This window comes from Oceanimonas doudoroffii (genome assembly GCF_002242685.1).
Classification (GTDB): Bacteria; Pseudomonadota; Gammaproteobacteria; order Enterobacterales; family Aeromonadaceae; genus Oceanimonas; species Oceanimonas doudoroffii.
The window spans coordinates 1-113152 of record NZ_NBIM01000002.1; the positions used below are offsets into that span (position 1 = coordinate 1).

Annotated in this window: 104 protein-coding genes and 6 tRNA genes (1 of these 110 cut by a window edge); 64 read left to right on the forward strand and 46 right to left on the reverse strand. The window is 61.8% G+C overall.

Annotation, left to right across the window (positions count from 1 at the left end; translation table 11 throughout):
* The 3 genes from B6S08_RS09645 to B6S08_RS09655 form a co-directional block, all read left to right on the forward strand.
* Window positions 1-1526, forward strand: a 1526-nt coding sequence (locus B6S08_RS09645; protein ID WP_211284216.1) for a VCBS domain-containing protein, incomplete at its 5' end; no start/stop codon positions are given.
* A 9-nt stretch (window positions 1527-1535) separates the two neighbouring features.
* Window positions 1536-2885: an efflux RND transporter periplasmic adaptor subunit gene (locus B6S08_RS09650; protein WP_094200607.1), complete on the forward strand. Its 1350-nt coding sequence runs from the start codon at window positions 1536-1538 to the stop codon at window positions 2883-2885.
* 4 nt (window positions 2886-2889) lie between these two features.
* Window positions 2890-5004, forward strand: a complete 2115-nt coding sequence (locus B6S08_RS09655) for an efflux RND transporter periplasmic adaptor subunit (RefSeq protein ID WP_094200608.1) — start codon at window positions 2890-2892, stop codon at window positions 5002-5004.
* Between the two features lie 95 nt (window positions 5005-5099).
* On the opposite strand, the gene lnt is transcribed toward B6S08_RS09655, so the two are convergent.
* The 5 genes from lnt to miaB all read right to left on the reverse strand — a co-directional run bounded on the left by lnt (window position 5100) and on the right by miaB (window position 10552).
* Window positions 5100-6617 (reverse strand): apolipoprotein N-acyltransferase, encoded by a 1518-nt coding sequence (gene lnt / locus B6S08_RS09660; protein WP_094200609.1) that lies wholly within the window; start codon window positions 6615-6617, stop codon window positions 5100-5102.
* Window positions 6618-7499, reverse strand: coding sequence for a CNNM family magnesium/cobalt transport protein CorC (corC, locus tag B6S08_RS09665; RefSeq protein ID WP_094200610.1), 882 nt, complete (start codon window positions 7497-7499; stop codon window positions 6618-6620).
* A gap of 3 nt (window positions 7500-7502) precedes the next feature.
* Window positions 7503-7970 carry an rRNA maturation RNase YbeY gene (gene ybeY, locus B6S08_RS09670; protein ID WP_094200611.1) on the reverse strand — a complete coding sequence of 156 codons (468 nt, stop codon included), beginning with the start codon at window positions 7968-7970 and terminating at the stop codon, window positions 7503-7505.
* Entirely contained in the window at window positions 7967-9034 is a 1068-nt protein-coding gene (locus tag B6S08_RS09675; RefSeq protein ID WP_094200612.1) for a PhoH family protein, read from the reverse strand. Before B6S08_RS09675 ends, ybeY begins: the two co-directional genes overlap by 4 nt.
* A gap of 87 nt (window positions 9035-9121) precedes the next feature.
* On the reverse strand, window positions 9122-10552 hold the full coding sequence (gene miaB, locus B6S08_RS09680; protein ID WP_094200613.1) for a tRNA (N6-isopentenyl adenosine(37)-C2)-methylthiotransferase MiaB: 1431 nt from the start codon (window positions 10550-10552) through the stop codon (window positions 9122-9124).
* Window positions 10553-10725: 173 nt separating this feature from the next.
* Between miaB and B6S08_RS09685 the strand changes: the two genes are divergently transcribed.
* Window positions 10726-11895, forward strand: coding sequence for an FAD-dependent monooxygenase (locus tag B6S08_RS09685; RefSeq protein WP_094200614.1), 1170 nt, complete (start codon window positions 10726-10728; stop codon window positions 11893-11895).
* A gap of 402 nt (window positions 11896-12297) precedes the next feature.
* Here B6S08_RS09685 and B6S08_RS09690 read toward each other — a convergent pair.
* The 8 genes from B6S08_RS09690 to pth form a co-directional block, all read right to left on the reverse strand.
* Window positions 12298-12372: transfer RNA gene (locus tag B6S08_RS09690), tRNA-Gln, on the reverse strand.
* 11 nt (window positions 12373-12383) lie between these two features.
* Window positions 12384-12468, reverse strand: a tRNA-Leu gene (locus B6S08_RS09695).
* 7 nt (window positions 12469-12475) lie between these two features.
* Window positions 12476-12552 (reverse strand) — tRNA-Met (locus tag B6S08_RS09700).
* Between the two features lie 135 nt (window positions 12553-12687).
* Window positions 12688-12762: transfer RNA gene (locus B6S08_RS09705), tRNA-Gln, on the reverse strand.
* A 50-nt stretch (window positions 12763-12812) separates the two neighbouring features.
* Window positions 12813-12887 (reverse strand) — tRNA-Gln (locus B6S08_RS09710).
* A 4-nt stretch (window positions 12888-12891) separates the two neighbouring features.
* Window positions 12892-12968, reverse strand: a tRNA-Met gene (locus tag B6S08_RS09715).
* A 221-nt stretch (window positions 12969-13189) separates the two neighbouring features.
* A complete protein-coding gene (gene ychF / locus B6S08_RS09720; RefSeq protein ID WP_094200615.1) occupies window positions 13190-14281 on the reverse strand; it encodes a redox-regulated ATPase YchF in 1092 nt (363 codons plus the stop codon).
* Window positions 14282-14296: 15 nt separating this feature from the next.
* Window positions 14297-14893 carry an aminoacyl-tRNA hydrolase gene (gene pth, locus B6S08_RS09725; RefSeq protein WP_094200616.1) on the reverse strand — a complete coding sequence of 199 codons (597 nt, stop codon included), beginning with the start codon at window positions 14891-14893 and terminating at the stop codon, window positions 14297-14299.
* 216 nt (window positions 14894-15109) lie between these two features.
* Between pth and B6S08_RS09730 the strand changes: the two genes are divergently transcribed.
* On the forward strand, window positions 15110-15838 hold the full coding sequence (locus B6S08_RS09730; RefSeq protein ID WP_094200829.1) for a sulfite exporter TauE/SafE family protein: 729 nt from the start codon (window positions 15110-15112) through the stop codon (window positions 15836-15838).
* Window positions 15839-15984: 146 nt separating this feature from the next.
* Here B6S08_RS09730 and B6S08_RS09735 read toward each other — a convergent pair whose 3' ends face one another.
* The 3 genes from B6S08_RS09735 to lolB form a co-directional block, all read right to left on the reverse strand.
* Window positions 15985-16932: a ribose-phosphate pyrophosphokinase gene (locus tag B6S08_RS09735; RefSeq protein ID WP_094200617.1), complete on the reverse strand. Its 948-nt coding sequence runs from the start codon at window positions 16930-16932 to the stop codon at window positions 15985-15987.
* A 282-nt stretch (window positions 16933-17214) separates the two neighbouring features.
* Window positions 17215-18042: a 4-(cytidine 5'-diphospho)-2-C-methyl-D-erythritol kinase gene (ispE, locus tag B6S08_RS09740; protein WP_094200830.1), complete on the reverse strand. Its 828-nt coding sequence runs from the start codon at window positions 18040-18042 to the stop codon at window positions 17215-17217.
* 2 nt (window positions 18043-18044) lie between these two features.
* On the reverse strand, window positions 18045-18623 hold the full coding sequence (gene lolB, locus B6S08_RS09745; protein ID WP_169716393.1) for a lipoprotein insertase outer membrane protein LolB: 579 nt from the start codon (window positions 18621-18623) through the stop codon (window positions 18045-18047).
* Window positions 18624-18749: 126 nt separating this feature from the next.
* Between lolB and hemA the strand changes: the two genes are divergently transcribed.
* The 6 genes from hemA to B6S08_RS09775 all read left to right on the forward strand — a co-directional run bounded on the left by hemA (window position 18750) and on the right by B6S08_RS09775 (window position 24231).
* Window positions 18750-20009 (forward strand): glutamyl-tRNA reductase, encoded by a 1260-nt coding sequence (gene hemA / locus B6S08_RS09750; RefSeq protein ID WP_094200619.1) that lies wholly within the window; start codon window positions 18750-18752, stop codon window positions 20007-20009.
* Window positions 20010-20033: 24 nt separating this feature from the next.
* Complete coding sequence (gene prfA, locus B6S08_RS09755; RefSeq protein ID WP_094200620.1) at window positions 20034-21119, forward strand: peptide chain release factor 1; 1086 nt, start codon at window positions 20034-20036, stop codon at window positions 21117-21119.
* Entirely contained in the window at window positions 21119-21961 is an 843-nt protein-coding gene (gene prmC, locus B6S08_RS09760) for a peptide chain release factor N(5)-glutamine methyltransferase (RefSeq protein ID WP_094200621.1), read from the forward strand. The genes prfA and prmC overlap by 1 nt, the downstream gene beginning before the upstream one ends.
* Window positions 21954-22760 carry a SirB1 family protein gene (locus B6S08_RS09765; protein WP_094200622.1) on the forward strand — a complete coding sequence of 269 codons (807 nt, stop codon included), beginning with the start codon at window positions 21954-21956 and terminating at the stop codon, window positions 22758-22760. The genes prmC and B6S08_RS09765 overlap by 8 nt, the downstream gene beginning before the upstream one ends.
* 9 nt (window positions 22761-22769) lie before the next feature.
* Window positions 22770-23615, forward strand: coding sequence for a 3-deoxy-8-phosphooctulonate synthase (kdsA, locus tag B6S08_RS09770; RefSeq protein WP_094200623.1), 846 nt, complete (start codon window positions 22770-22772; stop codon window positions 23613-23615).
* Between the two features lie 151 nt (window positions 23616-23766).
* Entirely contained in the window at window positions 23767-24231 is a 465-nt protein-coding gene (locus B6S08_RS09775) for an Lrp/AsnC family transcriptional regulator (RefSeq protein ID WP_094200624.1), read from the forward strand.
* Between the two features lie 58 nt (window positions 24232-24289).
* Here B6S08_RS09775 and mmuM read toward each other — a convergent pair whose 3' ends face one another.
* From mmuM to B6S08_RS09805, 6 genes are all read right to left on the reverse strand, one after another.
* Window positions 24290-25240: a homocysteine S-methyltransferase gene (gene mmuM, locus B6S08_RS09780; protein WP_094200625.1), complete on the reverse strand. Its 951-nt coding sequence runs from the start codon at window positions 25238-25240 to the stop codon at window positions 24290-24292.
* Between the two features lie 45 nt (window positions 25241-25285).
* Window positions 25286-26035 carry an amino acid ABC transporter ATP-binding protein gene (locus tag B6S08_RS09785; RefSeq protein WP_094200626.1) on the reverse strand — a complete coding sequence of 250 codons (750 nt, stop codon included), beginning with the start codon at window positions 26033-26035 and terminating at the stop codon, window positions 25286-25288.
* Window positions 26036-26043: 8 nt separating this feature from the next.
* Window positions 26044-26994 carry an amino acid ABC transporter permease gene (locus tag B6S08_RS09790; protein WP_094200627.1) on the reverse strand — a complete coding sequence of 317 codons (951 nt, stop codon included), beginning with the start codon at window positions 26992-26994 and terminating at the stop codon, window positions 26044-26046.
* Between the two features lie 54 nt (window positions 26995-27048).
* On the reverse strand, window positions 27049-27843 hold the full coding sequence (locus tag B6S08_RS09795) for a transporter substrate-binding domain-containing protein (RefSeq protein ID WP_094200628.1): 795 nt from the start codon (window positions 27841-27843) through the stop codon (window positions 27049-27051).
* A 203-nt stretch (window positions 27844-28046) separates the two neighbouring features.
* The gene (locus B6S08_RS09800) at window positions 28047-28850 is read right to left on the reverse strand and encodes a slipin family protein (protein WP_094200629.1); all 804 of its coding nucleotides are present in this window, start codon (window positions 28848-28850) and stop codon (window positions 28047-28049) included.
* Entirely contained in the window at window positions 28847-30202 is a 1356-nt protein-coding gene (locus B6S08_RS09805; protein WP_094200630.1) for an NfeD family protein, read from the reverse strand. Before B6S08_RS09805 ends, B6S08_RS09800 begins: the two co-directional genes overlap by 4 nt.
* Window positions 30203-30333: 131 nt before the next feature.
* Between B6S08_RS09805 and B6S08_RS09810 the strand changes: the two genes are divergently transcribed.
* The gene (locus B6S08_RS09810; RefSeq protein WP_094200831.1) at window positions 30334-30768 is read left to right on the forward strand and encodes a GNAT family N-acetyltransferase; all 435 of its coding nucleotides are present in this window, start codon (window positions 30334-30336) and stop codon (window positions 30766-30768) included.
* A 119-nt stretch (window positions 30769-30887) separates the two neighbouring features.
* Here B6S08_RS09810 and B6S08_RS09815 read toward each other — a convergent pair whose 3' ends face one another.
* Both B6S08_RS09815 and B6S08_RS09820 read right to left on the reverse strand, forming a co-directional pair.
* The gene (locus B6S08_RS09815; protein ID WP_094200631.1) at window positions 30888-32312 is read right to left on the reverse strand and encodes a VWA domain-containing protein; all 1425 of its coding nucleotides are present in this window, start codon (window positions 32310-32312) and stop codon (window positions 30888-30890) included.
* A gap of 1 nt (window position 32313) precedes the next feature.
* Complete coding sequence (locus B6S08_RS09820) at window positions 32314-33768, reverse strand: AAA family ATPase (RefSeq protein ID WP_094200632.1); 1455 nt, start codon at window positions 33766-33768, stop codon at window positions 32314-32316.
* Window positions 33769-33950: 182 nt separating this feature from the next.
* Between B6S08_RS09820 and lpcA the strand changes: the two genes are divergently transcribed.
* Window positions 33951-34532 (forward strand): D-sedoheptulose 7-phosphate isomerase, encoded by a 582-nt coding sequence (gene lpcA / locus B6S08_RS09825; RefSeq protein ID WP_094200633.1) that lies wholly within the window; start codon window positions 33951-33953, stop codon window positions 34530-34532.
* Between the two features lie 5 nt (window positions 34533-34537).
* Window positions 34538-35320 (forward strand): class II glutamine amidotransferase, encoded by a 783-nt coding sequence (locus tag B6S08_RS09830; protein WP_094200634.1) that lies wholly within the window; start codon window positions 34538-34540, stop codon window positions 35318-35320.
* Between the two features lie 76 nt (window positions 35321-35396).
* On the opposite strand, the gene purN is transcribed toward B6S08_RS09830, so the two are convergent.
* Together purN and purM are read right to left on the reverse strand one after the other, a co-directional pair.
* Window positions 35397-36035 carry a phosphoribosylglycinamide formyltransferase gene (gene purN / locus B6S08_RS09835; protein ID WP_094200635.1) on the reverse strand — a complete coding sequence of 213 codons (639 nt, stop codon included), beginning with the start codon at window positions 36033-36035 and terminating at the stop codon, window positions 35397-35399.
* Window positions 36032-37069, reverse strand: coding sequence for a phosphoribosylformylglycinamidine cyclo-ligase (gene purM, locus B6S08_RS09840; RefSeq protein ID WP_094200636.1), 1038 nt, complete (start codon window positions 37067-37069; stop codon window positions 36032-36034). The genes purN and purM overlap by 4 nt, the downstream gene beginning before the upstream one ends.
* A 274-nt stretch (window positions 37070-37343) precedes the next feature.
* Between purM and upp the strand changes: the two genes are divergently transcribed.
* The 4 genes from upp (at window position 37344) to hda (ending at window position 41041) form a co-directional block, all read left to right on the forward strand.
* Window positions 37344-37970, forward strand: coding sequence for a uracil phosphoribosyltransferase (gene upp / locus B6S08_RS09845; protein WP_094200637.1), 627 nt, complete (start codon window positions 37344-37346; stop codon window positions 37968-37970).
* A 55-nt stretch (window positions 37971-38025) separates the two neighbouring features.
* Window positions 38026-39294 (forward strand): uracil-xanthine permease family protein, encoded by a 1269-nt coding sequence (locus tag B6S08_RS09850; protein ID WP_094200638.1) that lies wholly within the window; start codon window positions 38026-38028, stop codon window positions 39292-39294.
* 62 nt (window positions 39295-39356) lie between these two features.
* Window positions 39357-40325, forward strand: coding sequence for a DUF2066 domain-containing protein (locus B6S08_RS09855; RefSeq protein WP_094200639.1), 969 nt, complete (start codon window positions 39357-39359; stop codon window positions 40323-40325).
* Window positions 40322-41041 (forward strand): DnaA inactivator Hda, encoded by a 720-nt coding sequence (gene hda / locus B6S08_RS09860; protein WP_094200640.1) that lies wholly within the window; start codon window positions 40322-40324, stop codon window positions 41039-41041. The genes B6S08_RS09855 and hda overlap by 4 nt, the downstream gene beginning before the upstream one ends.
* Before the next feature lie 234 nt (window positions 41042-41275).
* Here hda and B6S08_RS09865 read toward each other — a convergent pair whose 3' ends face one another.
* Both B6S08_RS09865 and arsC read right to left on the reverse strand, forming a co-directional pair.
* Window positions 41276-41653 (reverse strand): DUF2069 domain-containing protein, encoded by a 378-nt coding sequence (locus B6S08_RS09865; RefSeq protein ID WP_094200641.1) that lies wholly within the window; start codon window positions 41651-41653, stop codon window positions 41276-41278.
* Window positions 41653-42000 (reverse strand): arsenate reductase (glutaredoxin), encoded by a 348-nt coding sequence (gene arsC / locus B6S08_RS09870; RefSeq protein ID WP_094200642.1) that lies wholly within the window; start codon window positions 41998-42000, stop codon window positions 41653-41655. Before arsC ends, B6S08_RS09865 begins: the two co-directional genes overlap by 1 nt.
* A 50-nt stretch (window positions 42001-42050) precedes the next feature.
* Here arsC and B6S08_RS09875 point away from each other — a divergent pair, with 50 nt between their 5' ends.
* Complete coding sequence (locus tag B6S08_RS09875; RefSeq protein ID WP_094200643.1) at window positions 42051-42506, forward strand: TlpA family protein disulfide reductase; 456 nt, start codon at window positions 42051-42053, stop codon at window positions 42504-42506.
* Window positions 42507-42660: 154 nt separating this feature from the next.
* Here the strand turns inward: B6S08_RS09875 and bepA are convergent, their stop codons facing one another.
* Window positions 42661-44103: a beta-barrel assembly-enhancing protease gene (gene bepA / locus B6S08_RS09880; RefSeq protein WP_425435357.1), complete on the reverse strand. Its 1443-nt coding sequence runs from the start codon at window positions 44101-44103 to the stop codon at window positions 42661-42663.
* Window positions 44104-44220: 117 nt separating this feature from the next.
* Between bepA and B6S08_RS09885 the strand changes: the two genes are divergently transcribed.
* From B6S08_RS09885 to B6S08_RS09895, 3 genes are read left to right on the forward strand one after another with little or no spacing between them, the layout of a single operon-like run.
* Complete coding sequence (locus tag B6S08_RS09885; protein ID WP_094200644.1) at window positions 44221-44442, forward strand: sulfurtransferase TusA family protein; 222 nt, start codon at window positions 44221-44223, stop codon at window positions 44440-44442.
* 11 nt (window positions 44443-44453) lie between these two features.
* Complete coding sequence (locus B6S08_RS09890) at window positions 44454-45524, forward strand: AI-2E family transporter (protein WP_094200645.1); 1071 nt, start codon at window positions 44454-44456, stop codon at window positions 45522-45524.
* A gap of 32 nt (window positions 45525-45556) precedes the next feature.
* On the forward strand, window positions 45557-46894 hold the full coding sequence (locus B6S08_RS09895; protein ID WP_094200646.1) for a sodium-dependent transporter: 1338 nt from the start codon (window positions 45557-45559) through the stop codon (window positions 46892-46894).
* Between the two features lie 70 nt (window positions 46895-46964).
* Here B6S08_RS09895 and B6S08_RS09900 read toward each other — a convergent pair whose 3' ends face one another.
* Window positions 46965-47801 (reverse strand): tetratricopeptide repeat protein, encoded by an 837-nt coding sequence (locus B6S08_RS09900; protein ID WP_094200647.1) that lies wholly within the window; start codon window positions 47799-47801, stop codon window positions 46965-46967.
* A gap of 12 nt (window positions 47802-47813) precedes the next feature.
* Window positions 47814-48413, reverse strand: a complete 600-nt coding sequence (locus B6S08_RS09905; protein ID WP_245849848.1) for a 4'-phosphopantetheinyl transferase family protein — start codon at window positions 48411-48413, stop codon at window positions 47814-47816.
* Here B6S08_RS09905 and B6S08_RS18415 point away from each other — a divergent pair.
* Window positions 48412-48669 carry a hypothetical protein gene (locus tag B6S08_RS18415; RefSeq protein WP_169716391.1) on the forward strand — a complete coding sequence of 86 codons (258 nt, stop codon included), beginning with the start codon at window positions 48412-48414 and terminating at the stop codon, window positions 48667-48669. The two genes, B6S08_RS09905 and B6S08_RS18415, sit on opposite strands and share 2 nt — an antisense overlap.
* Before the next feature lie 16 nt (window positions 48670-48685).
* Complete coding sequence (locus B6S08_RS09910; RefSeq protein ID WP_094200649.1) at window positions 48686-49129, forward strand: NlpC/P60 family protein; 444 nt, start codon at window positions 48686-48688, stop codon at window positions 49127-49129.
* A 104-nt stretch (window positions 49130-49233) separates the two neighbouring features.
* On the opposite strand, the gene B6S08_RS09915 is transcribed toward B6S08_RS09910, so the two are convergent.
* Both B6S08_RS09915 and B6S08_RS09920 read right to left on the reverse strand, forming a co-directional pair.
* Complete coding sequence (locus B6S08_RS09915; protein ID WP_094200650.1) at window positions 49234-51087, reverse strand: DUF3413 domain-containing protein; 1854 nt, start codon at window positions 51085-51087, stop codon at window positions 49234-49236.
* A 32-nt stretch (window positions 51088-51119) separates the two neighbouring features.
* A complete protein-coding gene (locus tag B6S08_RS09920) occupies window positions 51120-51347 on the reverse strand; it encodes a YejL family protein (RefSeq protein ID WP_094200651.1) in 228 nt (75 codons plus the stop codon).
* Window positions 51348-51424: 77 nt separating this feature from the next.
* Between B6S08_RS09920 and yejK the strand changes: the two genes are divergently transcribed.
* Window positions 51425-52420, forward strand: coding sequence for a nucleoid-associated protein YejK (gene yejK / locus B6S08_RS09925; RefSeq protein WP_094200652.1), 996 nt, complete (start codon window positions 51425-51427; stop codon window positions 52418-52420).
* A 65-nt stretch (window positions 52421-52485) separates the two neighbouring features.
* On the opposite strand, the gene ahpF is transcribed toward yejK, so the two are convergent.
* Both ahpF and ahpC read right to left on the reverse strand, forming a co-directional pair.
* Window positions 52486-54027, reverse strand: coding sequence for an alkyl hydroperoxide reductase subunit F (ahpF, locus tag B6S08_RS09930; protein ID WP_094200653.1), 1542 nt, complete (start codon window positions 54025-54027; stop codon window positions 52486-52488).
* Between the two features lie 86 nt (window positions 54028-54113).
* On the reverse strand, window positions 54114-54680 hold the full coding sequence (gene ahpC, locus B6S08_RS09935; protein ID WP_094200654.1) for an alkyl hydroperoxide reductase subunit C: 567 nt from the start codon (window positions 54678-54680) through the stop codon (window positions 54114-54116).
* Between the two features lie 846 nt (window positions 54681-55526).
* Here ahpC and B6S08_RS09940 point away from each other — a divergent pair.
* The 6 genes from B6S08_RS09940 (at window position 55527) to B6S08_RS09965 (ending at window position 64897) form a co-directional block, all read left to right on the forward strand.
* Window positions 55527-57125, forward strand: a complete 1599-nt coding sequence (locus B6S08_RS09940; RefSeq protein WP_094200655.1) for an isocitrate lyase — start codon at window positions 55527-55529, stop codon at window positions 57123-57125.
* Window positions 57126-57393: 268 nt separating this feature from the next.
* Window positions 57394-59532: a methyl-accepting chemotaxis protein gene (locus tag B6S08_RS09945; protein ID WP_169716394.1), complete on the forward strand. Its 2139-nt coding sequence runs from the start codon at window positions 57394-57396 to the stop codon at window positions 59530-59532.
* Window positions 59533-59640: 108 nt separating this feature from the next.
* On the forward strand, window positions 59641-60804 hold the full coding sequence (locus B6S08_RS09950) for a thiamine pyrophosphate-dependent dehydrogenase E1 component subunit alpha (protein ID WP_094200657.1): 1164 nt from the start codon (window positions 59641-59643) through the stop codon (window positions 60802-60804).
* Entirely contained in the window at window positions 60801-61778 is a 978-nt protein-coding gene (locus tag B6S08_RS09955; protein ID WP_094200658.1) for an alpha-ketoacid dehydrogenase subunit beta, read from the forward strand. The genes B6S08_RS09950 and B6S08_RS09955 overlap by 4 nt, the downstream gene beginning before the upstream one ends.
* A gap of 8 nt (window positions 61779-61786) precedes the next feature.
* Window positions 61787-63037, forward strand: coding sequence for a 2-oxo acid dehydrogenase subunit E2 (locus B6S08_RS09960; RefSeq protein ID WP_094200659.1), 1251 nt, complete (start codon window positions 61787-61789; stop codon window positions 63035-63037).
* An 18-nt stretch (window positions 63038-63055) separates the two neighbouring features.
* Window positions 63056-64897, forward strand: a complete 1842-nt coding sequence (locus tag B6S08_RS09965) for a protein kinase domain-containing protein (RefSeq protein ID WP_094200660.1) — start codon at window positions 63056-63058, stop codon at window positions 64895-64897.
* Here B6S08_RS09965 and B6S08_RS09970 read toward each other — a convergent pair.
* Together B6S08_RS09970 and B6S08_RS09975 are read right to left on the reverse strand one after the other, a co-directional pair.
* Window positions 64843-65430, reverse strand: a complete 588-nt coding sequence (locus B6S08_RS09970; RefSeq protein ID WP_094200661.1) for an acyl carrier protein phosphodiesterase — start codon at window positions 65428-65430, stop codon at window positions 64843-64845. The genes B6S08_RS09965 and B6S08_RS09970 overlap by 55 nt on opposite strands.
* Complete coding sequence (locus B6S08_RS09975; RefSeq protein ID WP_094200662.1) at window positions 65431-65943, reverse strand: CBS domain-containing protein; 513 nt, start codon at window positions 65941-65943, stop codon at window positions 65431-65433.
* A gap of 183 nt (window positions 65944-66126) precedes the next feature.
* On the opposite strand from B6S08_RS09975, the gene queA reads away from it, so the two are divergent.
* From queA to B6S08_RS10110, 27 genes are all read left to right on the forward strand, one after another.
* The gene (queA, locus tag B6S08_RS09980) at window positions 66127-67173 is read left to right on the forward strand and encodes a tRNA preQ1(34) S-adenosylmethionine ribosyltransferase-isomerase QueA (protein WP_094200663.1); all 1047 of its coding nucleotides are present in this window, start codon (window positions 66127-66129) and stop codon (window positions 67171-67173) included.
* Between the two features lie 138 nt (window positions 67174-67311).
* On the forward strand, window positions 67312-68454 hold the full coding sequence (gene tgt / locus B6S08_RS09985) for a tRNA guanosine(34) transglycosylase Tgt (protein ID WP_094200664.1): 1143 nt from the start codon (window positions 67312-67314) through the stop codon (window positions 68452-68454).
* Between the two features lie 32 nt (window positions 68455-68486).
* A complete protein-coding gene (yajC, locus tag B6S08_RS09990; protein ID WP_094200665.1) occupies window positions 68487-68816 on the forward strand; it encodes a preprotein translocase subunit YajC in 330 nt (109 codons plus the stop codon).
* Window positions 68817-68840: 24 nt separating this feature from the next.
* Window positions 68841-70694 carry a protein translocase subunit SecD gene (secD, locus tag B6S08_RS09995; RefSeq protein WP_094200666.1) on the forward strand — a complete coding sequence of 618 codons (1854 nt, stop codon included), beginning with the start codon at window positions 68841-68843 and terminating at the stop codon, window positions 70692-70694.
* Window positions 70695-70706: 12 nt separating this feature from the next.
* Entirely contained in the window at window positions 70707-71651 is a 945-nt protein-coding gene (gene secF / locus B6S08_RS10000; protein WP_094200667.1) for a protein translocase subunit SecF, read from the forward strand.
* A gap of 268 nt (window positions 71652-71919) precedes the next feature.
* Window positions 71920-72795 carry a lipoprotein NlpI gene (gene nlpI, locus B6S08_RS10005; protein ID WP_281254932.1) on the forward strand — a complete coding sequence of 292 codons (876 nt, stop codon included), beginning with the start codon at window positions 71920-71922 and terminating at the stop codon, window positions 72793-72795.
* Window positions 72796-72877: 82 nt separating this feature from the next.
* Window positions 72878-73600, forward strand: coding sequence for a tRNA (cytosine(32)/uridine(32)-2'-O)-methyltransferase TrmJ (trmJ, locus tag B6S08_RS10010; RefSeq protein WP_094200669.1), 723 nt, complete (start codon window positions 72878-72880; stop codon window positions 73598-73600).
* A gap of 84 nt (window positions 73601-73684) precedes the next feature.
* Window positions 73685-74182: a Fe-S cluster assembly transcriptional regulator IscR gene (gene iscR, locus B6S08_RS10015; protein ID WP_094200670.1), complete on the forward strand. Its 498-nt coding sequence runs from the start codon at window positions 73685-73687 to the stop codon at window positions 74180-74182.
* A gap of 50 nt (window positions 74183-74232) precedes the next feature.
* Window positions 74233-75447: an IscS subfamily cysteine desulfurase gene (locus B6S08_RS10020; protein ID WP_094200671.1), complete on the forward strand. Its 1215-nt coding sequence runs from the start codon at window positions 74233-74235 to the stop codon at window positions 75445-75447.
* Between the two features lie 30 nt (window positions 75448-75477).
* On the forward strand, window positions 75478-75864 hold the full coding sequence (gene iscU / locus B6S08_RS10025; protein ID WP_094200672.1) for a Fe-S cluster assembly scaffold IscU: 387 nt from the start codon (window positions 75478-75480) through the stop codon (window positions 75862-75864).
* A 12-nt stretch (window positions 75865-75876) separates the two neighbouring features.
* The gene (iscA, locus tag B6S08_RS10030) at window positions 75877-76200 is read left to right on the forward strand and encodes an iron-sulfur cluster assembly protein IscA (RefSeq protein WP_094200673.1); all 324 of its coding nucleotides are present in this window, start codon (window positions 75877-75879) and stop codon (window positions 76198-76200) included.
* A 10-nt stretch (window positions 76201-76210) separates the two neighbouring features.
* The gene (gene hscB / locus B6S08_RS10035; protein ID WP_094200674.1) at window positions 76211-76729 is read left to right on the forward strand and encodes a co-chaperone HscB; all 519 of its coding nucleotides are present in this window, start codon (window positions 76211-76213) and stop codon (window positions 76727-76729) included.
* Window positions 76730-76734: 5 nt separating this feature from the next.
* On the forward strand, window positions 76735-78579 hold the full coding sequence (hscA, locus tag B6S08_RS10040) for a Fe-S protein assembly chaperone HscA (protein WP_094200675.1): 1845 nt from the start codon (window positions 76735-76737) through the stop codon (window positions 78577-78579).
* 2 nt (window positions 78580-78581) lie between these two features.
* On the forward strand, window positions 78582-78920 hold the full coding sequence (fdx, locus tag B6S08_RS10045; protein WP_094200676.1) for an ISC system 2Fe-2S type ferredoxin: 339 nt from the start codon (window positions 78582-78584) through the stop codon (window positions 78918-78920).
* Window positions 78921-78952: 32 nt separating this feature from the next.
* On the forward strand, window positions 78953-79153 hold the full coding sequence (gene iscX, locus B6S08_RS10050; RefSeq protein WP_094200677.1) for a Fe-S cluster assembly protein IscX: 201 nt from the start codon (window positions 78953-78955) through the stop codon (window positions 79151-79153).
* A gap of 135 nt (window positions 79154-79288) precedes the next feature.
* The gene (gene pepB, locus B6S08_RS10055; RefSeq protein ID WP_094200678.1) at window positions 79289-80584 is read left to right on the forward strand and encodes an aminopeptidase PepB; all 1296 of its coding nucleotides are present in this window, start codon (window positions 79289-79291) and stop codon (window positions 80582-80584) included.
* 109 nt (window positions 80585-80693) lie between these two features.
* Window positions 80694-81125 carry a nucleoside-diphosphate kinase gene (gene ndk, locus B6S08_RS10060; protein ID WP_094200679.1) on the forward strand — a complete coding sequence of 144 codons (432 nt, stop codon included), beginning with the start codon at window positions 80694-80696 and terminating at the stop codon, window positions 81123-81125.
* A 177-nt stretch (window positions 81126-81302) separates the two neighbouring features.
* Entirely contained in the window at window positions 81303-82820 is a 1518-nt protein-coding gene (locus B6S08_RS10065; RefSeq protein WP_094200680.1) for a nucleobase:cation symporter-2 family protein, read from the forward strand.
* Between the two features lie 152 nt (window positions 82821-82972).
* The gene (gene rlmN, locus B6S08_RS10070; RefSeq protein ID WP_094200681.1) at window positions 82973-84091 is read left to right on the forward strand and encodes a dual-specificity RNA methyltransferase RlmN; all 1119 of its coding nucleotides are present in this window, start codon (window positions 82973-82975) and stop codon (window positions 84089-84091) included.
* Window positions 84092-84118: 27 nt separating this feature from the next.
* Window positions 84119-84895, forward strand: coding sequence for a type IV pilus biogenesis/stability protein PilW (gene pilW / locus B6S08_RS10075; RefSeq protein WP_206063691.1), 777 nt, complete (start codon window positions 84119-84121; stop codon window positions 84893-84895).
* The gene (locus B6S08_RS10080; protein ID WP_094200683.1) at window positions 84885-85835 is read left to right on the forward strand and encodes a RodZ domain-containing protein; all 951 of its coding nucleotides are present in this window, start codon (window positions 84885-84887) and stop codon (window positions 85833-85835) included. The genes pilW and B6S08_RS10080 overlap by 11 nt, the downstream gene beginning before the upstream one ends.
* A gap of 21 nt (window positions 85836-85856) precedes the next feature.
* A complete protein-coding gene (gene ispG / locus B6S08_RS10085) occupies window positions 85857-86975 on the forward strand; it encodes a flavodoxin-dependent (E)-4-hydroxy-3-methylbut-2-enyl-diphosphate synthase (RefSeq protein WP_094200684.1) in 1119 nt (372 codons plus the stop codon).
* A 42-nt stretch (window positions 86976-87017) separates the two neighbouring features.
* Window positions 87018-88295, forward strand: a complete 1278-nt coding sequence (hisS, locus tag B6S08_RS10090; protein ID WP_094200685.1) for a histidine--tRNA ligase — start codon at window positions 87018-87020, stop codon at window positions 88293-88295.
* Window position 88296: 1 nt separating this feature from the next.
* Window positions 88297-88938, forward strand: coding sequence for a YfgM family protein (locus tag B6S08_RS10095; RefSeq protein WP_094200686.1), 642 nt, complete (start codon window positions 88297-88299; stop codon window positions 88936-88938).
* A gap of 2 nt (window positions 88939-88940) precedes the next feature.
* On the forward strand, window positions 88941-90113 hold the full coding sequence (gene bamB / locus B6S08_RS10100) for an outer membrane protein assembly factor BamB (protein WP_094200687.1): 1173 nt from the start codon (window positions 88941-88943) through the stop codon (window positions 90111-90113).
* Between the two features lie 75 nt (window positions 90114-90188).
* On the forward strand, window positions 90189-91682 hold the full coding sequence (gene der / locus B6S08_RS10105) for a ribosome biogenesis GTPase Der (protein ID WP_094200688.1): 1494 nt from the start codon (window positions 90189-90191) through the stop codon (window positions 91680-91682).
* A 125-nt stretch (window positions 91683-91807) separates the two neighbouring features.
* Complete coding sequence (locus B6S08_RS10110; RefSeq protein WP_094200689.1) at window positions 91808-92248, forward strand: universal stress protein; 441 nt, start codon at window positions 91808-91810, stop codon at window positions 92246-92248.
* 29 nt (window positions 92249-92277) lie between these two features.
* On the opposite strand, the gene B6S08_RS18420 is transcribed toward B6S08_RS10110, so the two are convergent.
* Both B6S08_RS18420 and mltF read right to left on the reverse strand, forming a co-directional pair.
* The gene (locus B6S08_RS18420) at window positions 92278-92418 is read right to left on the reverse strand and encodes a hypothetical protein (RefSeq protein WP_165662137.1); all 141 of its coding nucleotides are present in this window, start codon (window positions 92416-92418) and stop codon (window positions 92278-92280) included.
* Between the two features lie 87 nt (window positions 92419-92505).
* Window positions 92506-93918 carry a membrane-bound lytic murein transglycosylase MltF gene (gene mltF, locus B6S08_RS10115; protein WP_245849849.1) on the reverse strand — a complete coding sequence of 471 codons (1413 nt, stop codon included), beginning with the start codon at window positions 93916-93918 and terminating at the stop codon, window positions 92506-92508.
* A gap of 192 nt (window positions 93919-94110) precedes the next feature.
* On the opposite strand from mltF, the gene purL reads away from it, so the two are divergent.
* Both purL and B6S08_RS10125 read left to right on the forward strand, forming a co-directional pair.
* Window positions 94111-97998, forward strand: a complete 3888-nt coding sequence (purL, locus tag B6S08_RS10120) for a phosphoribosylformylglycinamidine synthase (RefSeq protein ID WP_094200691.1) — start codon at window positions 94111-94113, stop codon at window positions 97996-97998.
* 160 nt (window positions 97999-98158) lie between these two features.
* The gene (locus B6S08_RS10125) at window positions 98159-99931 is read left to right on the forward strand and encodes a putative bifunctional diguanylate cyclase/phosphodiesterase (protein ID WP_094200692.1); all 1773 of its coding nucleotides are present in this window, start codon (window positions 98159-98161) and stop codon (window positions 99929-99931) included.
* Here the strand turns inward: B6S08_RS10125 and B6S08_RS10130 are convergent.
* Complete coding sequence (locus tag B6S08_RS10130) at window positions 99885-100439, reverse strand: YceB family lipoprotein (RefSeq protein ID WP_094200693.1); 555 nt, start codon at window positions 100437-100439, stop codon at window positions 99885-99887. The genes B6S08_RS10125 and B6S08_RS10130 overlap by 47 nt on opposite strands.
* Window positions 100440-100511: 72 nt before the next feature.
* On the opposite strand from B6S08_RS10130, the gene cls reads away from it, so the two are divergent.
* The gene (gene cls, locus B6S08_RS10135; protein WP_094200694.1) at window positions 100512-101969 is read left to right on the forward strand and encodes a cardiolipin synthase; all 1458 of its coding nucleotides are present in this window, start codon (window positions 100512-100514) and stop codon (window positions 101967-101969) included.
* Window positions 101970-102046: 77 nt separating this feature from the next.
* Here the strand turns inward: cls and B6S08_RS10140 are convergent, their stop codons facing one another.
* From B6S08_RS10140 to radD, 4 genes are all read right to left on the reverse strand, one after another.
* Window positions 102047-103261 carry a pyridoxal phosphate-dependent aminotransferase gene (locus tag B6S08_RS10140; protein ID WP_094200695.1) on the reverse strand — a complete coding sequence of 405 codons (1215 nt, stop codon included), beginning with the start codon at window positions 103259-103261 and terminating at the stop codon, window positions 102047-102049.
* A gap of 241 nt (window positions 103262-103502) precedes the next feature.
* Window positions 103503-103766 (reverse strand): GrxA family glutaredoxin, encoded by a 264-nt coding sequence (locus B6S08_RS10145; RefSeq protein ID WP_094200696.1) that lies wholly within the window; start codon window positions 103764-103766, stop codon window positions 103503-103505.
* A gap of 65 nt (window positions 103767-103831) precedes the next feature.
* The gene (gene dacB / locus B6S08_RS10150) at window positions 103832-105283 is read right to left on the reverse strand and encodes a D-alanyl-D-alanine carboxypeptidase/D-alanyl-D-alanine endopeptidase (RefSeq protein WP_094200697.1); all 1452 of its coding nucleotides are present in this window, start codon (window positions 105281-105283) and stop codon (window positions 103832-103834) included.
* Window positions 105284-105290: 7 nt separating this feature from the next.
* The gene (gene radD, locus B6S08_RS10155) at window positions 105291-107033 is read right to left on the reverse strand and encodes a DNA repair helicase RadD (protein WP_094200698.1); all 1743 of its coding nucleotides are present in this window, start codon (window positions 107031-107033) and stop codon (window positions 105291-105293) included.
* A gap of 350 nt (window positions 107034-107383) precedes the next feature.
* On the opposite strand from radD, the gene fabV reads away from it, so the two are divergent.
* Both fabV and B6S08_RS10165 read left to right on the forward strand, forming a co-directional pair.
* Window positions 107384-108583: an enoyl-ACP reductase FabV gene (gene fabV, locus B6S08_RS10160; protein ID WP_094200699.1), complete on the forward strand. Its 1200-nt coding sequence runs from the start codon at window positions 107384-107386 to the stop codon at window positions 108581-108583.
* 154 nt (window positions 108584-108737) lie between these two features.
* Window positions 108738-109211 (forward strand): anti-virulence regulator CigR family protein, encoded by a 474-nt coding sequence (locus B6S08_RS10165; RefSeq protein ID WP_094200700.1) that lies wholly within the window; start codon window positions 108738-108740, stop codon window positions 109209-109211.
* Here the strand turns inward: B6S08_RS10165 and B6S08_RS10170 are convergent.
* Together B6S08_RS10170 and B6S08_RS10175 are read right to left on the reverse strand one after the other, a co-directional pair.
* Window positions 109204-110178 (reverse strand): sensor domain-containing diguanylate cyclase, encoded by a 975-nt coding sequence (locus tag B6S08_RS10170; protein ID WP_094200701.1) that lies wholly within the window; start codon window positions 110176-110178, stop codon window positions 109204-109206. The two genes, B6S08_RS10165 and B6S08_RS10170, sit on opposite strands and share 8 nt — an antisense overlap.
* Window positions 110179-110182: 4 nt before the next feature.
* Complete coding sequence (locus B6S08_RS10175; RefSeq protein ID WP_094200702.1) at window positions 110183-111187, reverse strand: response regulator; 1005 nt, start codon at window positions 111185-111187, stop codon at window positions 110183-110185.
* Window positions 111188-111468: 281 nt separating this feature from the next.
* Between B6S08_RS10175 and B6S08_RS10180 the strand changes: the two genes are divergently transcribed.
* Window positions 111469-113152: the 5' portion of a SulP family inorganic anion transporter gene (locus B6S08_RS10180; protein ID WP_094200703.1), read on the forward strand. The gene runs 44 nt beyond the window's last position; the window shows 1684 of its 1728 coding nt (coding positions 1-1684); the start codon lies at window positions 111469-111471; its stop codon lies off the right edge, out of view.

Genomic DNA, 113152 nt, shown 5'->3' on the forward strand with positions numbered 1-113152 from the left:
GCGATGCGCCCGACACCAGCAACCGGGTGGTGACCCTGACCAGCCTGCAGGACAGCGGCGGCGTCGCCAACGGCGGTGACGATACCGCCAGCCTGGCGGTGGCCTCAACCGTGACCGTGGTCGGCGTTAATGATGCGCCGGTAGCCGTGGACGACAACGCTTCTGCCATCGAAGCGGGCGGCACCGCCAACGGCACCACGGGCAGCGGCGCCAGCGGCAATGTGTTGAGCAACGACAGCGATGTGGATGAGGGTGACAGCAAGACCGTCACCGCCATTCGCACCGGCGCCGAGGGTGGCTCCGGCACCAGCGGCACCGTGGGGTCTGTGCTGGCGGGCCAGTACGGCAGCCTGACGCTGAATGCCGACGGCACCTACAGCTATGTGGTGGACGAAAGTAACGCCGATGTGCAGGCCCTGCGCCAGAGCGGCCAGACCCTGAGCGAGAGCTTCACCTATACCGTCACCGACAGCGCGGGCCTGACCGACAGCGCAACCCTGACCATCACCATCGACGGCCGCAACGACGCCCCGGTGGCGGTGGCCACTCCAGGCAACGAACGATCCAACTTCGGGGTTGATTACCGTTTTGACGTGGGCCGGCTGTTCACCGATGCGGATGGTGCCGCCTACGGGGAAGAACTGACCATAGTGGTCGAGGGGCTGCCCCAGGGCCTGCGTTATGACGCCGTACAGGGGCTGATCGTTGGCCGGGCGAGCGAGCCCGGCAGGTTCACCATCCAGTTGACGGCGACGGACAAGGCCGGACTCAGCGTGTCGCGCAATTATCAGCTGGAGATACTGGCGCCGCCCGAGGCGAACAATCTGGTCGCGTCCACCGGCCAGATGCCACTGCCGCCTTTCCGGATGGATGGCAATCGCATGGAAACGTCCACCACGCCGTTGCCCTCCGGGCTGGTGGAGCGGGATGGAGAACGCGATGCCACCGGTTTTGTGGCACCTCAGAAAGCGGTGGATACAGTGTTGTTGTCCCGTCCGGGGGCCTTGGTGGTGAAAAGCGCCGTTGCGGGGGGCGCCGCCATCATTCGGGCCGAGGTCGCGGTCAATGTCGGTGCCAACGGTGAGGTGGTGTTCAGCGAGGTGCAACAGCAGGCGTTCGATGCCGTGGCCATGAGCGTCGTCGACATCCGGCTGGACGATGGCCTGTTCACCCTCATCATTGCCGATGGCCAGTCGGTAGCGGGCCAGCGTTATGCGGGCATGCAGCCGAACGGCGAGGCGTTGCCCTCCTGGATTACGGTGGATCCCCTTAGTGGCGAGATCAGGATCCGACCCGAAGGGTGGACCGGGGTACTGAACATTCGTATTCAGACCCAGGGCGAGAACGGCGAACTGCGGATCCTGGATCTGCAGCTGGATGTGCAGACCCTGCTGCGTCAGCAGGGCGCTGATCTGAGCGCCAGCGCTGCCCTTGACGGCGGTTTCGTGCCCTTGTCCGAGCAGTTGGCCGCCGAGCTGGAGGCGACCGAAGGTTATGGTCAGCGCTTGCTGACCATGCTGGTGTAGGTGTAAGCAGTGGAATTGAATCAACAACTTGCAGCCCTGTTGGGGCTGGAGTCGGCGTTGCGCCAGGCGGGCAGCCTGGCGCAACTGGGATACACCATCGTCAACCAGAGCCACGGCTGCGTACCCTATTCCCAAGGGGTATTGCTGCTGGGTGAGCAGGGGCGCCACCTCAGGGTGACGGCGGTCTCGGATATACCGGTCGTCGACGCCACCTCGCCCTTTATCGCCTGGACCGAACGCCTGGCGCGCCATCTGGCGCAATCGGCATCGTTCGACCAGTTGCAGCAGTGGGAGCCGGCGCAGCTTCCCGAGGCGTTGGCCCGGGAATGGCGGGAAATGGCACCCGAGCGGCTGCTTTGGGTGCCGTTACGGCTGGCCGCCGATGACGGACGTCAGCTCGGTGTCCTGTTGTTGTTCCGTCCCACCGCCTGGGATGAGCGGGAGCGGGGCGTGCTGACGCACCTGGCCGGCACCATGGCTCATGCCCTGTTTGCGCTCCAGCGCCGGTTGCCGTTTCAGTGGCTGGTCCAGCGTTTGCGACGGCGCCGGGTGATGCTGGGTGTTGTGCTGGGGTTGCTGCTGATCATGGCGGTGCCGGTGCGGCTCAGCGCGCTGACGCCGATCCGGGTGATCGCCCGGGATCCCCAGGTGATCAGCGCCCCGCTCAACGGCGCCGTCACCCGGCTCGAGGTCATGCCCAACCAGAGCGTGCAGAGCGGCGATCCGCTGGTGCAGTTTGAAGACACGGAACTGGCCAGTGCATTCGAGGTCGCCCAGCGGGCCTTGCTGGTGGCCGAGGCCGAGCTGAAAACCACCCAGCAAAGCGGCTTTATGGATCCGCGGAAAAAAGCGCAGCTGGCCGAGTTGGCGTCCCGGGTTCGGCTGCGCCAGGCGGAACGGGATCATGCTCGTTCCCGCCTGGAAAAGGCCAGGTTGACCGCGCCCGGACCCGGCGTGGTGGTGCTGGGGGATCCCGATGGATGGAAGGGACGCCCGGTCAACATCGGGGAAAGGATCATGCTGCTGGCCGATCCCGCCGCCGTCGAGGTCGAGGCGATGCTGACGGTAAAAGACGCCATTGCCCTGCGCCAGGGGGCCGAGGTAAGGGTGTTCTTCGACAGCGATCCCCTCTCGGCGAGAGCGGCCCGCCTGCATCATGCCGGCTATGAGCCCCAGCGCACCCCTGAGGGCACCCTGGCCTACCGGCTGGTGGCCCGGCTGGACGAGAGTGCCTCGCCGGCGGCACCGCCCCGTATCGGTACCCGTGGCACTGCCAAGGTGTATGGCGAGAGGGTGAGCCTGTTCTTCTACCTGTTCCGCCGCCCCATCACCAGCGCCCGCCAGTGGCTGGGATGGTGATGCCATGAGCACCGCCAGGGTTCTGCCGCCGCTACGCCAGGATCTTCGCCTCCTGCCCGGGGCGGCGGATGAAAACGGCGCCCCCCGTTGGTTGCTGTTCGACACGGCGCGCAACAAGTATTTCGCCCTCTCGGCCGGGGGGATTGACCTCGTTCGTCACTGGCAGGGGGGCGCCACCCTGGACGATTTTCTGCAAACGCTGCGGGCCAGAGGCAAGGAGTACGGCGCCGAGGAGTTGGCGGCCTTTGTTGATTTTGTGGTGTCCAATCACCTGTGCGAGGCCCGCTCGGCAGAGGCCTCGGCGCGCATTGGCGAGCGGTATCAGGCGACGGTGCTGGGGCTCTGGCGCTGGCTGCTGCATCACTACCTGTTTGTGCGCATTCCCCTCTGCCGCCCGGATCCCTGGCTGGCCCGCTGGACCCCCCGCCTGAGCTGGCTGTTCACCCCGGCGATGCATTATGGCGTCTTGGTCTCGGGCCTGCTCGGCCTGGTGCTGGTCATGCGGCAATGGGATCACTTTCTGGCCACCTTTCTGCATTTTTTTACCGTAGAGGGACTGCTGCTGTACGGCCTGACCCTGGTGTTGGTGAAAAGCGTGCATGAGCTGGGGCATGCTCTGGTCGCCCGGCGGCTGGGGTGCCGGGTCGCCTCCATGGGCGTGGCCTTTCTGGTGTTGTTTCCGGTGCTTTACACCGACACCACGGATGCCTGGCGGCTGCGTTCCCGCTCGGCCCGCCTGCGCATCGTCACGGCGGGGGTGCGGGCCGAGCTCTATCTGGCGCTGTTGGCAACCCTGTTGTGGAATCTGCTGCCCGAGGGCCCACTGCGCAGCGCCGCCTTTTTCGTGGCCACCACCAGCTGGATCACCTCGTTGTTGGTCAACATCAGCCCCTTTCTGCGGTTTGACGGTTACTACGCCTTTTCCGACTGGCTGGGTATCGAAAACCTGCAGACTCGGGCCTTTGCCTTTGGGCGATGGCGATTGCGCCAGCTGCTGTTGGGGCTGAACGCGCCCTTGCCGGAGCCCCAGCCCCGGGCCCGCATTCGCCTGCTGGTGGGCTATGCCTGGGCAACCTGGGTGTATCGCTTCTTTCTGTTTATGGGGATCGCCCTGCTGGTGTATCACCTGTTTTTCAAGGTGCTGGGCATCGCCCTGTTTCTGGTGGAGGTGATGTGGTTTATCGCCTTGCCGATAGGGAAGGAGATGGGAATGTGGTGGAAACAACGGCGTGAATGCGCCATCAACCGTGGCCGGCTGCTGGGTTGGGGGCTGGCGGCGGGCCTGTTGCTGGCGGGCCTGCTGCCGCTGCCGGTGAGCGTGCCGGTCCCGGCCCTGCTCAAGGCCGGGGCGGAGCAAACACTGTTTGTCTCCGAGCCGGCACAGGTCATCGAAGTCGGGGTCGAGCCGGGCCAACGGGTGGTGGCGGGACAGGTGCTGCTGCGGCTTGGATCCGAGCAACTCGACTTTGAACTGGGTCAGGTGGAGGAGGAGATAGGATTCACTCGCCAGCGGTTGGAACGCAGCGCCAGCTCGGCTCAGGAAAAGGCCGGCCTGGCCATTACCGAGCAGCAGTATCGGCGTTTGTTGGAGCGTCGTTCGGGTTTGCTGGCTCGGCGCCAGCGGCTGGAATTGCGCGCTCCCTTTGACGGACGCGTGGCCCATGTAGAACAGCTGCACGCCGGTGTCTGGGTCGGGGCCGAGATGCCGCTGCTGTCCCTGGTGGTGCCAGGGAAACTGCAGTTGGAAGGGTATCTGGGCGAGCAGTACCTCGAGCTGGTGAAATCCGGCGACAGGGGCGTTTTTGTCGCCGACAGGCCCGGGGAGCCTCCGCTGGAGGTCGAGATACAAGATGTGGATATCGGCGCCGTATTTTCCCTGCCCTATGGGGAGCTCAGCTCCGAGTTCGGCGGCGACATCGCCGTGCGGCCGGTGGAGCAGGACAAACTGGTGCCGGAAGAAGGCCATTACCGGGTCAGCATAATGCCGCTGGAGACCACAGGCGCGGATCTCGATGCCCGGCTGCCCGGTGTGGTGCGCGTCGAGGGCGACTCCCGCAGCTGGTTGTGGCACCAGTGGCGCAGGATGATGGCGGTGTTGATCCGCGAAAGCGGTTTCTAAATAAAAAAACGGACCTCAAGGCCCGTTTTTTATCGGTGCGGCCAGGAAAGGAAAGCGTGTCAGTCAGCCTGGCTTACCGGGCCTGCCGACAGCCGCTATTTAAACAACCGCCGCTCAGCCATCATCAAGCGGCCGGCCGGCTGGCGGCAGCGGCTTGCAATCAGCAGGCTCAGCCCCAGCACCGCCAGTAGCGGCAAATTGCCAAAGCGGGCATAGGGGGTGAGCCCGGTCATGCCGGTGACTTCGGCGGTGAGCACGCCCTGTTCAAATTGGGGCAGGCTGGCACTCATGCGGCCCTTTTCGTCGGTCACCAGGGTCACCCCGTTGTTGGTGGCACGGATCATGGGGCGGCCCAGCTCCAGGGCCCGCATGCGGGCGATTTGCTGGTGTTGCCAGGGGCCGATGGAGCGGCCAAACCAGGTATCGTTCGAAACCGTCAGCAGAAAGTCGGTAGTCGGTTTCATGTTGGCGCGCACCAGCCCGGGAAAGGCCACCTCGTAGCAGATGGCCACGCTCAGATCTCGCCCGGCGGCATGAATGTCCGCCTGGCCAGACTCACCTCGGGAAAAGGATGACATCGGCAGGTTGAAGAAGGGCGCCAGGGGCCGCAACAAATCACCCAGGGGCACAAACTCGCCGATGGGCACCAGCTGTTGCTTGTAATAGCGGTTGCCCTGGCCCGGCTGATAACGGCCGTTGCCCAGGCCCAGCACGGCGTTATACACCTCGCCTGCGGCGGGGCGGGACACCAGGCCGGTGATGAGTGACTGATTGCGTTCAGCCATCAGCTTGTCGACCTGCTCCAGCCAGGGGGCCAGCTGCTGCTCCGAGGCCGGCAGTGCCGATTCGGGCCAGATTACCAGATCGGCATGAAGCGCCGGGCGGGTCAGATCCAGGTAGCGCTTGAGGCTGTGCTCCAGCTGGCCCGGAATCCATTTCAGGGACTGTTCGATATTGCCCTGCACCAGGGCCACCCGCAAGGTCTGGGTGGGGGACACCCATTGCAGTTGCTGACTGGCCACGCCCAGGCCCCAGAGCACTACGGCAAAGGCGGCGGCACGCCAGCGCAGTCCGTTACCCAGCCGCCACAGGGCTGCGGCGCTGAACAGCAGCAGCCAGCTGATGCCCTGTACACCGAGTATGGGCGCCAGTCCGGCCAGCGGGCCATCCAGCTGAGAGTAGCCGAACCACAGCCAGGGAAAGCCGGTCAGCATCCAGCCGCGCAGCCAGTCGGCGCCGATCAGCAGCACCGGCAGCACCCACAGCAGCCGCGCTCGGGGGGAAGCCACAAAACGATGGGCCAGCCACAGGGCGAGGGAGGTATAGAGGCTGAGGTAGGCGGCGAGCAGGGCCACCAGCACAAAGGCCACCGGCAGCGGCAGGCCGCCGAAGATGGTCATGCTGTTATGAATCCACCACAGGCCGGGCAGGTAAAGGCCCAGGCTCCAGGCAAAGCCACGGGCGGCGGCGGGGCCGGGGGCACAGTGATGGGTGACGGCGAACAGGCCGGCCAGCGACACCAGCGCCAGGGGCCAGAAATCAAAGGGGCTGAAGGCCAGAACGCCAAGGGCCCCGCACAGCAGGGCCCCGAACAATGGCAGCAATTTACGCACTTATACCGGCTCCGACGAGGAGGTTTCCTGATTGTCCGGTATCTTAACCTGTAATTGCAGCAGCCGTCGACGGTCGGCGTGGGCTACCTTAAACACAAAGCCGCCCAGCTCCACCTGTTCACCCTTGCCGGGCAGGTGACCAAAGGCGTGCATCACCATGCCGCCCACGGTGTCGGCCTCTTCGTCGCTGAACTCGGTGTTAAAGAATTCGTTGAAGTCCTCGATGTCGGTGAGCGCGGCCACCGAATATACCCGCTTGCTGATCTGACGGATTTCGGCGCTTTCCTCGGCGTCGTACTCGTCCTCGATATCACCCACGATGAGTTCGAGAATATCCTCGATGGTGACCAAGCCCGACACGCCGCCGAACTCGTCCACGACGATGGCCATGTGGTAGCGCTCTTCGCGAAACTCCTTGAGCAACTTGTCGAGGCGCTTGCTCTCGGGCACCACTACCGCCGGGCGCAGTATCTTCTCGATGGAGAAGTCTTCTTCGGTGAGACCAAAGCCGTAGGGCAGCAGATCCTTGGCCAGCAGAATGCCCTCGATATGATCCTTGTCTTCGTTGACCACCGGAAAGCGGGAGTGGGTCGACTCGATGATCATGGGCAGAAAGCTGGAGACCGGTTGGGATTTTTCCACCGTGACCATCTGCGAGCGGGGGATCATGATGTCGCGCACGCGCAGTTCGCTTACTTCCAGCACGCCTTCAATCATGTCCTTGGTGTCCTGGTCGATCAGGTCGCGCTCTCCCGCGTCCATGATCACTTCTACCAGCTCTTCCCGATTCTTCGGTTCGCCCTGAAACATCTGACCGAGTCGTTCAAGCCAGTTTTTCTTTGCGGACGAACCGTTTTCTGAGTGTGAATTGTCGTCGTTCACTGATTAACCTTCGTCGTCGTCTTGATAGGGGTTGTCCATGCCCAGGCCGGCCAGAATAGCAATTTCCCTGGCTTCCATCACTTCGGCTTCATCATCCTTAATATGGTCAAAACCGAGCAAATGCAAGCAGCCGTGTACCACCATGTGGGCCCAGTGGGCCTGCAGCGGTTTGTTTTGCTCGGCCGCTTCCCGCTCCACCACCTGGCGGCAGATCACCAGATCGCCCAGCAGCGGCAGCTCCACACCGGGGGGGGCTTCAAAGGGAAACGACAGCACATTGGTGGGTTTGTCCTTGCCGCGATAGTCCCGGTTGAGCGCCTGGCTCTCGGCTTCGTCCACCAAACGCACCGTCACTTCGGCCTCATCCCGCTCGCCGTCAAGGGCGGCGGCAAGCCAGGTTTCCAGCTGCTGCTCGGTGGGCAGGCCGGGGGCCTCATCGCAGGCGATTTGCACATCCAGCCACAGGGTCATGCGTCGGACTCCTCATTGGGTGCAGAGCTCTGCCGCTTCTGTTCCTTCTGTTCCTTCTGTTGCTTCTGGGCCTCGTCAAAGGCTTCATAGGCGCGCACGATGCGGGCCACCACCGGGTGGCGCACCACGTCTTCGGCACGAAAGAAGTTGAACGACAGCCCTTCCACGCCGCCCAGCACCTCAATGGCGTGACGCAGGCCGGAGCGGGCATTGCGGGGCAGGTCGATCTGGGTAATGTCGCCGGTGATCACCGCCTTGGAGTTAAAGCCGATACGGGTGAGGAACATCTTCATCTGCTCCACCGTGGTGTTCTGGCTTTCATCCAGGATCACAAAGGCGTCGTTCAGGGTGCGGCCGCGCATGTAGGCGAGGGGCGCCACTTCGATGACGTTGCGTTCGATGAGCTTTTCCACCCGCTCAAAGCCCAGCATTTCAAACAGGGCGTCGTACAGGGGGCGCAGGTAGGGATCCACCTTCTGGCTCAGATCCCCGGGCAGAAAGCCAAGCTTCTCGCCCGCTTCCACCGCCGGCCGGGTCAGCAGAATGCGACGAATTTCCTGGCGCTCCAGAGCGTCCACCGCCGCAGCCACCGCCAGATAGGTTTTGCCGGTGCCCGCCGGGCCAATGCCAAAGGTGATGTCGTGGCTGAGAATGTGGGCGACGTAATGGGCCTGATTGGGGCTGCGCGGCTTGATCAGTCCCCGCTTGGTCTTGATGACCACTTCCTTGCCGTAGCGATAGCCGGTGTCGGCTTCTTCCTCGTCCTGCTCCAGTACTCGACTTTCCTTGATGGCCAGATGCACCTGCTCGGGAGTGATATCGGGCACGGCCTGGCCCTTGACCGACTGGGTGTCCACATAGAGGCGGGTAAGAATGTCGTTGACCACGCGGGCCAGGCGCTCGGGGCCGACAATCTGAAAGTGCTCGTTCTGATGGTTGATCTCCACCCCCAGACGGCGCTCCAGTTGCTTGATATTGTCGTCGAAGGGGCCGCACAGGCTGGCCACGCGCTGGCCGTCGGCGGGTTGTAGTTCCAGTTCCAGATGAGTGACGTTGGCTGTCAAGGTAACTCCTGAATATCGGGGATGAGGGAGCCGGGAGCGGGGAGCAGGACATCCAGTCCCCATTCCCCAATCCCGAGTCCCCGTATTTTAGGGGGTAAAAGTGGCCACGCCGCTGTCGTCGGGCACGCCGTCGGGGCGGCGGGCCAGAATGCTTTGGGGCGACACCTGGGTGCGCAGATCCATTTCATCCTCGCCGCGCAGGAATTTGCCGCGCAGGCTGTGGGGCATGACCTCGGTGATCTCCACGTCGGCAAAGCCGCCAATCAGATGATGAGGACCCTCAAAGTTCACCACCCGGTTGTTCTCGGTGCGGCCGCGCAGCTCCATGGGATTCAGCTTGGAAGGACCTTCCACCAGTATACGCTGGGTGGAGCCGAGCATCTGCCGGCTGATCAACTGGGCCTGATTGTTGATGGTGTTCTGCAGCCGGTACAGGCGCTCCTTCTTTTCTTCCATCGAAATGTCGTCGGGCAGATCGGCGGCCGGGGTGCCCGGACGGGGGCTGTAAATAAAGCTGAAGCTCATGTCAAAGCCCACGTCTTCGATGAGTTTCATGGTCTTTTCAAAGTCATCGGCCTCTTCACCGGGAAAGCCCACGATAAAGTCGGAGCTGATGGTGATATCGGGGCGGGCAGCGCGCAGCCGGCGAATCTTGGACTTGTATTCAATGGCGGTGTGCGGGCGCTTCATCAGGGTCAGAATGCGATCCGAACCGCTCTGTACCGGCAGGTGCAGGAAGCTCACTACCTCGGGGGTATCCTTGTACACCTCGATAATGTCGTCGGTGAACTCGATGGGGTGGCTGGTGGTGTAGCGAATGCGGTCGATACCGTCGATGGCGGCCACCAGGCGCAACAGCTCGGCAAAGCTGCAGATGTCGCCGTCATGGGTCTCGCCCCGGTAGGCGTTAACGTTCTGACCCAGCAGGTTGACTTCGCGCACGCCCTGCTCGGCAAGCTGGGCGATTTCATAGAGTACGTCGTCCAGCGGGCGGCTGACTTCCTCGCCGCGGGTGTAGGGCACCACGCAGAAGGAGCAATATTTGGAGCAGCCCTCCATGATGGACACAAAGGCGGTGGCGCCTTCGGCCCTGGGCTCGGGCAGGTTGTCAAACTTCTCGATTTCCGGAAATTCCACGTCCACCTGGGCGCCACGGCCCTCCAGCACGGATTTGATCATGGTCGGCAGCCGGTGCAGGGTCTGCGGACCGAAGACGATATCGACAAAGGGCGCACGGGCGCGAATGGCGTCCCCTTCCTGTGACGCCACACAGCCACCCACGCCGATCACCAGCTTGGGATTGGCTTCCTTGAGCGGACGCCAGCGCCCGAGCTGATGAAAGACCTTCTCCTGGGCCTTCTCGCGAATGGAGCAGGTGTTGAGCAGCAGCACATCGGCCTGCTCTGCTTCTTCGGTGAGCTGGTAGCCGTGGCTGGCATCCAGCAGATCGGCCATCTTGGATGAATCGTATTCGTTCATCTGACAGCCCCAGGTCTTGATATGAAGTTTTTTGCTCATGGCGCTCTTGAGTTACTGCAAAGGGTCGTGCGTTTTGGACCGGGTATTCTACTCTTTTCTCCGCGGAGTGACCAGATAATATCCAGCCACAGGGGGGTGTCGAGTGAGTAAATTGGCCCCGGCGAAACTGCGGGAATTGGGGTAGAATGGCCGAAAAATCCGGAGGTTGGGCAATGCAGAAGTGCGATATTGTCATTATTGGCGGTGGCATGGTAGGTGCCCTGGCGGCGGCGCTGCTGGCGCCTGCCGGGCTGGCCGTGCGTGTGCTGGAAAGCCGCCAGCCGCAAGCATTTTCCCCTGAGCAGCCCCATGATCTGCGCATTTCCTCGGTGAGCGCCGCCTCAGTGCGGCTGCTGCAGCAGGCCGGTGCCTGGGACGCGATTACCAATATGCGCGCCTGGCCCTATCAGCGGCTGGAAGCCAGCGAGTGGCAGGGTTTTGCCACCCGCTTCAGTGCCGCCGAGCTCGACTGCGAATATCTGGGCTATATGCTGGAAAACCGCGTCATTCAGCTGGGCCTGTGGCAGGCGCTGGCCCAGTGGCACAATGTGAGCATTGATTGCCCGAGTGAGCTGGACGGCCTGGCGCAAAACGAGCAGGGTGCCCTGCTCACCCTTAAGGACGGGAGCGAGCTGCAGGCACGGCTGGTGCTGGCCTGTGACGGTGCCGAGTCACGAGTACGGCAACTGGCCGGCATTGGCGTCACCGCCTGGGATTACGACCAGCAGTGCATGCTGATCAGCGTGGCAGGGGAGCGTCTGGAGCAGGACATCACCTGGCAGCAGTTCTGCGCCACCGGCCCGCGGGCCCTGCTGCCCCTTGGGCATGGCAAGGGGTCGCTGGTGTGGTACGACGGCAAGGCTCGTATCGAGCAGCTGGCGGCCCTCGGCAATGACGCCCTGGCGGCCGAGGTGGCCACGCATTTTCCGCCGCGACTGGGAGCGGTGACCGTTCTAGGCAAGGGCCACTTTTCTTTGCGCCGGCGCCATGCCAATCAGTACGTCAAGGGCAGCGTGGTGCTGCTCGGCGATGCCGCCCACACCATCAATCCGCTGGCGGGGCAGGGAGTGAACCTCGGCTTCAAGGATGTGGCGGTGCTGAGTGAGTTGGTGCATGAGGCGGTGGAGCGGGGCGAGGATATCGCCGACACCGCCCTGCTGAAGCGTTTTGAACGGCGCCGCCGGCCCGACAACCTGTTGATGCAGGGCGCCATGGATGTGTTCTATCAGGCTTTCAGTAACGAGCTGCCGCCTCTCAAGCTGTTGCGTAACCTGGGCCTCAAGGCCGCCGAGCACAGCGGGCCGCTGAAAAAGCGGGTCATGAAGTACGCCATGGGGTTGTAAAAGCGAGTTTGAAGCCGGAAGCTGAAAGAAGAGTAGGTTGGAATGAGCTCCGCGAATTCCAACATGGTCACGGCCTGCTCGATTGTTGGGATTCGCTGCGCTCATCGCCAACTTACCGCACTGTGACGTCAGGGACTTGGGATTGATAGGGACTGGTACGCTTCCCTAATCCCAGAAAGCAAAAAACCAGCCTGTAGGCTGGTTTTTTGTAGATGGCTGTGAGTACCAGGATTCGAACCTGGGCACTGATGCCGAGATCAAAAAGCCGGCACTGAGGCCGAGATCAAAAAGCCGGCACTGAGGCCGGCTTTTCAATAGATGGCTGTGAGTACCAGGATTCGAACCTGGGCGCTGATGCCGAGATCAAAAAAACCGGCACTTAGGCCGGCTTCTTGAGCAATATGGCTGGGGTACCAGGATTCGAACCTGGGAATGGCGAGATCAAAACCCGCTGCCTTACCGCTTGGCGATACCCCAATTGTCTTGAATGGTGCGGGAGGCGAGACTTGAACTCGCACACCTTGCGGCGCCAGAACCTAAATCTGGTGCGTCTACCAATTTCGCCACTCCCGCTAAAGAGTGGTGGCTATGGCGGGATTCGAACCTGCGACCCCATCATTATGAGTGATGTGCTCTAACCAACTGAGCTACATAGCCACATAAAGCATTGAGTCGCCTCAATGTTCTGACACGTAGCGTTACGTATCAATATAAAATGCCTGAAGTTGCAGTTTGTACCTGGGCATGAACGCCGGGATAAAAACCTTCATTGCCTTCAGCATTTCATGAAAATGGCTGGGGTACCAGGATTCGAACCTGGGAATGGCGAGATCAAAACCCGCTGCCTTACCGCTTGGCGATACCCCAATAGCAAATGGATGATAACAAATTTTTCGATATCAGCCACTTTTGAAAAATGGCTGGGGTACCAGGATTCGAACCTGGGAATGGCGAGATCAAAACCCGCTGCCTTACCGCTTGGCGATACCCCAGCAATGGTGGCTATGGCGGGATTCGAACCTGCGACCCCATCATTATGAGTGATGTGCTCTAACCAACTGAGCTACATAGCCACTGCTTGTTGATGACCTTACGTCACCGAACGGGGCGCATTATGCGTATCCCGACCGACAGCGTCAACCGTTTTTCCGTAAAAAATTGGCCCGCCACCGTCGTTTGGACACAAAATCGTCATGGTGGTGAAGGGGTGGTCAGTGGGGCTGTTTTTTATGCGAAAAGTCGAAAATAAAAAGGCCGGGCGCATGCCCGGCCTTTCAGAGACTGACGGTTAATGTCAGACGTTGAACAGGAAGTTCATCACATCGCCGTCTTTTACGATGTAGTCCTTGCCCTCGGAGCGCATCTTGCCCGCTTCCTTGGCGCCCTGCTCACCCTGGTAGGTGATGTAGTCGTCATAACCGATGGTCTGGGCGCGAATAAAGCCCTTCTCGAAGTCGGTATGAATCTTGCCTGCGGCCTGAGGCGCGGTGGCGCCCACGGGAATGGTCCAGGCACGCACTTCCTTCACCCCGGCGGTGAAGTAGGTCTGCAGGTTGAGCAGCTCATAGCCGGCACGGATCACCCGGTTCAGGCCTGGCTCTTCCAAGCCCATGTCGGCCATGAACTCGGCCGCTTCTTCCGCATCCAGCTCGGCAATTTCCGACTCCATGGCGGCACACACCGGCACGACTATGGCGTTTTCGGCGGCGGCAATGGCTTCCACCTGGGCCAGGTAGGGGTTGTCCTCAAAGCCGTCTTCATTGACGTTGGCAATGTACATGGTCGGCTTGATGGTGAGGAAGTTCAGGTAATCGATGGCCGCCTTTTCTTCCTTGGTCAGTTCCACGCTGCGCAGTACTTTGGCTTCTTCCAGCACCGGCAGCAGCTTTTCCAGCACGGTGATCTCGAACTTGGCATCCTTGTCGCCGCCCTTGGCCTTTTTGGCGTTGCGCTGAATGGCGCGCTCGCAGGTGTCCAGGTCCGCCAGCGCCAACTCGGTGTTGATCACCTCGATATCATCCTTGGGCGACACCTGACCGGCCACGTGGACGATGTTGTCGTTTTCAAAGCAGCGCACCACATGGCCGATGGCATCGGTTTCGCGAATGTTGGCCAGAAACTTGTTGCCCAGGCCTTCCCCCTTGGAGGCGCCCGCCACCAGGCCGGCGATGTCCACGAACTCCATGGTGGTGGGCAGCACTCGCTGGGGATTGACGATGGCGGCCAGGGCATCGAGGCGCTTGTCCGGCACCGGCACCACGCCGGTGTTCGGCTCTATGGTGCAAAAGGGGAAGTTGGCGGCTTCGATGCCGGCCTTGGTCAGTGCGTTGAACAGGGTGGATTTGCCCACGTTGGGCAGACCCACAATACCGCATTTAAAACCCATGATGGTGTCCTGAAATTACTTGGTGGAATCGGCGTTGAAGGCATGCAGGCGGTTCATTGCCTTGGCCATGCCATCCTTGAATAAAATATCGGTGGCGCGGCTGGCTTCGTCCACGGTGGCGTCGAGCAATTCCTGCTCTGCGGCCGGTGCCTTGGTCAGCACAAAGCCGGCCACCCGGGACTTGTCGCCCGGGTGGCCAATGCCCAGCCGCAGCCGGTAGAAGTCCTTGTTATTGCCCAGGCTGCTGATAATGTCACGCAGACCATTGTGGCCGCCATGGCCGCCGCCCTGCTTGAAGCGGGCGGTGCCCGGGGGCAGATCCAGCTCGTCGTGGGCGACCAGAATGCCCTCGGGCGGAATCTGGTAAAAGTTGGCCAGGGCCGCCACCGCCTTGCCCGAGCGGTTCATAAAGGTGGCGGGCACCAGCAGGCGCACGTCGCGGCCGGCAATGCGCACGCGACCGGTCCAGCCAAAGAACTTGCCTTCTTCCTTGAGCTGGGCACCGTGCAGGCGGGCCAGTTCGGCCACATACCAAGCACCGGCATTGTGCCGGGTTTGGGCGTATTCCGGGCCGGGGTTGGCCAGCCCGACAATAAGTTCGATAGGTTGCATAGCATAATCGGCCGTTAAAATGACGCCATATTCTAATGAAGCGCGGCGATAATGGCCACCTCAAGGGCAGGATTTGCCATGGGGCGGCGTTGAGGACGCGTTTGATTTATTGTTTACAATTTATGCTATGATTGTGCATTCAAAGGCGGGCGATCCGCTTTAGTCTTGTTTTTGTTCTTCTATTTTTCCCGCACGGGATATTTCACGGACACCATCATGTTTGAACTTCTGGGTTGGTCCCTGCTGGCCGGCGTGGTCAATGCGCTTGCCGGTGGCGGCCTGTTTTTTACCCTGCCGGCTTTGCTGGGCGCGGGCATTCCCAGCACCGCCGCCGTGGCCACCGCCAGCGTGGCGTCCTGGCCCGGTTATGTCAGTGCCTTTTGGGGGATGCGTCGCCGTCTGCGGGGCGGCCCGCTGCTGGCGTTGACCATCATTGGCCTGGGAGGCGGTGGTCTGGGCGCCTATGCCCTGACCCGGTTTCATGCCGACCATTTCAATTATCTGGTGCCCTGGCTGCTGCTGGGTGTGAGCCTGCTCTATGGCCGCCAGCTGCTCAGCAGTCAGGGCTTTGAAGGCCCGCTTGCCATGAAACCGAAGGCCTGGCCGGTGCTGCTGGGGGGCAGTGTCTACGGTGGCTTTTTTGGTGGCGGCCTTGGGGTATTGCTGATGGCGCTGATGGGCCAGCTGCGCATGGGCACCAGCCTGCAGCAACATGCCATCAAGCTGTATCTGTCGATGCTGGCCAGCGGCGCCACCATCCTGGTCTATTCCCTGTCGGGGCTGGTGTACTGGCATCAAGCCCTGCTGCTGGCGGTGGGTTACCTGCTCGGCGGCAAGCTGGGCGCCCGGGTGCTGGAATGGATCAGGCCAAAACTGCTGGCCTGGGGCATTGTCGCCTTTGGCGTGGGCCTGAGCGGGTATTATTTTGTGCGCTTCTACGGATAAAAACGGTGAGGGGTGAGGAGACAGGAGTGAGGTGATTTTACTCCTCACCCCTCACGTCTTACCCCTCACGTTCCTCCGGACACAAAAAAGCCCGCGAATCTCGCGGGCTTTTTGCTTCAGGCTATCAGCTTAAAGCTTGCCAGTGCTTATTGCTCAAACATGGCGGAGATGGACTCTTCGTTGCTGATGCGACGAATGGCCTCGGCCAGCATGGGCGACAGGGTCAGCTGCTTGACCTTGCTGATGGCCTTGATTTCATCGCTCAGGGGCACGGAGTCGGTGATGATGACTTCATCGATCACGGAATCCTTGATGTTCTGGGCGGCATTGCCGGAGAACACGGCGTGGGTGGCGTAGGCAAACACCCGCTTGGCGCCGCGCTCTTTCAGGGCTTCGGCGGCCTTGCACAGGGTGCCGCCGGTGTCGATCATGTCGTCCACGATCACGCAGTCACGGCCTTCCACGTCACCGATAAGGTGCATGACCTGGGACACATTGGCGCGAGGACGGCGTTTGTCGATAATGGCGATGTCGGTTTCGTCCAGCAGCTTGGCCACGGCACGGGCGCGCACCACGCCGCCGATATCGGGAGACACCACCACGGCGTCCTGCAGGCCCTTGGCCTTCATGTCTTCCAGCAGTACCGGGGTACCGAATACATTGTCTACCGGCACGTCAAAGAAGCCCTGAATCTGCTCGGCGTGCAGGTCCACGGTCAGCACCCTGTCCACACCCACGCTGGACAGGAAGTCGGCCACCACCTTGGCGGTGATCGGTACCCGGGCGGAGCGCACACGGCGATCCTGGCGAGCATAACCGAAGTAGGGAATGACGGCGGTAATGCGGCCGGCGGAGGCACGACGCAGGGCGTCAACCATGACGATCAGCTCCATCAGGTTGTCATTGGTCGGCGCACAGGTGGACTGGATGATGAAGACATCGCCGCCGCGTACATTTTCGTTGATTTGCACGCTGATCTCGCCGTCGCTGAAACGGCCGACATCGGCAGCGCTCAGTTTGATGAAAAGACGATCGGCGATACGTTGGGCGAGTTCCGGCGTTGCATTACCAGCAAACAGCTTCATGTCGGGCACGGTTTAAAACCTCGGGGTTGCTTCGTGGGTGGCGAGACTGGACGGGGCCGTGAACCCGTGTTACGAAAAACAATTTCGCTATCCAGCCCGTTTTCGGAATTATTCTGGTTCGGAACGCCAGTCAGGGGGTTGAGAGAGAGCACTCAACGGTGAGTCGGCCTGCGCCGTGTCTTCCTGCCGGCGACCGCCGGCAGCGAATTGACCCTTGGGATAAGGGAGAAAGCGAGCCCACCCCGCCTTCATGCCATCGCTGCCTGGTCTGTCTTGTTTAATAACGGGGGCTTACAAGGCGTCGAGCGCCGTGTGCAGCGGCGAGATATTACGGCCTTTGACAACAAAGCCACTGGCGCCATCCGGTGCTTTTTTAAGCGCCGATTCGGCTGCCTCACGGCTGTCAAAGGTGCCGAAAATACAGGCGCCGGTGCCCGTCATTCTTGACGGCGCATATTCTAGCAACCAGCTCAGAAGTTTGGCAACCTCGGGGTGTCGCTTTTTGACCAGCCCCTCGCAGTCGTTTTGCCAGGGCATGCTCAGGCGCTGTTCAAGGCTCAGTACCGGGCTGTTGCGGGGGAGGTTCGGGTCGGTAAAAATGGCTGCCGTGGCCACTTCCACCCCCGGGTTGAGCACCAGGTACCAGGGCTCGGGCGGGGCGGCGTCGCTGAAAATATCACCCACGCCTTCGGCAAAGGCGGCGCGGCCGTGCACGAATACCGGCACGTCGGCACCCAGCTGCAGGCCAAGGCCGGCCAATTCGTCATGGTCAAGGCCCAGTTGCCACAGCCGGTTCAGCCCCACCAGGGTGGTGGCGGCGTCACTGGAACCGCCGCCCAGGCCGCCGCCCATGGGGAGGTGCTTGGTGAGGGTGATGTGCGCGCCTTTGCTACAACCCGTGTGCGCTTGCAGCAGGCGTGCCGCTTTAATGATTAGGTTGTCTTCAGGGGCCACTCCGGGCAGGGCCGGGGAAAGGCTCAGCCCGGGGGCTTCTTCAAAGCAAAGCACATCGCCAAAGTCCACAAACTGAAACAGGGTTTGCAGGTCGTGGTAGCCATCACTCCGGCGGCCGGTAATGTACAGAAACAGGTTGAGCTTGGCGGGGGCGGGCAGGCGCAGCGTCACGGGTTCAGCTCCCACCGGCTTACCGCCAGTTTCAGGGTGGTGGTGTCATGGCTCAGTTCCAGCCGGCTGGGCAGCCACAGCTGGTCGATTTGGGTGTAGCCCTGGTAGCTGAGCTGCCAGCCGTGAGACTGCACTTGTGCCGGGCGTCCGTCGGCATCAAAGATCACGGTGTCGGCCTCGCCGGGCAGGCCCTTGATCCAGTCCGCCAGCTGCTCCACCGGCAGATTCCAGCCGGTCAGGCGATACACCAGCTCCTGGGCATTGGTGGCGGTATGGCGCCGGCCTTCACCGTCGACAAGCTCGATGCGGCCGTTGCGCCGGCTGAGGTCAAACACCCGCTTGCCCACCACATTGGTCAGGTTCAGGCGGTAGTCGTCGCTGTGTTGGCGCCAGAACAGGCTCAGGCTGCCGCGCTCTTCGGGAGTGATGATGCCGAGCCTGGCGGCCAGCTGCCAGTCCTGCAGGGCGGCCAGTTGTTGTTTCTGGGCCTGCCAGGATCCGACCGGCGCCTCTTCGGCCCGGTAGGCACAGCCCGAGACCAGCAACAAGCCAAGGCAGATCAATAAAGTACGCACGGCGAGCACTCCGCGTTTGAAAGTGGGTGCTCAGTATAAGGGTAAGGCCGGTGCCTTTTAAAGATTTGGCCTTTCTCGTACAATAGCCGGCTACACGAAGAACGATGTGAGCCGCACCAAATCCTCATGAGCCTGCTGGTACTGGGAATCAATCATAAGACAGCGTCCGTCGCCCTGCGCGAGCGGGTGGCGTTTGGCCCTGATCTTGCCCCCCGGGCGCTGCAGGAGCTGATGAACATGCAGGGCGTGGCCGAAACCGTGATCCTGTCTACCTGTAACCGCACCGAGTTGTATTGCAGCCTCGACGACGAGGGCGACAGCGATGTGGTGCGGCACTGGCTGCAGCAGTTTCACCGCCTGGATGAAGACGAGCTGACCGCCTGTCTGTATCAGCATCAGGGCGAGGACGCCATTCGCCACCTGATGCGGGTGGCCTGCGGTCTCGACTCCCTGGTGCTGGGCGAGCCGCAGATACTGGGCCAGATCAAGCAGGCCTACAGCCAGTCCCATCAGGCCGGCAGCCTCAAGGGGCTGCTGGAGCGGCTGTTTCAGAAGTCCTTTTCCGTGGCCAAGCGGGTGCGCACCGAGACCGACATTGGCGCCAGTGCGGTGTCGGTGGCCTTTGCCGCGGTCAGCCTGGCCAAACGCATCTTTTCGGATCTGGGGCGCACCCGCGTGTTGTTGGTGGGCGCCGGCGAAACCGTCGAGCTGGTGGCGCGACACCTGCGCGAGCAGTCGGTGACCCAGATGATGGTGGCCAACCGCACCCTGGAGCGGGCCCAGAGCCTGGCCCAGGAGTTTGAGGCCGAGGTGATGACCCTGGAGCAGATTCCCGAGTTTCTGCCCCGGGCCGATATCGTGATCAGCTCTACCGCCAGCCCTCTGCCCATTATCGGCAAGGGCATGGTAGAGCGGGCGCTCAAGGCCCGCCGGCACAAACCCATTCTGCTGGTGGACATCGCCGTGCCCCGGGACATCGAGCCCGAGGTGGATGAACTCAACGACGCCTACCTTTACACCGTGGACGATCTGCAGGGCATCATCGAGCAGAACCTCGAGGCCCGTAAACGGGCGGCGGCCCAGGCCGAGCGCATTATTCTGGAAGAGCGGGATCAGTTTATGGCCTGGTACCGCTCGCTGCGCTCGGTGGACCTGATTCGCGACTACCGCACCCAGGCGGAAAGCGTGCGTGAACAGGAGCTGGCCCGGGCGCTGCAGGCCCTGGCCCAGGGGGAAGACGCCACCGAAGTGATGCAGCAGCTGACCCGGCGACTGACCAACAAGCTTATTCATACCCCCACCCAGGCCCTGAGCCAGGCCGGCAAGGACGGCGATCAGGAGATGCTGGCGGTGCTGTCCCGCAGCCTGGGCATCAGTCGGCCCTGAGCCGGCATAACGGCGAGATCCTCGATGAACGAATCCGTACTGAAGAAACTGGAAGGCCTGGAAGAACGCTACCAGGAGGTGCAGGCGCTGCTGGGCGAGGCCTCGGTTATCAATAACCAGGAGCAATACCGGACGCTGACCCGGGAATATGCCCAGCTGGAAGACGTGGTGGCCTGCTTTCAGCGCTACCGTCGGGCCGAGGAAGACCTGGCCGAAGCCAAAGAAATGCTGGCGGAAGACGACGCCGAGCTCAAGGCCATGGCCCGGGACGAGATCGACAGCGCCGAGGCCGCCATCGACACCCTGAGCCAGGAGCTGCAGATTTTGCTGCTGCCCAAGGATCCCAGGGACGACAACAACTGTTTTCTGGAGATTCGTGCCGGTGCCGGGGGCGATGAGGCGGCCATCTTTGCCGGCGATCTGTTTCGCATGTACAGCCGCTATGCCGAAACCCGGCGCTGGCGGGTGGAGATCGTCAGTGCCAGCGAGGGCGAGCACGGCGGCTTCAAGGAGATCATCGCCCGCATCGAGGGCGCCGGCGTCTATGGTCAGCTCAAGTTCGAGTCCGGCGGCCACCGAGTGCAGCGGGTGCCCGAAACCGAATCCCAGGGCCGCATTCACACCTCTGCCTGCACGGTGGCGGTGATGCCCGAAATACCCGAGGCCGAGGCCCCGGAGATCAACCCGGCGGATCTCAAGGTGGACACCTTTCGCGCGTCCGGTGCCGGTGGTCAGCACGTCAACAAGACCGACTCGGCCATTCGCATTACCCACCTGCCTACCGGCATGGTGGTGGAATGCCAGGACGAGCGTTCCCAGCACAAGAACCGCGCCAAGGCCATGGCGGTGCTGGCCTCGCGCCTGGCCCAGGCGGAGCAGGACAAGCGTCAGGCCGAAGAGCAGAGTGAGCGGCGCAACCTGCTGGGCAGCGGCGATCGTTCCGATCGCATTCGCACCTACAACTTCCCTCAAGGGCGAGTGTCGGATCATCGGATCAACCTGACCCTGTACCGGCTGAGCGAGGTGCTGGAAGGCCAGCTGGACATGCTCACTCAGCCCATTCTGCAGGAGCACCAGGCCGACCAGCTCGCCGCCCTGGCGGGTCAGTGATGAGGCTGAGCGAGCTGCGCAATCACTTGCGTGAGCAACTGGCCGGGGGCGAGTCGCCGGCGCTGGATGCCGACGTCTTGCTGTGCCACGTGCTGGGCAAACCCCGCAGTTTTCTGCTGGCCTGGCCCGAATTCGAGGTGTCTGCCGAGCAGAAGGCCGAGCTGGCTGAACTGATAACTCGCCGCCAGGCCGGTGAGCCGGTGGCCCACCTGACCGGACAACGGGAATTCTGGGCCCTGATGCTGGAAGTCACTTCGGATACCCTGATCCCCAGGCCCGACACCGAAATCCTGGTCGAGGCCGCGCTGACGCGCCTGCCCCAGCGACCGGCGCGAGTGGTGGATCTGGGCACCGGCACCGGCGCCATTGCCTTGTCCATCAAGAGCGAGCGCCCCGCCGACACCGTGCTGGCGGTGGAATTTAACCCCGCCGCCGCCGCCCTGGCCCGGCGCAATGCCGAACGTCTGGATCTTCAGGTGGAGGTGCGGGAAGGCAGCTGGCTGGCGCCGCTCGCCGGGCTCACCTTTGACATGATCGTGTCCAACCCGCCCTATATCGACGCCGCCGATCCGCACCTGGCCGAAGGCGATGTGCGCTTTGAGCCGCTGTCGGCCCTGGTGGCCGAGGATGAGGGCCTGGCCGACATTCGCCATATTGCCGCTCATGCCCCGGCGCAACTCACGGCCGGTGGCTGGCTGCTGGTGGAGCACGGCTGGCAGCAGGGGGAGGCGGTGCGGCACATTTTTATCGATAATGGATTTGAGAAAGTCACCACGCTGCGCGACTACGGTGGGCAGGACAGGGTGACGCTGGGCTGTTTGCCCGGGAGAGAGCATGCTTGAAAGCAATATCAGTGCGCGCTGGTTGGGTGAGGAGCCTCTTGAGCTGATGACCCTGGCGCTTGACGTGGTGGAAAGCCTGGCGGGCCCGCAAGCCCGGGATGAGGCCGAGCGGGAGCTGTTCGCCCTGGAGCGGGCCCTGGCCGAGGAGCTGGAAGGCATGCAGGTGGCCCAGCACCTGCTGCCCTGCCTGTATCAGGGGCTGGGCCTTAGCGGTGACAGCGAGACCTTCTTTTCCATCGACAACTGCCTGATGAACCGGGTGCTGGCACGGCGCGAAGGCATTCCGGTGAGCCTGGGAATTCTGCTGATTCACCTGTGCCGGCGCTTTGGTGTCAAAGCCGAAGGCATCTGTTTTCCCGGCCATTTTCTGGTTCGAGTGTGGGTGAAAGAAGAGGGTGTCATTATCGATCCCTTTACCGGCCGGCCACTGAGCCGTCGTGAAATCGAGCAGTTGCTGCGGGGCGCCCAGGGCAACCTGGCCCGGCTCACTCCGGAGCACCTCAAGGGTGCCGACGACAGCGAGATCCTGGCGCGATTGCTGAATGTGACCAAGGCCGCCTTTATTCACGATCAGCAATTTGGCCAGGCCCTGGCCTGCAGCGAGCTGCTGTTGCGGCTCAAGCCCGACTGCCCCTTTGAGCGGCGGGATCGGGGCTTTCTGTATGAGCAGCTGGACTGCGGCAGGCTGGCCGCCGACGATTTCGAATTTTTTATTGAGCACTGTCCGGAAGATCCCATCGCCGACGTGCTGAAAGCCCAGATAGCGGGCCTCGATCTGAGCCCCAAAACCCTCCACTAAGGAGCCGAGATGAAAACTGTACACATCAATGACATTGCGGTCGCCAACGACAAGCCCATGGTGCTGTTTGGCGGCATCAATGTGCTGGAATCCCGGGATCTGGCCATGACGGCCTGCGAGCACTATGTGAAGGTGACCGAAAAGCTGGGTATTCCTTACGTGTTCAAGGCCAGCTGGGACAAGGCCAACCGCTCCTCAATTCATTCCTTTCGTGGCCCGGGCCTGGAAGAGGGTATGAAGTTGTTGCAGGAAGTGAAGGACACCTTTGGCGTGCCGGTGATCACCGACCTGCACGAGCCTCACCAGGCGGCTCCGGTGGCCGAGGTGGCGGACGTGATCCAGCTGCCGGCCTTTTTGGCCCGCCAGACCGACCTGGTGCAGGCCATGGCCGATACCGGCCGGGTGATCAACATCAAGAAGCCCCAGTTCCTGAGCCCGGGGCAGATGAAGAACATCACCGACAAGTTTATCGAGTGCGGTAACGATAAATTGATCCTGTGCGAGCGGGGCAGCAACTTTGGTTACGACAACCTGGTGGTGGACATGCTCGGCTTTGGCGTGATGAAAAAGGCCACGAACGACGCGCCCATCATCTTTGATGTGACCCATGCCCTGCAGTGCCGGGATCCGCTGGGTGAGGCCTCCGGCGGCCGTCGCGAGCAGGTGCTGGATCTGGCCCGGGCCGGCCTGGCCACCGGCCTGGCCGGCCTGTTCCTGGAAGCCCATCCCAATCCTGAACAGGCCCGCTGCGACGGCCCCAGCGCCCTGCCGCTCGACAAGCTTGAGCCTTTCCTGACTCAGCTCAAGGCCCTGGACGAGCTGATCAAGGGCTTTGCCCCGCTGGATATTCGCTGATTCGGTGTAGCAGTCAGCGAACGGGCGGCCATTGGCCGCCCGTTTTTTTTGACAACATAACCGGTATGGCTTGAGCGAAAAAGGAGCCTTTATTAGAATGGACGTCTAGACGCATTTATGGCTTTAGTGTCGGGACGAGATTTGCTTGCCAATGAGTGAAAACCTGGATCATTTTGATCGAAAAATATTGTCTATCGTACAGCGCAGCTGCCTGACCCGCAGTGAAGTGATTGCCGAAGAGGTGGGATTGTCGGCATCTGCGGTACAGCGGCGGTTGAAGCGATTGCGTCAGCGAGGCGTGATCAGTGCCGATGTGGCGGTGGTCGACAACCGTAAGGTGGATAACCTGATGACCTTTATCGTCGGCCTGGAAATTGAGCGCGAGAACTACCAGGTAATGGATCGCTTTATGCGTTGGGCCCAGACTCAGGACGCCATGCAGCAGATTTTTTATGTGACCGGCTCGGTGGATCTGATGCTGGTCATTCTGGCCCGGGACGTCACCGAATACGATGACATTGCCGCCGCGACCATGGCGCAGTTTCCGGAAATCAAGCGCATGAATACCAATGTGGTGCTCAATGTCCTGAAGTCCGGACTTTCCTTGCCACTCTAGCTTTCTCAAGCGTTGATAAAACACCGCCCTCGCCGCCGGCCAAGCGCCGGCGGCGGCGTTATTGCTGCGGGCGCAGCCGGGCGCTGACGGCGGCAATATCCGCCGGAGAGGTGCGACAGCAGCCGCCGATAAGGCGGGCACCCTCGCGGTGCCAGTGTTCGGCGGCCCCGGCGTATTGCTCGCTGTTAACAGGGCCGTGCCAGCATTTATGGTCCGCATCATACTGTTCCCCCGAATTGGGATAAACCAGCAGCGGCTTGCGGCTCACGCCCTGCACCGAACGCAACAGGCCCGGTACATGCTCGGGGGCGGTGCAGTTCAGGCCGATGGCGACCACGGAGTGATATGGCTCCAACGCGGCCACACAGTCACTCAGTCGCTCTCCCTGGCAGTTGTGTTCCCGGCTTTGACAGCTGAAGCTGATCCAGCCACACGCGTCGGGAATGGCGTCCATCAGGCGCGCCAGGGCTCGGGCCTCACTCAGGCAGGGCAGCGTCTCGCAGGCTAGCAGATCGGCGCCGGCGGCCAGCAATACCTCAAGCCGAGGGCGGTGAAAGGCCATCAGCTCCTCTTCCGTCAGGGCGTAATGCCCCCGGTATTCAGAGCCGTCTGCCAGCATGGCACCATAGGGGCCCACCGACGCGGCAACCAGCGGCCGGGGGCGGCGATTCTGCTGTTCGGCATTGAGGGCGTTCCAGAAATTGTCCCGTGCCCTGGTGGCCAGCCTCACGGCCTGGTGCATCAGCTCGGCGGCCTGCTCGGTGTCGAGGCCACGACGGGCGAAGGCCTCAAAGGTAGCCTGATAGCTGGCGCTGATGGCAACGTCGGCACCGGCCGCAAAGTAATCGTAATGAACGTCGTAGATAAGTTCGGGCTGCTCTATCAGGATCTTGGCAGACCACAGTGGATCCTTGAGATCGCAGCCCCTGGCCTCGAGTTCGGTGGCCAGGGCGCCATCGAGAATGGCAAGGGAATGCTGTGCAAGCAGGGCTTCAATTGGATTTGACATGACACTCCTTGGGGCAACACCGGCTGGCCGGTGGCGGCTGCTGGGTTAGAGAATTTGCGATAAAAACTGCTGCAATCGAGGGTGGGAAGGCGCACCGAAAAAGCACGCCGGCGTGTCTTCCGCCAGCACCTGGCCATCGGCCATGAACAGCACCCTGTCCGCCACTTCCCGGGCAAAGCCCATCTCGTGGGTGACCACCACCATGGTCATGCCTTCCCGGGCCAGTGCCTTCATGACCTCCAGCACTTCCCCCACCATTTCCGGATCCAGTGCCGATGTCGGCTCGTCAAACAGCATGATGCGAGGCTGCATGCACAGCGCTCGGGCAATGGCCACCCGCTGCTGCTGGCCGCCGGACAACTGTCCGGGATAGTGTTCAACGCGTTCGGCCAGGCCGACCTTGTCCAGCAGTGCCCTGGCCTGCTGTTCAACTTCGGCCCGCGGCCGCCTGGCAACCTTGAGCGGCGCCAGCATCACGTTTTGCAGCACCGTCTTGTGGGGAAAGAGGTTAAAGCCCTGAAACACCATGCCCACCCGTTGCCGCAGCCGGTTGATGTTGGTGGCGCCGTGATACATGTCGACGCCTTCGATCTCGATGTGGCCGGCACTCAGGGTTTCCAGCCTGTTGAGGGTGCGCAGAAAGGTGGACTTGCCCGAGCCCGAAGGGCCGACGATTACCACCACTTCGCCCCGTCTGACTTCCAGCGAGACCTGTCGCAGGGCCTGGCAACCGTTGTCGAATACCTTGTCGACCCGCTGTGCCCGTACCACAGTGTCTGTGTGTTCTGTGTGCATGTTACTTCCTAGTGTGCCGCCGCCATGCGTTGCTCCAGTCGCTGTACCAGCCAGGACAGGGAGGCGGTCATGACCAGATAGAGCAGGGCGATGGTGAACCAGACCTCAAAGGGGGCAAAGGTCGATGACACCACCTCTCGCCCGGCCTTGCTCAGATCGGTCAGTGAGATCACCGAGACCAGCGAAGAATCCTTGATCAGGTTGATGAATTGCCCGGCCAGGGCGGGCAGGCTGCGTTTAAGCGCCTGGGGCAGGATCACCTCAACCATGGCCCGAACGTAGCTCATGCCCAGCGAGCGTGCCGCTTCCATCTGTCCGGGGGGGACCGACTGAATGCCGGCCCGAATGATTTCCGCCACATAGGCGGCGCTGAACAGGGTCAGGGCGGTTACGCCGGCGGTGAAACGGTCGAGGGACAAGACGGTGCCGACAAAGAAATAGATGATGAAAATCTGCACCAGCAGCGGCGTGCCACGAATGATTTCGATATAGAGAATGCACAGTTTACGCAGGGCCGGGTTGGCGGAGATTCGTCCCAGGCCAATGGCAAGGCCCAGCAGCACCGAGCACACCAAGGACACCACCGACAGCTTCAGGGTCATCAGCATGCCTTCGGTGATGGGACCGATGCGCAGGCTGTCGAGGCGAGCGATTTCATCCCCTTCAAACAGCAGATCACCATCGGCGACCTGCAGGCTGGTGTACTGGTTCAGGATCAGGGGGGCGTCGCCATAATCGGAGATCAGGGTCAGCGTATGGCCGTCGTCACCCAGTTCGGCGCGGCCATCAAAGGGGGCGCGAATGGACTGGGGCGAGGTATCGACGATATAGGGAAGCACCCGTTCCCAGTGCCAGTTGTAGTCGATGCTCTTGCTGGACCAGTAGATACCGCCGGCCAGCATCAGCACGATGGCCGTAAAAACGCCGTTCCACAGCCAGCGGTGTGTGGCAACCTGCATATTAATTCCTGTCAATCCGGCCGGCGGTCTGGGCCGCCGGCGATACTGTCATGCTCACTGAACCCGGCTGACCCAGGCATCGCTCTCGAACCACTTGCCATAGATGCGATCGTAGGTGCCGTCTCCCTTGATTTGACGCAGGAAGTTGTTGAGAAAGTTAAGGTAATCGGCATCACCCTGGCGCACTGCCCAGCCCATGGGGCCGTAGGTAAAGGCCTCGGAGAGGTGCACCAGCCGGCCCGGATTTTGTGCCGCATAGACGCTGTTGTAGCTGATGTCGTAAACGAAGGCATCGGCCCGTCCGTTGGCGACTTCCTGGGCTGCGTCGGCGGAGCTTTCAAACAGTCGCGCATTGGCCTGGCTGAGATAACGCTTGATGGCAAACTCACCCGTGGTGCCCAGCTGGGCGGTGACCGTGTAGGCGGCATCGTTCAGCTGGCGGTAGGAGTGAATGCTATCGGCCAGTTTCGGGTGGATCAGGACGGTCTGACCGGCATCGAGGTAAGGGTTGGCAAAGTTCACGCTCAGGTTGCGCTCGGGGGTGATCGACATGCCCAGGATCAGATCGCACTTGTTGGTCTGTAGCGCCGGAATGATGCCATCCCAGCCGGTATTGACCGGCACGAATTTGGTATTGATCGATTTCGCCATGGCCTTGGCAATATCAATATCGAAGCCGATGAAATTCCCTTTCTTGTCGGTCATCTCAAAGGGAACGTAGCCGGATTCAAAGCAAAAGCGAAACTCGCCCGAACGCTGGATTTGCTCCAGGGTGCCCTGGGCGCTGGCCGGGCCGGCGAGCAGGCTCAGGCTTGAGCCGAGCAAAATGAGGCTGAGGTATTTTTTCATGAAACAGTCCCTGAATCGATGAAGGTATCGAAAGCGCGGTTTCGATGGTCAATAAAACGGAGGTGCCTATTTTATGCGATTCCCCATGGGGAGATTCCGCGTTATGAGGGAAGAATGAGAGGGATTTCGGCGCGGGCGATAAAGGCTGTCCCGCACGTTTGGGATGTGCGGGAGCGGCTTTTTATTCAGGATTTGCTGCCGGCTCAGGTGGGCTCGCGCGGCGAATGGGGATCCTCAACATTGGGGCTGTGTGCCCCCATTTCCTGCAGGATTCGGCCCAGCTCCATGGGCAGGGGAAACACCACTATTTTGCTGTTGTCACTGCTGATCTCGGTCAGGGTCTGCAGGTAGCGCAGCTGAATCGCTTCCGGCTGGCGGGCCAGCATGCGGGCCGCTTCCAGCAGTTGCTTGGATGCCTCCAGCTCACCGGTGGCATGGATCACCTTGGCCCGGCGGGAACGTTCCGCCTCGGCCTGACGGGCAATGGCGCGAATCATGGACTCGTCGAGATCCACGTGCTTGATCTCCACCGCCGTTACCTTGATGCCCCAGCCGTCGGTGCTCTGATCCAGAATGCGCTGCAGATCCGCGTTCAGGGTGTCCCGGGCCGAGAGGATCTCGTCCAGTTCGTGCTGGCCCAGCACCGAGCGCATGGTGGTCTGGGCCAGCTGGCTGGTGGCTTCCAGGTAGTTTTCCACGTTGATGATCGCCTTTTGCGGATCCAGCACACGAAAATAGAGCACGGCGTTCACCCGCACGGTGACGTTGTCTTTTGAGATCAGATCCTGGGACGGAATGTCCATGGTCACAATGCGCAGATCCACCCGCACCATTTGCTGCACCAGGGGGATCAGAATGATAAAGCCCGGCCCCTTGACCTTGTGAAAGCGGCCAAGCAGAAACACCACGCCCCGTTCGTATTCCCGTAAAATGCGGAACATGCTGGCAAACAGCATGACCAGCAGAATAACGATCAGCAGCTGAAAATAAATAAAGTCGATGATCATTCCCCAGTCTCCTTTACCGGTTTTACTTCAAGCACCAGATCCCGCACTGCCACTACCATTACCGTGCTGTGCGCGGACACGGGCTGCGGGCTGTGGGCCTGCCAGCGTTCGCCCAGCACCAGCACAGTGCCCTCGGGGCTGAGCTCGGTCAGTGCCACGCCCTGCTCGCCGACCATGGCGTCGGTTCCCGACACCGGCGCCGCCCGGCGTTGCTTCACTATCATGCGCACCACCACCAGGATCAGGCCGAGGGAAAACACCGTAAAGGCGGCGATAAAGGGCCAGGCCACGCGAAAGGCCTCGTCCGGGGTGTCGAACAGCAACACGGAGCCAAGCACAAAGGCCACCAGGCCGCCGCCGCCAAAAATGCCGAAGCTGGGCGACAGTCCTTCCGCCACCATCAGCGCCAGTCCCAGGGCCAGCAACCCCAGCCCCACCATATTGAACGGCAGCATCTGCAACGACAGCATGGCCAGCAGCAGGCAGATGGCGCCGATCACCCCGGAGACGCCGAATCCCGGGCTGTAAAACTCCAGCAGCAGGCCGTATACGCCCACCAGCATCAGCAGGTAGGCGATATTGGGATCGCTGATGGTAATGATGAACTGCTGGCGCCAGTCGGGCTGGCGCTGCTCGGCGATCAGCCCCGCAGTGGCCAGGGTGAGGGTGTCGTTTTTGAGTTTGACTTCGCGGCCGTCGAGCTGCTGCAACAGTTCGGCAATGTCGCCGGCCATCAGCTCAATCACGTTCTGCTCCAGCGCCTCGGGGGCGGTCAGGGTGGCGGCGTCGCGTACCGCCTGCTCCGCCCACTCCACATTGCGTCCCCGCAACTGGGCCAGGCTGCGCAGGTAGGCAATGGCGTCGTTGAGCGACTTGCGTTCCATGGCACTGCCGGCAGACGGAGATGACTCGTCGTCCTTTTCCTCGTTTTTCCCCTCGTCCCTGTCGTCGGATGGCGGCGTGCCGGCCGGCATCATCTGCACCGGGGTGGCGGCCCCCAAGTGAGTGCCCGGCGCCATGGCGGCAACGTGACTGGCGTAGAGAATATAGGTGCCGGCAGAAGCGGCCCGGGCGCCGCCGGGGGAAACATAGACCACCACGGGAATGCTGGACTCCAGCATGGCGCTGATAATGTCGCGGGTGGCACTGTAAAGGCCGCCGGGGGTATCCATGGTCAGCAGCACCAGGGCCGGGCGTTCCACCTGGGCCTGGTTGAGCTCGGTTACCAGGTAGTCGGAAATACCGGGGCCGATGGCGCCTTTGATATTCAGCTGCCAGTAGCGTTCCTGGGCCGGGGCCAGGGCGCTGAACAACAGCAGCCACAGCCACCACCAGCCTGTTCGCCCACTCATGCTGCCTCCTTTTTGTTCACACCTTGAAGCTTAGCCCTCTGCTCATTATTTAAACAGTTATCGGCAAGAAGGAAGCAACGGCGGAGGCTTTGCCTTACCATGGCGCCCGTACCAACAAGCAGGATGAAGACATGAACATCAGACCCGCAAGCAGGGCCGATCTCGCGGCGGTCCATGGCCTGGAGTGCGCCGCCTTTGGGGAGCACGGCTACCCGGACTTTTTTCTGCGTCAGGCCTGGGATCTATGGCCAGGCTCGCTATTGGTGGCCGAGAGCGAGCACGAATTGCTGGGCTATGCCCTGGCGGGCCGGGGGGAGGTGGCGAATGAAGGCTGGATATTGTCGCTGGCGGTGACACCGGCGGCGCGCGGGAGAGGGCTGGGCCGGCAACTGCTGCAGGTGGCGGTAACCGCCCTGGAAAGTCAGGGGTGTAAGCGCATTAAACTGACGGTATTGCCCGACAACCCGGCCCTACACCTTTACCAGAGTCTGGGCTTTGCCGAAGCCGGCCGTGAAGAGGATTATTTTGGCCCCGGCGAACCCCGGCTGGTGATGGTGAGAGGCTAATTCGAATCAGAGGTTATGAAAGATGTGAATGAGTGCAGCAAATTCCAGCATTCTGCGGCGGGCTTCATGTTGCGATTCGCTACTCTCATCAGCAACCTACGGCAGGCAGACAAGGCTAATCAGGCCCTGGCCGCCTGCTCCAGGCTGCGCCAGTCGCTGAACAGGTGCACCGGGTCACACACCTTGCGCATGGCGTGCAGGGCGGTGGCGTAGCCTAGCTGCAGGCCAAATAGGCGCACGCCCAGGGCTTCCTTGCCGTGCTTCACCTGAGCCTGCAACTTTCTGGACACTTCAAACTCGCCGTCGCTTACCAGCAGAATATCTGCCTGCCGCCATTCCTGCTGTTGCAGCCGGGTGAGGGCGGCATTGAGCGGCGTGCTCACGTCGGTGCCGCCACTGAAGGAGCCGCGCAGCATGTCGAGCAGCTCGGCCAGGGTTAATGTCTGGTTGTCGAGTACCAGCAGCTCGCCGGCGCCGCCAAACAGATACACCAGACAGCCGCGTTGCTGCTGTTTGGCCATGCGCAGGGCCGCCAGCACCATGGCTTTGGACACCTGCTCCGCCAGGCCGTGCATGGAGGCGGAGGTGTCCAGGCACAGAATAATGGGGCCAAGCTGGGTACCCTTGCCGTCGCCTTCGCCCTTGCCGGCCCGGGGCAGGGGCCAGTCGTTGCCCGCATCGATGGGCATGACCCCGGCCACGGCGTAGCTGAGCAGGCTTTGCTCCGCCCGGCGGGCATGCCACAGCATATGCAAAGACGGGTGCCCCAGCAGGGCCGCTTCCAGCGCCAGCATGCGCGACAGATTATCGGAGCGGGTAATGCCCTGGGTTTCCATGGGAATGCCCGGCAGCCGCCGCTCTCTGGGGCCGTTATCCCGCGGGCTCATCATCTGCTGCAGCTGGCTCAGGGTGGCGCTCTGCTCCGGATCCGGCCGCTGCTGGCCCATGAGTTTAAGCAGTTTTTGCAACTGGCGAATGTCCGCCACCCAGCGGGCCAGGCGCAGCAGATCGAACCAGGCGCGGTCGCGCAGGTGGCCGCTGTCCTTGTCGGTGCCAATGGCCGGGGCGATGCCGAACTCCTCGGCCACGTCATCCAGCGCCTGCCACAGGCTGATGCGCTGCTGCCACTGCTCCGCCAGCTTGGCGATGGCTCGGCGCGTGTGCCGGGCCCGGGCGCGGTGTTCGGCCTGCTCTGCAGACATTCCTTGCTGTTGCAACAGGCCGGCGGTGGCCGGCCAGATCAGCTCCACCTGCTCCAGCACCAGTAATATGTCCTGCATGATGGCCCGGGCCACGTCCGGGGTTTCCTTGCAGTATTCCAGGGCATTGGCGCGCACCAGCAACTGGCGAATGCGCCGTTCGGTGCTGGTGCTCAGCCAGTCGCCGGGGGCCGGCAGCCGTCCCTTGTCGAGCTCGCTCAGCATGGCCAGTACCCGGCTGGCCCGAGGCAGCAGGCTGCCCAGGGGGTGGGTGACCACCAGGCTGAACAGGCTCTCGGGCAGCTCGCTTAACGGCGCCAGGCCGGCGCTTTGGGTGGGGGCCATCTCAGTCTTCAACCGGCAGGTCGGCAAAGGCTTCACGCAGGGCCTGCAGCCGCTCGTGCTGGCGGCTCAGGCCGGCCTGCTGCTGCTCCAGCTGGCTGCGGGCGCGCTCACCCAGCTCCGGGCTCAGCCACAGGTGCTGGCGCAAACGCTGGCCCAGGCCCTGTTGCTGGGTATCCAGCCAGGCCAGATAGTCCGCCAGCTCGTCGATGCGCTCATCGAGCTGGCGCAGGCGCGAGGCCACATGGCTGGCGGGCCAGGCCCTGGGCTGCAGGGCGCTGGGGCGCTGATAGCTTTCCATCAGCGGCTGATATTGATCCCGATTGCCGCCCAGGTTGCGGACTTCCTGCTCGGTGAATACCGAGTCGGGCAGCCGGGGCTGGCGATAGAGCAGCTGGCCGCTTTCATTGCGCTTGTGGCGCTGGCCCCTGGCCTCGGTGACCGGTTGGCCCTGCTCGTCGAGATAAAGCTGATAGCCCTGCTCATTGAGGGACGGTAGTACCGGATCGGCATCCTGATCCAGCCGTTCCTGCCAGCTGTCGACCATGTCGCTCACCAGTTGCGGGCTGAAGCCCGGATCCGCGGCAATGTGCTCGTGCAGCCAGTCGCTCAGCCGGCCTTGCTGCTCCGGCTGCTGCCACAGGCAGTGGGGCAGCAGCCAGGCGTCGAGCAGATCTGCCTGTGGCTGACCATTGCAGCAGGCCGATACCTTGAGCAGCTTGACCACCTTGCGCCAGCGCCGGTCCGACACCGGTATGTCCTGCTCGGCCAGAAAACGGCGCAGGCTATGCAGCAGGCGAATCAGCGCCGGCGACAGCGGCAGTTGTTCGGCTTCTTTGCGTAAAGAGGCCAGCTCGGCACCGGTCAGCTTCAGCTCGGCTGCCGGCTCCTGATAGGGCTGGTTCAGGGTAAGCAGGCCGGTAAAGGCGTCGTCGCCCACCGGGGCCACCTGAAAGCGCAGCAGAAAACGGTCATACAGGGCATTCAGTTCGGCCCCTTCCGGCAGCTCGTTGCTGGCCGCGATCACCGACACCAGGGGCACCGGCAGGCGCTCGTTGCCGTTGTCGAACTGGCGCTCGTTGAGCAGGGTGAGCAGGCTGTTGAGAATGGCGCTGTTGGCCTTGAAGATTTCATCAATAAAGGCGATGGAAGCCTCGGGCAGGTAACCCTGCGTCTGGCGCAGGTAACGGTCCTGCTCCAGCGCCTTGATGGACAGCGGGCCAAACAGCTCTTCCGGTACCGAAAAGCGGGTCAGCAGCCGTTCAAAATAGCTGCCGTCGGCCATCAGGGTGTGCAGCCGGCGCGACAGCTCACTCTTGGCGGTGCCGGGCGGACCCAGTAGTAACAGGTGCTCGCCGGAAAGGGCCGCCAGCAGGGCCAGCCGGGCCGGGGTTTCTCGTTCCAGCAGCCCCTGCTGCAGGTGTTCGATTAATGCGGCGATGCGGTTTTTTGCGTCCATGTGCCAGACCTGTGAGAGTTTTGTATTAAAAGCTTGGCAATATTGTACTTAAAAAGTGCTGTGTGACCAATGTCACAGACCGCAGCAGGTGGCAATGGAGGCCCCAGGCCGGACTCCTTCGGCTTTGCGCTCTGAGTGACTTGTGCCAAAATGCGCCTTTACCGCAAGCGAGAGGCCATTACATGTATCAGAATCTGATCCGCAGCGAGCTGAACGAAGCCGCCGAGGTGCTGAACCGCTTTCTGGCCGATGACGCCAACATTGCCGCCATTGAGCGCGCGGCCAAACTGCTGGCCGACAGCTTCAAGGCCGGCGGCAAGGTGCTGTCTTGTGGCAATGGCGGCTCCCATTGCGACGCCATGCACTTTGCCGAGGAGCTGACCGGCCGCTACCGGGAAAACCGCCCCGGCTACCCGGCCATCGCCATTTCCGACCCCAGCCACCTGTCCTGCGTGTCCAACGACTTTGGCTACGAGTTTGTGTTCTCCCGCTATCTGGAAGCGGTCGGCCGCAAGGGTGATGTGCTACTCGGTCTGTCCACCAGCGGCAATTCGGCCAATATTCTCAAGGCCATTGAGGTGGCCAAGGCGGCGGGCATTCAGACCATAGCGCTCACCGGCAAGGACGGCGGCAAGATGGCGGGGCTGGCGGATGTGGAAATTCGCGTGCCGCACTTTGGCTATGCCGACCGCATTCAGGAAGTTCATATCAAGATCATTCATATTCTGATCCAGCTGGTCGAAAAGGAAATGGAGCAAGAGTAAGCCGCATGTGTGAATTGCTAGGGATGAGCGCCAATGTGCCTACCGACATCTGTTTCAGCTTTACCGGCCTGATGCAGCGGGGCGGGCGCACCGGCCCCCACAAGGACGGCTGGGGCATTGTCTTCTACGAGGGCAAGGGCCTGCGCACCTTCAAGGATCCGCAACCGTCCAGCCAGTCGCGCATTGCCCAGCTGGTACAGGAATACCCCATCAAGAGCTGTGCCGTGGTCAGCCATATTCGCCAGGCCAACCGGGGGGGCATTGCCCTGGAAAACACCCATCCCTTTACTCGGGAGCTATGGGGCCGTTACTGGACCTTTGCCCATAATGGCCAGCTCAGTGGTTACAAAAAGCTGAAGACCGGTCGGCACAAGCCGGTGGGCGACACCGACAGCGAGCTGGCTTTTTGCTGGCTGCTGAACGAGCTGGAGCGAAAGTATCCGCGCAAGCCCGGTAACATGGCCGCCATGTTTCGCTATGTGGCCACCCTGAGTGATCAGCTGCGCGGCCTGGGGGTGTTCAACATGCTGCTTACCGACGGCGAATACCTGATGACCTACTGCAGCAACAACCTGCACTGGATCACTCGGCGTGCGCCCTTTGGCCCGGCCCGGCTGATTGACGAAGAGGTGGAAATCGACTTTCAGAAGGAAACCACCCCCAACGACATCGTCACCGTGATCGCCACCCAGCCGCTCACCAACAACGAGCAGTGGCACAAGATGCAGCCCGGTGAATACAACCTGTTCTGGCTGGGCGAGCGCATCGCCGGTAACGGCAGCGAGTAGGCAGCGACAGGGGCATGTGCCAATAAAAAAGGATGCATATGCATCCTTTTTTTATGTCGACTTTTTGCGTTGGCGCTCAGTCGCCGGCATGGCCTTCCGGCGGCAGCGGCTGATTATCCAGCCAGGCCTGGCCACCCTTCATGGCCAGCCGGCCGTCGCAGAACCAGCGCACCGCCAGCGGGTAGATGGCATGCTCCTGCACATGCACCCGCTCCGCCACAGTAGTGGCGTCGTCGTCCGCAAACACGGGGACCCGGGCCTGCAGGATCACCGGGCCGCCATCCAGCTCTTCGGTGACGAAGTGCACGCTGCAACCGTGCTCGTCGTCGCCGGCGTCAATGGCGCGCTGGTGGGTGTTCAGGCCCTGATATTTCGGCAGCAGGGAAGGGTGAATATTGAGCATTCGCCCTTCATAGTGGCGCACCAAGGCCGGGGTGAGAATACGCATAAAGCCGGCCAGCACCACCAGATCCGGGGTGTAACCGTCGATCCGCTGCCGCAGCGCGGCGTCAAAACTGTCCCGGTCGGCAAAGTCCCGGCCCGGCAGCACCTCGGTGGCCACGCCGGCCGCGCGAGCCCGCTCCAGGCCATAGGCGTCGGCCTTGTTGCTGATCACCGCCACCACTTCGCCGCCCAGGCGGCCTGCGGCCGCCTGATCCAGCAGGGCCTGCAGGTTGCTGCCGTTGCCGGAGATCAGCACCAGGATGCGTTTCATTTGATTTCGACCTGCTCGGCGCCCTCGGCGGCCTGTTCGATACGGCCGATGACCCAGGCGTTTTCGCCGGCGTCTTGCATGAACTGGACCGCGGCGTCGGCCTGGTCGGCGGGCAGGGCAATGACCATGCCCACACCACAGTTGAAGGTGCGGTACATTTCATGGGTTTCGACGTTGCCTGCCTGCTGCAGCCAGGTGAATACCTCGGGCCACTGCCAGCTGGCGCCGTCGATCACCGCCTTGGCGCTCTCGGGCAGTACGCGGGGAATGTTTTCCCAGAAACCGCCGCCGGTGATGTGGCTCAGGGCGTGAATGTCGAACTGCTTGATCAGCTCCAGCACCGGCTTGACGTAGATGCGAGTGGGGGCCATCAGCGCGTCGGCCAGGGTGGCGTCGCCCAGGGGCTGATTCAGATCGGCCTGGCTGACTTCCAGGATCTTGCGGATCAGGGAATAGCCGTTGGAGTGCGGGCCACTGGAGCCTAAGGCGATCAGGGCGTCGCCCGAGGCTACTTTGGAACCGTCGATAATGCCGCTTTTCTCAACCACGCCCACACAAAATCCTGCCAGATCGTAGTCGCCGGCCTCGTACATGCCGGGCATTTCCGCGGTTTCACCGCCGATCAGGGCACAGCCGCTCAGCTCACACCCTTCACCAATGCCGGTCACCACGTCGGCGGCGGTGTCTACATCGAGCTTGCCGGTGGCGTAGTAGTCGAGAAAGAACAGCGGCTCGGCGCCCTGCACGATCAGATCGTTGACGCACATGGCCACCAGATCCACGCCCACGCCCTGATGACGCTTGAGGTCAATGGCCAGGCGCAGCTTGGTGCCCACGCCGTCGGTGCCGGCCACCAGTACCGGCTCCTTGTAACCGGTGGGCAGCTGGCACAGGGCGCCAAAGCCCCCGAGGCCGCCCATGACTTCCGGGCGCTGGGTGCGGCGGCTGACGCCCTTGATGCGTTCAACCAGGGCGTTGCCGGCGTCGATGTCGACACCGGCGTCTTTGTAGCTCAGGGGTTTGTTCTGCGTCACGTGTTGTTACCTTGTCATTGGTGTTGAGCCCGCCCGGTGCTCTTTGGCACCGTGGCCAGCCCGGGTAAGTGTTTCGGCGGCTATTCTAATTTAATGCGGGAAGCAGTGCCACTGGCAGCGGCTCAAGGACGTCGCGGGCAATCCGCGGCAGGGCCGCCGGCCGGCATGGTCTTTTGCTAAAATTACTCCTGAAAGTCTGCCGCCGAGCGCTATTTTATGCTAGAGTTCCGCGGTTTTTTGTGTCCGTTATTTAGTGCGTCGGGAGAAGTTGTTGATGAAAGTCGTTGAGGTCAAGCACCCTTTGGTTAAACACAAGCTGGGTCTGATGCGGGAAGCCGACATCAGCACCAAACGCTTTCGTGAACTGGCAAAGGAAGTCGGCAGCCTGCTGACCTACGAAGCCACTGCCGATTTTGAAACCGAAAAAACCACCATCAATGGCTGGACCGGCGCCACCGAGGTGGATCAGCTCAAGGGCAAGAAGGTCACCGTAGTGCCCATTCTGCGGGCCGGCCTGGGCATGATGGACGGCGTGCTCGAGCACATGCCGAGCGCCCGGGTAAGCGTGGTGGGGGTATACCGGGACGAGGAGACCCTGCAGCCGGTGTCCTATTTCAACAAGCTGGTCAGTCATATCGACGAGCGTCTGGCGCTGATCGTGGATCCCATGCTGGCTACCGGCGGCTCCATGATCGCCACCATCGATCTGCTTAAGCAGCACGGCTGTACCAATTTCAAGGTAATCGTGCTGGTGGCCGCCCCGGAAGGGGTCAAGGCGCTGGAAGCGGCCCACCCTGACGTGGAGCTGTATTGCGCCTCGGTGGACGAGCGCCTCGATGAGCACGGCTATATCATTCCCGGCCTCGGCGATGCCGGCGACAAGATTTTTGGTACCAAGTAAGTTCATTTAAAACCGGCCCAGGCCGGTTTTTTTCTGCTGTTTGAGGTTGTAACAAATGAATCCCGCTGAACGCACTCAGGAGCTGGCGCCCGGCCAGCCGGCGGTGCACACCCCCTTGCGTCAGGCCCTGGCCGGCTCCCAGATGTTGTTTGTGGCCTTTGGCGCCCTGGTGCTGATGCCGCTGATCACCGGCCTGGATACCAATGTGGCACTGTTCACCGCCGGTATCGGTACCCTGGTGTTTCAGATCTGTACCAAACGCCAGGTGCCGATTTTTCTGGCGTCCTCCTTTGCCTTTATCGCGCCCATTCTTTATGGCGTGCAGACCTGGGGTATTCCCGCCACCATGAGTGGCCTGATGGCGGCGGGGATCATGTATGTGCTGCTCAGCCAGCTGGTGCGCTGGCGCGGCACTGCCTTGCTGACCCGGCTGCTGCCCCCCGTGGTAGTGGGCCCGGTGATCATGGTGATTGGCCTGGGCCTGGCGCCCATGGCGGTAAACATGGCCATCGGCAAGAGCGGTGACGGCAGTGCCGTGCTGGTGGCGCACGACACCGCGTTGTGGTTGTCGCTGGGCTCCCTCATTACCACCCTGCTGGTGTCCACCCTGGCCAAGGGTGTGTTCCGGCTGGTGCCCATCACCGCCGGCATTGCCGTGGGTTATGGCATGGCCCTGGCCATGGGCGTGGTGGACTTTTCTCCGGTGCGGGATGCGCCCTGGTTCTCCCTGCCCAACTTTGTGGCGCCGGAGTGGAACTGGCAGGCGGTGCTGTTCATGATTCCGGTGGCCATTGCCCCGGCCATTGAGCACATTGGTGATGTGCTGGCCATCGGCTCGGTGACCGGCAAGGACTATCTGAAAAAGCCCGGCCTGCACCGCACCCTGCTGGGAGACGGCCTGGCCACCGGTGCCGCCTCCCTGTTTGGCGGCCCGCCCAACACCACCTACTCCGAGGTGACCGGCGCCGTGATGCTGACCAAGAACTTCAACCCAGTGATCATGACCTGGGCCGCCGGTTTTGCCATTGCCCTGGCCTTTGTGGGCAAGTTCGGCGCCCTGATGCAGAGCATTCCGGTGCCGGTGATGGGCGGCATCATGATCTTGCTGTTCGGCTCCATCGCCACCGTTGGCCTCAACAGCCTGATCAAGCATCAGGTTGATCTGTCTCAGGCCCGCAACCTGTGCATCGTGGCGGTGATCCTGGTGTTCGGCATCGGCGGCATGGCCTTTGGCATCGGTGATTTCAGCCTGCAGGGCATCAGCCTGTGCGGCATTGTCGGCATTCTGCTGAACCTGGTGCTGCCCAGGGAGCGGCCCCATTGATTCTGGCATGAGTCCCGGTCAGTGGTTATCATGAGCGCCCGATTTTCGACAATGGCCAAGTCATGCTGAAACAATTGCTGCTGTCGCTGATGCTGCTGGGTTTCGCCGGCGTGTCGGCCGCGTCCGTGTTCGAGGTGACCCTCGATCCTGCCCCCTACAGCCGAAAACTGGCCCGGGAACAGGCGGTGGATGTGTTGCTGGCCCGGCTGGCAGGCAGTGCGGCCGAGGCGTCCTGGGTACGGGACGAAATACGTGAGAACGGCGCCCGTTACCGTGAAGACGAGCAGACCGGCGGTGGCTATCGAGTGCGTTTTGAGCGGGGCGAACTGTTGCCCCTGCTGGAAAGCGCCGGGCTCAAGGCCTGGACCGGGCCACGGCCATCGCTGCTGGTGTGGCAGGTTAACGGCCAACGTGCCCTCGATACCATGACCACCGGCTGGCGCCGGGCCGGCAGCGATTTTGCCGTGCCGATTTTGTGGCCGCTGTGGGATCTGCAGGAGCACCTGCAGGTGAACAAGGACGCCCTGCTGCAGAATGGCGCCCTGACCGAGGCCAGCCGCCGCTATGGCGCCGAGCTCTGGCTGGCGGTACAGCAACGGGGTGGTCAGCTGGACTGGCGGCTGTTTTCCCGGGATGGCGAGCCCCCCCTGGCCCAGGGTCAAGCCGGTGATCCGGCCGGCGTGCTGGCGGCGGTCAACGATTACTGGGTGACCCATCAGGGCGTTCAGCGTGCACCGGCCCCGGTCAATCAGGCGCCGGCCGAGGCGTTGCAGGCCGGCGCCCATGCCCCGGGAGAGTACATCCTGGTGGTGACCGGCCTGCGGCATTTCGCCGACACCGTTCGCCTGCAGCAACGGCTGGCGGCGCTGGACGGCGTGAGTGGTGTGCAGTTGCTGGACAGTGCCGGCGATGAAGTTCGGCTTAAGCTGATGCTGTCGGGCCCCGCTGGTGCGGTACAGGGCCTGCTGGCCGGCGCCGGCCTCAGTGCCCTGGGTGAGCATCGTTACCGGCTGGCGGAGGCGCCCCGGTGAGCCGTGACGGTGATGCACAGCAACCGGCCCAGCTGGCCCTGGCGGTGCAGCTGCCCGATGATGAAACCTTTGCCAGCTTCTATCCGGGCGACAATGCCCAGCTGATCACCGCCCTCAAAAACGCCGCCCTGGGGCAGGGCGACGAGGTGATCTACCTCTGGGGCCAGCCCGGCTCCGGCCGCTCCCATCTGCTCCATGCCACCTGCGCCGAAGTCAACGCCAGCGGTGAGGCGGCCACCTGCCTGCCCCTGCACGCCCACCGGCGCATGTCGCCGAGTCTGCTCGACGGCATGGAGCTGCTGCCGCTGGTGTGCCTCGACAACCTGGATGCCATTGCCGGGATCGATGAGTGGGAGCGGGCGGTGTTCAACTTCTTCAATCGCCGGCGGGAGCGGGCGTTGGGCACCCTGGTGATCAGCGCCTCGGCACCGTCCCGTAATCTGGGCCTGGGGCTGCCGGATCTGGCGTCGCGGCTGGACTGGGGCGTGGCCTATCAGCTGAAAACCCTGGATGACGAAGGCAAGCTCAGCGCCCTGCAGCTGCGCGCCGAGCTGCGTGGCTTCAAGCTGCCCACCGACGTGGGCCGGCTGCTGCTGAGCCGGCTGTCCCGGGACATGAGCACCCTGCTGGCGGCGTTGGATCTGCTCGACAACGCTTCCTTTCAGGCAAGGCGCAAGCTGAGCCTGCCCTTTACTCGGGAAATACTGGGGCTTTAAATCGAGGGGCTGGGGAATAGGGATTGGGGAGCTCCGTAGGTTGGGATTCGCTTCGCTTATCACAACCTATTGCTATATGCCATTGACTCCGGGTCATGCCTGGTGTGACGGCGGTGTAGGCCCCGATTTATCGGGGCGCGTTATTTGAGCGCAGCACCGAATGTGGCTTTATTTGCCCGGCTAAAGCCGGGCCTACAAGCCAATCCCCAGTCCCTGATCCCTAGTCCCTAGTCGTTAATCCTTTTTCTTCTTGCGAATACTCAGGCCCAGCTCGCGGCCGCGCAGCTTGGCGTAGTAGCTGTTGCCCACGAACATCAGGGTGGCCAGCAGCAGCTCAACCAGCGCCAGCCAGCGTTCTCCCTCATCCACCCACAGCAGGGTCAGGGAGTGCAGAAAGTAGGGCATGATCAGAAACACCGCCCAGGCGTGCGTATAGGGATTGCCCTTGAGCATGCCCCGCATCGGAATAAACAGCCAGGGCAGCCACATGGTCAGCATAAAGCCGGCACCCAGCTCCGGATGCGGTGACAACAGGCCATGCCAGAGCGCCACCCAGACGATCAGGCCGAGATAACCGGTAAGCGCCAGCTTGCGGGCGAAGGCGGTAGTCATTACAGAATATCCAGTACTTGCTCGGGCGGACGACCCAGGGCGGCCTTGCCGTTGCACACTACAATGGGGCGCTCAATCAGTTTGGGGTTGGCGACCATGGCTTCAAGCAGCGCCTTCTCGTCGGTCACGTCCGCCAGTCCCAGGGTCTTGTATACCTCTTCCTTGGTGCGCATGAGCTGGCGGGCCGAGGCCATGCCCAGCTGGGTCAGCAGGGTTTTCAGCTGATCGGCGGAAGGCGGGGTGTCCAGGTATTTGATCACCTCGGGCTCAAGTCCCTTGTCCTGCAGCAGGGCCAGGGTCTCCCGGCTTTTGGAGCAGCGGGGATTATGATAGATAAACAGACTCATTATTCACTCCTGTGGCGTGGCTGCGGGCATTGTATAGAAGGAAAAGCGCAATGAGCAAACTTCCGCTCTGGGTTTTGACGATGGTGCTGGTGCTGGCCGGCTGCCGCGAGGCGGCCACCCTGACCCTGGCCGATGGCGAGCAGCGGCGGCTGGCCGATTACCGGGGAGACTGGCTGGTGGTGAACTATTTTGCCGAATGGTGTGCCCCCTGCCTGCGGGAGCTGCCCCTGCTCAATGCCCTGAATGACGCGGCCGGACCGGCGGTGCTGGCGGTAAGCTTTGATGCCATGCCGGCCCAGGCGCTGCAACAACTGCAGCAGCGCCTGGCCATTCGCGTGCCGGTGGCGGCCGGCCTGGAAGGGCCCTGGCCCTTTGAGCTGCCCCGAGTGTTGCCCACCACCTTTGTGCTCGATCCCGACGGCAAGCTGGCAGAGCGCCATCAGGGGGAGCTCAAGGCGGAGGATATTGCACGCTGGCAGCATCATTATTGGGGGAGTAAGGACTAGGGGTTAGGGACTTGTGTGTCGTTATTGGCAGAACCGAGGTAGGTTGGAATGAGCGCAGCGAATTCCAACATTCCACCGCCGCCTGCGTGTTGCGATTCGCTCCGCTTATCGGCAACCTACGACCGTACACTTTTCCAGTCCCCGGTCCCGAGCCTTAGTTCCTCAGCGCGTCCCATTCCTGCTGCTGCTGGCGCAGTTGTTCCAGCCGGGCGCCGAGGCGGGCCCGCTGCATGGCGTCCTGAGACAGGGTGGCGGCCAGTTCCATTTGCTGCACCGCCACGTCGTAGCGGCCCTTGAGTGCGGCCAGCTCGGCCTGGGCCCGGCGAAACGCGGACTCGTCGCTGAGCGGGCGCAGGGACTGGGCCAGCAGCTCCCAGGCCAGGGCGGCATCGGGCCGGCGGCGCAGGTAATCGTCGAGCAGGGCGGCGGCGTCCTGATTGCGGCCGGCCTGCAGCAGGCTGTCGGCCAGGTTAATCATGATCACGGTATTGTCAGGCAGGCGCCGGCGGGCCTGCTCCAGCCGGGCGATGGCGGCCTCGTGGCGGCCTTCGGCGTTGTCTACATCGGTCAGGGCGTCGAGCACGAACAGGTTGCCGCCGTGACGCTCGGCCAGCTGCATCAGCAGGGTCCGGGCCTGCTGATGCTGGTTGATTTCCATCAGCCCCAGGGCCTGGCCGTAGCGGGCGGCGTCGGGCAACCAGGCACCGCCGGCCTTTATCTGCTGCTCAAAATACCGGTGTTGCTCCGTGGTGCCGGCCTGTTGCAGCCGCACCATGATGCGGGCCTTGGCCAGTTGAAAGTCAAGCGAGGGCGACAACGGCCGGGCGGCATATTCCGCCGCCCGGCTACGGGCCTCGGCGATACGGCTGGCGGGCAGCGGGTGGGTCAGCAGCATCTGGGGCGGGGTGCTGGCAAACTGGTACTTGTCAGAGAGCTTCTGAAAAAAGCCGGCCATGGCGTTGGGATCAAAGCCGGCGTTGTACAGCAGGCGCAGGCCCAGCCGATCGGCCTCGAATTCGTTGTCCCGCGTGTAGTTGATGGCCGACTGCATACGCAGCCCCAGGGTGGTCTGCAGGGCGGCCATGCCCGCCTGGGGGTTGACCACCGCCAGCGCCACCGAGCCCACCAGGCCGGCAATGGTCAGGGGGGTGCCGCGGGACTGGGATTCCAGGTAGCGGGCAATGTGGCGCTGGGTGACGTGGGTGATTTCGTGGGCCAGCACCGAAGCCAGTTCGCTTTCACTTTCCGCGTACAGGAACAGCCCGGTATGCAGCTGCACCACGCCGCCGAGAAAGGCGCTGGCGTTGATGCTGTCATCCCGAATCAGCAGAAAGCGAAAGGGAAAACGCACCGAGTCGGCCTGGGACAACAGCTTCAGCCCCAGATCGGAGATGTATTCATTCAGCACCGGATCGTCCACCACCGGCTGATTGGCCCGGGCGAAGCGGCTAAAGGCGTCGCCAAAGCGCACTTCCCGCTCCACCGACATGGCGCTGACCCCGGCGGTGCCTATGTCGGGCAGGCTGTTATCGGCCTGAGCGGGCTGGGCCGCCGTCAGCGCCATTGCCAGCGCCAGTGAAAGGGTGCGGTACATCATGTGGGCTTGTTCCTTGCTGAATGCAGATCGGCAGAATAACTGTCCGCCTTGAGTGGAACAAGCATTGTTTGGCGCTGGCAGGCGAGGGATAATGCCTTCTTTTTACAAAGGATGAGTATGGACCGCCTGGACGCCGGCGCGCTGCGTTGCCCGCAGCCATTGCTGGAGCTGAAACTCTGGCTGAAGTCGGCCGGGGCCCGCCAGCGACTGTGGCTGCGGCTGACCGACACCGGCTCGCGCCGGGACATTCCCGCCTATCTTGTGCGCACCGGCCAGGGAGTTGAGGTCGTCACGGACTGCCCCGAACAGCTGGTACTCATCGTCACCAAACACTCATAAGGAAGCTCTGCATGTTGGATGTTCTCAAGCACTGGTATCGGCAGCGGTTTTCCGATCCGGGGGCGGTGGTGCTGTTTTTGCTGCTGCTGTTCGGTTTTGTGGTGGTGTATTTCATGGGGCGCATACTGGCGCCGTTTTTCGCCGCCGTGGTGATTGCCTACCTGCTGGAATGGCCGGTGGGCCGCCTGCGCCGGCTGGGGTTGGGCAGAGGGCCGGCGGCCGGGGTGGTGTTGCTGATGTTTGCGGTGTTGCTGGTGCTGTCGCTGGTCAGCCTGGTACCGTCCATTCTCAACCAGAGTGTCAACCTGGCGCGGGAAGTGCCCACCATGATCAACCGGGCCCAGGAGGTGCTGCTGACCCTGCCCGAGGAGTATCCGGAGCTGGTGGACGTTACCCTGATGCAAAACCTGCTCAACGATCTGCGCGGCCGGCTGGTGGGCTCGGCCGACGCCATACTGAGCGTTTCCATCAGCTCGCTGACCAATGTGGCGGTACTGATGGTGTACCTCATTCTGGTGTCGGTGCTGGTGTTCTTCATGCTCAAGGACAAACCGGCGCTGCTGCAGAGCATGCGCCGCTTTCTGCCTCGTAACCGGGAGCTGATCTCCCGCGTGTGGCACGAGATGAACGTGCAGATCGCCAACTATGTGCGCGGCAAGGTCATTGAAATCCTGATCGTCGGCGGTGTCAGCTATGTCACCTTTATGCTGCTGGGGCTTAACTATGCCCTGCTGCTGGCGGTACTGGTGGGATTCTCGGTACTGATCCCCTATATCGGCGCCGCCGCCGCCACCGTGCCGGTGGCCATGGTGGGGCTGTTTCAATGGGGCTTTGCCGCCCCCTTCTTCTACCTGATGGTGGCCTACGCCATTATTCAGGCGCTGGACGGCAACGTGCTGGTGCCCATCCTGTTTTCCGAGGCGGTCAACCTGCACCCCATTGCCATTATCGTGGCGGTGCTGGTGTTTGGCGGCCTCTGGGGCTTCTGGGGCGTGTTTTTCGCCATTCCCCTGGCCACCCTGGTCAAGGCGGTGATCAACGCCTGGCCCCATCATGATGAGGCCGCGGCCGGGCCGGCCTGACGCCAATCGTTATCAATAGCAAGGAATACAAAGTGAGAGAACATTTCGCCTCCCGCTTCGGGTTTATCATGGCGGCCGCGGGAGCGGCGGTGGGCCTGGGTAACATCTGGGGCTTCCCCACCCAGGCGGCCAGCAACGGCGGTGGCGCCTTTCTGGTGACCTATCTGGTGCTGGTGTTTGCCCTGGCCTTTCCCATGCTGGTGATGGAGGTGGCCATCGGCCGCCATGGCCAGGCCAACCCGGTGGATGCGGTACGCAAACTGGGTAAAAGCCCGTTGCAGCAGTCCCTGGCGGGGCTGGTGGGTTATGCCGGCATGCTGGTGCCGAGCCTGGTGCTGTCATTTTATGCCATAGTGGCGGGCTGGCTGATGGCCTTTCTGGCCGCCAGCGTCACCCGCATGCTGGGCTGGCCGGCGGCCACCGAGTGGCTGGAGGCCTTTGGCCTGGGCCGCAATATCGTCTGGACCCTGGTGTTTTATCTGCTCACCATTCTGGTGGTGCAGGCCGGGGTGCGCCGGGGCATAGAGCGCTGGTCGGCCCGGCTGATGCCGGCGCTGTTTGTGCTGTTTGTGCTGCTGTTTGGCTATATCCTCACTCAGGACGGCGCCATGGAAGGGCTGCGCCACTACCTGGTGCCCGACTTCAGCAAGGTGATGGACGGCCAGCTGCTGATCAGCGCCATGGGGCAGGCGTTTTTTTCCCTCACCATCGGCGGCTGTTCCATGTTGATGTACGGCTCCTACCTGAGCCGGCAGGAAAGCATTCCCACCACCGCCTTTCAGGTGACCCTGATCGATACCGGGGTGGCCTTTCTGGCGGGCCTGGTGATCCTGCCGGCGATGTTTGTGGCCATGAACCACGGCGTGACCATCTATGCCGATGACGGCAGCCTGCTGAGCAGCGACACCCTGGTGTTTCAGGTGTTGCCGGCGCTGTTTGACAGCATGGGCCCGGTGGGCATGCTGATGGCACTGGTGTTCTTTGTGCTGATGGCCATTGCCGCGCTGACTTCATCCATTTCCATGCTGGAGGTGCCGGTGTCTTATGCCACCGAGCGGTTCGGCACCTCGCGGCCGCGCATGACCTGGCTGCTGGGCAGCGCCCTGGCGTTGTTCAGTGTGGTGATCTGCCTGAACTTCGGCACCCTGTTCGGTTTTGTGATACGGCTGTCCACCCAGAACATTCAGCCCCTGGTGGGCCTGGGCTTCTGCGTGCTGGGCGGCTGGATGTGGGGGCGGGCCAAATTGTTTGACGAGCTGGTGAAGGGGACGCCGGCGCTGTCCGACAGCCTGTTCTGGCGCATCTGGCCCTGGTATGTGCGGCTGGTGTGCCCGCTGCTGGTAGTGCTGGTGATCGGCGCCAGCTGGTAACGCCGGTGAGGGGTGAACAGTGAGGGGGAGGAGACGAACTCTTCGCTCCTTTCCCCTCACATTTCACCGCTTAATACAGCATGCTGTACAGCTTGCGGCGATAGCGGGACGCCACCGGATCGGCACCCATGCTGGTCAGCATATCCAGCAAGTGCTTCTTGGCTTCGCCAAAGGACAGATCCCGCTGCAGGATCTCGATCAGCAACTGCAGCGCTTCTTCCTGACGGCCGGCCTGAAAATACTGCACCGCCAGCTCTTCCTTTAACTCCAGGCTGTCGGGAGTGGCGGCCAGCTTTTGTTCCAGCTCGCGCAGCTCGGGGCTGTCGGCGGCTTCTTCTGCCAGCTCCAGCCGGGCCAGCACATGCTGGTACTGGCTGTCCTGATCCGCCATGCCGATGGTGTCGAGCAACTGCCGGGTTTCTTCCAGCTTGTTCAGGGCCAGGGCGGTCTCGGCCAGGGTCAGGCGAATGGCGGCGCTGTCATTGAGTACCCGGGCCTGTTGCAGCAGGCCATAGGCGGCCTGGGGATCCATGCCCAGCATTTGCTTGGCCTGATCCAGCAGCTGTGCCGCCTCGTCGGGCAGGTAGGGCTTGAGGAAGGTGTTAAGGGCGGCATCGTCCTGCGGGCCTTCCAGCATGTCCACCGGCTGGCCGTCCTTGAACGCCACCAGGGCCGGCAGCGCCTGCAGGCCCAGCTGCATGGCGAGGCTTTGCAGCTGCGGGTCGGCCACATCCACCCGGGCCAGATCCACCTGACCGTTGTCGGCACCGATCAGTTGCTCCACCTGGGCGCGCATGGGCTGGCACTCGGGCACCTGATCGGCGTGGAAAAAGATCACCACCGTTTTGCTCATGGACGCCTGGATCAGCGCCTGCTGAAAATTCTCTACCGTGATATCAACGAACATTGAGAAGCCTCTTTAGGGGTTTATGGCTAGATTGGGTTGCGGACCCGTTATTTCAAGTTCAGGGGCGCAATCCGCCGGGCTCAGCAGGCGCAGTCCGGCGGTCTCGCCAGCCACCGCCAGGGTCAGGCTGGCGCCGGCCGCATGCCCCTGATAGAGCCGGTAGGCACGTTTATGAAAGCGGGCGAGGGGCTCGCCGGGCTGCCACACTACCTTATCCAGATTATGGGCAATGCCGCCGCCGTCGGCCTTGAGCACGGCTTCCTTGACCGTCCACAGTTGCTGAAAGTCCGCTTCGGGACTGCGGCTGCTGGCCAGCCAGGCTTGCTCGTCGCCGGCCAGGTAGCGCCGGGCCAGCCGGGCGATGCGATCGGGCGGCAGGCGCCGGCTTTCCAGATCTACCCCCACCGCCGCGACGGGGCTGAACGCCAGCGCCAGCAGCGGACCGCTGTGGCTCAGGTTAAACTGCCAGCCGCCCTCGACCAGGGCGGGCTTGCCCTTGTCGTTCAGGCGAATGTCGAGCCGTGCCGGCGGCACTCCCAGGCGCGCGCCCAGACAATGGCGCAGCAGGTAGCGGCCCAGCAGGAATAACTGAGCCTGCAAGGAATGCTGCATGGTCGCCAGGCGCTCCTGTTCGGCGGAAGAGAGCGTTTTTAAGGCAGTTGATGGTGTTTTTATCGCCGATGCGTCACAAATCAGCAGTTCGGCGCCAATATCCTTGTTTTTACTCATTTTCTGCTTTGCAAAATACCGGGGTTCTGGACTAGTATCTTTGAGTTCATCAATTGGTTGCCATTATCCATATGATAAAGAAAGTCATTGTTATCGGCAGTCTGCTTCTGATGGCCGGGTGCAGCAGCACACCGGATGAGAAGTCAGGTAAAAAGATGGCTGGTAGAAAACCGTCTTCTTCCCTGACTTACAGCATCAGTACCGAGCCCATGAAACCGGCCAGATCGGCGGCCACCCTCACCAACCTGCATCAGGTCTATCAGCGCTGGCGGGGCGTGCCCTATCGCTTTGGCGGTGAGGGGGCGGACGGCATCGACTGCTCTGCCTTTACCCAGGCCCTCTACCAGGAAGCCTTTGGCATGGAGCTGCCGCGCAGCACATACGAGCAGGTAAACCTGGGGCGCGAGGTGGAGCGGGAGCAGCTGCGTCCGGGTGATCTGGTGTTCTTCCGTACCGGCCGCAGCACGCAACACAACGGCGTTTACATTGGCAACGGCAAGTTTGCCCATGCTTCTTCCAGTGTCGGGGTGACCATCTCCAGACTCGACAATGTGTACTGGAAAAGCCGTTACTGGCAGGCCCGCCGGGTTCTGGACTGAACACCGAATAACGAAGGTTAGGGACTGGTGACTTGGGAGCAGCACTCAATAACCATTCCCTAATCCCTAATCCCTAATCCCTAATCCCTAATCCCTAATCCCGGTTATTTGCCCTGAAACCGGTTCAGCTCGTTCATCACCTGCATCAGCAGGGTCAGCTCCGGGTTGGCTTCCTCCCGCGCCCGGTAACTGCCGGCATCCAGCAGTTGCAGATCGCCCTGGCGGTTGAACAGGGTGATGTCGCTGCCCTGGAAAATGGCATATTCCTCTTCATCCGAGGCCAGTCGCCAGCGGCTTTCCCGCACCGTAAACAGTGACTGGCCACTGGCATAGCTGCGCAGCGGGCTGTTCACCCCCAGCGCCTGCTGCAGCAGGGTGGGGGCCAGATCCAGGTGGCTGGTGGGGTGGGCAAAGCGCTCGGGGGCTTCTCGTCCGGGCCAGGCCACCACCAGGGGAACCTGTAGCTGTGCTGGGGAATAGGCATTGCCAAAGCCCCAGGTGTTGTTGCCGTTGTCGTTGAACTCCATGCCGTGGCCCGAGGTCACCACCACTATGGTATTCCGCTCCACACCCTGCAGCAGGCCAAGCAGCCCACCCAGCAGTTGATCCGTGTAAAAGGCGGCATTGCGGTAACGGTTGAGCAGGGCATCGTGCTGCTCGCTGCGATAGGGTTCGGCCGGGTTAAGCCGCTCCAGCGACGGCTGAAACGGCCCGTTCATGCCATCGGGCAGCGACAGGGCGTTGAGGGCGTCGAGATAGACAAAGGAAAACCAGGGCCGGTCGTCCTGCCCGTCGGCCAGCCAGCCGGCAAACCGCCCCAGCGCCAGTCGATCGCCTTCGGCCCCGCCCACGGCGGGCTGTTCACCCGGGCTGCGCAGGGTGGTGAAAATGGCATCCCGATACAGGGCCGAGCCGGTGCCCCCGCTGACAAAAAGCCCCAGGCGGTAGTCCTGGCGTTGCAGTTCGTCGATCAGTACCGGGGCCTTGCGCTCCAGCTCTGCCTCCTGCCGGTAGTGGGCTGGCAGGCTGTAGAACAGGCTGAACAGCGCCGGCTCCGGCCGGTTGCCGGCGCTGAGATGATTGTCAAAGCGCAGGTGGCGGTCGGCAAAGCGGCTCAGGTTGGGCATGGTAATGTCGTCGAGCTGATCGGCACGCAGGCCGTCGGCCACCACCAGTAAAATATTGGGAGCCTGCTCCGCGGGCTGCACCGACAGGGGACGCAGCGGATAATTGAGCCGTTGTTGCGGGCTGCCGGTCAGCTGTTGCGAGCGTTGCCGGTATTCCTCTTCGTCCAGCCAGCCCTGCTTTATCAAAAAGCTTTTGGCGGTCATGGGGTAGGACAGGGGAAAGTTGGCCTTTTGCAGGGTAATGGGCGTATACAGGGTGGCGTCGGCCCAGATATGCACGCTGTGGGTCAGGAAAAAACACACCAGCAGGGGCAGGGTCAGCGGCCGGGACAGGCTGCGCGAGCGGCGCGGACTCCAGCGCCACAACCAGGATGCCAGCCACAGCTCGGCCACAAACAGCAAGGGGACCCAGGCAAACAGCCAGCCCCAGCCCGGCGCTCCTTCCGCCTGGGCCTGATCCAGCAACAACCGCCACACCGAGGGGTTGAGGTGAAAGCCGAACAGGCTGAAGACCTGAGTGTCCACCAGTAGCAGGGTGAGGGCGCCGGTGGCCAGTCCCGCGCCCATTAGCTGCACCGCCCGCAGCTTTGGCACCAGAAAGGTCAGCGGAAACAGGGTCAGCAGGTAGGTGCAAAAGGTGAGGAAGGCGAAATGTCCCACCCAGCTCACCAGCATATAGCCGATGCCAAGGGCGCTGTCGGGCAGGCCGGCGGCAAACAGATAGCGGGTAGACACCGCCATGGCCAGCAGAATGTTGAAAAACACGAACCAGTGACCCCAGCCGATTAGCCGGGAGACGTTGTCGCGATAAAGGGGACCGGTTTCAACCATGACGTTGCTGTTGGCGAGAACGGAAAAGGCGCTTAATGCGCCCCTTTCTGGGTGTCGACCGAGGAGGTCAGCACACTGGCAAATTTGTCGGCAATGGCCTTGCGCTGGCTGGGGGCCACCTGATGATTGATCACATGGGTGGCCAGGTTGCCCAGTACCATCAGGCGCAGATCCGCCGGCGCCTGGTGCTTGTCCATGACCGCCTCCAGCTCGCTCAGCAGTTGGTCGAATTGTTTGTCGTACTTGGAAATCACAGGCATGGGCGTTCAATCATTTAACTTGATAACAGGGTGTCTATAATACCCCACCCCTAACGGCAACTCTATGGCAATCTGACATGAGCCTGGACATCGAACACATCATAGTGCATTCCCTGTTTTTGAATGAACAGGGACAGGTTGCACTCGCCCGGCGAGACGACGAACTGGCCGCGGGACCGGCCGTGACCGAGCTAATGGGCGAGCTGCATCATATCTACAACACCAAGGCCGGCAAGGTATTCGGCCACTTCAGCGACGAGGATACCGGCTTTCGGGATCTGGTGCGGCGCATGGAAGATCAAAGCCTGGGCTTTGCGGCCTTTTCGCACCAGGCCGCCGAACGGCTGCTGGCGGAGCTGAACCGGCTGGACATGCAGGAAGAGGGCGTGCTGTTGTTTGTGCGCTACCAGTGGCTGGGCGCCCATTACCTGCTGATTGCCCTGCTCGACAACAAGGACAGTGTGACCGTGACCGAACAGCTCGATGTAAGCCGGGCCAGTTATCTGGATCTGGGGCGCATGCAGCTGGCGGCGCGGCTGGATCTGACCGAACTGCAGACCCGGCCGGAGTCAAAACGTTATTTCTCCTTTATCAAGGGGCGGGCCGGACGCAAGGTATCGGACTTCTTTCTCAACTTTCTGTCCTGTGTCGAGGGCATGGATCCCAAAGCCCAGAGCCAGGGCCTGATGAAGGCGGTGGACGAATACTGCGATGCCCGCCAGCTCAGCCAGGAAGAAAAGCTGCAGAGCAAGGCGACCATCAGCAAGTACTGCCGGGAGCAACTGAAGGAAGGTGAGGAGCTGGAGCTGCGTGAGCTGTCGGCAGAACTGGGCGCCGATGACGATCTCGACTTTTATCAGTTTGTCAGTGAGGAATATGCGCTGGAAGAGCGGTTTCCGGTAGACCGTTCGGCCCTCAAGGGCCTGACCAAATACGTGGGCTCGGGGGGCGGGCTGACCATCAGCTTTGATCAGAAACTGCTGGGTGAGCGCATTGAGTATGATGCGGCTACCGATACCCTGACCATCAAGGGCACCCCGCCCAACCTCAAGGCCCAGCTGCAGAAAGGATAAAAAATCGTGAGGAGTCAGGGGGAGGAGTTCAAGGCTTTTCACCTCACTCCTCACCCCTCACGGGCTTATGAGCGGATCAGATGATCAAAGGCGCCCAGGGCGGCGGTGGCACCGGCTCCCATGGAGATGATGATCTGCTTGTAGGGCACGGTCGTGGCATCGCCGGCGGCGAACACCCCGGTCATGGAGGTGGCGCCACGGGCGTCAATGATCACCTCGCCGGTGCGGCTCAGCTCCACTTCCGAGCCTTGCAGAAATTCGGTGTTGGGTACCAGGCCGATCTGCACAAAGATACCCGCCACATCCAGGCGCTTGCTGTCGCCGCTGACCCTGTCGGTATACTGCATGCCGGTCACCTTGTTGCCATCCCCCAGCACCTCGCTGGTCTGGGCATTCATGATGATGTCGATATTGCCCATGGAGCGAGCCTTGCGTTGCAGCACCTCGTCGGCGCGCAGGGTGTCGGCAAATTCCAGTACGGTCACATGCTCGACGATGCCCGCCAGATCGATGGCCGCCTCAATACCTGAATTGCCACCACCGACCACGGCCACGCGCTTGCCCTTGAAGAAGGGGCCGTCGCAGTGGGGGCAATAGGCCACGCCCTTGGTGCGGTACTCGGCTTCCCCGGGCACGTTCAGCTCGCGCCAGCGGGCACCGGTGGCGAGTATGACCGACTTGCTTTTGAGCACGGCACCGCTGGCCAGCGGCACTTCTATCAGCTCGCCCCGTTGAATGCCGGCGGCGCGCTGGTTGGTCACCAGCTCGACATCGTACTCCTTGACGTGTTGCTCCAGGCTGGCGGCCAGTTTCGGGCCTTCGGTATAGGGCACGGAGATAAAATTCTCAATGCCAACGGTATCCATGACCTGGCCGCCAAAGCGTTCGGCCACCAGTGCCGTGCGCACGCCCTTGCGGGCGGCGTAAATGGCCGCCGCGGCACCGGCCGGGCCACCACCCACCACCAGTACGTCAAAGGGATCCTGCTCGTTGAGCTCGGCGGCCTGACGCTCGGCGGCACCGGTATCGAGTTTGCCGACAATCTCTTCCAGGGTCATGCGACCCTGACCGAAATGTTCACCGTTCAGGTACACCGCGGGCACCGCCATGATCTGGCGTTCGTTAACCTCATCCTGGAACAGGGCGCCGTCAATCATCACATGGGTGATGTTGGGGTTCAGGTTCGCCATCAGGTTCAGCGCCTGGACCACATCCGGACAGTTCTGGCAGGACAGGGAAATATAGGTTTCAAAATGAAACTCACCCTTGAGATTGCGGATCTGCTCCAGCAGCTCCGGCGCCGCCTTGGACGGATGGCCGCCGGCCTGCAGCAGGGCCAGCACCAGGGAAGTGAACTCATGGCCCAGGGGAATGCCGGCAAAGCTGACCCGTGGTGCCTGCCCGGCGGGAGCCACGCTCATGCTGGGACTGCGGTCGGCCGTCGCCTGCTCAAGGGTGATCTTGCTTGAGAGCTCGCTGATTTCGGTCGCCAGCGTCAGTAATTCGTTGGATTTTGCAGAGTCGTCACCGGACACGCTGATGGCTATCGGCGAGACAATGTTCTGCAGATAGGTGTCCAGTTGTTTTTTGATATTGGTATCTAACATGGTCGTGTCCTGTGCAATGAAATCAATAAAAGCAGGGGAGGGAGTATTCGGCCCGCCATGGGGCGGGCCGTTGGCAGGAGCCTGACTTAGATTTTGCCGACCAGATCCAGGGACGGGGCCAGGGTGGCTTCGCCTTCCTGCCATTTGGCGGGGCAGACTTCACCCGGGTGGGCGGCCACATACTGGGCGGCCTTGATCTTGCGCACCAGGTCAGAAGCATCGCGGCCAATGCCTTCGGCGGTCACTTCAATGGCCTGAATAACGCCCTCGGGATCGATGATAAAGGTGGCACGGTCGGCCAGGCCCTGACCTTCACGCATCACACCAAAGTTGTTGGTGATGGTGCCGGTCTGGTCGCCCACCATGTAGTACTGAATCTTGCCAATGGTGTCTGAGCTGTCGTGCCAGGCCTTGTGGGTAAAGTGGGTGTCGGTGGATACCGAGTACACTTCCACGCCCATTTTCTGCAGCTCGGCATAGTGATCCGCCAGATCGCCCAGTTCGGTGGGGCACACAAAGGTGAAGTCGGCCGGGTAGAAGAACACCACGGACCATTTGCCCTTGAGATCGGCGTCGCTCACCTTGACGAATTCGCCCTGATAAAAGGCATCGGCGGTAAAGGGTTTGATTTCGGTATTGATGGAAACGGCCATAACAGCTCCTTTTGTGTTGTCGGTAAATGTGTGTCTCGAACGCCGTTGATGGTAAGGGAGAATAGACTGTTAGGTAAAATCATTGGTTTCTATTGAATTGATTGTTGGTTCCTATTTTAAATATCGGGAATGCCGCGACCCGCCAAAAAAATCTTCCTCTTCGACTGGCCGACCAGGGCGGCAGCCCAGCCTTAAATGAGCGAAGTTGTCGCCTGTCTGTGCCCTGTTCAGGGGCGATCATGAAAATGACAAAACAACGACACTCCTGGTAATCCGTGGTTGAGGGTACTGTAGGAGTGAATGATTTTTTGCGATCGCAAAAATACTGGTCGATAATTGTACTGGTTCCCGCTGGGCCCGGCTTCAGCCCACGGCTTACCGCGGTCAGGTGGCGTATGTAAGGAAAAGGGTTTTGTTTGATGTTGGTCCAAGGTTGTTATGGTTTTGGTGTTAAATTTACGTAATTTAATTACATTTATCGCTACTGTGACCTTGATTATGGTTTTTTTGATGTGCCTTTATTCAAGGGGGTGAGCCAGTTTTTAACGTTTTATTGGGCCAGGGGTGGAATGTGACATATGTTGTGTTTTAGTTAAATTGGATCTTGATTTAGGGCTTTTTTTTGCGCAACGTAATAGTCACACCGCAACGCAAAACAAAATCTGAGTCTTGTACGGCAATGCCTTTTGGCCGCTACAAGCCAAACAAACGGAAACGGGCCGAGCCGCCCTACAACAACAAGAACCCGATTGCCGAGCCAGCCGAATGCGGTGCCAACGCTGGTTTGACAGGGATGTATAACCGATTGAGCCCATGGCTCGACGCCAACAACACAGGACTGGAACCATGCCATACGCCAACGAGATCGATAAACTGGCCACCCTCATCAAACAGAACCCGAGCTGGGGCACCATCAAACCCGAACATGCCGCCCGCATGCGCGTGCAGAACCAATTCAAAACCGGCCTTGATATCGCTAAATACACCGCCAAGATTATGCGTGAAGACATGGCCGCCTATGATGCGGATCCGGCGCAATACACCCAGTCTCTGGGCTGTTGGCACGGCTTTATCGGTCAGCAGAAGCTGATTTCCATCAAGAAACACTTTGGCAGCACCAAGCGCCGCTATCTCTACCTTTCCGGCTGGATGGTTGCCGCCCTGCGCTCCGAGTTCGGCCCACTGCCGGATCAGTCCATGCACGAAAAGACCTCTGTACCGGCCCTGATTGAAGAGCTGTACACCTTCCTGCGCCAGGCCGACTCCTGGGAGCTGAACCATCTGTTCCGTTCACTGGAAGACGCTCAGAATGCCGGAGACAAGGCCAAAGCCCAGGAAATACTGGCCCAAATTGACAACCATGAAACCCATATCGTGCCCATTGTTGCCGACATTGATGCCGGTTTTGGCAACGCCGAAGCGACCTACCTGCTGGCCAGAAAAATGATCGAAGCCGGCGCCTGCTGTATTCAGCTGGAAAATCAGGTATCCGATGAGAAGCAGTGCGGTCACCAGGATGGCAAAGTGACCGTGCCTCATGCCGACTTTCTGGCCAAGATCAACGCCGTACGCCTGGCCTTTCTTGAGCTGGGTGTGGACGACGGTGTTATTGTGGCCCGTACCGACTCCCTGGGTGCCGGCCTCACCAAGCAGATTGCCGTGACCAACGAGCCGGGCGATCTGGGTGATCAATACAACAGCTTTATCGATGGCGACGTGATTGAAAGCGCGGCAGACATCGCCAACGGCGACGTGGTGATCAAGCAAAACGGCAAGCTGGTTCGTCCCAAGCGCCTAGCTTCCGGCCTGTTCCAGTTCAAGCCCGGCTCCGGTGAAGACCGTGTTGTCATGGACTGTATCGCCAGCCTGCAAAACGGTGCCGATCTGCTGTGGATTGAAACCGAGAAGCCCCATATCGGCCAGATCAAGGGCATGGTAGACCGCATTCGCGCCGTGGTGCCCAATGCCAAGCTGGTGTACAACAACAGCCCGTCCTTCAACTGGACCCTGAACTTCCGTCAGCAGGTGTTCGATGCCTGGGCCGCCGAAGGCAAGGACGTGTCCGCCTACGACCGTGATCGCCTGATGAGCGCCGATTACGACAGCACCGAGCTGGCGCAACTGGCCGACGAGTGGACTCGCAACTTCCAGCGTGACGCCGCCCGTGAAGCCGGCATTTTCCATCACCTGATCACCCTGCCGACCTATCACACCGCGGCCCTGTCCACCGACAATCTGGCCAAGGGTTACTTCGGCGACGAAGGCATGCTGGCCTATGTGGCGGGTGTTCAGCGCCAGGAAATTCGTCAGGGCATCGCCACCGTCAAGCATCAGGACATGGCCGGCTCCAACATCGGTGATGACCACAAGGAATTCTTCGCCGGTGAGGCCGCGCTCAAGGCCGGTGGCAAGGACAACACCATGGGTCAGTTCGACAATATCTGAGCCCGGTTGACCCCATAACAATAAACCATCGCAATACCTATCTCGTTTTTCGGCAGCCCTTGAGGCTGCCTTTTTTATGTGTTTTTATTAACAGGTGTTAAGTAAAAGGTAACACTGCCGATATTCCACTTCAGCACTACATGGATACTGCATCGAGTCATTCTTACTGACCGTACGCATTAGTCATACCTCTTTATCGGTAACATGAATGGAGGGCATCCCTTGCCATAATGGTATTGGCGGTTGCTCGGAAGGATCCTTTACTATCATGCTTCACATTAAAAAAACCGCCCTGTCGGCCAAGTTGTTTGTGACCACCGGCCTGCTGTTGTTGCTTTGCGTGCTGATCCTAAACAGTGTCGTGAACCACTTTTTGAAACAGACTGCCGGCGACGTCGGGCGGGAAGCCGCGACGGTGCTGCAAGCCGAAATCAGCCAGCAGCTCAGCAGTCAGGCGGCCACTGCGGGGACCCGGCTGGCTGCCTTCATCAATGACAGCTTTCGCACCCCCCTGACCCTGGCCCAGGTGCTGGCCGCCAGTATTTCGGGACCTGCTCAGGATCAACTCAGCCGGGAGCAGGTGGTGGCGATCAACCGCCAGTTGCTGATGGCCAACCCTCAGCTCGGTGCCATTTACAGTCAATTCGAGGCGAATGCCTATGATGGCCTGGATGCTCTCTATGTGAATGGCTATACCCATTCGGTGAACGGTGCCGGCAGCTTGGAGGTGTACTTGGTACGTCAACAGGATGGTACGCTGGAGCAATTGCGGGTGGACGACGCCGCCGAGAAACACGACACCGGCCGCAACGAACGGGGAGAGCGCAACGCCGAATGGTTTCTGTGTCCGATGGAGACTAGCCAACCCTGCCTGCTGGAGCCGTATTTGTATGAGATTAAGCCTGGCCACAGTGAATTGATGACCAGTGTAACGGTGCCCATTATCGCCGAAGGCCGGTTTCGTGGTGTGAGCGGGGCAGACATTCATCTGTCGGCGTTTCAGCAGCAGATCATGCAACTTGCCGACTCCCTTTACCATGGTCAGGCTGAAGCCTTGTTGCTCAGCAGCCAGGGGGTGGTGGTGGCGTCCAGTCGTCAGCCCGACAGCCTGGGCCGTCCGCTGAGCGAGGTGATGGAAGGAAACGCATCGCAGCGCTTGCTGGCCCTGAGCGGGGGTGAGGTGAGTACGCTGGGGGATGATTATCTGTATGGCGTTTATCAAATGCCGATCACCGCAGCCGGGGTGAACTGGTCGCTGTTGATCCGGGTGCCCCGTGAGGTGGCTCTGGCTGATGTGGCCCTGCTTCAGCAGCACCTGACGGCCGGTGTGCGCGAGCTGACCCATCAGCAGTGGTTGGCCGGAGGCCTGATCATGATTGCCGGTATTGGCGCCATGGTCCTGTTGGTACGTACCATTACCCGCCCGCTCACCCTGATGAACGAACGGATTGGCAGCCTGAACAGTGCCGAGGGGGACTTGACCCGAACCGTACAGATAGACACTCATCGGGAACTGATCGCCTTGTCTGGCGGCTTTAACGGTTTCATCGAGACCCTGCGTCAGCTGGTGCTCAGGCTCAAGCTGACCGGTCAGGAGGTGGGGCGGGAATCCGATAACGGCGCCCGGCTGGCCGGCGACATGCATCAGCAGGTGACCCGGCAGAACCGGGAGTTGGAGTCGGTGGTGACCGCCATGAACGAGATGAGTGTGGCCTCCGCCGAGGTGGCCCGTTTCTCCGAGCAGGCGGCGATCGAGGCGGGGCAGGCCAATCAGGCCCTGCAGGGCACTCAGGGGCGACTGGCCGGCACTGTGGATGACATCGGCCAGCTGGCCGTCGAGGTGCTGGCTGCGGCCCAAGCGGTGAACCAGGTGGCGGAACGCAGTGAGGCCATCAACAGCATTCTCGATGTCATACGGGCCATTGCCGAGCAGACCAACCTGCTGGCGCTCAATGCCGCCATCGAAGCGGCCCGGGCTGGCGAACAGGGCCGGGGCTTTGCGGTGGTGGCCGACGAGGTGCGGGCACTGGCGGCCAAGACCCGTCAGTCCACCGATGATATCGCCGAGTTGATTGAGAGGCTCAACCGGCAGGTGGGTGATACCGTGCAGATCATGGAGCAGGGAGCGGCGCGGGCCGAACACACCTCGGCGCAGTCGAAAGAGGCTTACCAGGATCTTTCCGGGGTAACAACATTGATCCAGACCATCAGTGATCACGTTACCCAGATGGCGACCTCGGCTGAAGAGCAAAGCGCGGTTTCAAGCGACATTAACCGCAACCTGACCAGACTGGGTGAGGCAGCGGCGCAACTGGCCGATCTTGCCGAGTCGGTGGGACAGCACGGTCAGCGCTTGAGTGGCCTGTCCGGGGGGCTCAAGCAGGAGCTGGGGCGCCTGAAAACCTGAGCCCGGGCATGCCGGTTACTGAGCGGCCGGATTGGTGTCATATCGGGCCGCCCATGCAAAAACGACTAGAATTAGCCTCGAGGTTCCAGTCTGGACTGCGAGGGCGGCATGACCAATCCCAATAACGCCACCATTACCCTGGTGCACCGGATCCGGTTCGTGGACGGCCACGGCCTGACCATTCCCACCTTTCGGCTGTTAAAGGACGACGGCCACCTCTATGCCGATGCTATTGCGCCTGAACTCGACAAGGAGCAGGCGCTGGCCATGTACCACAGCATGGTGGCCACTCGACTGCTGGATGAGCGCATGCTGGCGGCCCAGCGCCAGGGCCGTATCAGCTTTTACCTGCAAAGCCTGGGGGAGGAAGCCCAGGCGGTGGCCAGTGCGGCGGCGCTGGCACCGGAAGACATGATCCTGGCCCAGTACCGGGAGCAGGGCGCCCTGCTGCACCGGGGTTTTACCCTGGCGCAATTCATGAGCCAGCTGTTTTCCAATGAGGACGATCTGGGCAAGGGCCGGCAGATGCCGGTGCACTACGGCTGTCGTGAGCTCAACTTCATGACCATTTCCTCCCCCCTGGCCACGCAAATTCCCCAGGCCACCGGGGTGGCCTATGGCCAGCGACTGGCCGGTGAGTCCGCCATCACCCTGTGCTACTTCGGGGAAGGGGCGGCCTCGGAAGGGGACTTTCACGCCGGCCTGAACATGGCGGCGGTGCTGAAAACCCCGGTGATCTTTTTTTGCCGCAACAATGGCTACGCCATTTCCACGCCGGCCAGCGAACAGTTTGTAGGTGACGGCATCGCCAGTCGCGCCGTGGGCTACGGCATTCGTACCCTGCGGGTGGACGGCGCCGACACCCTGGCGGTGTTTGAGGCCACCCGTCAGGCTCGGCAACTGATGCTGGACGATCCCCAACCAATGCTGATTGAAGCCATGTCCTACCGGCTGGGGGCCCATTCATCATCGGACGATCCCAGCGGCTACCGCTCTCAGGCCGAAGAGGAGCGCTGGCGCAAGCGGGATCCCATTGGTCGCTACCGCCTGTGGCTGCAGCATCAGGGCTGGCTGAATGAGGATGATGATCGCCGTCACCGTGATGAGTTGCGCCGGCAGATCCTGGAGGCCATGAAACAGGCCGAGCAGCGGGCCAAGCCCGCGCTGGAGAGCCTGGTGGAAGACGTTTATGCGGCGGTGCCGCGCCACCTTGAGCGTCAGTTGGCCGGGCTGAAACATCCTTCGAGTGGCCGGCAAGGGGAGGACGCATGAAGCAGATGAACCTGTTGCAGGCGGTCAATCAGGCGCTGACCCTGGCCATGGAGCGGGATGCCAGCGTGCTGTGCTTTGGCGAGGACGTGGGCCACTTTGGCGGCGTGTTTCGAGCCACCAGTGGCCTGCAGGACAAATATGGCGAAGATCGTTGCTTCAATACTCCGCTCACCGAGCAGGGCATTGTCGGCTTTGCCAACGGCCTGGCGGCAAAAGGATTGAAGCCGGTGGCGGAAATTCAGTTCGCCGATTACATCTTTCCCGCCTTTGATCAACTGGTCAATGAAACCGCCAAGTTCCGCTATCGCTCCGGCAACCAGTTCAACGTGGGCGGCCTGGTGGTGCGTACGCCCTACGGCGGCGGCATTGCCGGGGGCCATTATCACAGCCAGTCGCCGGAAGCGTATTTTGTACATACCCCGGGGTTGCGGGTGGTGGTGCCCCGAGGACCGGTGCAGGCCAAAGGGCTGCTGCTGGCGGCCATCGCCTGCCCGGATCCGGTGATCTTTTTTGAACCCAAGCGGCTGTACCGGGCGGCGGTGGCCGAGGTGGACGAAGGCTATTACCAGCTGCCCCTGGATAGGGCCGAGGTAGTGCGGGAAGGCTCGGATATCACCCTGCTGGCCTGGGGAGCCCAGATGGACTACCTGCTGAAGGCGGCGGATCTGGCCGACAATGCGGGCATTTCCTGTGAGGTGATCGATCTGCAGAGCCTGCTGCCCTGGGATGAAGACACTGTGGTGGAATCCGTGCTCAAGACCGGGCGGTTGCTGATCAGCCATGAGGCGCCCCTGACCGGTGGCTTTGGCGCAGAGATTGCCGCCACTGTACAAGAGCGCTGCTTTCTGTATCTGGAAAGCCCCATCGCTCGAGTGTGCGGCCTCGACACTCCCTTTCCGCTGGCGCTGGAAAAGCGGTACATGCCCGATCAGCATCGGATTTTCGACGCCATTAACGCCACCATGAATTTTTAGGAGCGCACATGAAAAAGGACTTTCTGCTGCCGGATATCGGCGAGGGCATAGTGGAGTGCGAACTGGTGGAGTGGCTGGTGGCCGAGGGTGATCGGGTGGAAGAAGATCAGGCCATTTGCGATGTGATGACCGACAAGGCGCTGGTGCAGATTCCGGCGGTGCACGCCGGCACCATCTCTCGCTTGTATGTAAAAAAGGGGGACATGGCCAGGGTGGATGCGCCGCTGTTTGAAATGACGCTGGCAGATGATGAGGCCACCGCAAGCGTCCCTCGAAGCGACTCGCAGCAGAATGAGGCGACGGAAAACGCCGAGACCAGCGAAGGCGAGAGGTCCCCGGGTGCCGGGGCCTTCGGCGAAGCGACTTGCCATGCCGAGTCTCCTGAGAAAGCCTTTGCGGCCGGCAACCGGGCCGTGGCCAGTCCGGCGGTGCGTCGGCTGGCCCGGGAGCATAATGTGGATCTGGCGCAGGTGCCGGGTTCCGGCGATAAGGGCCGGGTCTACAAGGAAGATGTGGAGGCCTGGCTGGCGGCCCAAGGCGCGCCGTCGCGGACCGAATCGGCCTGGCGCGAGCCCCTGAGCGGTGTGCGCGCCGCCATGGCCCGGCACATGACCGACAGCCTCACCGTTCCCCGCTTTACCTATTGCGAGGAGTTTTGCCTGGACGAGCTGCTCGCGCTCAAATACCGGCTGACGCCGGAGTTTGAGCGCGATGGGGTCAAACTGACGCTGTTGCCGTTTTTTATCAAGGCGCTGTCGCTGGCGCTGTCTGACTTTCCGCTGCTCGGTGCCCGGCTTGAAGGCGATGGCCGCACCCTGGTGTATGAAGACGGTCATCATGTGGGGGTGGCAGTGGACACTCCAACCGGCCTGCTGGTGCCGGTGCTGCACCACTGTGAAGACAAGTCGTTGTTGACGCTGGCGCGTGAACTGACCCGGCTGACCGAGGCGGCCAGGGCCGGTAGCCTGTCTCAGGCCGAGCTCGCCGGCGCCACCATCAGCCTGTCCAATATCGGCGTGCTGGGCGGTACCGTCTCCACCCCCATCGTCACTCCGCCTCAGCTCGCCATTGCCGCCCTGGGGCGGTTGCAACGGTTGCCCCGGTTCGATGAGCAGGACCGGGTGGTGGCTCGGCAGTTGATGACGGTGTGCTGGTCGGCGGATCACCGAGTGATCGACGGCGCCACCCTGGCCCGCTTCAACCGCTGCTGGCAGGGCTACCTGGAACAGCCCGGGCGCATGCTGGCCCGGCTGCACTGATGCCCGCCTGACGCCGCCATGGACGTTCTGGGCAACTTTTACATTCCCGAAGAGCAGTCCATCTATTTGCTGAGCGCCAACGATGCGCAAAAGCTGAAGGACTGGATTGCCCTGTGCATCGCCGAGCTGGAAAAGCTCGGCTACCGCGACATCATCCTGGCGGGCAAGGGAGTATACGGCTTTACCTTTGCCGGCACCGGCGAACGGGGCGAGCAGGTGGCGTTCAAGTTTTCCCGACTCGATTTGCCCGAAGCGGTGCGCGAACGGCTGGCCGACGAGGCCTATATGTTGTCCTGCGTGCGGCATCCGCTGATCCCTGAATACCTGGCCTATGCCCTGCGCGGCCGTCAGGGCATTTTGCTGATGAGTCGGGCGCCGGGGGAAGATCTGGAGCACTACAGCCTGCGCCGGGGTCGCCTTTCGGCCCGTGAAGTGATCGACATTGCCGCCCAGCTGGCGGACATTCTGCAGGCCCTGCGCCGACAGACGCGGGACGGTGAACCGGCGCCCGTGGTGCACGGCGATATCAAGCCGTCCAACATCATGTATGACCCCGGCAGTGGGCGTATCAGCCTGGTGGACTGGGGCTCGTCGGTGTTTGCCCAGCAGGATGCCGATGGCCACTGGGCCGGGGCCGGCGGGTTGGCGCTGCTGTCGGGAGATTTGCAGCAGTCCAACGCCCGCATGGGGGATGTTTATTTTATCGGGCCCGAACAGCTGGCCGGGGCGCTGTCGAGCCCCCGCTTTGACGAGCAAGGAGTGGCCGGCACCCTGTACGCGCTGGCCTCGGGCCAGGGCTGTCGCTTTGGCCGTAAGGCCATGCCCGCCGCCAGCCTGGGCCTGCCACTAGAGTTCGCCCGGCTGCTCGATGCCCTGCTGGACGACGATCCCGAGCGTCGCCGCCGGGCCGGGGACTATTGGATGGCGGCCATGCCCCGGCTTAAACAACTGGTGCTGCCCGAGCTGCCCCTGTTTGACGACAAGCCGCAATTGCCGGTGTGGCCCGGCTCGGGAACGTGGGACATCGACACCGTGGTGTATTCGTCACGCAAGTCCTTTCTCCGTGAGCACAGCGAACGAGAAGACATACAACAGGTTGCCGATGCCCAGCTGGAGCGCTATTACAAACAATACCTCGAAGGCATGGGGGAGACCGAAAAGGCCTTTGTGGCGGCGGTCGGCCGGTTGGGGCGCTACCCGGTGATGGGTGGCCTGGCCATTCACTGGCACGACGGCGGCGTGGACATCGACTCCAGCCTCAATCTCTATGACAAGGCGCTGCTGCCAGCCTTTGGTGTGGCGGTTAACAATGTGGTTGCCCTGGCCCGGGCCATTACCAAAAACGGCGTGTTCAAGGCGTGCTTGTTCAACGCGCGCAACACCCTGCATTTAAGCCGCAGCGGGCCTGCTCAGCCCTTTATGCCGGCGCCGGCCATGCGTATTCCCTACCGGCTGGCGGACAGCCCCGACACCGGGGCCGATCGCCAGCCTCACTCCTATTTTGAAGACGGTCGTGATCCGGATGAGCAACTGGTGCTGCCCGAGGAGATCATGGCGGTAATAGCCAGGCTCAACCACATTCACCACAGCGGCTGCATTATTTTTGAAGTGACGTCCGATCATCTCAAGTTGCACAGCTACTACCGGCTGCTGGATGTGGCCGCCGAGGCCGAATTCGCCGCCCTGCTGGCGCAAATTGTCGCGCATATTCCGCTGATCACCGACACGGGGGTGGGGGGCTTTATGAAGCTGCCCTGCAAGAATACGCGGTTTTTTAGCCGCCAGCCGGTGCAGCCCGAGCGCTTTTACCCCGCCAACCCCCGGGCCTGGTCGAGAACAAACGCTTCCAGCTCGGGATAAAAGTGAAGGAAGGCGGTTTCCATGTCGCCGTAATGCTGCTCCAGCAGCGGCCGGCACCGGGGCAGGGGAGTAGGTCGTTTAAAGCGCTGGTCAATGCGTGCCAGAGCGCCGAGCAGGGCGTCAAAGTCCCGGTAGCGGGCGAGCATGCCACTTTGCTTTAGTCCGGCCACCAGCCGCACCATGGCCTCGGGCCAGTGCCGGTCGGGCGTCAACCGTTCGTGGGCCTGTCGGACAAACTCGTCAAGGGGCAGCGCATGGTAGCGGGACCAGTGCCGGGCCAGAAAATGATCGAACATCATGTCGGTGATAATGCCGCCAAAGCGACGAAAGGGCGGCGGCAGGGCGCGCACCCTGACCGCGTGCAGCGCGTGGGCATCGGTAAAGCTGTCGATGCGCCGGTGCAGTATAATGCCAATCTGCAATGAGGCGGGCAGGGACGTATCCACCGCGCCTCGGGCATATTCCCCCAGCAGGGCGCCGGCCAGGCTGGTGTGGCTGAGTTCGGCCAGGTGCAGGTGAGCCAGGTAATTCATTTAGTTGGGGGAGTCGTCCCGGTATTCGGCGCCGTCGGTCTCGGCCTGCAGTTCATCCACCTCGCCGGCGTCGAGCTCGTCATCCTGCTCGTCCAGTTGATTGTCGAGCACCTCCAGCAGGTGAATGGCCACCGCCACAAAATCGCTGTCGGTGACGATGCCCACCAGCCTGCCCTTGTCCACCACCGGCAGGCAGCCGTATTTGTGCTTTTGCAGGTACAGCGCCGCCTCGCGAATGCCGGCCCGGGGGCTGACGGTGGTGACACCGGTTTTCATGATTTCCGACAGCATGTGGTGTTCAAGGAACTGGCCGTTGCGGCCCTGCTCCAGGCTGGACTCCTGAGCGGCGAGAATGTCCCGCTGGCTGACCAGGCCAACCAGCCGATCCTGCTCCAGCACCGGCAGGTGGCGAATATGATGGCGCTGCATCAGGGTGCGGGCTTCGGCCAGGGTGGCGGAAGGAGGCAGCCCCAGAACGCGGGATGACATTATTTCGGAAACAATGGCCGGCATGATGGTTCTCCTCTTTTTATATCAAGATAGCCCAACACGGTGCGTCGGTAACCTGACCAGGATCATGGGTGAGGCAATCATGGCTCACTTTCGCTGCGGGGTCGAAATTGCTTCAACGTCGAATTGCCTTGATCCCTTCAGGTGCGCTCACTAGACTAGCGCTCGTCTTATACAGAGGTAGTTATGCAGGTCCAAGATTTTTCCTTTGAACTTCCCGATGAACTCATTGCCCGCCACCCCATGCCCGAGCGCACCGCCAGCCGGCTGTTGCAGCTGGACGGCAATACCGGGAACCTGGTGCACGGCCGCTTTGGCGACATTCTGGACCTGATCAATCCCGGCGACCTGCTGGTGTTCAATAACACTCGGGTCATTCCGGCCCGGCTGTTCGGCCGCAAGGCCAGCGGTGGCAAGCTGGAAGTGCTGGTGGAACGCATGCTTGACGACAAACGGGTGCTGGCCCATGTGCGTTCCTCCAAGTCGCCCAAACCCGGCACCGAGCTTATTCTTGAGCCCGACGTTCACGCCACCATGGTGGCCCGCCACGATGCCCTGTTTGAAATCGAGTTCAACGACGACCGTAGCGTGCTGGAGATCCTTGAAGCGGTGGGGCACATGCCGCTGCCGCCCTATATCGATCGGCCCGACACCGACGCCGACAAGGAACGCTACCAGACCGTCTACAACGAAAAGCCCGGCGCAGTGGCGGCACCCACCGCCGGCCTGCACTTCGACGAGCCGCTGCTGAACGCCATTCGCGCCAAGGGCGCCGAGCTTGCCTTTATTACCCTGCACGTGGGCGCGGGCACCTTTCAGCCGGTGCGGGTCGACAATGTGCTTGAGCACAAAATGCATGCCGAATACATCGAAGTGCCTGCCGAGGTAGTGGCGCAAATCGAGGCGACCCGGGCCCGTGGCGGCCGGGTGATTGCGGTGGGCACCACCTCGGTACGGTCGCTCGAAAGCGCGGCTCAGGCCAGCCTCGCCAAAGGCGAGCCGCTGGCGCCTTTTTATGGCGACACCGACATCTTTATCTACCCCGGTTACCGCTTTCAGCTGGTGGACGCCATGGTTACCAACTTTCACCTGCCGGAGTCGACCCTGATCATGCTGGTCAGCGCCTTTGCCGGTCAGGACCACATTATGGAGGCCTACCGTCAGGCGGTGGCCGAGCGTTACCGTTTCTTCAGTTACGGCGATGCCATGTTTATTACCAGACAGATCAAGTGATAAATAAACGTGAGGGGTAAGGTGTGAGGTGTGAGGGACAAAGCATAAGACGTTGGTTTTTCACCTCACTCCTCACGACCCACCCCTCACTTGTTTACAAATAGGGTCGGACTGTTTCTCCGGCCAGTGAGGTAAAGAATGAAATTTGAACTGGATACCACAGACGGACGCGCCCGCCGCGGTCGGCTGATCTTTGACCGGGGCGTGGTGGAAACCCCGGCCTTTATGCCCGTGGGCACCTATGGCACCGTCAAGGGCATGACGCCCGAAGAAGTGGCCGCCACCGGCGCCCATATTCTGCTGGGCAACACCTTTCACCTGTGGATTCGTCCCGGCCAGGAAGTGATGAAAATGCACGGCGATCTGCACGACTTTATGAACTGGCAGGGACCCATTCTCACCGACTCCGGCGGCTTTCAGGTATTCAGCCTGGGGGACATTCGCAAGATCACCGAGGAAGGCGTGCATTTCCGCAATCCGGTGAACGGCGACAAGATTTTCCTTTCCCCCGAAGTGTCCATGGAGATCCAGTACGATCTGGGCTCCGACATCGTGATGATCATGGACGAGTGCACCCCGTACCCGGCCACCTGGGAAGAAGCCAAGAAGTCCATGGAAATGTCCCTGCGCTGGGCCAAGCGTTCCCGGGATCATTTCGACAAGCAGGGCAACAAGAACGCCCTGTTTGGCATTATTCAGGGCAGCGTTTACGAAGATCTGCGGGATCAGTCTCTGGAAGGCCTGCTCGACATTGGCTTTGACGGTTATGCCGTGGGCGGCCTGGCGGTGGGTGAGCCCAAGCACGAGATGCACAAGGTGCTGGAGCATACCTGTCCGAAAATTCCCGAAGACAAGCCCCGTTACCTGATGGGCGTGGGCAAGCCGGAAGATCTGGTGGAAGGCGTGCGCCGGGGTATCGACATGTTTGACTGCGTGATGCCCACCCGCAACGCCCGTAACGGCCACCTGTTCACCACCGACGGCGTGGTCAAGATTCGCAACGCCAAACACAAGACCGATACCGGCCCGCTGGACGCCGATTGCGATTGCTATACCTGCAAAAATTACTCCCGCGCCTATCTGTATCACCTGGACAAATGCAACGAGATTCTGGGTGCGCGTTTAAACACCATTCACAACCTGCGTTACTACCAGCGGGTGATGGAAGGTTTACGCGGCGCCATTGAGCAGGGTAAATTAGATGACTTTGTGGCAGAGTTCTATCGTCGGCAGGGCAAACCCGTGCCGCCGCTGGGTCAGCCAGCATCCACGAGTGAATAACGGCTTTTAACCATAACGAGGAAACTGCAAGAATGGATATTATCTCCAGTGCTCACGCCCAGGGTGGCGGTGCCGCCGGTGGCGGTATGGAAATGATCATCATGCTGGTCGTGTTCGGCCTGATCTTCTATTTCATGATCTTCCGTCCCCAGTCCAAGCGGGTCAAAGAGCATAAAAACCTGATGTCTTCCCTGAGCAAGGGTGACGAGGTGCTGACCAACGGTGGCCTGGTGGGCAAGATTGCCAAGATCTCTACCGACAACGACTATGTGGTACTGAGCCTGAGCGAGCAAAGCCAGGTGACCATCAAGAAGGACTTCATCACCGCCGTCCTGCCCAAGGGCTCCATTCAGTCCCTCTAATTCTTTCCTGTCGAGGAGCACAGCGTGTTAAATCGATATCCGCTGTGGAAATACTTGATGGTGATCCTGGTGATCACCATCAGTTTTCTTTATGCAGCACCCAACCTGTTTGGTGAAGATCCGGCGCTTCAGGTGTCCGGCAGCCGTGGAACCCAGGTTTCTGCCGAGGTACTGGTCAAGGCCCAAAGCAGCCTCAATCAGGCTGGCATCGAGGTAAAAAGCGCCGCCCTGGAAAACGACCAGCTTCTTATCCGTTTCCGCAATACCGACGATCAGCTCAGGGGCAAGGACCTGGTCGCCGAAACCCTGGGTGACGACTACGTCACCGCCCTCAACCTGGCCCCGTCCACCCCCGCCTGGCTGGAAGCCATCGGCGCCGGTCCGCTCAAACTGGGCCTGGATCTGCGCGGCGGCGTGCATTTCCTGATGGAAGTGGACATGGCCGAGGCCCTGAACCGAGTGCAGGAGCAGACGGTACAGGACTTTCGTACCGAACTGCGCCAGGAGCGGCTGCGCTATTCCGGCGTACTGAGCCGGGACGGCGGCACCCTGGTGGTGTTCCGGGACGTTGAGACCCGTGACAAGGCCATCAGCCATTTGCGCAATCGCAACACGGATCTGGTGTTTACCACCAGGGACACCGGCGACAGCTACGGCCTGTTTGCGGTCATGAGCGAGCAGCGGCTGAAGGAAGTAAAGGAATACGCCCTGCAGCAAAACATCACCATTATTCGCAACCGGGTCAATGAGCTGGGCGTGGCCGAGCCACTGGTTCAGCGCCAGGGCGCCGACCGCATCGTGGTGCAACTGCCCGGCATTCAGGACACCGCCCGCGCCAAGGAAATTCTTGGTGCCACCGCCACCCTGGAATTCCGCCTGGTGGATGAACGGGCCGATGCCGCCGCCGCGGCGGCGGGCAGGGTGCCCCCGGGCTCCGAGCTGTTCACGGATCGCGATGGGCGCGCCGTGGTGCTGCAAAAGCGGGTGATCCTCACCGGTGAGCACATTGTCGATGCCAACTCCGGCATGGACGAGTTCAGCCGTCCCCAGGTGAACATCAGCCTGGATGCCCCCGGTGGCAGCCGCATGGCCGACTTCACCAAGGACAACGTGGGACGGGCCATGGCCACCGTCTTTACCGAGTACAAACCCGGTGACAAGCCCAGCGCCGATGGCAAGCCGACCCTGCGCAAGGAGCAGGAAGTGATCAACGTGGCCACCATTCAGTCCCGACTGGGCCGCAGCTTCCGCATTACCGGCATCGACTCCATGGCCGAGGCCCAGAACCTGGCACTGCTGCTGCGTGCCGGCGCCCTGATTGCGCCCATTCAGATTGTGGAAGAGCGCACAATAGGGCCGAGCCTGGGGCAGCAGAACGTGGAAAACGGCCTGCTGGCCATGATCTACGGCCTGCTGGCGGTGGTGCTGTTTATGAGCATCTACTATCGCAAGTTCGGCCTGGTGGCCAACCTGGCATTGCTGGCCAACCTGGTGATCATTATCGGGGTCATGTCCATGGTGCCGGGGGCGACCATGACGCTGCCGGGCATTGCCGGTATCGTGCTCACCATCGGCATGTCGGTGGATGCCAACGTGCTGATCTTCGAGCGTATTCGCGAGGAATTGCGGGACGGGCGCAGCATTCAGCAGGCCATTCACATGGGGTATGAGAAGGCCTTTGGCACCATTACCGATGCCAACATCACCACCTTTATTACCGCCATCATTCTGTTCGCGGTCGGCACCGGGCCCATCAAGGGCTTTGCCGTTACCCTGATGATCGGCATCCTGGCCTCCATGTTTACCGCCATTGTCGGAACCCGGGCCCTGGTCAACCTGCTCTGGGGCGGCAAGCGCCTCAAGAAGCTGTCGATATGAGGAGACTGAGCGATGTTTGAAATCCTCAAGACCAAAGAGCCGCTGCCCTTTATGCGTTTCTCCAAGGGCGCTACCGTGCTGTCGCTGGTGCTGATTGGCCTGTGCTTTTTCAGCCTGGCCACTCGGGGCCTGAACTGGGGCCTGGATTTTACCGGTGGCACCGTCGTGGAAGTGGCCTTTGAGCAGGCGGTGGAGCTGGACGGCGTACGTGAGCAGCTGGACGGCGCCGGTCTGGCCGGCGCCACCGTGCAGCATTTTGGTACCAGCCGGGATCTGCTGATCCGCATGCCGCCCCAGGAAGGCGCCGATGTGCAGCAGCAGGGCGATGCGGTGATGGCCGCCATGCAGCAGCTGTCGGCGGACGCCGAGATGAAGCGGCTGGAGTTTGTCGGCCCGTCCATCGGCAAGGAGCTGGCGGAGCAGGGCGGCCTAGCCATTCTGGTGGCGCTACTGTGTATCCTCATTTACGTGGGCATGCGCTTTGAGTGGCGGCTGGCGTCCGGCGCCGTGCTGTCACTGGCCCACGATGTGATCATCACCCTGGGGGTGTTTTCCTGGCTGCAGATCGAGGTGGACCTCACCATAGTGGCGGCGTTGCTGACCGTGGTGGGTTACTCCCTCAACGACACCATAGTGGTGTTTGACCGGGTGCGGGAAAACTTTCGCCGCGTGCGCGAGGCCACCACGGCCCGAGTGTTTGACGAAGCCATTACCGACACCCTGAGCCGAACCCTGATCACATCGGCCACCACCCTGGTGGTGGTGGTGGCGCTGTTCATGAAGGGCGGCGCACTGATCCACGGCTTTGCCACCGCGCTGCTGCTGGGCATCGGGTTCGGTACCTATTCGTCCATCTATATCGCCAGCGCCTGGGCCATGCTGCTCGGAGTCAAGCGGGAGCACATGCTGCCGCCTGTGGTGGAAAAGGAAGGTGCGGATCAGGAACCCCTGGTGTAATCGCAGCCATGCAGACATAAAGAAGCCTTCGGGCTTCTTTTTTTTGCGCCGTCTTTGGCATGGGGATGCGGGTTGGGACGAGTACAGCGGGTTGCAGCCGCGTTGCAAGCCTATGGCCGAAAGAGGCCGAAGCATGGCCCGAATCCATCTTGCCCACAGAAACGCGCCCTTTAGCCCCCTTTCTCGTCATTGATTGCATTTGCAGCATGACAAACGCCTTGCGGCTGCATAACATGGGGACATAGAACAAGACAAGTTCGGAGCCTTCTTGAAACACAGATTTTTGCTCGGTCCGTTGGCCCTGCTGGGCATGATGCTGACCGGATGCAGCGCCCCCAGAGTGGTCACGCCGACCCTGGTGTTGCCGGTACCCATGCAGGTTTCCTATCAAAGTGAGCTGGGCATTGCCCGTTTGGGGCAGATGCTGAGTGCGCCTGGGCTGACCCCGGAGCAGCGGGCCGAGCTGTTTTTTCAGCGAGGCGTGGTGTTTGACCGGGTGGGCCTGCGCGCCATGGCCCGGCTCGACTTCAACCGTGCGCTGCGCGAGCGGCCCGACTTTGCCGATGCCTACAATCTTAACGGCGTTTACCTGACCCAGAATCAGGAGTTCGACGAGGCCTATGAGGCCTTTGACTCGGCCCTGGAACTGGCGCCGGATTATGTGTATGCCAACCTCAATCGGGGCATCGCACTGTATTATGGCGGTCGTCCCGAGCTGGCGACGCGGGATCTGAAAGTGTTCCTCGACGAAGAGCCCACGGATCCTTACCGCCTGCTGTGGTGGTACCTGGCGCTGGAAAAGGTGGACCTTGCCATGGCACAGGAGCGCCTGGCCGAGCATCGCCGGCTGTACGGCACCGACGAATGGGCCTGGGACATCGTCGATGTCTACCTTGGCACCCTGACCCCTGAGGCACTGCTGGCGCGCATTTCCGAACAGAGCGAAGACAACCAGGAGCTGGCCGAAATGCTGTGCGAGGCCTACTTCTATCTGGCCAAACAGGCCCAGCGCAACGAGCAGCCGGAGCAGGCCGAGGTTTACCTCAAGCTGGCGCTTTCCACCAACATCTATGACTTTGTCGAGCACCGCTACGCCCTGCTGGAACTGGATCTTATCGGCCAGCAAGCCCGGCTCAAGCGCTGAGCCAAAGACGGGATTAACACCTGACCCTCCAGCACGACTGTGATAAAATCCTGCGCCCTGAGCGCAACGGAATTAAGTGAACATGCTTGAGCAAGTACGCATCGTGCTGGTAAACACCTCCCACACCGGCAACATGGGATCTGCCGCCAGGGCCATGAAGACCATGGGCCTGAGCGATCTCTGCCTGGTCGACCCGGTCAGCCCGCCCGATGGTCAGTCGGTGGCCCTGGCCGCCGGTGCCAGCGACATTCTGGCCAATGCCCGCACCGTGCCGACCCTGGCCGACGCGGTGGCCGACTGTGGCCTGGTGATCGGTACCAGCGCCCGCTCGCGTACCTGGTCCTGGCCGATGCTCGATGCCCGCCAAGCGGGCGAAAAGGCCATGGCGGAAGCGCCCAGACACAAGGTGGCGCTGGTGTTCGGCCGGGAGCGTACCGGCCTGACCAACGAAGAACTGCAGCTGTGCCACTATCATGTGGCCATTCCCGCCAACCCGGAATACAGCTCCCTCAACCTGGCCATGGCGGTACAGACCCTCAGCTACGAGGTGCGCATGGCCTGGCTGGCCGGCAGCCACCACGAACCAGAAGCAGCCGACTACCCGCTGGCGGCGGATCTGGAACGCTTTTACGCGCATCTGGAGCAGACCCTGCTGGACACCGGTTTTATCATCAAGCCGCACCCCGGCCAGGTAATGACCAAGCTGCGCCGGCTGTTCAATCGGGCCCGTCCGGAAGACCACGAACTCAACATTTTGCGCGGCATTCTGACCTCGGTTCAGCGCCTCGGCCGGCAAGGCAAATAGCCGACTGTTTTACTGGGGTAAATACTTGACTGAATCACTCGGGTATGACACCCTGACGCCAATGTTGGAAAACGGTTTGACCACATGAGACTGACATCAAAAGGCCGTTACGCCGTGACCGCCATGCTGGATGTGGCGTTGCATGCCAATGACGGTCCGGTATCCCTGGCCGACATCTCGGAGCGGCAGGGCATTTCCCTGTCCTACCTTGAGCAACTGTTCTCCCGCCTGCGCAAGCAGGGCCTGGTGAGCAGCGTGCGGGGGCCCGGCGGCGGTTACCTGCTGGGCCTGGACGCCGAGGCCATTTCCGTGGGAGCGGTCATTGCCGCCGTGGATGAGTCGGTGGATGCCACCAAGTGTCAGGGCAAGGGGGACTGCCAGAGCGGCAACCAGTGCCTGACTCACTCCCTGTGGTGCGCCCTGAGCGAACGGATCAGCAATTTTCTCGACGCCATCAGCCTGGCCGAGCTGGTCAGCCAGAGCGAAATCCGGCGCATATCCGGACAGCAAGACAAACATCTGAGCATGCTGAATCTGCACGATGAGCAGGATCGGCAAGTGAGCCTGAAAGTTCAACTTTAAATGTCGATGACAAGACTGCCGTACAGGGCAGCGTTGGAACGGAGAATATGATGAAACTGCCCATTTATCTCGACTATGCGGCTACCTGCCCGGTAGATCCGCGCGTTGCCGAAAAAATGATGCAATACCTGACACCGGACGGCATCTTCGGAAACCCGGCCTCCCGCTCACACCGGTTTGGCTGGCAGGCGGAAGAGGCGGTCGATATCGCCCGTAACCAGATCGCCGACCTGATCAACGCCGATCCGCGGGAAATCGTATTCACCTCCGGCGCCACCGAGTCCGACAACCTGGCCATCAAGGGCATTGCCAACTTCTATGGCAAAAAGGGCAAGCACATTGTTACCTCCAAGACCGAGCACAAGGCGGTACTGGATCCCTGTCGCCAGCTGGAGCGGGAAGGTTACGAGGTCACCTACCTGGAGCCGCAGCCCAACGGCCTGTTCACCCTGGAACAGATTGAGGGCGCCCTGCGTGACGACACCGTGCTGGTGAGCATCATGCACGTCAACAACGAAACCGGCGTGATTCAGGACGTCAAGGCCATCGGCGAGCTGTGCCGCAGCCGCAAGATCATGTTCCATGTGGATGCCGCCCAGAGTGCCGGCAAGATTCCGGTGGATGTCAAAGAGATGAACATCGACCTGCTGTCCATGTCCGCCCACAAGATTTACGGTCCCAAAGGCATCGGTGCCCTCTATGTGTGCCGCAAGCCGCGGGTGCGCCTGGAAGCCCAGATGCACGGCGGTGGCCACGAGCGTGGCATGCGTTCCGGTACCCTGCCGACCCACCAGATTGTGGGCATGGGTGAAGCCTTCCGCATTGCCAAGGAAGACATGCAGGCCGAAGGCGAACGCATTCGCACCCTGCGCGACCGCCTGTATCAGGGCGTGAAGGACATCGAGGAAGTTTATGTCAACGGTGACCTGGAACAGCGCGTTCCCGGCATTCTCAACATCAGCTTCGCCTACGTCGAAGGCGAGTCACTGATGATGGCGCTGAAAGACCTGGCGGTCTCTTCCGGCTCGGCCTGTACCTCTGCCAGCCTGGAGCCTTCCTATGTGTTGCGCGCACTGGGCCTGAACGACGAGCTGGCGCACAGCTCCATTCGCTTCAGCATCGGCCGCTTCACCACCGAGGAAGAGGTCGATTACGCGGTGCGCCTGGTAAACGAGGCCATCGGCCGTCTGCGCGAGATGTCTCCGCTGTGGGAGATGTTCAAGGACGGTGTGGATCTGGAAAAAGTTGAGTGGGTACACCATTAAGGTGTAACGGACTGCGAGAGGAATTGAATCATGGCTTACAGCGAAAAAGTAATTGATCACTATGAAAACCCCCGCAATGTCGGTGGTTTCGACAAGAATGACCCGAGTATTGCGACCGGCATGGTGGGTGCCCCGGCTTGCGGCGACGTGATGAAGCTGCAACTCAAGATCAGCGATGACGGCATTATCGAAGATGCCAAATTCAAGACCTATGGCTGTGGCTCTGCCATCGCCTCCAGCTCGCTGATCACCGAGTGGGTGAAAGGCAAGAGCCTGGATGAGGCCGCCAGCATCAAGAACACCGACATTGCCGAAGAGCTGGCCCTGCCGCCGGTGAAGATCCACTGCTCCATTCTGGCGGAGGATGCCATCAAGGCGGCCATCGACGACTACAAGCAGAAAAAGAACCTGGCGTAAGACGGAGACATCATGGCGATCACCATTACCGACGCGGCCGCCCAGCGGGTGCAGAGCTTTCTCAACAACAGGGGCAAGGGCATCGGCCTGCGGCTGGGAGTGAAAACCTCCGGCTGTTCCGGTCTGGCCTATGTGCTGGAGTTCGTGGATGAGCTGTCCGAGGGCGATCAGGTGTTCGAGCATGGCGAGGTCAAGGTGATCGTCGACAGCAAGAGTCTGGTTTATCTGGATGGCACCGAGCTGGACTTCGTCAAGGAAGGCCTGAACGAGGGCTTTCAATTCAACAACCCCAATATCACCGGGGAGTGTGGCTGCGGCGAAAGCTTCAACGTGTAAGGAAAGTGGCATGAACTACTTTGAGCTGTTTGGTCTGCCTGAGCAATTTCAGCTCGACGGCCAGGCCCTGGCCGCCGCCTACCGTCAGCTGCAGTCGCAGTTTCATCCCGATAAATTCGCTTCCCGCCCTGAGCGGGAGCGATTACAGGCGGTGCAACAGGCCGCCCGTATCAACGACGCCTTTTCTACCCTGAAAAATCCCCTTGGTCGCGCCGAATACCTGCTGTCACTGCAGGGAGTGGACATTCGTGGCGAGCAGCAGACCCTCAAGGATCCCATGTTCCTGATGCAGCAAATGGAATGGCGCGAGCAGCTGGAAGAGATTTCCGCCGCCGGCGACGTGTTTGCCGCCATCATGGCCTTTGAGCGGGAGCTGAAGCAGGCTTCCGACGATTACTACCGCGAGCTGGAACAACGGCTTGACGCCGGTCACTGGGAGCAGGCCGCCGACACGGTGCGCAAACTCAAATTCATGGTCAAGCTGCACGCCGAACTCGAGCGGGTGGAAGACGCGCAGCAGGAATTCTGAATCTCATGGCATTGTTACAAATTTCCGAGCCGGGCCAAAGCGCGGCTCCGCACGAGCACAAGTGGGCCCTTGGCATCGATCTCGGTACCACCAATTCACTGGTGGCCGTGGTGCGCAGTGGCCTGGCCGAAACCCTGCCCGACGAACAGGGCCGCGAACTGCTGCCGTCCGTGGTGCACTACACCGCCGATGGCCTGCGGGTGGGCTTTGATGCCAGGCAGGAAGCGGAATTCGATCCGCAAAATACCATCGTCTCGGTCAAGCGGCTGCTGGGCAAGGCCCTGGCCGATGTGCCGCGCAACCGGCTACCTTACGACTTTCGCGATACCGATGCCGGCATCATCGAGCTGAATACGCCTCAAGGGCCGGTTAATCCGGTGCAGGTTTCCGCCGAAATCCTCAGAACCCTGGGCGAGCGCGCCGAGGCCAGCCTGGGCAACCCGGTAGAAGGCGCGGTGATCACCGTGCCCGCCTATTTTGATGATGCTCAGCGTCAGGGCACCAAGGATGCGGCCAAGCTGGCCGGCCTGAATGTGCTGCGCCTGCTCAATGAGCCCACGGCTGCGGCCATTGCCTACGGCCTGGACTCGGGTCAGGAAGGGGTGATCGCGGTATATGACCTGGGCGGCGGTACCTTTGATATCTCCATTTTGCGCCTGCACAAGGGCGTGTTTGAAGTGCTGGCCACCGGTGGCGACTCTTCCCTCGGCGGTGACGATTTCGATCACGCTCTTGGCGACTGGATTCAGCAACAGGCCGGCGTCACCGGGCTGTCCCCGGCTCAGCAACGCAACCTGCTGGATGCCGCCATCGCCGCCAAGGTGGCATTGACCGATAACGAGCAGGTTAATGTCGCCTGGGAAGGCTGGCAGGGTGAGCTCAGCCGTGACCAGTTTAATAGCCTTATTCAGCCCTGGGTCAACAAGACCCTGATGGCCTGTCGCCGCGCCCTGAAAGACGCCGACGTCAGCCAGGACGAAGTGCAGGAAGTGGTGATGGTGGGTGGCTCCACCCGGGTTCCGCTGGTGCGGGAGCGGGTTGGTGAGTTTTTTGCCCGCGAGCCACTGACCAGCATCGACCCCGACAAGGTGGTGGCCATCGGTGCCAGCATTCAGGCAGACATTCTCATCGGCAACAAGCCCGACAGCGACATGCTGCTGCTGGACGTGATTCCATTGTCCCTTGGTCTGGAAACCATGGGCGGCCTGGTGGAGAAGGTGATTCCCCGCAATACCACCATTCCCGTGGCCCGGGCCCAGGAATTCACCACCTTCAAGGACGGCCAGACCGCCATGGCCATTCACGTGGTACAGGGTGAACGCGAGTTGGTGGCCGACTGCCGCTCCCTGGCCCGCTTTGTGCTGACCGGCATTCCGCCGATGGCCGCCGGCGCCGCCCATATTCGCGTGACCTTTCAGGTGGACGCCGACGGCCTGCTGTCGGTGAGCGCCATGGAAAAATCTTCCGGCGTTCAGGCCAGCATTGAGGTCAAACCTTCTTACGGCCTGAAGGAAGAAGACATTTCCACCATGCTTAAGGCGTCCTTTGAGCATGCCCAGGAAGACATTGCCGCCCGTATGCTGGCCGAGCAGCGGGTGGAAGCGGCACGGGTGGTGGAAAACATCATCAGCGCCCTGCAGGCCGACGGCGACGAACTGCTCAGCGAGCAGGAGCAGGCCGACGTAGTGGCTTCGCTGGAAGCATTGCAGCAGGCGGCTCAGGGGGACGACCCGGAAGCCATCAAGCGCGCCATTGAACAGACCGACAAACAAACCGCCGACTTTGCCGCCCGCCGAATGGACGCATCCATTCGCAAGGCACTGGCCGGCCAACGAGTGGACAAGGTGTAACGATGCCGAAGATTGTATTTCTGCCCCATGCCGACCTTTGCCCCGAGGGCGCTGCCGTCGAGGCCGAAACCGGGGAAACCGTGCTGGATGTGGCGCTGCGCAATGGTATCGACATTGAGCACGCCTGTGAGAAGTCCTGTGCCTGCACCACCTGCCATGTGATCGTGCGGGAAGGCTTTGACTCGCTGGAAGAAAGCACCGAGCTGGAAGACGACATGCTGGACAAGGCCTGGGGCCTGGAGCCGGAGTCCCGGCTGGGTTGTCAGGCCCGGGTGGATGACGAGGATCTGGTGGTGGAAATCCCGCGGTATACTGTGAACATGGTATCCGAAGGCCACTAAACACGATACAAGCCAAGGTGAAGGTGAAACGCATGAGTTTGAAATGGACCGACAGTCTGGATATTGCCCTGGCGCTGATGGAACGGCACCCGGAGGTGGATCCCAAAACCGTGCGCTTTACCGATCTGCACCGGTGGATCTGCGAGCTGGAGGAGTTTGACGACGAGCCCGAACACTCCAACGAGCGCATTCTTGAAGCGGTGATCCTCGCCTGGATGGACGAATACAACTGACAGAAAGCCAGAAGCTTGAAGCCAGCCGGAATAATTTTAGGCTTCCAGCTTTCAGCTCACCGCTTATAGCTTTATAGAGAGCCACAGTGATACTGTGGCTTTTTGCGTTTTTTGACGAGATAACAAGGAGTCATGATGTCCGCGACCATGAAGGTGATGCTGACCAACGACGCCGCCCCGGCCTGCTGGGGCGACAAGGCGCTGCTCAGCTTTCAGAATGACGAAGTGCGTGTGCACCTGGGCGAGGGAGAGCCGGCGCGCCGGGTGCAGCAGGCGGGGCGCAAGCTCGACGCCATGGGCATCAAGAACCTGGCCCTCTGTGGTGATGACTGGACGCTGGAAAGCCGCTGGGCCTTTGCCCAGGGCTTCTATAACGCCAAGGGCGGCCAGCAGTTGGAGCTGGGCGAAATGAGCGCCGACGACCAGGCGGAGTTCGACGCCCGCCGTACCGCGGTGAACTGGGTACGGGAGATGATTAACGGCACGCCGGAAGACGTTTACCCGGCATCCCTGGCCACCGAGGCCGGCAAGTTTCTGCAGTCGCTGGCCCCCGAGGCGGTAAGCTACCGCATCTACAGCGGCGAGCAGCTCAAGGATCTGGGCCACGTGGGCATCTACGAAGTGGGCCGGGGCAGCAGCCGTCCGCCCACTTTGCTGGAGCTGGACTACAACCCCACCGGCAATGCCGATGCCCCGGTGGCCGCCTGCCTGGTGGGCAAGGGCATCACCTTTGATTCCGGCGGTTACAGCATCAAGAGCTCGGACGGCATGTCGGTGATGAAATCCGACATGGGCGGTGCCGCCACCGTCACCGGTGCCCTGGCCCTGGCCATCTCCCGCGGCCTGACCAGCCGGGTGAAACTGTTTCTGTGCTGCGCCGAAAATCTGGTGTCGGGCCATGCCTTCAAGCTGGGAGACATTCTCACCTACCGCAACGGCCTGACCGTGGAGATCCTCAACACCGACGCCGAGGGCCGGCTGGTGCTGGCCGACGGCCTGCTGGCGGCCTCGGCCACCGGTGCGCCCTTTATTCTGGACGCCGCCACCCTCACCGGCGCGGCCAAAATGGCCCTGGGCCGGGACTACAACGCCGTGTTCAGCATGAACGACGAGCTGGCGCTGCAGACGGTGCAGGCGGCGAAGGACGAAGACGAAAAGGCCTGGCCGCTGCCGCTGGAGCCGTTCCACCAGAATCTGCTGACCTCGGCCTTTGCCGACATGGCCAACATTCACGGCGGCGAGGGGCAGGCCGGGGCGTCCACCGCCGCCGCCTTCCTGTCCCGCTTTGTGCCCGACAACGGCCGCAGCTGGGTACACATGGATCTGTCTGGCTCTTACCAGAAGGTGCCCAATGACCTCTGGGCCGCCGGTGGCAAGGGCCACGGCGTGCGCACCATTGCCGCCATGCTGGCCCGCGTGTGCCAGGGCTGAGTTCTCCCGAGAAAAATATGCGCGGGCGGTGTTAACTCGCCCGCGCTTTTCGTATAATCCGCGCGTTTTTACTGTCGAAAACAGAACCTGTTGATTAAAGGATACCCCTATGGCTATCGAACGTACCTTTTCCATCGTCAAGCCCGACGCCGTTGCCAAGAACCTGATCGGTGCCATCTACGGCCGTTTTGAGTCTGCTGGCCTGAAAATCGTTGCTTCCAAAATGGTTCACCTGAGCCGTGAGCAGGCCGAAGGTTTCTACGCCGAGCACAGCGAGCGTCCCTTCTTCAAGGCCCTGGTTGACTTCATGACCTCCGGTCCGGTGATGGTACAGGTGCTGGAAGGTGAAGATGCCATCCGTCGCAACCGTGAAATCATGGGCGCCACCAACCCCGCCGATGCCCTGGCCGGTACCCTGCGCGCCGACTACGCCAACAGCATCGACGAGAACGCCGTACACGGCTCCGATGCCCCGGCGTCCGCTGCTCGCGAAATCGCCTACTTCTTCAGCGACGAAGAAATCTGCCCGCGTACTCGTTAATCGCGAGTCGACGGCAATAGAAAAGGGAGCTTCGGCTCCCTTTTTTTATGGCGGCCGATGGCCCTGTTGTTATTTTGGTATACACAAAATGTAAATATTGTTTACATTGACTGCAACATTAAAGTTGATATTGTACCGGTTGTGGTATACATAAATTAACATTTTCAGGGAGTGATCATGAGTACAGAATCTCGTAACACCGCTGTCGGTAACCGTCCGGAAGACGAAAACCTCGGCATTGCGGCCAACATTGCCTACGGCTTTCAGCATGTGCTGACCATGTACGGCGGCATCATTGCGGTGCCGCTTATTGTGGGGCAGGCGGCGGGCCTGGGCTCGGCGGAAATCGGCATGCTGATCGCCGCCTCGCTGTTTGTGGGCGGCGCCGCCACCCTGCTGCAGACCCTGGGCATTCCCTTCTTTGGCTGCCAGCTGCCGCTGGTACAGGGGGTGTCCTTTGCCAGCGTGGCCACCATAGTCGCCATCGTCACCACCGGTGGTGGCCTGCCATCGGTGTTTGGCGCCGTCATTGGCGCGGCCCTAATCGGGCTGTTGATCACGCCCGTCTTTTCCAAGATCATCAAATTTTTTCCGCCCCTGGTCACCGGTGCGGTGATCACCACCATCGGCCTGACCCTGATGCCGGTGGCGGCCCGCTGGGCCATGGGCGGAAACAGCAGGGCCGAAGATTTCGGCAGCATGACCAACATTGGTCTGGCCGGCGCCACCCTGGCGATCGTGCTGCTGCTGAGCAAGCTGGGCAATGCCGCCATCAGCCGACTGTCCATCCTGCTGGCCATGGTGATCGGCACCCTGCTGGCCTGGTCCCTGGGCCTGGTGGATTTCTCCCGCGTGCTGGAAGGCCCGATTTTCGCCTTTCCCACGCCGTTCCATTTCGGCATGCCGGTATTTGAGCTGGCCGCCATTATCTCCATGTTGATCGTGGTGCTGGTGATCCTGGTGGAAACCTCCGCCGACATTCTGGCGGTGGGTGACATCATCGACACCAAGGTGGACGCCCGTCGCCTGGGTGACGGCCTGCGTGCCGACATGATTTCCAGCGCCGTCGCACCCATGTTCGGCTCCTTTACCCAAAGCGCCTTTGCCCAGAACGTGGGCCTGGTGGCGGTCACCGGTGTCAAGAGCCGCTACGTGGTGGCGGCGGCCGGTGTGATCCTGGTGACCCTGGGCCTGATGCCCATCATGGGGCGAGTGATCGCCACCGTGCCCACCGCGGTACTGGGCGGCGCCGGCATCGTGCTGTTCGGCACCGTGGCCGCCAGCGGCATTCGCACCCTGGCCAAGGTGAACTACACCAACAACATGAACCTGATCATCGTGGCCACCTCCATCGGCTTTGGCATGCTGCCCATCGCCGCGCCCAGCTTCTATCATCATTTCCCGGACTGGTTCGCCACCATTTTCCACTCCGGCATCAGCTCCACCGCCATCATGGCCATTCTGCTGAACCTGCTCTTCAATCATCTGAGCTGGGGCAACTCCGACAAGCAATCGGTGTTTGCCGCGGGCACCGAACGAACCATTCGCCAGGAAGACATCGCCTGCCTGAACGACGGTGACTACTTCGTCGACGGCAAGCTGTTCGATGCCGACGGCAACGAGGTGACCATTGAAGTCTGCAAGGGGCGCTCCGGCAAGCAGCCGGCGCTTACCCCGGTGGCCAGCGGTCACTGATAACCTCTTGCCATGTGAATCAGGGCCGCCATTGGGCGGCCTTTTTCATGGGTGCCACGCGGCGCCGAAGCAGGCCGGCACTGGCAACCGAATGCTAAACTCTGTACAATTTCGCGCCCTGTGGGCTCTGGTCATAACGCGTGAGGCAACCGATGAGTGAAACCAAAATAAATCTGCTGGATCTGGATCGTGACGGCATGCGAGAACTCTTTCAGGAAATGGGAGAGAAACCCTTTCGTGCCGATCAGGTGATGAAGTGGATTTACCATTTCGGTTGCGATGACTTTGACCAGATGACCAACATCAACAAGGTGTTGCGCGGCAAGCTCAAGGAGCGGGCCGAAATTCGTGCCCCCGAAATCAGCGTCGAGAAAAAGTCTGCCGACGGCACCATCAAGTGGGCCATGCAGGTGGGCGATCAGGAAGTGGAAACCGTGTACATTCCCGACGGTGACCGCGCCACCCTGTGTGTGTCGTCCCAGGTGGGCTGTGCCCTCGACTGTAAATTCTGCTCCACCGCCCAGCAAGGGTTTAACCGCAACCTTCGTGTGTCGGAGATCATCGGACAGGTCTGGCGTGCCGCCAGCCGGGTGGGCTTTGTGCGCGACTCGGGCCGCAAGCCGATCACCAACGTGGTGATGATGGGCATGGGCGAGCCGCTGCTCAACCTCAACAACGTGGTGCCGGCCATGCGCCTGATGCTGGAAGACTACGGCTTTGGCCTGTCCAAGCGCCGGGTGACCCTGTCTACCTCCGGCGTGGTGCCGGCGCTGGACAAGATGGCCGACATGATTGACGTGGCCCTGGCGGTATCGCTGCATGCCCCCAACGACAAGCTGCGCTCCGAGATCATGCCGATCAACGACAAGTACAATATCGCCGAGCTGATTGCCAGCATTCGTCGTTACCTGGCGGTGTCCAATGCCAACCACGGCAAGGTGACCATCGAATATGTGCTGCTCGATCATATCAACGACGACATGCAGCATGCCCACGAGCTGGCCGAGTTGCTCAAGGACCTGCCCTGCAAGATCAACCTGATCCCGTTCAACCCGTTCCCCGGCAACCCTTACGGCAAGCCCAGCAACAGCCGCATTGATCGCTTTAACAAGGTACTGATGCAATACGGCAATACCGTCACCATTCGCAAGACCCGGGGGGACGATATCGACGCCGCCTGCGGTCAGCTGGTGGGGGATGTGATCGACAGAACCAAGCGCACCATGAAAAAACGGATGCAGGAACAAAATATATCCGTCACAATGGTTTAACTGCAAAAACCACTGGCGGAATGGGGAATGCGAAGGGTCATTCTGTTACCGGCATTGCTGATGGCGGGCGCACTGGCCGGGTGCGTACATGAAACCATTAATCTCAGTGACAAGGGCAAGGCCGGCAAGATGGTGTTTGAACCATCCCAGGCCGCGCTGACCCGCATGAACCTTGGGCTGGAATACCTGCGCCGGGGAGACACCGGTCAGGCCAAGTTCAACCTGGAGCGGGCCCTGTCTCAGGACCCGCGCAACCCGGACATTCACCTGGCGCTGGCCTACTTTTTCCAGTCGGTGTCGGAATTTGACAAGGCCGAGCAACACTACAAGCGCGTGCTGCGTCTGGACGCCGAACATGGTGACGGGCTGAACAATTACGGTGCCTTTCTGTGTGACAGGGAACGATTTGACGAGGCCGATGTCATGTTCAGGAGGGCGGTGGCCGTTGCCGGTTATGTGAAGGTGGCGGATACCTATGAGAATGCCGCCCTGTGTGCCCTTGGCCATGGGCGGGAGCAGGCGGCGATGGGTTACTTTCAGCGTGCGCTGGAATACACCCCGGAGAAGCCGCGGGCGCTGCTCGGCATGGCCGGACTGCTGGCAGGCAGTGACGGCGCCAGTGCCCTGCACTACCTCGACCGCTACCGGCAGGCGCATCTGCCCAGTGCGCAGAGTTTATGGCTGATAGTCCGTGCCGCCGAGGCCGAGGGCCGGGTGGCGCAAGCCCAGCAGGCTGGTGCCGAGCTGGTACGTTTATTTCCCGATACAGAACAGGCCAGGCGATTCCTGACAAATGACTACTAACGAAGAACAACAACAGGCCGGTGAAGAGCAACAGGCACCGACATCCGGACCGGGCGCCCTGCTGCGTCAGGCGCGTGAAGGCAGAGGCTGGAGCCAAAATGAGGTGGCGCGCCGGCTTAACCTGCGGGTGGCGGTGATTGAATCCCTCGACAGCGACCAATACAAGGCCGGCGTGGCGCTGACCTTTCTGCGGGGCTACGTCAAGGCCTATGCCCGCCTGGTGGGGGTGAGCGAGCAGCAGGCGCTGGCCGCCTTTGACGGCATGGCTGGCATGGAGCAACGGCGCCAGGATGCCACCGTGTCGATGCAGAGCTTTTCCAAAAAGACCCGGCAGCAGGCCAGTGACAAGTGGCTCAAGCGCATCAGCTGGCTGGTGTTGCTCGGCCTGGGTACTTCCCTGGTGTTCTGGTGGTGGCAAAACAGCGGCGCCGGTTTTGTGGAGCGTGGCGAGCCCGTGCCGCAGCAACAGATAGCCGAGCCGGTTGACGCCCCCGAGCCGGCACCGCTGCTGACGTCGCCTGCCCTGAATGACGCCGCCGACGAGGCCGTGACCATTCCTGCCGGTGATGCCGACCTGACCGGTGCGCCTGTGTTGCCGGCGGAAACACCGGCGGCCCCGGCGGTTGTGGAAGACGTGACCGAGGTGGCGCCCGAGCCGACGCCGGAGCCGGCCCCCGCAGCGGAGCCGAAAGCGGATCCGCAATTGCTGGTGTTAAGCTTTTCCGACGATTGCTGGATAAAGGTCACCGACGCGGAAGGCCGAGTGCTGTCCGAAGGGGTCAAAAAGTCCAGTGACCGCCTTGAGCTGAAGGGGGAGCCGCCGTTCCGGTTGGTACTGGGCGCTCCCCAGGCGGCCAGCGTGGAATACCTGAACCAGGCAGTGGATCTGTCTTCCTTCCGCGCCGGCCGGGTTGCCCGCCTGACCGTCCCGCAATCCTGATGTAACGAGCAAGAGCAAACCATGTCCCAACACGAATCACCCATCATTCGTCGCAAGTCCAAGCAAATTCGTGTCGGCTCCGTGCTGGTGGGGGGGGATGCCCCCATCAGCGTGCAGACCATGACCAATACCCTGACCACAGACGTGGAGGCCACCCTGGCCCAGATTCGGGCGGTGGAAAAGGCCGGTGCCGATATCGTACGGGTGTCGGTACCCACCATGGAAGCGGCGGAAGCCTTCAAGGTTATTCGTGCCGGTACCAGCATGCCGTTGGTGGCCGACATTCACTTCGACTACCGCATTGCCCTGCAGGTGGCCGAATACGGCGCCGACTGCCTGCGCATCAACCCGGGCAACATCGGCCGGGAAGACAGGGTACGGGCGGTGGTGGACTGCGCCCGGGACAAGGGCATTCCCATTCGCATTGGCGTGAACGGCGGCTCGCTGGAGCGCGATCTGCAGGAAAAATACGGTGAGCCCACGCCGGCGGCCCTGGTGGAATCGGCGCTGCGCCATGTGGACATTCTCGACAAGCTCAACTTTGACCAGTTCAAGGTCAGCGTCAAGGCTTCCGATGTATTTCTGGCGGTGGGTGCCTACCGGGAGCTGGCCCGTCAGATTGAACAGCCCCTTCACCTCGGCATTACCGAGGCCGGCGGTTTTCGCAGCGGCGCCGTCAAGTCTGCCATTGGCTTGGGCATGCTGCTGGCCGAAGGCATCGGCGACACCCTGCGCATCTCCCTGGCCGCCGATCCGGTGGAAGAGGTCAAGGTCGGCTTTGACATTCTCAAGTCCCTGCGCATTCGCGCCCGGGGCATCAATTTTATCGCCTGTCCGTCCTGTTCACGTCAGGAGTTCGACGTCATCGGCACCGTCAACGCCCTGGAAAACCGGCTGGAAGACATTGTCACCCCCATGGACGTGTCCATTATCGGCTGCGTGGTCAATGGGCCTGGCGAGGCCCTGGTGTCCGATCTGGGCCTGGCCGGCGCCCAGCGCAAGAGCGCCTTCTACGATGGCGGCGAACGGGTAGACCGGCTCGACAACACCCAGCTGGTGGATGCCCTTGAAAGCCGCATTCGGGCCAAGGTCGCCAGGATGGATCCCGCCGCCCGCATTCCGGTGCAGGACAAGGACTGACCCCCGCTTTTTACTCATCGATTCAGAACCAGAGATATTTTTGTGGCCAAACAAATTCAAGCAATTCGAGGAATGAACGACTGCCTGCCGGAGCAGACTCCGGCCTGGCAACAGGCGGAAGCCGTGCTGCGCAATACCATGAGTGCCTACGGTTACAGTGAAATTCGTCTGCCCATCATGGAAGTGACCGGCCTGTTTCAGCGCGCCATCGGTGAAGTCACCGATGTCGTGGAAAAGGAAATGTACACCTTTGAGGATCGCAGCGGCGACAGCCTGACCCTGCGCCCCGAAGGCACCGCCGGCTGCGTGCGCGCCGGCATTGAACACGGCCTGCTGTACAACCAGGAGCGGCGCATGTGGTACATGGGTCCCATGTTCCGCTATGAACGTCCGCAAAAGGGTCGTTATCGCCAGTTCCATCAGTTCGGGGTGGAAGTGTTTGGCCTTCACGGCCCGGACATCGATGCCGAGCTGATTATGCTCACCGCCCGCTTCTGGAAGGCCCTGGGTGTGACCGAGCACCTGACCCTGCAGCTTAACAGCCTGGGTCAGCCGGAAGAGCGGGCGCAGTACCGTCAGGCCCTGGTGGACTTTCTGCAACAGCACGAAGATCGTCTGGACGAAGACTGCCGCCGGCGCATGCACACCAACCCGCTGCGGGTGCTCGACAGCAAGAATCCCGAGGTGCAGGCGCTGCTGGCCGACGCACCTGTGCTGTCCGACTACTTCGGTGAAGACACCAAGGCCCACTTTGACGGTCTGCAGGCGTTGCTGAGTGCCGCCGGCATTGGCTTTGAGATTAATCCCCGGCTGGTGCGCGGCCTGGATTATTACAACCTCACCGTGTTCGAGTGGGTCACCGAAAGCCTGGGCGCCCAGGGCACCGTTTGTGGCGGCGGCCGCTACGACGGCCTGGTGGAGCAACTGGGCGGACAGGCCACCCCGGCGGTGGGCTTTGCCATGGGGATGGAGCGGCTGGTGCTGCTGCTGGAAACCCTGAATCGGGTTGCGGAACAACCGGCCCAGGCCGATGTCTATGTGGCCATGATGGGGGACAGCACGCGCGTGGCGGGCCTGGCCCTGGCCGAACGCTTGCGGGACGAACGACCCGGACTTCGGGTCATGAGCCACTGTGGCGGCGGCAATTTCAAGAAGCAGCTCAAGCGGGCCGACAAGAGCGGGGCCGTGGTGGCGCTGATCCTTGGAGAAGACGAAGTGGCCCAGGGCCAGGTGACGGTCAAGTTCCTGCGTGGCCAGGCCGAGCAACAGACCCTGGCCCAAAGCGAGCTGGTTGAACACCTCGAACAAAAGGGGATATGAGTTGGACGTTTACAGCACGGAAGAACAACAAATTGAAGCCATCAAGCGCTGGTGGCAGGAATACGGCAAGGCCATTATTCTGGGCTCCGCCATCGGCCTCGCCGGCCTGTTTGGCTGGCGTTATTACCAGGGCCACCAGCTGGAAACCCGTGCCGACGGCGCCGAGGCTTTTGAGCAGGTAAGCCGCGATCTGGCCAGCCAGGGCAGTGCCGCCTTTGACAGCACCGCGGCTTTTGTCAGCGAGAACCAAGGCAATAGCTATGGCGAACTGGCGGCCATGCTGCTGGCGGCGGAAGCGGTCAGGGCCAATGACCTGGAACTGGCTCGGCAGCAGCTGGAACTGGCCCTGGCGGGCATGACCGATGATGCCCTGGCCAACACCGTGCGCCTGCGTCTGGCCCGGGTGCTGATCGCCGCCGGCGATCTTGATGCCGCCCAGCGCCGCCTCGACGAGGTAACCGGTGACGCCTTTGCCGCCCAGTTGCACGAGGTGCGGGGCGATCTGTTCCGGGCCCGGCAGCAGCCCGCCGAGGCCCTGGCGGCCTATGAGGCGGCCCGTGAAGCAGGTGGGGTAGGCGACAATCCGGCGCTGACCCTGAAGCTTGACGATCTGGCCGGCGTTGATGCCGGCAAGGGAGAGTGAGCATGTCCAGACACCTGCTGAAGGCCCTGCCGCTGTCCCTGAGCCTGGTGCTGGGGGCCTGTTCCAGTTCAACCCCGGTGGCACCGGCCAATGCCTTGCCCGAGATCGACAATGCCTTTGACGCCGAGACCCGCTGGTCCGCTTCCGTGGGCAAGGGCGTGGGCGATTACTACTCCCAGCTGCGCCCGGCGGTGGACGGTGACCGGCTGTTTGCCGCGTCTCGCAATGGTGTGCTCAAGGCGTTTTCACTGGTCGAGGGAGACGACTTGTGGGAAACCGAACTCGATGAGCTCGATATCAATGAAAACCAGCGCAGCCCGCGCATTGCCGGCGGCCTGACCGCCGCCTACGGCAACCTCTATTTCGGATCGGAAAACGGCGTAGTCTATGCCGTATCCCAGGCCGATGGCGAGCTGCTGTGGACGCGGGACGTGCCCGGCGAAGTGCTGGCGGCCCCGGCGGTGGACGAAGGCAAGGTGGTGGTGCATACCAGCGCCGGCAACCTGGTGGCACTGGATGCCGGCAGCGGCGAGCAGCAGTGGCTGCTGCGCAACGAGCAGCCCAGCCTGACCCTGCGCAGCATGGCCACCCCCATTACCGCCGGCGGTGCCGTGCTCTATGGCCGGGCCGACGGACGCCTGGGCATTGCCCTGCTGGCCAACGGCCAGCCGGTGCGGGACACCCGCATTGCCAGTCCCAAGGGCGCCACCGAGTTGGAACGCATGGTGGATGTGGCCGCCAGGCCGGTGATCCTGGGCGATATTCTGTTCACGATCGCCTATAATGGCCAACTAACCGCGCACCAGCTTATTTCCGGCCAGTCCCTGTGGAAACGCCAGTATCAGGGCTCTCAGGATCTGAGCACGGACGGTCGCCAGCTGTATATCACCGACAGCCGCAGCCACCTGTTTGCGGTGGATGCCCGCAGCGGCAGCGAGGTATGGGCCAATACCGAGCTGGAAAACCGCCGGCTGACCGCTCCCGTGGTATTCGGTGACTACCTGGTGGTGGGTGACGACGACGGCTATCTGTACTGGCTGAATCGCGACAGCGGCGCCATCGTCTCGCTGGAGCGCGTCGACGGCTCGGGTCTGTATGTGGCGCCCGTGGTGTCTGGCGACACCCTGTATGTGCAAAGCCGCGACGGCGACCTGACGGCCATCGGCCAGCCCTGAGGTCGACGAAACCTGACGTCATCGGCTCCTGATTGCGTGATCAGGAGCCGTTATTGTTTTTCGGAGAATGTTTTTATGATGCCAGTAGTGGCTCTGGTGGGCCGCCCCAATGTGGGCAAATCCACCCTGTTTAACCGCCTGACCCGCACCCGTGACGCCCTGGTGGCCGACTTTCCGGGCCTGACCCGTGACCGCAAATATGGCCAGGCCCGCTTTGGCGAGCTGGAATACATCGTAGTGGATACCGGCGGTATCGACGGCAGCGAAGAAGGCATCGAGCTGGAAATGGCATCCCAGTCGCTGGCGGCCATCGACGAGGCCGATGTGGTGCTGTTTATGGTGGATGCCCGCGCCGGCATGACCTCGGCGGATGAGGCCATTGCCAGCCACCTGCGTCGCTGTCAGAAGAAAACCTTGCTGGTGGCCAACAAGACCGACGGCATCGACGCCGACTCGGCGGTGGGCGAGTTTTATCAGCTGGGCCTGGGCGACATTCACCAGATTGCCGCCGCCCACGGCCGCGGTGTGCTCGGCCTGCTGGAAACCGCGCTGGCGCCTCAGCTTGAGCTGCTGGCCGGCGAGACTCGGGACGATGCCGACGAGGCGGATGAAGAACACGAGTTTGACGATGCCACCCTGGAAGACGCCATGGCGGTGCTCGACGAACTGGAGCAGGAAGAAGCGGCACCTTTTGAAGATGCCCCCATCAAATTGGCCATCGTCGGTCGCCCCAATGTGGGCAAGTCCACCCTCACCAACCGCATTCTGGGTGAAGAGCGGGTGGTGGTATACGACATGCCCGGTACCACCCGTGACTCCGTGTATATTCCCATGCAGCGGGACGAGCAGGATTACATTCTGATCGACACCGCCGGGGTACGGCGCCGGGGCAAGGTGCACGAGGCGGTGGAAAAGTTCTCGGTGATCAAGACCCTCAAGGCCATTGAGGACGCCAACGTGGTGCTGCTGGTGCTGGATGCCCGGGAAGGCATCTCCGATCAGGATCTCAGCCTGCTGGGCTTTGTGCTTAACGCCGGCCGCAGTATCGTACTGGCGGTGAATAAATGGGACGGCCTGAGCCAGGACGTGCGCGACGACATCAAGCGCGAGCTGGACCGGCGCCTGGGCTTTATCGATTTTGCCCGCCTGCACTTTATTTCGGCCCTGCACGGCAGTGGCGTGGGCAACCTGTTTGAATCGGTCAAGGAGGCCTATGCCTCGGCCACCAAGCGGGTGAACACCTCCATGCTGACCCGTATCATGCAGATGGCCCAGGACGATCACCAGCCGCCGCTGGTGCGTGGCCGCCGGGTCAAGCTCAAATATGCTCATGCCGGGGGCTATAACCCGCCGCGTATCATTGTGCACGGCAACCAGGTCAAGGATCTGCCCGACTCCTACAAGCGCTATCTGATCAACTATTTCCGCCGTTCACTGCAGATAGTGGGCACGCCCATTCGCGTGGAGTTCCAGGAAGGGGACAACCCCTACGCCGGTCTGAAGAACAAGCTGACCGCCAGCCAGCTGCGCAAGCGCAAGCGCCTGATGAAACACCTCAAGAAAAAGTAAACCCGATAAAAAAACGCCGGCCCAGCCGGCGTTTTTTTATCATTTGAGACCTGTGATTTTGCGCCCGCCCGTGCTCCTGCCTAGGCTGAAAAGGCATTCCCGCTTTTATTGTACGGAGGCCCCATATGTACAAGTCTTTGCTGGTGGCGGTAGACGGTTCCCAAAATGGCCGCAAGGCGCTGGAGCTGGCCTGTCACCTTGCTAGGGTCGATAATGCCGAGCTGCATATTCTGCATGTACCCGAAGTGCTGCCCCACGAGGCCACCCTGATCTGGGGCATTGGTGCCGTGGCCATTGGTGATGAGTTGCAGGAAATGGAAGCCCTGGGGCATCGCATCATCTCCGGTGCCGAGGCCGAGGCTCAGAAACTTGGGGTGGAAAAGATACAGACTCACCTGGTAAAGGGTGAACCGGCCCGAACCATTCTCAAGCAGGCCGCCGGGCTGGGCGCCGAAGTGATCGTGCTGGGTACCCGGGGGCTGGGAGATCTGGCCGGATTGGTGCTGGGCAGCGTATCCCACAAGGTAGCCAGCAATGCCAAATGCGGGGTGATTACCATTCGTTGACCCGCGCAGAATACCGGCGCGGTCAGGGGTTATTCAAAGCCGGCCTGGGTCAGGAAATAGGTGGCGTTACGGCGTAATATCTTGCGCCGCACATCGTGCATCATGATCTTGCGGCGGGCGCCAACGGCGGGTTTGCGCTGTTTCAGCGCGATGCGTCTTCTTCTCAGCATAAGTTCTCTCGTCTCTACCAGGCCGCATACTGCGGCCTTTTTTGCCTTGATATCAGCTTGTGATATCAGGGTAAAGTGACAATGTTATTAATATGTTGGATCTGTCGGCTGGGTCTCAGCCTGAGCGGTGGCCAGGCCGGCATCCGTGCTGGGTTTGTACAGCCACTGCAGGCTCTGATAGTACTGGCGAATGTTGCGCACAAATTTTCTGGCTTCCCGACCCCGGGCATAGCCATACCGGGTCTGGCGGTGCCAGCCCGTTTGGTGCAGCAGGGGCAGGCTGTCCTTGACCGAGGCCCAGGCATCGGGATCCTGCCCCCTAAGCCGAGTGATGCGCCGAGCATCGAGCAGGTGACCCAGGCCGATGTTGTAGGCCGCCAGTGCAAACCAGATGCGTTCGTCATCGGGAATGCTGTCGGGCAGGCGTTCGAGCAGCGACGCCAGGTAACCGGCGCCGCCACGAATGCTCTGCTCGGGATCCAGCCGGTCTTCAATCCCCATCTGGCGGGCGGTGTCTTCGGTCAGCATCATCATGCCGCGCACGCCGGTATAAGAGCGGGCTTGCGGATCCCAGTGGGACTCCTGGTAGCTCACCGCCGCCAGCAGGCGCCAGTCCAGGCCGCCCGCGTGGCGCTCAAACAGTGGCCGGTACCGAGGCAGCAGGTCTTCGGCCCGGCGCAGAAAGGTGCGGGTGTCGACGTAATCGAAGTCCTGAATATGGCCAAAGTACTTTTCATTGAGCCGGGCCATAAGGCCACTGGCCCGCTGTTGGGCGAAGTAGTCCAGCATGGCCGCCAGCAGGCTGTCGTCGTCGCGCCTGTCCATGACCCAGGCCACCGGCTGGGAGTTGGGCAGGCTAAAGGCGGCGTCCACATTGGGGTAGTAACGCTGGGTGCGGGCCAGCAGGGTGTCTTCCACCAGGGTGTAATCGGTGCGGCCCTCGGCCACCTGGCGCAACAGGTCTTCCGCATCCGTGTCCTTGCGGGGCTCCCATTGCAAATCGGGCAGATCCTGTGCCATACGGTGCAGCCATTCCGCCTGGCTGGAGCCGGCCAGCACCTGTACCTTACCCTCGAGTTGGGTCAGATCCTGAGGCCGGGTGTCTCCCTTGCGGTAGACCAGGGTCTGGGCCACTTCATAGAGGCTGGGGCCAAAACGGTAGTGCTGCCGGCGCAGGGGGGTTCCGGTAAGGCCGGCGGCCAGCATGTCGACCTGACCGGCATCGAGCAGGGCGAACAGCTCGTCCAGGTTATAGGCGGGCACCATGGTCAGCTCGACGCCCAGGTAGTCGGCAAAGCCCTGTGCCAGCTCATAGTCCAGCCCCTCTTCGCGCTCGTTGCGCAAAAAGTAGTAAAGGGGGTGGTAGAGGGTGCCGACCCTGAGCTCTTCCCTGTCCTGGATCTGTGCCTGCTGACTGGCGCCCGTGCTCTCGGGCCGGCAGCCGGCGAGGGCAAGCAGCGTCAGCAGGGCCGTGGCGGCGAATACGCGCGTTGTGTGCAAAGGCTGCTCCTTATGAGAAAACGCCGGCATTTTATAGCAAAAGCCGGCGCTTTGGTCAGGTTATTGCCGAATTTTACGTCGCCTGGGCAGGGGATGCTGCGGCAAATCGGCGTCGACAGGGCAGGGGTGTAAACCTATAATACCGCCAGTTTGAGAACCCCCCATACACTCACGCTTTGAGAATTAGCCACTATGGAAATACTGAGAGGCTCACCGGCCTTATCCGGTTTCAGAACCCAGGCGATCCTTCGTCGCGCCCAGGAGCAGGCGCTGCCCCTGACCGCCGTTGAAACCGAGTATGTGCACTTTGTCGCCCTGACCGCCGAGCTCGATGCCGATGGCCGACAAACCCTGACTCAGCTGCTCGACAGTCCCGCCGAGGCCGTCACCCCGGCAGCCGGCAGCCGCCTGATGCTGGTGACCCCCCGTCCCGGAACCCTTTCTCCCTGGTCGTCCAAGGCCACCGACATTGCCCGCAACTGTGGCCTGTCCCAGGTCAAGCGCATCGAGCGCGGCATCGCCTATTACCTGGGCTTTGAGCGTGAGCCCAGTGAGGCCGAGCTGGCCGCGGTCAGTGCCCTGCTGCACGACCGCATGACCGAAACCACCTTTGACAGCCTGGCCGCGGCCGAGTGCCTGTTCGCCGAGGCCGAGCCGGCGCCGCTGACCTCCGTCGACATTCTCGGCGGTGGCCGCGCCGCCCTGGCCGAGGCCAACCTGCGCATGGGCCTGGCGCTGGCGGATGATGAAATCGATTATCTGTTTGACGGTTTCAGCAAGCTGGGCCGTAACCCCAACGACATCGAGCTCTACATGTTTGCCCAGGCCAACTCCGAGCACTGTCGTCACAAGATCTTCAACGCCGACTGGACCATAGACGGTATCGAACAGCCCAAGTCGCTGTTCAAGATGATCAAGAACACCTTTGAGCAGGTGCCTGAGCACGTGCTCTCCGCCTACAAGGACAACGCCGCCGTGATGGCCGGCTCGCCCGCAGGCCGCTTTTTCCCCAGCCCCGAGTCGGGCGAGTACCGCTACCATCAGGAAGACATTCACATTCTGATGAAGGTGGAAACCCACAACCACCCCACCGCCATTTCCCCTTACCCGGGCGCGGCCACCGGCTCCGGCGGTGAAATCCGTGACGAAGGCGCCACCGGCCGCGGCTCCAAGCCCAAGGCGGGCCTGGTGGGCTTCAGCGTGTCCAACCTGAAAATTCCCGGCTACGCACGCCCCTGGGAGCAGGACTTCGGCAAGCCCGAGCGCATCGTCAGCGCCCTCGACATCATGATCGACGGCCCCCTGGGTGGTGCCGCCTTTAACAACGAGTTTGGCCGTCCGGCGCTGCTCGGTTACTTCCGTACCTATGAAGAGCGGGTCTCCAGCTTTAACGGCGAGGAAGTGCGCGGTTACCACAAGCCCATCATGATCGCCGGCGGCCTCGGCAACATTCGCGGCGAGCATGTTGAAAAAGGCGAGATCCCGGTAGGCGCCAAACTGGTGGTGCTGGGCGGTCCGGCCATGAACATTGGTCTGGGCGGCGGCGCGGCCTCGTCCATGGCGTCCGGTCAGTCCTGTGAGCAGCTCGACTTTGCCTCGGTACAGCGGGACAACCCGGAAATGGAGCGCCGCTGTCAGGAAGTGATCGACCGCTGTTGGGCTCTTGGCGACGACAATCCCATCGTGTTTATTCACGACGTGGGCGCCGGCGGCCTGTCCAACGCCATGCCCGAGCTGGTGAACGACGGCGACCGCGGTGGCCGCTTCTACCTGCGTGACATTCCCAACGACGAGCCGGGCATGAGCCCGCTGCAGATCTGGTGTAATGAATCCCAGGAGCGCTACGTGCTGGCGGTGGCCGACGACCGGCTGGCCGAGTTCGAGGCCTTCTGTCGCCGGGAGCGGGCTCCCTATGCGGTGATCGGCGAGGCCACCGCCGAGCGTCACCTCAGCCTGCACGACGAGCATTTCGATAACCAGCCCATCGACATGCCCCTGGAAGTGCTGCTGGGCAAGCCGCCCAAGATGCACCGCGACGTGAAAAGCGCCCAGCATCACAGCCCGGCGCTGGATCTGGCCGGCATCAACCTGAAAGACGCGGTCGAGCGGGTGATGACCCTGCCCACCGTGGCCGACAAGGGCTTTCTGATCACCATTGGTGACCGCAGCGTCACCGGCCTGGTGGCCCGGGATCAGATGGTGGGCCCCTGGCAGGTGCCGGTGGCCGACTGTGCCGTGACCGCCGCCGCCTACGACACCTATGCCGGTGAAGCCATGTCCATGGGCGAGCGCGCCCCGGTGGCCCTGCTCGACTTCGCCGCTTCCGCCCGGCTGGCGGTGGCCGAAGCCATCACCAACATTGCCGCCACCGAAATTGGCGAGCTCAATCGCATCAAGCTGTCCGCCAACTGGATGTCTGCCGCCGGTCACCCCGGTGAAGACGCCGGCCTGTACGACGCGGTCAAGGCCGTGGGCGAAGAGCTGTGCCCGGTACTGGGGCTCACCATTCCGGTGGGCAAGGACTCCATGTCGATGAAGACCCGCTGGCAGCAGGATGGCGATGATCGTAGCGTCACCGCGCCGCTGTCGCTGGTGATCTCCGCCTTTGGCCGGGTGACCGACGTGCGCAGCACCGTTACTCCCTGGCTACGCACCGATCTGGGCGAAACCGATCTCATTCTGGTGGATCTGGGTAACGGCAAGAACCGCCTCGGCGCCTCGGCGCTGGCCCAGGTCTACCGTCAACTGGGTGACAAGCCCGCCGACCTCGACGATGCCGAGCAGCTCAAGGGCTTCTTCAACGCCATGCAGGCGCTGGTGGCCGAGCAAAAACTGCTGGCCTACCACGACCGCGGCGACGGTGGCCTGTTTGTGACCCTGGCGGAAATGGCCTTTGCCGGCAACACCGGCCTGGACGTGGAGCTGGACCTGCTGGGTGGCGATCACCTGGCGGCGCTGTTCAGCGAAGAGCTGGGTGCCGTGCTGCAGGTGCGCCGGGAAGACAAGGAAGCGGTGCTGACCTGTCTGGCCGGCCATGGCCTGGCCGCCTGCACCCATGTGATTGGCGAGCCCAACCAGGACGATACCCTGCGCCTGCTGGCCGACGGCAAGGAGCTCTACGCCGAATCCCGCACCGAACTGCGCCGACTGTGGTCCGAGACCAGCTACCGCATGCAGGCCCTGCGTGACAATCCGGAATGTGCCCAGGCCGAGTTTGACGCCAAGCTGGAGAACAATCCCGGTCTGTCGGCGTCCCTGAGCTTTGATCCCAAGGAAGACATCGCCGCTCCCTTTATCGCCAAGGGCGTGCATCCCAAGATGGCCATTCTGCGTGAGCAGGGCGTCAACTCCCACATGGAAATGGCGGCCGCCTTTGACCGGGCCGGGTTCAGCGCCGTGGACGTGCACATGAGCGATCTGCAAAGTGGTCGCCTGCGCCTGGACGAGTTCGCCGGCCTGGTGGCCTGCGGCGGCTTCTCCTACGGTGACGTGCTGGGCGCCGGCGGTGGCTGGGCCAAGTCGATTCTGTTCAACGAGGCGCTGCGCGCCCAGTTCGAGGCCTTCTTCCAGCGCGACGACAGCTTTGCCCTGGGCGTGTGTAACGGCTGCCAGATGCTGTCGCAACTGCGGGACCTGATCCCCGGTGCGGCCCACTGGCCGGACTTTGTGCGCAACACCTCGGAGCGCTTTGAAGCCCGCTTCAGCCTGGTGGAAGTGCAGGAGTCACCCAGCCTGTTCCTGTCCGGCATGGCCGGCTCCCGCCTGCCCATCGCCGTGTCTCACGGTGAAGGCCGGGTGCAGACCAGACGCGCCGACATCGCCGCCCTGGAAGCCAGCGGCACCATCGCCCTGCGTTACGTCGACAACCACGGTCAGGCCACCGAGCGCTATCCGTTCAACCCCAACGGCTCCGCCAACGGCATTACCGGCCTGTCCAGCGAAGACGGCCGGGTGACCATCATGATGCCGCACCCGGAGCGGGTATTCCGCACCGTGGCCAACTCCTGGCACCCGGACAACTGGGGTGAGGACGGCGGCTGGATGCGCATGTTCCGCAATGCCCGCAAGCAAATCGGCTGATTTGCCAAATGCGACTCAAAATAAAAAGCCCGCGAAAGCGGGCTTTTTATTTGCCGTTTGAGTCTATATTATGTGCAGGCTCACACGACCTGATCCTGTCTGCCCCGAGGCAGCAATAACCACAACCGTGCCCCCATAGTGAGATAACAAGAGCGTAATCATGGAATCAGAGAACAGCTCGGCGGTGACCGCCTTTGAAGGGCACACTCCCTTTGCGCTGGCCGAGCCGGTACGGGCCAACAACGATCTCGGCCTGGTGCGGCAACTGATGCTGCACACGCGGGAAGGCATAGTGCTGATGGATGCCCGGGGCCGGGTGCTGGAGGTCAATCCGGCCTTTTGTTGCCATTGCGAGCTGGATGCGGACAGCCTGAAAGGGCGGCACCTGACTCACGTCAGCCAGGGGCGCTATCAGGGGCGTTTCTACCGTCGCATTTGGCAACGGTTGCAGTTTCGCGGGCACTGGGAAGGTGAAGTGGAGCATCTGACCGGGCAGGGGGAAGTGGCTACCCACTGGCTGATGCTGCGGTTGATCCGCGACGAAGCCGGGCTGATCAGCCATATTATCGGGATTCTCGACAACATCAGCCGGTTGCGCCAGTCTGAAGAGCGGCTCAGCTATCTGGCCCATCACGACAGCCTGACCGGTGCCGCCAACCGCGCCTTTTTGCTGAGCTGGTTCGCCCGCATCAAGTGCGACCTGCATCCCGACGAGCAGCTGGCGCTGCTGTTTATCGACCTGGACAGGTTCAAGCCCATCAACGACGGTTTTGGCCACGGCGTGGGGGATCAGGTGCTGAAAACCCTGGCCGGGCGGCTGCGGCAGCAGGTGGATGCCAATGAAATGGTGGCGCGCATCGGTGGTGACGAGTTCGTGCTGGTATGGCGCATGAGCGGTGGTGAGGAGCAACCCTTGCTGGAGCGGGCCGCCCGCTTGCTGGAAAACATGGAGGCGCCGGTCAGCGCCGGTCATCACCAGTTGAGTGTGGGGGCCAGTGTGGGCATCAGCCTCTATCCCCGGCACGGGCTGGAAATCGAAACCCTGCTGCGCTACGCCGACACCGCCATGTACGAGGCCAAGACCCGTAGCCAGGCCCGTATTTCCCTGTTTGACTCCGCCAGTTTTGCCCGGCTGGAGCTGCGCAGCCGGCTGGCCCGGGAGTTTCACGAGGCACTGGCACGGCGGCAGCTGTTTCTGGAGTATCAGCCGAGGCTGGATGTGGAGTCCGGTCGCATAGTAGGGGCCGAAGCCTTGTTGCGCTGGCGCCATCCGGTGCTGGGGCTGGTCCCCCCGGACGATTTTCTGCCTGCGGCACGCAATGCCGGCCTGCTGGGGCGGCTGGCGGAGTGGGTATTCGGCGAGGCGGCCCGGCAGTCGCAAGACTGGCGACGGCAGGGCTGGCAGGGCCGCATCAGCCTGAACATGCGGGGACTGGAGCCGGAGCTGGAGCAGCAGCGGATTTTGCGGTTGCTCGATATTCTGCGCGAGCACGGCGCCGAACCGGCGGACTTTGAGCTGGAGCTGCGCAGTGACTTCATTATGCGCCGCAGTGACTCCCTGCTGCGGGTGCTGTCGGCCTTTCGTCAGGCCGGCATGGGTGTCTATCTGGATAACCTGGGTGACGGCCGGCTCAACCTGCGGCTGCTGCAGCAACTGCCGGTGGACGGCATCAAGCTGGATCGACGGCTGTTCGCGGAGGCCTTTGAAGACTATGAGCGGGCGGTGATCCGTGCGCTGCTGTTGCTGGCCGGCACCCTGGGGCTTGAGGCCGTGGCCTGCGGAGTGGAAAACCGGGAGCAGCTCGCCTTTCTGCAGGAACATGGCTGTCACCTGATCCAGGGCCGGCTGGTGGCGCCGCCCCTGGCACCGGCACAGGTGCCGGCCTTTATGGCAGGCTGTCCAGCCCCTGCAGGGTCAGCCGGCCGGGACTGATCTCCAGGCTCAGCACTTGATCCTGCAACTGGCGTCGCAGCGGATCCTGCTCGCTCAGCCGGTATACCGGGTAGCGCGACAGGTAATCCGCCAGGCTCTGCAGCAGCAGCGGCATCACTAGCCCTCCCTGGGAGCCGGCGCCGCTGTTGTTCAGGCGATATCCCAGCAGTTCAAATTCGTCCAGATAAAGGGCGCCTTCCTTGCTGTCAAAGCGGGGGCGGGCGCTGAAGTCGCCGCTGATGTCCCAGTCCTGTTGTTGCTCCCCCTGATCCAGGGTAACGATGCCCCGCCCGCTGACCCGTGCCTTGTCCGGCTGTTGCCGTCCCAGCTCAACCTGCAGGTCGGCCAGGCGCACGGCGGCCTTCAGCCAGCTGCCCAGGGTCACGGGAAACTCCCGCCCCAGCTGACTGGCCAGGTGCTGGTTGAGTTGTTGCTCGGTTAGGCTGAGGGTTTGTGCCGGCAGGGCGGTGCTAACCCCAAGCAGGATCAAAAAAAGTATACTTTTCATAGTCCTGTATCCATGATGCAAAAAGACATGGGCACAGTCTGCCCCGTCTGGGGAAAGAGGAGCAAGGCGTTTTTGAACGATTACATCGATACCCTGCTGGGCTGGTTGCTGTTTGCCACCCATACCAGCCTGGTGGTGGGGGTAACCTTCAGGGTGATCATGAAGCGCCGGCCGGTGGGAGTGTCCCTGGCCTGGCTGGCGCTGATCTACGCCATTCCCATTTTGGGCGTGGCCACCTACATACTGTTCGGCGAGGTGCGACTGGGGCGCAAGCGGGCCGAACGGGCGCGGGCCATGTACCGGCCCCATGCGGACTGGATCAACGTGCTGGTCAACCGCTTTCCCGGTCAGCAGTTTGAGGTGAGCGATCAGGTCCGACCCATTTATGAGCTGGTCAAGGCCCGGCTCAACATGCCCATGCTGAGCGGCAATGGCATGACCCTGCTGCAGCAACCGACGGAAATTCTGAGCTCACTGCGCATGGACATCGAGCGGGCACGCAGCTCCTGTTATCTGGAGTTCTATATCTGGCACCAGGGCGGCATGGCCGACGAGGTGGCCCATGCGCTGATGGCGGCGGCGCGCCGCGGTGTGGACTGCCGGCTGCTGCTGGACTCGGTGGGCAGTGCCGACTTCTTTCGCAGTCGCTGGCCCGGCCGCCTGCGCGAGGCCGGGGTCAAGGTGGTGGAAGTACTGCCGGTGGGCGCCTTTCGCGTGCTGTTTGAACGACAGGATCTGCGCATGCACCGCAAGCTGGTGGTGATCGACGACGACGTTGCCTATACTGGCTCGATGAATCTGGTGGATCCCGCCTGCTTCAAGCAGGACGCCGGCGTGGGCCAGTGGGTCGACATCATGCTGCGCATTCGCGGCCCCATCGTGCCCATTATCTGGTCGCTGTTCGTGTGGGACTGGGAAATGGAAACCGGCGAGCGGCTGCTGGAGCAGCTGGAATACCACCCCATCTGTTGCCTGGACAACCAGCTGAGGCTGCAGCTGTTGCCCTCGGGGCCCTTTATGGGCGGCGATGCCATCAGCCAGAGCCTGCTCAGTGCCGTGTATCAGGCTCGGCGGCGGCTGGTGCTGGTCACTCCCTACTTCGTGCCCGACGATCCCCTGGTGGCGGCACTGTGCTCCGCCGCCGACCGGGGCGTGGAGGTGCAGCTGCTGCTGCCGGAGAAGAACGACTCGCGCATGGTCAATCACGCCTGCAACGCCTTCTTTGACGAATTGCTGCACGCCGGCGTAGAAATTCACCTGTACTCCGCCGGCCTGCTGCACACCAAGTGCGTCCTGGTGGATCACCAGTTTGGCCTGGTGGGCACGGTGAACCTGGACCGGCGCAGTTTTTGGCTGAACTTTGAGATGACCCTGCTGGTGGATGACGGCCAGGCCATGGGCGAGCTGTTGCAGCTGGCCGACCGCTACCTGGCGGACGCTCGGCCGCTGTCGTGGCTGGAGTGGCGCCAGCGGCCGCTGCGCAAGCGGCTGCTGGAAAACCTGTTTTACCTGCTCAGCCCGCTGCTGTAACAGCGGGTGAGGAGTGAGGGGAGAGGCGTAAGGAGAACGGCCGCCTTACTCCTCAACCCTTACTTCTCACCGTCACTTTACTGCTTGTAATGCTTAAGGAAGCGGGCAATGCGGCCGATGGCGTCTTCGATGTCGTCGACTCTGGGGAGGGTCACCAGGCGGAAATGGTCCGGCTTGGGCCAGTTAAAGCCGGTGCCCTGCACGATCAGCATTTTTTCCTGCAACAGCAGATCGTAGACCATCTTCTGATCGTCGCGAATGTCATACACCTTGGGATCCAGCCGGGGGAACATGTAGATGGCGCCCTTGGGCTTGACGCAGCTGATCCCGGGAATCTCGTTGAGCAACTCCCAGGCACGGTCGCGCTGGCGGCGCAGCCGGCCACCGGGCAGTACCAGCTCGTTAATGCTCTGGTAGCCGCCGAGCGCCGCCTGAATGCAGTGCTGCATGGGCACGTTGGCGCACAGCCGCATGGAGGAGAGCATCTCCAGCCCTTCGATATAATCCCGGGCCAGGTGCTTGGGCCCGCTCAGCATCATCCAGCCCTGGCGAAAGCCGGCGGCGCGGTAGCTTTTGGACAGGCCGTTAAAGGTGGCCACCAGCACGTCGTCGCACAGGGTACACACCGAATGGTGGGCCACGTCGTCGTAGAGAATCTTGTCGTAGATTTCGTCGGCAAAAATAATGAGCTTGTTCTGGCGGGCGATCTCGATCACTTCCAGCAAAAACTCGCTGCCGTAGACGGCGCCGGTGGGGTTGTTGGGGTTGATCAGCACGATGCCCTTGGTACGCGGGCTGATTTTGGATTTGATGTCGTCCAGATCCGGGTACCAGTCGGCCTGTTCGTCACAGGTGTAGTGCACCGCCTTGCCGCCGGAGAGGGTCACGGCGGCGGTCCACAGCGGGTAGTCCGGGGACGGCACCAGAATTTCGTCGCCGTTGTTGAGCAGCGCCTGCATCGACATCACGATCAGCTCCGACACCCCGTTACCGATATAGATGTCGTCCAGATCCGTGGTGCGCAGTCCCTTTTGCTGGTAGTACTGCATGACCGCCTTGCGTGCCGAAAACAGCCCCTTGGAGTCGCAATAGCCCTGGCTGGTGGGCATGTTGAGAATGGCGTCCTTGAGCAGCTCTTCCGGTGCGTCAAAGCCGAACGGCGCCGGGTTGCCGATGTTCAGCTTGAGAATACGGTGTCCTTCGTCTTCAAGGCGGCGGGCTTCCTTGTGAACGGGTCCACGAATGTCGTAACAGACGTTGTCCAGCTTGTGGGATTTTTCTACTGAATACATGGGTGTTTACAGCCTCGGAATCATACGGTTGCCCGGCAGCGACGAACCCGGCAAGGGCCGATCTGGATTCGGTTGGCGGACAGTGGCGTCAGGTAATGGGACCCATGATGGAGCTTTGGCTACCGAATGAAAAGAGGAAAAAGGGGGCTTTGAGCGAAAAAAATGCTGAAAACGGTGATTTTTCAGCAAGCTTGGTGTGAAAGGCTCCACGTGGGCGGCCGGCTGGCCGCCCGAACAGCGCTTACTGGTACAGGCCCAGGTGCTCCTTGGCGTGGGCTTCAAAGTCGGTGAAGCCGCCGATGTGCTGCTGGTCGAGGAAAATCTGCGGCACCGTCTGTACCGGCTTGCCCACGGTCTTTTCCAGGTCTTCCTTGGAAATGCCTTCGGCGTGAATGTCCACATAGCGGTATTTGAAATCTTCCCGTTCGGTGCTGAGCTTGTCCGCCAGCTCCTTGGCGCGTACGCAGAAGGGGCAACCGGGACGACCAAAAATCACTGCAAACATGCTGTTCTCCTTAAATCGGTGAGTCGGGCGCCAGTATAGACAGGGCACGCCCCCGATGAAAATCGTTAGTGTGTGTTGTTTTGATTGGTTTTAACGATGGATGAACGTTGCGTCACCCCTTCCAGCCAGTCCCGTTCAAAGCGCCGGGCCGGCCATTCCAGCTCGCCGGCGGCCATGGCAGCGGACTGCTCGGGGCTGATGGACAGCCCGTTTTGCAACAGCACAAAGGCCTTGCGTTCCCCGTTGTCGGTATCGATAAAGCCGGCCAGGTTCTGCACATGGGCAATGGTACCGGTCTTGGCGATCACTCGCCCTTTGAGTGCGGGCCCCTGCACGCTCTTGCGATAACGCAGGGTGCCACTTTCGCCACTCACCGGCAGTGCGGCCATCAGCCATTGCGCTCGCGGATCCTGTGCCATGGTCAGCAGCACCGCCATCAGATCCTTTGCCCGCAGCAGGTTATGGGCAGAGAGCCCGGAGCCGTCGGCCAGCCAGGATGGTCCCAGGTCGATATCGGCTTCTTGTTTAAGGATCTCGCGCACCGCCTGGGTGCCGTTGCGAAAGCTGCCGGGCTGGTTAAAGTGCTGTGCCCCCAGGGTGCGCAGCAGGCTGTCGGCGTAGAGGTTGTCGGAGTGCGCCAGGATTTGCCGGGCCAGCTCGCGCAGCGGCGGCGAGTCATGCTGGCCGAGGGGGGCCCAGTCACCGGCGTCGACACGGCTGCCCTCAATATGGCCGGACAGCGTGATGCCGGCCTGCTGCAGCGCCCAGCCGGTGAGCCGCTTGCCCCAGGCGGTGACATCCTGAATGGCAAAGCGCAGCGGCCAGGGATCCTGGCGTGGGCCGATACAGCCGGTGAGGTGATACTGATTGGGCGGCGTCATGTCAAGCTCCAGCGCACAAAATCGTTGCTCCCGCTCGGCCTTGTTCAGCACCGCCACGTCGGCGCTGACGGTGACGGGCTGATGGGCCGGCACCGTGGCTCGGGCCGGCTGGCCAGAACGGGCATAGAGCGCACCCTGCACGCAATTGCGATCCAGGATCAGCGCCGCCGCCGGTGCCGTGTAGCATACCCCCAGATCGTTCCAGGACCAGCCATTGCCCCGATCATAACCGGCAAAGCGGTACTGGTTGAGCAGCACCCGGCCGCTGACGTGGCGAATGCCGCTCTGGCGCAGCAGTGCCGCCAGCTGTTCGCGGGTGAGGGAAGGATCGCCGGCAAAGTCGATCAGTAGATCGCCATCCAGCCGGCCCTGTCGCAGCTCGCCCCGGTAGCGCAGGGTGGTGGTGTAGTGCCAGTCCGGCCCCAGCGCCAGGGCGCCGGCCAGCACGGTGACCAGCTTCTGGGTGGAGGCGGGCTTCATCAGCTGTTGTTCCTGATGACGCCGCTCTATGTTGCCGGTCGCGGCATCGGCCAGCATCCAGGCACTCTGGCCATTCGCCGGGGGCGTAGCGGCCGATACCGAGGTGACAAAGGCGGTGGCCAGTACGGCAGAAACAAGGGTGGAAAGCAGTTTCATGGCTTCTCTATAACGCATGGGCGGTACGAAACCGGCCTCGATAATCAAAAATGGTTTCCCTGATCTGCCAGCCCCGTTTGTTGGCCCGGGCAATCACAAAGTCAGGGTGGCGAAAGCGCGAGCCGGCGGCCAGCACCTGCTCCAGGCTGGCAAAGTCGGGCTCGGTGCCCGGCGCCGGCCAGTGTGGACGCACAAATTCCCGGTAAAAACGGCCCTCTGGGCCCTTTGCGTCAAAAGCATACCATTTCTGCAGCTCGGTGCCGTCTTCATCGTGATAGGTGACTTTCAGTGCCGGGCCGTATTTGCCGGCGGCAGCGTCCAGGCTGAGGCCGGCACAACGCAGCACCAGCGCATCCTTCAGCGCCAGGGCATCCTTCAGTTGCTTGTCGGGATCCACCAGCACCTCACCACAGTCATGGCATTGGCGGGCGGCGATGTCATTCTCCGCCAGGCACTGCGGGCAGCTTTTAAAGCGAAAGCGGTAACCACATTCTTCCCGTTCGCCGTCATCGTCTTCAAAAAATCCCTGGCAGCGGCGGCCAAAGTGTTCCAGCAGCCGGCCTTCGGCATCGGTCTTGCCCCAGAAGATATTGGCAAAGCCGCAGGCGGGGCAGGGCACCTGCACCTGGGTGGTGTCGGCATTGGGCCTGGGCTCGCCCACTTCGGGGGCGAAAATGTCCATGTTGTTGCCGGCATAGTCCAGCACCAAACAATCGGTCTTGCCCGGACTGAGCCGCAGGCCTCGGCCGATGATTTGCTGGTACAGGGCCACCGACTGGGTGGGGCGCAGAATGGCAATCAAATCCACATGGGGTGCATCGAAGCCGGTGGTGAGCACCGCCACGTTGACCAGGAACTTAAGCTCCCGGGCCTTGAACCGGGCAATAATGGCGTCCCGCTCCGGCCCCGGCGTGTCGCCGGTCACCAAGGCGGTCTGCTCGGCGGGCAGCAGGCCGGCCACCTCGGTGGCGTGGCGCACGGTGGCGGCGAAGACCATCACCCCCTGGCGATGTTCGGCATAGTCCTTTATTTGCTCCACCACATGGGGGGTGACTCGGGGCTGGCGGGCCAGCTCCCGCTCCAGCGCCTGCTCGGTAAACAGCCCCTGCTCATACAGCCGGGAAAAGTCGTAATGCACCACGGGGGCGTCCACCAGCTCCGGCGGACACAGGTAACCCTGCTTGATCATCAGTCGCAGCGGCAGCTCAAACAGGCAGTGCTCAAAAAAACGCGGTGTGCGGCTGCGCACCATGCCGTGGTGATGGCTACGGTAAATCCAGCCCAGCCCCAGCCGGTAGGGGGTGGCGGTGAGTCCCAGCACCTTGAGAGCCGGGTTACCGGTACGCAGATGATTGATAACCTGGGCATACTGGCTGTTGTCGTCATCGGAGACCCGGTGGCACTCGTCAATGATCACCAGGCTGAAGCCGTTAAAGGCGTCCAGGTTGCGGGCCACCGACTGTACCGAGCCAAACACTACCTGGCGGCTGCTTTCCCGGCGCTTGAGCCCGGCGGAGAAAATATCGGCTTCCACGCCATAAGCCTGATACTTGGCGTGGTTCTGCTCCACCAGCTCGCGCACATGAGCCAGCACCAGCACCCGGCCCCGGGCGAGGCGCGCCAGCTCGGCGATCACCAGGCTCTTGCCGGCACCGGTGGGCAGCACCAGCACTCCCGGCTCGCTGTGGCGGCGAAAATAGGCCAGGGTACGGTCAACCGCCTCCTGCTGATAGGGACGTAACGTAAACATTTATCTCACCAAAGCTGGAAGCCCGTTTGGTCTGCAAGGCCGTGCAACATCGTCGGTCACAGGGGACTACTTCGCCGACACGCCTAACCCTTCCATGGGGGCTCCGCTGCGCCCTCCCTGGCGCAGAGGGGGCGGTGATGCAGCAGCAGGGATTGCCGGAGCCGACCGTCAAATGCCATGGATGGCATTTGACGAGCGTCCCATGGACGGGCTCGAAGCGTGTCGGCGCAGGTAACCCTGCTGCTGCATCCTGATACCGGCGGCAGGCGGGCAATTTGGGCCTCACATTTGCCCCGGAATAAGGTATCTTTAGCCCCCTATCGTTTGTAATAACCGAGGCAACCATTCCTATGATCATCAAACCCAAGGTTCGTGGCTTTATCTGCACCACCACCCATCCGGTCGGCTGTGAGGCGAATGTACGTGAGCAGATCGCCTACGTCAAAGGCAAGGGTACCCTGGCGCAGGGGCCGAAAAAGGTGCTGGTGATCGGCGCATCCACCGGTTACGGCCTGGCATCCCGCATCAATGCCGCCTTTGGCAGCGGCGCCGCCACCATTGGCGTGTTCTTTGAAAAGCCGGGCACCGAGAAAAAGCCGGGTACCGCCGGCTGGTATAACGCCGCCGCCTTTGACAAGGCCGCCAAGGAAGAAGGCCTGTACGCCAAGAGCATCAACGGCGACGCCTTCTCCAACGAATGCCGCGAGCAGGTTATCGAGCTGATCAAGCAGGATCTGGGCGACATCGACCTGGTGGTGTACTCCCTGGCCTCGCCGGTGCGCAAGCTGCCCGACAGCGGCGAAGTGGTGCGCTCCGCGCTCAAGCCCATCGGCGAGCCCTACAAGTCTACCGCCCTGGATACCAACAAGGACGTGCTGGTGGAAGCCGTGGTTGAGCCTGCCAATGAGCAGGAAATTGCCGACACCATTCAGGTCATGGGTGGCCAGGACTGGGAACTGTGGATGAACGCCCTGGAAGACGCCGGCGTGCTGGCCGAGGGTGCCAAGTCCGTGGCCTATTCCTACATTGGCACCGATCTCACCTGGCCCATCTACTGGCACGGTACTCTGGGCAAGGCCAAGGAAGATCTGGACCGCGCCGCCCACGCCATCGACAGCAAGCTGAAAGCGCGCGGCGGTGACGCCCATGTGGCGGTGCTGAAGTCGGTAGTGACCCAGGCCTCTGCCGCCATTCCGGTGATGCCGCTGTATATCTCCATGGCCTTCAAGGTGATGAAGGAGCAGGGTATTCACGAGGGCTGCATCGAGCAAATTCAGCGCCTGTTCCATGACCGCCTCTACAGCGGCCAGCCGGCCCCGGTGGACGAGCAGAACCGCCTGCGCCTGGACGACTGGGAGCTGCGCGATGAAGTACAGAACGCCTGCCGCGAGATCTGGAAACAGGTGCAGGACGACAACATCTATCAGCTCACCGACTATCAGGGCTACAAGGAAGAATTCCTGCGTCTGTTCGGCTTTGGCCTGGACGGCGTGGATTACGACGCCGACGTGGACACCAAGGTTGATTTCGACGTGATCGAACTGGCCTGAGCCCGGTCAGCCAAACAATAACGCCAAAGCCCCGTTTCGGGGCTTTTTTGTGCTCGTATTCGACAATATCCGTCCCTGTCGGTATGGCCGGGTATGGCCAGGCAGCCGGGCCGGCGCTAGGGTTAATGGCATATTCACCGGCAGGAGACCCGCCATGAACAAGCATTCCCTTATTGCCTCCCTGTTATTGGCCGGGCTGGCATTGCCGGCCCAGTCCCAGCCGCCCGAAGGCAAGGGGCCGGGTCAGGCTCCCGGCCGGCTCAAGGAGCAAAAATGGCAGCAGGATGAAGGAGAGCATCATCGCGACAGGCGCGAATATCGTTATGAGCGGGAGCGGCACCATGATCGTGAGCTGCATATCGACGAGCTGTTGCTGCGGCGCCTGTTTCGTGAGCACAGAGACTGGCTGCATTACGACGACCGGCGCAGCCTGCCACCGGGCATTGCCAAGAACCTGCGCCGAGGCAAGCCGTTGCCACCGGGCATTGCCAAGCGGTTTGATCCCAGGCTGAGGGAGCGCTTGCCCTATTACGAGGGCTACGAATGGCGTCGGGTCGACAACAAGGCGGTACTGGTGGATCTGGCAACCGAAAACGTGCGTTATATTCTGGAAGACATTCTTAACTGATCCGGGCTGTGGGTTGGTCGAAGCATACCCGGTTGCGGCCTTCCGCCTTGGCTCGGTACAAGGCCTCATCGGCTCGTTGCAGCCAGTCGAGGGCACTTTCAAACGAAGGGGTCGGCTGAGCCACGCCCAGGCTGATGGTGTATTCCAGCTGCAGGCCGTGGGTGCCGACCCTGGCCTCGTCTACCGATCGGCGCAGTCGCTCGCATATTACCGCGGCACCGTCGACGTCGGTATGAGGCAGTATGATGCCAAATTCCTCTCCGCCGTAGCGTCCGGCCATATCGGCATCGCGCAGGGTATGGCGAATAAGCCCGCTCAGGTGACGCAGCACGTCGTCTCCGGGCAGGTGGCCATGGGTATCGTTGAGCAGCTTGAAATTGTCGATGTCCACCATCACCAGGCTGCAGGCATGGCGGTAGCGCCGATAGCGGGAATATTCGGCGTGCAGCAGGCCTTCCCAGCTGCCCCGGTTGAGCAGGCCGGTCAGCGGATCCGTCATGCTGAGATGGGCCAGGCGCTCGTTAGCCTGCTCCAGCGCCAGCTTGCCGGCGGCCACGTCGGTAACATCGTGAATCATCAGGCATACGCGCCGAATCTGGCCGTCTGCATCCGCCAGCGGGTGTAAGGTCAGGTTCTGAAACATGTACTCATGGGTGCCGGTAACGGGCCTGGTGCTGTGAAAGCGAAACAGCCTGGGCCGCTGTTCCCAGCAGGTAAAGGCGCGCGTATTCAGGGTGACCACGGTATCCACCTTGCGTCTCAGCCATTGTTCGGGCAGCTCCGGAAACAGCTGGAACAGGCTTTTCCCCAGTGCCTGGCCGGCACCGAGACCGCTGTGGTTTTCCATAAACCCGTTCCACAGTTCGATGCGAAACTCGAGATCCAGCACCACCAGACCGAGGTCGACCGACTCCAGCATGTCCATCATCCAGTGAAAATCTTGTGGGCCGTGTTCATGCTGGGGCATGGCATTACTCCGTCAGGTAACTGAGTTTTTGCTCCAGGCTGCGGATCGACGCTTCGGTCAGCAGCACCAGGAGGTTGCAATAAATATGCTGTTGCTCAAGGGCATAGGGAATTTCGATGCACAGCAGCTGTTGCTGGTGGTGATGATTGCCATGGTATTCCAGCAGGGTGCTCACGGGCAGGTGCCGACCGAGTACCTTGGGTTGGGCCAGTCCCAGACGCACATCAAACTGATCTCCCAGCCCCTTGAGAAAGGCGCCGAACAATATGCTGGAGACATCCATCAGGATCTCCACATCCGGTGCCGTGGTGTCAGACGGCGAATAATGCAGCAGTCGCGCCATCTCCTCCAGGCTGCTGTCGGAAAACAGCAACAGCGCCTCGCCGGCCAGACCGGCCCCCACAAAGCCCTGGCACACCGCCGAAAACCCTTCATCGGTAGCGGTGGAAATGGCCAGGCTGAGCTCGGCGCGGGCAATGGGCGCAACCAGAGGCACCGGCTGTGGAATAAAGGTATTGAGTAACCGGGCCAGCAGAGCCGTGGCCCGTCCCATGGCGATATTGGCCACTTCCTGCAGATAGTCGGTGAGTGCCAGGGACTCCTGTGGGGACGGTGTATGAAGGGCGTTGCCGTCCTGTTGCGGTGCGTAAAGGCCGTAGCGACGCAGCAAGTCGGTGAGTGCGTTGCGGTTGACGGGTTTGGCCAGAAAGCCCATGGCGCCGAGCGCCTGCACGCGGCGGCAGGCTTCGGGCTGAATGTCGGCCGACACCACCAGGGTCATCACCTCGAGCTGCTCGCGGCGCAGGGCCTTCAACACCTCATAACCGTCGAGCCCGGGCATATTGAGGTCAAGCAGCAGCAGGTCAAAGCGGGTCTGGCGCAGCAATGCCAGCGCCTCCTTACCATGGCTGGCAAACTCCAGCCGGGTGGTCAGGGGCGAGGGCAGGGCGCGGGCTATCTGCCGGCGGGCAACGGCGGAGTCGTCGCAGATCAAAATACGAATGGTCATGCCGCTTGCCTCATAATGAGTTGGGCTCGAATGAGTATATAGCCTTTAATTGAAGCACAAAGCCGGCAGAGAGCAAAGTGAACCGGGCGAGACGCAGTCTGCAAATGCGGCAAAAGAGCCCGGCCCTCGCATTTTTGCCGGCGAGAGTGGCTTTTCCGTCGGCGGGCCTCGTTATATGCTGTGGTCATGGCGGCGTTCGCCGCCGGATTCAGGATGAATGAGCCTGCGTGCCGACGTCAGGTAACGAAGGCGCGGGCCGGTGCAAAGGAAGATGTAACTGCATGAGGGATTTTTTTACCCTGGGGCGCTGGATGCCCGGTCTGGTGGCATTGCTGAACTACCGGCGCGACTGGCTGCCGGCGGATGTACGCGCCGGTCTGTCGGTGGCGGCGGTGGCGCTGCCGGTGGCCATTGCCTATGCCGAGCTGGCCGGGGTCAGTGCCGTGGTGGGCCTGTATTCCTGCATACTGCCGATGATCGCCTATGCCGTGTTTGGCACCTCGCGCCAGCTGATTGTGGGGCCCGATGCGGCCACCTGCGCTGTGATTGCCGCCGTGGTCACGCCCCTGGCCGCCGGTGACGCCACCCGCCACTGGCAACTGGTGATGACCATGACCGCCATGACCGGGTTGTGGTGCCTGGTAGCCAGTTACTTTCGCCTTGGAGTGCTGGCGGACTTTCTGTCCCGGCCCATTCTGCTGGGCCTGCTCAACGGGGTCGCCATCACCATTATGGTGGGGCAGCTGTCGCGAATTTTTGGTTTCACCTTTGATGAATCCCAGCTGATCGAGCGCCTCGCCGCTACCCCCGACTACCTGACCCTGGTGCATTGGCCCACTTTGGGGGTCAGTGCCCTGACCCTGGTGATCATGTTGCTGTGCCGGCGGTTTCGTCCGCTCTGGCCCAGCAGCCTGCTGGCGCTGACGGCGGCCGCCGCCCTGTTGTGGCTGTGGGGCCCCGACCGGGCCGGAGTGGCGGTGGTGGGCACCCTGATGGGAGGCATACCCGAGTTCCAGCTGCCGGAGTTTCCCCCCGGGTTGATGCGGGATCTGGTGATGCCGGCGCTTAACCTGGCCATGGTGAGCTTTGTGTCCATGATGCTGACCGCCCGCAGCTTCGCCGCCCGCAACGGTTACGACATTGACGCCGATCGGGAGTTTCGCGCCCTGGGAGTAGCCAACCTGGCCTCGGCCTTTTCACAGGGGTTTGCCATCAGCGGCGCCGACTCTCGCACCGCGGTCAACGACGCCAATGGCGGCAAGAGCCAGATGGTGTCGGTGGTGGCCGCCGGCCTTATCGCCCTGGTCACTTTTTTCCTGACCGCGCCGTTGCAATACATTCCCACCGCGGCGCTGGGAGTGGTGCTGGTAATGGCGTCCTGGTCGCTGATCAACCTGCGCGGCCAGTGGGGCCTGCGCAAGTCCGACAACGCCGCCTTCTGGCTGGCCTGGATCACCTTTGTCAGCGTGCTGTTCATGGGGGTCATTCCGGGTATTACCCTGGCGGTGCTGCTGGGCCTGTTCCAGTTTCTGCGCAATGTGATGCGGCCGACGGATCAGCTGATGGGCATGAACGAGGAAGGGGTGGTGCACACCCTGGGACGCAATGAAGAGGTCAAGGCCATCACCGGTGTGCTCATCTATCGCTTCAACTCGCCGCTGACCTACTTTAACGCCTCCTATTTCAAGCGTCGGGTGCTGACCCTGCTGAGCGACGAGCAGGCCCAGCCCGAGTGCCTGATCATCGATGCCGTGTCCTGCTTTACCCATCAGGACATCAGCGTGATGAGTGTGGTGGGGGAGCTGCACAAGGAGCTTAGGCGCCGGGGGATTCACATGGTGATGGCCGGGCGGCGGGGGCAGATGACCCACTGGCTGCACCAGGCGGGCATTCGCGTGGGCGAAGACGGTATTCAGGTCTATCCGGACCTGTATGAAGCACTGCGCATTACCCGGCGGCACCTGC

What these genes read in the sequence shown, in the direction of transcription:
- lpcA (WP_094200633.1), top strand. Translation starts at nt 33,951, where the DNA reads ATGTATCAGAATCTGATCCGCAGCGAGCTGAACGAAGCCGCCGAGGTG.
- ybeY (WP_094200611.1), bottom strand. Translation starts at nt 7,970, where the DNA reads ATGACCCTGTGGCTGGATGTGCAAATCGCCTGCGATGAGGCCCCCGGC.
- B6S08_RS10130 (WP_094200693.1), bottom strand. Translation starts at nt 100,439, where the DNA reads ATGAAAAGTATACTTTTTTTGATCCTGCTTGGGGTTAGCACCGCCCTG.
- hscA (WP_094200675.1), top strand. Translation starts at nt 76,735, where the DNA reads ATGGCATTGTTACAAATTTCCGAGCCGGGCCAAAGCGCGGCTCCGCAC.
- kdsA (WP_094200623.1), top strand. Translation starts at nt 22,770, where the DNA reads ATGAAAACTGTACACATCAATGACATTGCGGTCGCCAACGACAAGCCC.
- B6S08_RS09865 (WP_094200641.1), bottom strand. Translation starts at nt 41,653, where the DNA reads ATGACTACCGCCTTCGCCCGCAAGCTGGCGCTTACCGGTTATCTCGGC.
- ndk (WP_094200679.1), top strand. Translation starts at nt 80,694, where the DNA reads ATGGCTATCGAACGTACCTTTTCCATCGTCAAGCCCGACGCCGTTGCC.
- B6S08_RS10175 (WP_094200702.1), bottom strand. Translation starts at nt 111,187, where the DNA reads ATGACCATTCGTATTTTGATCTGCGACGACTCCGCCGTTGCCCGCCGG.
- pth (WP_094200616.1), bottom strand. Translation starts at nt 14,893, where the DNA reads ATGCAACCTATCGAACTTATTGTCGGGCTGGCCAACCCCGGCCCGGAA.
- yejK (WP_094200652.1), top strand. Translation starts at nt 51,425, where the DNA reads ATGAGCCTGGACATCGAACACATCATAGTGCATTCCCTGTTTTTGAAT.
- B6S08_RS09885 (WP_094200644.1), top strand. Translation starts at nt 44,221, where the DNA reads ATGGACCGCCTGGACGCCGGCGCGCTGCGTTGCCCGCAGCCATTGCTG.
- queA (WP_094200663.1), top strand. Translation starts at nt 66,127, where the DNA reads ATGCAGGTCCAAGATTTTTCCTTTGAACTTCCCGATGAACTCATTGCC.
- ahpF (WP_094200653.1), bottom strand. Translation starts at nt 54,027, where the DNA reads ATGTTAGATACCAATATCAAAAAACAACTGGACACCTATCTGCAGAAC.
- B6S08_RS10080 (WP_094200683.1), top strand. Translation starts at nt 84,885, where the DNA reads ATGACTACTAACGAAGAACAACAACAGGCCGGTGAAGAGCAACAGGCA.
- B6S08_RS09850 (WP_094200638.1), top strand. Translation starts at nt 38,026, where the DNA reads ATGAATCCCGCTGAACGCACTCAGGAGCTGGCGCCCGGCCAGCCGGCG.
- B6S08_RS10170 (WP_094200701.1), bottom strand. Translation starts at nt 110,178, where the DNA reads ATGCCCCAGCATGAACACGGCCCACAAGATTTTCACTGGATGATGGAC.
- B6S08_RS18420 (WP_165662137.1), bottom strand. Translation starts at nt 92,418, where the DNA reads ATGCTGAGAAGAAGACGCATCGCGCTGAAACAGCGCAAACCCGCCGTT.
- B6S08_RS09970 (WP_094200661.1), bottom strand. Translation starts at nt 65,430, where the DNA reads ATGAATTACCTGGCTCACCTGCACCTGGCCGAACTCAGCCACACCAGC.
- miaB (WP_094200613.1), bottom strand. Translation starts at nt 10,552, where the DNA reads ATGAGCAAAAAACTTCATATCAAGACCTGGGGCTGTCAGATGAACGAA.
- fabV (WP_094200699.1), top strand. Translation starts at nt 107,384, where the DNA reads ATGATCATCAAACCCAAGGTTCGTGGCTTTATCTGCACCACCACCCAT.
- ispG (WP_094200684.1), top strand. Translation starts at nt 85,857, where the DNA reads ATGTCCCAACACGAATCACCCATCATTCGTCGCAAGTCCAAGCAAATT.
- B6S08_RS09955 (WP_094200658.1), top strand. Translation starts at nt 60,801, where the DNA reads ATGAAGCAGATGAACCTGTTGCAGGCGGTCAATCAGGCGCTGACCCTG.
- der (WP_094200688.1), top strand. Translation starts at nt 90,189, where the DNA reads ATGATGCCAGTAGTGGCTCTGGTGGGCCGCCCCAATGTGGGCAAATCC.
- B6S08_RS09915 (WP_094200650.1), bottom strand. Translation starts at nt 51,087, where the DNA reads ATGGTTGAAACCGGTCCCCTTTATCGCGACAACGTCTCCCGGCTAATC.
- iscA (WP_094200673.1), top strand. Translation starts at nt 75,877, where the DNA reads ATGGCGATCACCATTACCGACGCGGCCGCCCAGCGGGTGCAGAGCTTT.
- B6S08_RS09940 (WP_094200655.1), top strand. Translation starts at nt 55,527, where the DNA reads ATGCCATACGCCAACGAGATCGATAAACTGGCCACCCTCATCAAACAG.
- B6S08_RS10145 (WP_094200696.1), bottom strand. Translation starts at nt 103,766, where the DNA reads ATGTTTGCAGTGATTTTTGGTCGTCCCGGTTGCCCCTTCTGCGTACGC.
- B6S08_RS09910 (WP_094200649.1), top strand. Translation starts at nt 48,686, where the DNA reads ATGGCTGGTAGAAAACCGTCTTCTTCCCTGACTTACAGCATCAGTACC.
- iscR (WP_094200670.1), top strand. Translation starts at nt 73,685, where the DNA reads ATGAGACTGACATCAAAAGGCCGTTACGCCGTGACCGCCATGCTGGAT.
- iscX (WP_094200677.1), top strand. Translation starts at nt 78,953, where the DNA reads ATGAGTTTGAAATGGACCGACAGTCTGGATATTGCCCTGGCGCTGATG.
- B6S08_RS09960 (WP_094200659.1), top strand. Translation starts at nt 61,787, where the DNA reads ATGAAAAAGGACTTTCTGCTGCCGGATATCGGCGAGGGCATAGTGGAG.
- ahpC (WP_094200654.1), bottom strand. Translation starts at nt 54,680, where the DNA reads ATGGCCGTTTCCATCAATACCGAAATCAAACCCTTTACCGCCGATGCC.
- B6S08_RS09805 (WP_094200630.1), bottom strand. Translation starts at nt 30,202, where the DNA reads ATGAGTGGGCGAACAGGCTGGTGGTGGCTGTGGCTGCTGTTGTTCAGC.
- B6S08_RS09800 (WP_094200629.1), bottom strand. Translation starts at nt 28,850, where the DNA reads ATGATCATCGACTTTATTTATTTTCAGCTGCTGATCGTTATTCTGCTG.
- ychF (WP_094200615.1), bottom strand. Translation starts at nt 14,281, where the DNA reads ATGGGTTTTAAATGCGGTATTGTGGGTCTGCCCAACGTGGGCAAATCC.
- B6S08_RS09965 (WP_094200660.1), top strand. Translation starts at nt 63,056, where the DNA reads ATGGACGTTCTGGGCAACTTTTACATTCCCGAAGAGCAGTCCATCTAT.
- B6S08_RS09975 (WP_094200662.1), bottom strand. Translation starts at nt 65,943, where the DNA reads ATGCCGGCCATTGTTTCCGAAATAATGTCATCCCGCGTTCTGGGGCTG.
- B6S08_RS09810 (WP_094200831.1), top strand. Translation starts at nt 30,334, where the DNA reads ATGAACATCAGACCCGCAAGCAGGGCCGATCTCGCGGCGGTCCATGGC.
- hemA (WP_094200619.1), top strand. Translation starts at nt 18,750, where the DNA reads ATGAGCCTGCTGGTACTGGGAATCAATCATAAGACAGCGTCCGTCGCC.
- B6S08_RS09830 (WP_094200634.1), top strand. Translation starts at nt 34,538, where the DNA reads ATGTGTGAATTGCTAGGGATGAGCGCCAATGTGCCTACCGACATCTGT.
- B6S08_RS09820 (WP_094200632.1), bottom strand. Translation starts at nt 33,768, where the DNA reads ATGGACGCAAAAAACCGCATCGCCGCATTAATCGAACACCTGCAGCAG.
- mmuM (WP_094200625.1), bottom strand. Translation starts at nt 25,240, where the DNA reads ATGTCAAATCCAATTGAAGCCCTGCTTGCACAGCATTCCCTTGCCATT.
- yajC (WP_094200665.1), top strand. Translation starts at nt 68,487, where the DNA reads ATGGATATTATCTCCAGTGCTCACGCCCAGGGTGGCGGTGCCGCCGGT.
- prmC (WP_094200621.1), top strand. Translation starts at nt 21,119, where the DNA reads ATGAGGCTGAGCGAGCTGCGCAATCACTTGCGTGAGCAACTGGCCGGG.
- B6S08_RS09945 (WP_169716394.1), top strand. Translation starts at nt 57,394, where the DNA reads ATGCTTCACATTAAAAAAACCGCCCTGTCGGCCAAGTTGTTTGTGACC.
- B6S08_RS09790 (WP_094200627.1), bottom strand. Translation starts at nt 26,994, where the DNA reads ATGCAGGTTGCCACACACCGCTGGCTGTGGAACGGCGTTTTTACGGCC.
- bepA (WP_425435357.1), bottom strand. Translation starts at nt 44,103, where the DNA reads ATGATGTACCGCACCCTTTCACTGGCGCTGGCAATGGCGCTGACGGCG.
- B6S08_RS09765 (WP_094200622.1), top strand. Translation starts at nt 21,954, where the DNA reads ATGCTTGAAAGCAATATCAGTGCGCGCTGGTTGGGTGAGGAGCCTCTT.
- bamB (WP_094200687.1), top strand. Translation starts at nt 88,941, where the DNA reads ATGTCCAGACACCTGCTGAAGGCCCTGCCGCTGTCCCTGAGCCTGGTG.
- B6S08_RS09900 (WP_094200647.1), bottom strand. Translation starts at nt 47,801, where the DNA reads ATGTTCGTTGATATCACGGTAGAGAATTTTCAGCAGGCGCTGATCCAG.
- B6S08_RS10020 (WP_094200671.1), top strand. Translation starts at nt 74,233, where the DNA reads ATGAAACTGCCCATTTATCTCGACTATGCGGCTACCTGCCCGGTAGAT.
- fdx (WP_094200676.1), top strand. Translation starts at nt 78,582, where the DNA reads ATGCCGAAGATTGTATTTCTGCCCCATGCCGACCTTTGCCCCGAGGGC.
- B6S08_RS09875 (WP_094200643.1), top strand. Translation starts at nt 42,051, where the DNA reads ATGAGCAAACTTCCGCTCTGGGTTTTGACGATGGTGCTGGTGCTGGCC.
- B6S08_RS09815 (WP_094200631.1), bottom strand. Translation starts at nt 32,312, where the DNA reads ATGGCCCCCACCCAAAGCGCCGGCCTGGCGCCGTTAAGCGAGCTGCCC.
- secF (WP_094200667.1), top strand. Translation starts at nt 70,707, where the DNA reads ATGTTTGAAATCCTCAAGACCAAAGAGCCGCTGCCCTTTATGCGTTTC.
- purN (WP_094200635.1), bottom strand. Translation starts at nt 36,035, where the DNA reads ATGAAACGCATCCTGGTGCTGATCTCCGGCAACGGCAGCAACCTGCAG.
- pilW (WP_206063691.1), top strand. Translation starts at nt 84,119, where the DNA reads ATGCGAAGGGTCATTCTGTTACCGGCATTGCTGATGGCGGGCGCACTG.
- B6S08_RS10125 (WP_094200692.1), top strand. Translation starts at nt 98,159, where the DNA reads ATGGAATCAGAGAACAGCTCGGCGGTGACCGCCTTTGAAGGGCACACT.
- tgt (WP_094200664.1), top strand. Translation starts at nt 67,312, where the DNA reads ATGAAATTTGAACTGGATACCACAGACGGACGCGCCCGCCGCGGTCGG.
- B6S08_RS09920 (WP_094200651.1), bottom strand. Translation starts at nt 51,347, where the DNA reads ATGCCTGTGATTTCCAAGTACGACAAACAATTCGACCAACTGCTGAGC.
- B6S08_RS10165 (WP_094200700.1), top strand. Translation starts at nt 108,738, where the DNA reads ATGAACAAGCATTCCCTTATTGCCTCCCTGTTATTGGCCGGGCTGGCA.
- B6S08_RS09655 (WP_094200608.1), top strand. Translation starts at nt 2,890, where the DNA reads ATGAGCACCGCCAGGGTTCTGCCGCCGCTACGCCAGGATCTTCGCCTC.
- B6S08_RS09775 (WP_094200624.1), top strand. Translation starts at nt 23,767, where the DNA reads ATGAGTGAAAACCTGGATCATTTTGATCGAAAAATATTGTCTATCGTA.
- B6S08_RS09890 (WP_094200645.1), top strand. Translation starts at nt 44,454, where the DNA reads ATGTTGGATGTTCTCAAGCACTGGTATCGGCAGCGGTTTTCCGATCCG.
- hscB (WP_094200674.1), top strand. Translation starts at nt 76,211, where the DNA reads ATGAACTACTTTGAGCTGTTTGGTCTGCCTGAGCAATTTCAGCTCGAC.
- radD (WP_094200698.1), bottom strand. Translation starts at nt 107,033, where the DNA reads ATGTTTACGTTACGTCCCTATCAGCAGGAGGCGGTTGACCGTACCCTG.
- dacB (WP_094200697.1), bottom strand. Translation starts at nt 105,283, where the DNA reads ATGAAACTGCTTTCCACCCTTGTTTCTGCCGTACTGGCCACCGCCTTT.
- iscU (WP_094200672.1), top strand. Translation starts at nt 75,478, where the DNA reads ATGGCTTACAGCGAAAAAGTAATTGATCACTATGAAAACCCCCGCAAT.
- B6S08_RS09950 (WP_094200657.1), top strand. Translation starts at nt 59,641, where the DNA reads ATGACCAATCCCAATAACGCCACCATTACCCTGGTGCACCGGATCCGG.
- B6S08_RS09685 (WP_094200614.1), top strand. Translation starts at nt 10,726, where the DNA reads ATGCAGAAGTGCGATATTGTCATTATTGGCGGTGGCATGGTAGGTGCC.
- prfA (WP_094200620.1), top strand. Translation starts at nt 20,034, where the DNA reads ATGAACGAATCCGTACTGAAGAAACTGGAAGGCCTGGAAGAACGCTAC.
- rlmN (WP_094200681.1), top strand. Translation starts at nt 82,973, where the DNA reads ATGAGTGAAACCAAAATAAATCTGCTGGATCTGGATCGTGACGGCATG.
- B6S08_RS09795 (WP_094200628.1), bottom strand. Translation starts at nt 27,843, where the DNA reads ATGAAAAAATACCTCAGCCTCATTTTGCTCGGCTCAAGCCTGAGCCTG.
- B6S08_RS09905 (WP_245849848.1), bottom strand. Translation starts at nt 48,413, where the DNA reads ATGCAGCATTCCTTGCAGGCTCAGTTATTCCTGCTGGGCCGCTACCTG.
- pepB (WP_094200678.1), top strand. Translation starts at nt 79,289, where the DNA reads ATGTCCGCGACCATGAAGGTGATGCTGACCAACGACGCCGCCCCGGCC.
- B6S08_RS09730 (WP_094200829.1), top strand. Translation starts at nt 15,110, where the DNA reads ATGTTTGAACTTCTGGGTTGGTCCCTGCTGGCCGGCGTGGTCAATGCG.
- B6S08_RS09785 (WP_094200626.1), bottom strand. Translation starts at nt 26,035, where the DNA reads ATGCACACAGAACACACAGACACTGTGGTACGGGCACAGCGGGTCGAC.
- arsC (WP_094200642.1), bottom strand. Translation starts at nt 42,000, where the DNA reads ATGAGTCTGTTTATCTATCATAATCCCCGCTGCTCCAAAAGCCGGGAG.
- purL (WP_094200691.1), top strand. Translation starts at nt 94,111, where the DNA reads ATGGAAATACTGAGAGGCTCACCGGCCTTATCCGGTTTCAGAACCCAG.
- B6S08_RS10110 (WP_094200689.1), top strand. Translation starts at nt 91,808, where the DNA reads ATGTACAAGTCTTTGCTGGTGGCGGTAGACGGTTCCCAAAATGGCCGC.
- trmJ (WP_094200669.1), top strand. Translation starts at nt 72,878, where the DNA reads ATGCTTGAGCAAGTACGCATCGTGCTGGTAAACACCTCCCACACCGGC.
- B6S08_RS10065 (WP_094200680.1), top strand. Translation starts at nt 81,303, where the DNA reads ATGAGTACAGAATCTCGTAACACCGCTGTCGGTAACCGTCCGGAAGAC.
- B6S08_RS10140 (WP_094200695.1), bottom strand. Translation starts at nt 103,261, where the DNA reads ATGTATTCAGTAGAAAAATCCCACAAGCTGGACAACGTCTGTTACGAC.
- B6S08_RS09855 (WP_094200639.1), top strand. Translation starts at nt 39,357, where the DNA reads ATGCTGAAACAATTGCTGCTGTCGCTGATGCTGCTGGGTTTCGCCGGC.
- B6S08_RS18415 (WP_169716391.1), top strand. Translation starts at nt 48,412, where the DNA reads ATGGTCGCCAGGCGCTCCTGTTCGGCGGAAGAGAGCGTTTTTAAGGCA.
- upp (WP_094200637.1), top strand. Translation starts at nt 37,344, where the DNA reads ATGAAAGTCGTTGAGGTCAAGCACCCTTTGGTTAAACACAAGCTGGGT.